Origin of the sequence: Halomonas sp. HNIBRBA4712 (genome assembly GCF_043558675.1) — a bacterium.
Lineage (GTDB): Bacteria > Pseudomonadota > Gammaproteobacteria > Pseudomonadales > Halomonadaceae > Vreelandella.
This window is the reverse complement of record NZ_JBIFXR010000002.1, coordinates 1-113308: the sequence shown is the minus strand read 5'-3', so window position 1 is coordinate 113308 and position 113308 is coordinate 1. Positions and strand designations below refer to the sequence as shown.

Annotated in this window: 101 protein-coding genes (1 of these 101 cut by a window edge); 44 read left to right on the top strand and 57 right to left on the bottom strand. The window is 63.1% G+C overall.

Annotated features, from left to right (window positions below; translation table 11 throughout):
• Positions 1–1548, top strand: the 3' portion of a protein-coding gene (locus ACGK9R_RS04910; protein WP_394578805.1) for a glycerol-3-phosphate dehydrogenase/oxidase. The gene continues 90 nt to the left of window position 1, outside the view; the window shows 1548 of its 1638 coding nt (coding positions 91–1638); the start codon falls outside the window, past its left edge; its stop codon occupies positions 1546–1548.
• 84 nt (positions 1549–1632) lie between these two features.
• On the opposite strand, the gene ACGK9R_RS04905 is transcribed toward ACGK9R_RS04910, so the two are convergent.
• From ACGK9R_RS04905 to ACGK9R_RS04890, 4 genes are all read right to left on the bottom strand, one after another.
• Positions 1633–1857: a hypothetical protein gene (locus ACGK9R_RS04905; protein WP_394578803.1), complete on the bottom strand. Its 225-nt coding sequence runs from the start codon at positions 1855–1857 to the stop codon at positions 1633–1635.
• Between the two features lie 444 nt (positions 1858–2301).
• Positions 2302–3060 carry a DeoR/GlpR family transcriptional regulator gene (locus ACGK9R_RS04900; RefSeq protein WP_394578801.1) on the bottom strand — a complete coding sequence of 253 codons (759 nt, stop codon included), beginning with the start codon at positions 3058–3060 and terminating at the stop codon, positions 2302–2304.
• Between the two features lie 93 nt (positions 3061–3153).
• Positions 3154–5001 (bottom strand): SLC13 family permease, encoded by a 1848-nt coding sequence (locus ACGK9R_RS04895; protein ID WP_394578799.1) that lies wholly within the window; start codon positions 4999–5001, stop codon positions 3154–3156.
• Positions 5002–5283: 282 nt separating this feature from the next.
• Positions 5284–6261 carry an NADPH:quinone reductase gene (locus ACGK9R_RS04890; RefSeq protein ID WP_394578797.1) on the bottom strand — a complete coding sequence of 326 codons (978 nt, stop codon included), beginning with the start codon at positions 6259–6261 and terminating at the stop codon, positions 5284–5286.
• Positions 6262–6409: 148 nt separating this feature from the next.
• On the opposite strand from ACGK9R_RS04890, the gene ACGK9R_RS04885 reads away from it, so the two are divergent.
• Positions 6410–7174 (top strand): glycerophosphodiester phosphodiesterase family protein, encoded by a 765-nt coding sequence (locus tag ACGK9R_RS04885; RefSeq protein WP_394578795.1) that lies wholly within the window; start codon positions 6410–6412, stop codon positions 7172–7174.
• Between the two features lie 33 nt (positions 7175–7207).
• Positions 7208–8068 (top strand): deoxyribonuclease IV, encoded by an 861-nt coding sequence (gene nfo, locus ACGK9R_RS04880; RefSeq protein ID WP_394578793.1) that lies wholly within the window; start codon positions 7208–7210, stop codon positions 8066–8068.
• On the opposite strand, the gene ACGK9R_RS04875 is transcribed toward nfo, so the two are convergent.
• Entirely contained in the window at positions 8038–8625 is a 588-nt protein-coding gene (locus tag ACGK9R_RS04875) for a helix-turn-helix domain-containing protein (RefSeq protein WP_394578791.1), read from the bottom strand. The genes nfo and ACGK9R_RS04875 overlap by 31 nt on opposite strands.
• A 151-nt stretch (positions 8626–8776) precedes the next feature.
• Between ACGK9R_RS04875 and ACGK9R_RS04870 the strand changes: the two genes are divergently transcribed.
• Both ACGK9R_RS04870 and ACGK9R_RS04865 read left to right on the top strand, forming a co-directional pair.
• Positions 8777–10201 carry an amidase gene (locus tag ACGK9R_RS04870; protein WP_394578789.1) on the top strand — a complete coding sequence of 475 codons (1425 nt, stop codon included), beginning with the start codon at positions 8777–8779 and terminating at the stop codon, positions 10199–10201.
• A gap of 106 nt (positions 10202–10307) precedes the next feature.
• On the top strand, positions 10308–11501 hold the full coding sequence (locus tag ACGK9R_RS04865) for a benzoate/H(+) symporter BenE family transporter (RefSeq protein ID WP_394578787.1): 1194 nt from the start codon (positions 10308–10310) through the stop codon (positions 11499–11501).
• Between the two features lie 10 nt (positions 11502–11511).
• Here ACGK9R_RS04865 and ACGK9R_RS04860 read toward each other — a convergent pair whose 3' ends face one another.
• A complete protein-coding gene (locus ACGK9R_RS04860) occupies positions 11512–11946 on the bottom strand; it encodes a hypothetical protein (RefSeq protein WP_394578785.1) in 435 nt (144 codons plus the stop codon).
• Positions 11947–12169: 223 nt separating this feature from the next.
• On the opposite strand from ACGK9R_RS04860, the gene ACGK9R_RS04855 reads away from it, so the two are divergent.
• The 6 genes from ACGK9R_RS04855 (at position 12170) to ACGK9R_RS04830 (ending at position 19171) form a co-directional block, all read left to right on the top strand.
• On the top strand, positions 12170–13888 hold the full coding sequence (locus ACGK9R_RS04855) for a proline--tRNA ligase (RefSeq protein WP_394578783.1): 1719 nt from the start codon (positions 12170–12172) through the stop codon (positions 13886–13888).
• A 13-nt stretch (positions 13889–13901) separates the two neighbouring features.
• Positions 13902–14447, top strand: a complete 546-nt coding sequence (locus tag ACGK9R_RS04850) for a transglycosylase SLT domain-containing protein (RefSeq protein ID WP_394578781.1) — start codon at positions 13902–13904, stop codon at positions 14445–14447.
• Positions 14448–14748: 301 nt separating this feature from the next.
• Entirely contained in the window at positions 14749–15420 is a 672-nt protein-coding gene (locus tag ACGK9R_RS04845) for a Cupredoxin (protein ID WP_394578779.1), read from the top strand.
• 48 nt (positions 15421–15468) lie between these two features.
• Positions 15469–17811, top strand: coding sequence for a putative bifunctional diguanylate cyclase/phosphodiesterase (locus ACGK9R_RS04840; protein WP_394578777.1), 2343 nt, complete (start codon positions 15469–15471; stop codon positions 17809–17811).
• A 20-nt stretch (positions 17812–17831) separates the two neighbouring features.
• Positions 17832–18701 carry a DUF3034 family protein gene (locus ACGK9R_RS04835; RefSeq protein ID WP_394578775.1) on the top strand — a complete coding sequence of 290 codons (870 nt, stop codon included), beginning with the start codon at positions 17832–17834 and terminating at the stop codon, positions 18699–18701.
• A gap of 11 nt (positions 18702–18712) precedes the next feature.
• Complete coding sequence (locus ACGK9R_RS04830) at positions 18713–19171, top strand: group 1 truncated hemoglobin (RefSeq protein ID WP_394578773.1); 459 nt, start codon at positions 18713–18715, stop codon at positions 19169–19171.
• A 20-nt stretch (positions 19172–19191) separates the two neighbouring features.
• Here the strand turns inward: ACGK9R_RS04830 and ACGK9R_RS04825 are convergent, their stop codons facing one another.
• Positions 19192–19710: a peptidylprolyl isomerase gene (locus ACGK9R_RS04825; RefSeq protein ID WP_394578771.1), complete on the bottom strand. Its 519-nt coding sequence runs from the start codon at positions 19708–19710 to the stop codon at positions 19192–19194.
• 106 nt (positions 19711–19816) lie between these two features.
• On the opposite strand from ACGK9R_RS04825, the gene ACGK9R_RS04820 reads away from it, so the two are divergent.
• Positions 19817–21175 (top strand): AmpG family muropeptide MFS transporter, encoded by a 1359-nt coding sequence (locus tag ACGK9R_RS04820; protein WP_394578768.1) that lies wholly within the window; start codon positions 19817–19819, stop codon positions 21173–21175.
• A gap of 16 nt (positions 21176–21191) precedes the next feature.
• Here the strand turns inward: ACGK9R_RS04820 and ACGK9R_RS04815 are convergent, their stop codons facing one another.
• Together ACGK9R_RS04815 and ACGK9R_RS04810 are read right to left on the bottom strand one after the other, a co-directional pair.
• The gene (locus ACGK9R_RS04815) at positions 21192–23012 is read right to left on the bottom strand and encodes an SEC-C metal-binding domain-containing protein (protein ID WP_394578765.1); all 1821 of its coding nucleotides are present in this window, start codon (positions 23010–23012) and stop codon (positions 21192–21194) included.
• A gap of 121 nt (positions 23013–23133) precedes the next feature.
• On the bottom strand, positions 23134–24381 hold the full coding sequence (locus tag ACGK9R_RS04810; protein ID WP_394578763.1) for an ABC1 kinase family protein: 1248 nt from the start codon (positions 24379–24381) through the stop codon (positions 23134–23136).
• A 123-nt stretch (positions 24382–24504) separates the two neighbouring features.
• Between ACGK9R_RS04810 and ACGK9R_RS04805 the strand changes: the two genes are divergently transcribed.
• Complete coding sequence (locus tag ACGK9R_RS04805) at positions 24505–26433, top strand: DNA topoisomerase 3 (protein ID WP_394578761.1); 1929 nt, start codon at positions 24505–24507, stop codon at positions 26431–26433.
• A gap of 84 nt (positions 26434–26517) precedes the next feature.
• Here ACGK9R_RS04805 and ACGK9R_RS04800 read toward each other — a convergent pair whose 3' ends face one another.
• The gene (locus ACGK9R_RS04800; protein ID WP_394578759.1) at positions 26518–27426 is read right to left on the bottom strand and encodes a LysR substrate-binding domain-containing protein; all 909 of its coding nucleotides are present in this window, start codon (positions 27424–27426) and stop codon (positions 26518–26520) included.
• Here ACGK9R_RS04800 and ACGK9R_RS04795 point away from each other — a divergent pair.
• Positions 27425–28222 (top strand): FMN-dependent NADH-azoreductase, encoded by a 798-nt coding sequence (locus ACGK9R_RS04795; RefSeq protein WP_394578757.1) that lies wholly within the window; start codon positions 27425–27427, stop codon positions 28220–28222. The genes ACGK9R_RS04800 and ACGK9R_RS04795 overlap by 2 nt on opposite strands.
• Before the next feature lie 198 nt (positions 28223–28420).
• Positions 28421–29023: a LysE family translocator gene (locus ACGK9R_RS04790; protein ID WP_394578754.1), complete on the top strand. Its 603-nt coding sequence runs from the start codon at positions 28421–28423 to the stop codon at positions 29021–29023.
• A gap of 28 nt (positions 29024–29051) precedes the next feature.
• Here ACGK9R_RS04790 and ACGK9R_RS04785 read toward each other — a convergent pair whose 3' ends face one another.
• Positions 29052–30377, bottom strand: coding sequence for a DUF945 family protein (locus ACGK9R_RS04785; RefSeq protein ID WP_394578751.1), 1326 nt, complete (start codon positions 30375–30377; stop codon positions 29052–29054).
• Between the two features lie 69 nt (positions 30378–30446).
• Positions 30447–30851, bottom strand: coding sequence for a DUF2784 domain-containing protein (locus ACGK9R_RS04780; protein WP_394578749.1), 405 nt, complete (start codon positions 30849–30851; stop codon positions 30447–30449).
• Positions 30852–31166: 315 nt separating this feature from the next.
• Between ACGK9R_RS04780 and ACGK9R_RS04775 the strand changes: the two genes are divergently transcribed.
• Positions 31167–32597 carry a YfcC family protein gene (locus ACGK9R_RS04775; protein WP_394578747.1) on the top strand — a complete coding sequence of 477 codons (1431 nt, stop codon included), beginning with the start codon at positions 31167–31169 and terminating at the stop codon, positions 32595–32597.
• Between the two features lie 2 nt (positions 32598–32599).
• On the opposite strand, the gene ACGK9R_RS04770 is transcribed toward ACGK9R_RS04775, so the two are convergent.
• A complete protein-coding gene (locus ACGK9R_RS04770; RefSeq protein WP_394578745.1) occupies positions 32600–33520 on the bottom strand; it encodes a LysR family transcriptional regulator in 921 nt (306 codons plus the stop codon).
• A gap of 126 nt (positions 33521–33646) precedes the next feature.
• Here ACGK9R_RS04770 and ACGK9R_RS04765 point away from each other — a divergent pair, with 126 nt between their 5' ends.
• From ACGK9R_RS04765 to ACGK9R_RS04750, 4 genes are read left to right on the top strand one after another with little or no spacing between them, the layout of a single operon-like run.
• Entirely contained in the window at positions 33647–35068 is a 1422-nt protein-coding gene (locus tag ACGK9R_RS04765; RefSeq protein ID WP_394578743.1) for a M20 family metallopeptidase, read from the top strand.
• 5 nt (positions 35069–35073) lie between these two features.
• On the top strand, positions 35074–35907 hold the full coding sequence (gene kynA / locus ACGK9R_RS04760) for a tryptophan 2,3-dioxygenase (RefSeq protein ID WP_394578741.1): 834 nt from the start codon (positions 35074–35076) through the stop codon (positions 35905–35907).
• Between the two features lie 52 nt (positions 35908–35959).
• The gene (kynU, locus tag ACGK9R_RS04755) at positions 35960–37204 is read left to right on the top strand and encodes a kynureninase (RefSeq protein ID WP_394578739.1); all 1245 of its coding nucleotides are present in this window, start codon (positions 35960–35962) and stop codon (positions 37202–37204) included.
• 6 nt (positions 37205–37210) lie between these two features.
• Positions 37211–37972: an alpha/beta hydrolase gene (locus ACGK9R_RS04750; RefSeq protein ID WP_394578737.1), complete on the top strand. Its 762-nt coding sequence runs from the start codon at positions 37211–37213 to the stop codon at positions 37970–37972.
• A gap of 17 nt (positions 37973–37989) precedes the next feature.
• Here the strand turns inward: ACGK9R_RS04750 and ACGK9R_RS04745 are convergent, their stop codons facing one another.
• The 4 genes from ACGK9R_RS04745 to ACGK9R_RS04730 form a co-directional block, all read right to left on the bottom strand.
• Positions 37990–38613, bottom strand: a complete 624-nt coding sequence (locus ACGK9R_RS04745) for an NUDIX hydrolase (protein ID WP_394578735.1) — start codon at positions 38611–38613, stop codon at positions 37990–37992.
• A 24-nt stretch (positions 38614–38637) separates the two neighbouring features.
• Positions 38638–38877: a hypothetical protein gene (locus ACGK9R_RS04740; RefSeq protein ID WP_394578733.1), complete on the bottom strand. Its 240-nt coding sequence runs from the start codon at positions 38875–38877 to the stop codon at positions 38638–38640.
• Positions 38878–38929: 52 nt separating this feature from the next.
• Positions 38930–40216: a S8 family serine peptidase gene (locus tag ACGK9R_RS04735; protein WP_394578731.1), complete on the bottom strand. Its 1287-nt coding sequence runs from the start codon at positions 40214–40216 to the stop codon at positions 38930–38932.
• Positions 40217–40365: 149 nt separating this feature from the next.
• Positions 40366–40734 carry a DoxX family protein gene (locus ACGK9R_RS04730; RefSeq protein WP_394578729.1) on the bottom strand — a complete coding sequence of 123 codons (369 nt, stop codon included), beginning with the start codon at positions 40732–40734 and terminating at the stop codon, positions 40366–40368.
• A gap of 132 nt (positions 40735–40866) precedes the next feature.
• Here ACGK9R_RS04730 and ACGK9R_RS04725 point away from each other — a divergent pair, with 132 nt between their 5' ends.
• Both ACGK9R_RS04725 and galE read left to right on the top strand, forming a co-directional pair.
• The gene (locus ACGK9R_RS04725; protein ID WP_394578727.1) at positions 40867–42180 is read left to right on the top strand and encodes a methyl-accepting chemotaxis protein; all 1314 of its coding nucleotides are present in this window, start codon (positions 40867–40869) and stop codon (positions 42178–42180) included.
• A 163-nt stretch (positions 42181–42343) separates the two neighbouring features.
• Positions 42344–43363, top strand: coding sequence for a UDP-glucose 4-epimerase GalE (gene galE, locus ACGK9R_RS04720; protein ID WP_394578725.1), 1020 nt, complete (start codon positions 42344–42346; stop codon positions 43361–43363).
• A 15-nt stretch (positions 43364–43378) separates the two neighbouring features.
• On the opposite strand, the gene ACGK9R_RS04715 is transcribed toward galE, so the two are convergent.
• From ACGK9R_RS04715 to ACGK9R_RS04675, 9 genes are all read right to left on the bottom strand, one after another.
• Positions 43379–44005, bottom strand: a complete 627-nt coding sequence (locus ACGK9R_RS04715) for a glutathione S-transferase family protein (protein WP_394578723.1) — start codon at positions 44003–44005, stop codon at positions 43379–43381.
• A 136-nt stretch (positions 44006–44141) separates the two neighbouring features.
• Positions 44142–45038, bottom strand: a complete 897-nt coding sequence (gene mmsB / locus ACGK9R_RS04710; RefSeq protein WP_394578721.1) for a 3-hydroxyisobutyrate dehydrogenase — start codon at positions 45036–45038, stop codon at positions 44142–44144.
• Between the two features lie 53 nt (positions 45039–45091).
• Positions 45092–46207 carry an enoyl-CoA hydratase/isomerase family protein gene (locus tag ACGK9R_RS04705; protein WP_394578719.1) on the bottom strand — a complete coding sequence of 372 codons (1116 nt, stop codon included), beginning with the start codon at positions 46205–46207 and terminating at the stop codon, positions 45092–45094.
• A gap of 33 nt (positions 46208–46240) precedes the next feature.
• Positions 46241–47395 carry an acyl-CoA dehydrogenase family protein gene (locus ACGK9R_RS04700; protein WP_394578717.1) on the bottom strand — a complete coding sequence of 385 codons (1155 nt, stop codon included), beginning with the start codon at positions 47393–47395 and terminating at the stop codon, positions 46241–46243.
• A 149-nt stretch (positions 47396–47544) separates the two neighbouring features.
• Positions 47545–48537: a branched-chain amino acid ABC transporter permease gene (locus ACGK9R_RS04695; RefSeq protein ID WP_394578715.1), complete on the bottom strand. Its 993-nt coding sequence runs from the start codon at positions 48535–48537 to the stop codon at positions 47545–47547.
• A 2-nt stretch (positions 48538–48539) separates the two neighbouring features.
• On the bottom strand, positions 48540–49427 hold the full coding sequence (locus tag ACGK9R_RS04690) for a branched-chain amino acid ABC transporter permease (protein WP_394578713.1): 888 nt from the start codon (positions 49425–49427) through the stop codon (positions 48540–48542).
• 49 nt (positions 49428–49476) lie between these two features.
• Positions 49477–50697: an ABC transporter substrate-binding protein gene (locus ACGK9R_RS04685; protein ID WP_394579726.1), complete on the bottom strand. Its 1221-nt coding sequence runs from the start codon at positions 50695–50697 to the stop codon at positions 49477–49479.
• 95 nt (positions 50698–50792) lie between these two features.
• On the bottom strand, positions 50793–51554 hold the full coding sequence (locus ACGK9R_RS04680; protein WP_394578711.1) for an ABC transporter ATP-binding protein: 762 nt from the start codon (positions 51552–51554) through the stop codon (positions 50793–50795).
• Entirely contained in the window at positions 51551–52354 is an 804-nt protein-coding gene (locus ACGK9R_RS04675; RefSeq protein ID WP_394579724.1) for an ABC transporter ATP-binding protein, read from the bottom strand. The genes ACGK9R_RS04680 and ACGK9R_RS04675 overlap by 4 nt, the downstream gene beginning before the upstream one ends.
• A 330-nt stretch (positions 52355–52684) precedes the next feature.
• Between ACGK9R_RS04675 and ACGK9R_RS04670 the strand changes: the two genes are divergently transcribed.
• From ACGK9R_RS04670 to ACGK9R_RS04630, 9 genes are read left to right on the top strand one after another with little or no spacing between them, the layout of a single operon-like run.
• Positions 52685–53104 carry a MerR family DNA-binding transcriptional regulator gene (locus tag ACGK9R_RS04670; protein WP_394578709.1) on the top strand — a complete coding sequence of 140 codons (420 nt, stop codon included), beginning with the start codon at positions 52685–52687 and terminating at the stop codon, positions 53102–53104.
• A gap of 60 nt (positions 53105–53164) precedes the next feature.
• The gene (locus ACGK9R_RS04665) at positions 53165–54334 is read left to right on the top strand and encodes an isovaleryl-CoA dehydrogenase (RefSeq protein ID WP_394578707.1); all 1170 of its coding nucleotides are present in this window, start codon (positions 53165–53167) and stop codon (positions 54332–54334) included.
• A 9-nt stretch (positions 54335–54343) separates the two neighbouring features.
• Entirely contained in the window at positions 54344–55951 is a 1608-nt protein-coding gene (locus ACGK9R_RS04660; RefSeq protein WP_394578705.1) for a carboxyl transferase domain-containing protein, read from the top strand.
• A 4-nt stretch (positions 55952–55955) separates the two neighbouring features.
• Positions 55956–56777, top strand: coding sequence for an enoyl-CoA hydratase/isomerase family protein (locus tag ACGK9R_RS04655; protein WP_394578703.1), 822 nt, complete (start codon positions 55956–55958; stop codon positions 56775–56777).
• Positions 56774–58807: an acetyl/propionyl/methylcrotonyl-CoA carboxylase subunit alpha gene (locus tag ACGK9R_RS04650; protein ID WP_394578701.1), complete on the top strand. Its 2034-nt coding sequence runs from the start codon at positions 56774–56776 to the stop codon at positions 58805–58807. The genes ACGK9R_RS04655 and ACGK9R_RS04650 overlap by 4 nt, the downstream gene beginning before the upstream one ends.
• Positions 58804–59706, top strand: a complete 903-nt coding sequence (locus ACGK9R_RS04645; RefSeq protein ID WP_394578699.1) for a hydroxymethylglutaryl-CoA lyase — start codon at positions 58804–58806, stop codon at positions 59704–59706. The genes ACGK9R_RS04650 and ACGK9R_RS04645 overlap by 4 nt, the downstream gene beginning before the upstream one ends.
• A 51-nt stretch (positions 59707–59757) precedes the next feature.
• Positions 59758–61467, top strand: a complete 1710-nt coding sequence (locus ACGK9R_RS04640) for an AMP-binding protein (protein WP_394578697.1) — start codon at positions 59758–59760, stop codon at positions 61465–61467.
• Complete coding sequence (locus tag ACGK9R_RS04635) at positions 61464–62282, top strand: methyltransferase domain-containing protein (RefSeq protein ID WP_394578695.1); 819 nt, start codon at positions 61464–61466, stop codon at positions 62280–62282. The genes ACGK9R_RS04640 and ACGK9R_RS04635 overlap by 4 nt, the downstream gene beginning before the upstream one ends.
• Positions 62283–62323: 41 nt before the next feature.
• Positions 62324–62911 carry a hypothetical protein gene (locus tag ACGK9R_RS04630; RefSeq protein WP_394578693.1) on the top strand — a complete coding sequence of 196 codons (588 nt, stop codon included), beginning with the start codon at positions 62324–62326 and terminating at the stop codon, positions 62909–62911.
• Here the strand turns inward: ACGK9R_RS04630 and ACGK9R_RS04625 are convergent.
• Positions 62874–64796 carry a monovalent cation:proton antiporter-2 (CPA2) family protein gene (locus ACGK9R_RS04625; RefSeq protein WP_394578691.1) on the bottom strand — a complete coding sequence of 641 codons (1923 nt, stop codon included), beginning with the start codon at positions 64794–64796 and terminating at the stop codon, positions 62874–62876. The genes ACGK9R_RS04630 and ACGK9R_RS04625 overlap by 38 nt on opposite strands.
• A gap of 132 nt (positions 64797–64928) precedes the next feature.
• Between ACGK9R_RS04625 and ACGK9R_RS04620 the strand changes: the two genes are divergently transcribed.
• The 3 genes from ACGK9R_RS04620 to ACGK9R_RS04610 are packed head-to-tail and all read left to right on the top strand — an operon-like array spanning position 64929 to position 67272.
• Positions 64929–65213, top strand: a complete 285-nt coding sequence (locus tag ACGK9R_RS04620; RefSeq protein ID WP_394578689.1) for a Trp family transcriptional regulator — start codon at positions 64929–64931, stop codon at positions 65211–65213.
• Positions 65210–66616: an anthranilate synthase component I family protein gene (locus ACGK9R_RS04615; RefSeq protein WP_394578687.1), complete on the top strand. Its 1407-nt coding sequence runs from the start codon at positions 65210–65212 to the stop codon at positions 66614–66616. Before ACGK9R_RS04620 ends, ACGK9R_RS04615 begins: the two co-directional genes overlap by 4 nt.
• Entirely contained in the window at positions 66613–67272 is a 660-nt protein-coding gene (locus ACGK9R_RS04610) for an anthranilate synthase component II (RefSeq protein WP_394578685.1), read from the top strand. Before ACGK9R_RS04615 ends, ACGK9R_RS04610 begins: the two co-directional genes overlap by 4 nt.
• 72 nt (positions 67273–67344) lie before the next feature.
• On the opposite strand, the gene rluF is transcribed toward ACGK9R_RS04610, so the two are convergent.
• The 7 genes from rluF to cysM form a co-directional block, all read right to left on the bottom strand.
• Complete coding sequence (gene rluF, locus ACGK9R_RS04605) at positions 67345–68403, bottom strand: 23S rRNA pseudouridine(2604) synthase RluF (RefSeq protein ID WP_394578683.1); 1059 nt, start codon at positions 68401–68403, stop codon at positions 67345–67347.
• 42 nt (positions 68404–68445) lie between these two features.
• Positions 68446–69003, bottom strand: coding sequence for a DUF924 family protein (locus tag ACGK9R_RS04600; RefSeq protein ID WP_394578681.1), 558 nt, complete (start codon positions 69001–69003; stop codon positions 68446–68448).
• A gap of 10 nt (positions 69004–69013) precedes the next feature.
• Positions 69014–71662, bottom strand: a complete 2649-nt coding sequence (gene ppc, locus ACGK9R_RS04595; RefSeq protein WP_394578679.1) for a phosphoenolpyruvate carboxylase — start codon at positions 71660–71662, stop codon at positions 69014–69016.
• A 53-nt stretch (positions 71663–71715) separates the two neighbouring features.
• Positions 71716–72555, bottom strand: a complete 840-nt coding sequence (mazG, locus tag ACGK9R_RS04590) for a nucleoside triphosphate pyrophosphohydrolase (RefSeq protein ID WP_394578677.1) — start codon at positions 72553–72555, stop codon at positions 71716–71718.
• Entirely contained in the window at positions 72555–74831 is a 2277-nt protein-coding gene (relA, locus tag ACGK9R_RS04585; RefSeq protein ID WP_394578675.1) for a GTP diphosphokinase, read from the bottom strand. The genes mazG and relA overlap by 1 nt, the downstream gene beginning before the upstream one ends.
• Positions 74832–74896: 65 nt before the next feature.
• On the bottom strand, positions 74897–76318 hold the full coding sequence (gene rlmD, locus ACGK9R_RS04580; RefSeq protein ID WP_394578673.1) for a 23S rRNA (uracil(1939)-C(5))-methyltransferase RlmD: 1422 nt from the start codon (positions 76316–76318) through the stop codon (positions 74897–74899).
• Between the two features lie 245 nt (positions 76319–76563).
• The gene (gene cysM / locus ACGK9R_RS04575; protein WP_394578671.1) at positions 76564–77460 is read right to left on the bottom strand and encodes a cysteine synthase CysM; all 897 of its coding nucleotides are present in this window, start codon (positions 77458–77460) and stop codon (positions 76564–76566) included.
• A gap of 90 nt (positions 77461–77550) precedes the next feature.
• Between cysM and ACGK9R_RS04570 the strand changes: the two genes are divergently transcribed.
• Positions 77551–80169 (top strand): ATP-binding protein, encoded by a 2619-nt coding sequence (locus ACGK9R_RS04570; protein WP_394578669.1) that lies wholly within the window; start codon positions 77551–77553, stop codon positions 80167–80169.
• Here the strand turns inward: ACGK9R_RS04570 and acpS are convergent.
• The 11 genes from acpS to rpoE form a co-directional block, all read right to left on the bottom strand.
• A complete protein-coding gene (gene acpS / locus ACGK9R_RS04565; protein ID WP_394578667.1) occupies positions 80166–80543 on the bottom strand; it encodes a holo-ACP synthase in 378 nt (125 codons plus the stop codon). The genes ACGK9R_RS04570 and acpS overlap by 4 nt on opposite strands.
• A gap of 2 nt (positions 80544–80545) precedes the next feature.
• Positions 80546–81361, bottom strand: coding sequence for a pyridoxine 5'-phosphate synthase (gene pdxJ / locus ACGK9R_RS04560; RefSeq protein WP_394578665.1), 816 nt, complete (start codon positions 81359–81361; stop codon positions 80546–80548).
• A gap of 62 nt (positions 81362–81423) precedes the next feature.
• A complete protein-coding gene (gene recO, locus ACGK9R_RS04555; protein ID WP_394578663.1) occupies positions 81424–82131 on the bottom strand; it encodes a DNA repair protein RecO in 708 nt (235 codons plus the stop codon).
• A 53-nt stretch (positions 82132–82184) separates the two neighbouring features.
• On the bottom strand, positions 82185–83084 hold the full coding sequence (era, locus tag ACGK9R_RS04550) for a GTPase Era (protein WP_394578661.1): 900 nt from the start codon (positions 83082–83084) through the stop codon (positions 82185–82187).
• Complete coding sequence (rnc, locus tag ACGK9R_RS04545) at positions 83081–83776, bottom strand: ribonuclease III (protein ID WP_394578659.1); 696 nt, start codon at positions 83774–83776, stop codon at positions 83081–83083. Before rnc ends, era begins: the two co-directional genes overlap by 4 nt.
• Positions 83777–83816: 40 nt before the next feature.
• A complete protein-coding gene (gene lepB, locus ACGK9R_RS04540) occupies positions 83817–84620 on the bottom strand; it encodes a signal peptidase I (RefSeq protein WP_394578657.1) in 804 nt (267 codons plus the stop codon).
• A gap of 15 nt (positions 84621–84635) precedes the next feature.
• Positions 84636–86450, bottom strand: a complete 1815-nt coding sequence (gene lepA, locus ACGK9R_RS04535) for a translation elongation factor 4 (RefSeq protein WP_394578655.1) — start codon at positions 86448–86450, stop codon at positions 84636–84638.
• A 271-nt stretch (positions 86451–86721) separates the two neighbouring features.
• Positions 86722–88134: a DegQ family serine endoprotease gene (locus tag ACGK9R_RS04530; protein WP_394578653.1), complete on the bottom strand. Its 1413-nt coding sequence runs from the start codon at positions 88132–88134 to the stop codon at positions 86722–86724.
• Positions 88135–88292: 158 nt separating this feature from the next.
• Complete coding sequence (locus tag ACGK9R_RS04525) at positions 88293–89285, bottom strand: MucB/RseB C-terminal domain-containing protein (protein WP_394578651.1); 993 nt, start codon at positions 89283–89285, stop codon at positions 88293–88295.
• Between the two features lie 83 nt (positions 89286–89368).
• Positions 89369–90124 carry a sigma-E factor negative regulatory protein gene (locus ACGK9R_RS04520; RefSeq protein WP_394578648.1) on the bottom strand — a complete coding sequence of 252 codons (756 nt, stop codon included), beginning with the start codon at positions 90122–90124 and terminating at the stop codon, positions 89369–89371.
• Positions 90125–90388: 264 nt separating this feature from the next.
• Positions 90389–90988 (bottom strand): RNA polymerase sigma factor RpoE, encoded by a 600-nt coding sequence (gene rpoE / locus ACGK9R_RS04515; protein WP_394578647.1) that lies wholly within the window; start codon positions 90986–90988, stop codon positions 90389–90391.
• A 366-nt stretch (positions 90989–91354) separates the two neighbouring features.
• On the opposite strand from rpoE, the gene ACGK9R_RS04510 reads away from it, so the two are divergent.
• Positions 91355–92425 (top strand): 3-deoxy-7-phosphoheptulonate synthase, encoded by a 1071-nt coding sequence (locus ACGK9R_RS04510; protein ID WP_394578645.1) that lies wholly within the window; start codon positions 91355–91357, stop codon positions 92423–92425.
• Positions 92426–92487: 62 nt separating this feature from the next.
• Here ACGK9R_RS04510 and dinG read toward each other — a convergent pair whose 3' ends face one another.
• Both dinG and rhlB read right to left on the bottom strand, forming a co-directional pair.
• On the bottom strand, positions 92488–94617 hold the full coding sequence (gene dinG, locus ACGK9R_RS04505) for an ATP-dependent DNA helicase DinG (protein WP_394578643.1): 2130 nt from the start codon (positions 94615–94617) through the stop codon (positions 92488–92490).
• 5 nt (positions 94618–94622) lie between these two features.
• Positions 94623–95897, bottom strand: coding sequence for an ATP-dependent RNA helicase RhlB (gene rhlB, locus ACGK9R_RS04500; RefSeq protein ID WP_394578641.1), 1275 nt, complete (start codon positions 95895–95897; stop codon positions 94623–94625).
• A 143-nt stretch (positions 95898–96040) separates the two neighbouring features.
• Here rhlB and ACGK9R_RS04495 point away from each other — a divergent pair, with 143 nt between their 5' ends.
• Both ACGK9R_RS04495 and xthA read left to right on the top strand, forming a co-directional pair.
• Positions 96041–96289 carry a hypothetical protein gene (locus tag ACGK9R_RS04495; protein ID WP_394578639.1) on the top strand — a complete coding sequence of 83 codons (249 nt, stop codon included), beginning with the start codon at positions 96041–96043 and terminating at the stop codon, positions 96287–96289.
• A complete protein-coding gene (xthA, locus tag ACGK9R_RS04490; RefSeq protein ID WP_394578637.1) occupies positions 96289–97110 on the top strand; it encodes an exodeoxyribonuclease III in 822 nt (273 codons plus the stop codon). The genes ACGK9R_RS04495 and xthA overlap by 1 nt, the downstream gene beginning before the upstream one ends.
• Before the next feature lie 23 nt (positions 97111–97133).
• Here the strand turns inward: xthA and ACGK9R_RS04485 are convergent, their stop codons facing one another.
• The 9 genes from ACGK9R_RS04485 to ACGK9R_RS04445 form a co-directional block, all read right to left on the bottom strand.
• Entirely contained in the window at positions 97134–98207 is a 1074-nt protein-coding gene (locus ACGK9R_RS04485) for a tetratricopeptide repeat protein (protein ID WP_394578635.1), read from the bottom strand.
• A 2-nt stretch (positions 98208–98209) separates the two neighbouring features.
• Entirely contained in the window at positions 98210–98974 is a 765-nt protein-coding gene (locus ACGK9R_RS04480; RefSeq protein WP_394578633.1) for a TonB family protein, read from the bottom strand.
• A complete protein-coding gene (locus ACGK9R_RS04475) occupies positions 98971–99378 on the bottom strand; it encodes an ExbD/TolR family protein (RefSeq protein ID WP_394578631.1) in 408 nt (135 codons plus the stop codon). The genes ACGK9R_RS04480 and ACGK9R_RS04475 overlap by 4 nt, the downstream gene beginning before the upstream one ends.
• Positions 99371–99943: a MotA/TolQ/ExbB proton channel family protein gene (locus ACGK9R_RS04470; RefSeq protein ID WP_394578629.1), complete on the bottom strand. Its 573-nt coding sequence runs from the start codon at positions 99941–99943 to the stop codon at positions 99371–99373. Before ACGK9R_RS04470 ends, ACGK9R_RS04475 begins: the two co-directional genes overlap by 8 nt.
• Positions 99944–101296 (bottom strand): MotA/TolQ/ExbB proton channel family protein, encoded by a 1353-nt coding sequence (locus tag ACGK9R_RS04465; protein ID WP_394578627.1) that lies wholly within the window; start codon positions 101294–101296, stop codon positions 99944–99946.
• On the bottom strand, positions 101293–102063 hold the full coding sequence (locus ACGK9R_RS04460) for a DUF3450 domain-containing protein (protein ID WP_394578625.1): 771 nt from the start codon (positions 102061–102063) through the stop codon (positions 101293–101295). The genes ACGK9R_RS04465 and ACGK9R_RS04460 overlap by 4 nt, the downstream gene beginning before the upstream one ends.
• A 386-nt stretch (positions 102064–102449) precedes the next feature.
• Positions 102450–103319 (bottom strand): OmpA family protein, encoded by an 870-nt coding sequence (locus ACGK9R_RS04455; protein ID WP_394578623.1) that lies wholly within the window; start codon positions 103317–103319, stop codon positions 102450–102452.
• Positions 103320–103616: 297 nt separating this feature from the next.
• Entirely contained in the window at positions 103617–104084 is a 468-nt protein-coding gene (locus ACGK9R_RS04450) for a DUF2489 domain-containing protein (protein ID WP_394578621.1), read from the bottom strand.
• Positions 104085–104196: 112 nt separating this feature from the next.
• A complete protein-coding gene (locus ACGK9R_RS04445; protein WP_394578620.1) occupies positions 104197–105237 on the bottom strand; it encodes a heme A synthase in 1041 nt (346 codons plus the stop codon).
• A gap of 429 nt (positions 105238–105666) precedes the next feature.
• Between ACGK9R_RS04445 and ACGK9R_RS04440 the strand changes: the two genes are divergently transcribed.
• Both ACGK9R_RS04440 and ACGK9R_RS04435 read left to right on the top strand, forming a co-directional pair.
• Positions 105667–105876 (top strand): hypothetical protein, encoded by a 210-nt coding sequence (locus ACGK9R_RS04440; RefSeq protein WP_394578618.1) that lies wholly within the window; start codon positions 105667–105669, stop codon positions 105874–105876.
• Between the two features lie 7 nt (positions 105877–105883).
• The gene (locus tag ACGK9R_RS04435) at positions 105884–106213 is read left to right on the top strand and encodes a DUF6482 family protein (RefSeq protein WP_394578616.1); all 330 of its coding nucleotides are present in this window, start codon (positions 105884–105886) and stop codon (positions 106211–106213) included.
• 12 nt (positions 106214–106225) lie between these two features.
• Here the strand turns inward: ACGK9R_RS04435 and ACGK9R_RS04430 are convergent, their stop codons facing one another.
• Positions 106226–106858: a TetR family transcriptional regulator C-terminal domain-containing protein gene (locus tag ACGK9R_RS04430; protein ID WP_394578615.1), complete on the bottom strand. Its 633-nt coding sequence runs from the start codon at positions 106856–106858 to the stop codon at positions 106226–106228.
• Positions 106859–107027: 169 nt separating this feature from the next.
• On the opposite strand from ACGK9R_RS04430, the gene xdhA reads away from it, so the two are divergent.
• From xdhA to guaD, 4 genes are read left to right on the top strand one after another with little or no spacing between them, the layout of a single operon-like run.
• The gene (xdhA, locus tag ACGK9R_RS04425) at positions 107028–108482 is read left to right on the top strand and encodes a xanthine dehydrogenase small subunit (protein WP_394578613.1); all 1455 of its coding nucleotides are present in this window, start codon (positions 107028–107030) and stop codon (positions 108480–108482) included.
• Positions 108466–110889, top strand: coding sequence for a xanthine dehydrogenase molybdopterin binding subunit (xdhB, locus tag ACGK9R_RS04420; RefSeq protein ID WP_394578611.1), 2424 nt, complete (start codon positions 108466–108468; stop codon positions 110887–110889). Before xdhA ends, xdhB begins: the two co-directional genes overlap by 17 nt.
• Before the next feature lie 14 nt (positions 110890–110903).
• Positions 110904–111749 carry a xanthine dehydrogenase accessory protein XdhC gene (gene xdhC, locus ACGK9R_RS04415; protein WP_394578609.1) on the top strand — a complete coding sequence of 282 codons (846 nt, stop codon included), beginning with the start codon at positions 110904–110906 and terminating at the stop codon, positions 111747–111749.
• A gap of 9 nt (positions 111750–111758) precedes the next feature.
• The gene (guaD, locus tag ACGK9R_RS04410) at positions 111759–113078 is read left to right on the top strand and encodes a guanine deaminase (protein WP_394579723.1); all 1320 of its coding nucleotides are present in this window, start codon (positions 111759–111761) and stop codon (positions 113076–113078) included.
• Positions 113079–113308 lie beyond the last annotated feature (230 nt).

The window sequence follows — 113308 nt, the reverse complement described above, 5'->3', positions numbered from 1 at the left end:
GCCGCCGCACTCTCGGGCAAGGGCGCGAAGGTCGCGCTGATCGACCGCGGCGACTTTGCCGGTAGCACCAGCATGCATTCGTCGAACCTGGTGTGGGGCGGCATCAAGTACATGGAGAGCAACGACTTCGCGCTGGTGCGTAAGCTCTGCAAAAGCCGCAATCACCTGATCGAAAGCTACCCCTCCACGGTCAAGGAGATTCGCTTTCTGACCACCATCGCCAAGGGGTTTCGCCACTCGCCATGGTATCTGTGGGCGGGTACCTGGCTCTACTGGCTGATGGGCAATGGCTTTACGAAGCGACCGAAGCTGTTGTCGCCGAAGAACATCAAGCGTGAGGAGCCGATCATCAAGACCGACGGCGCCGTGGGCGGCTTCGAGTACTCGGATGCCTACCTTTACGATAACGACGCCCGCTTCGTGTTCAACTTCGTCCGCCAGGCAATGAACTTCGGCGCCGTGGCGGCCAACTACGTGGAGTCGTTAGGCGCCGAGCGTCAGGGCGATCATTGGGTGACCCAAGCGCGCAACGTCATGGACGATAGTACCTTCGAGATCCGCTCGAAAGTACTGATCAACGCCGCCGGCCCTTGGGTGGACGAGCACAACGCGCTGACCCATCAGAGCACATCGCATCAACACATGTACTCCAAGGGCATCCATCTGATCGTGCCGCAGCTCACTAAAGAGAAGCGCGTGCTGGCCTTCTTTGCCGACGATGGGCGGCTCTTTTTCGTCATTCCGATGGGCAACCGCACCTGTATCGGCACCACCGACACCCACATGGAGCACCCCAATCCGGAAGTCACCGAGAAGGATATCGCCTTTGTGCTCGAGAACATCAACTCGCGCCTGACACTGTCAAAGCCGCTCACCGAAAGCGACATCATCTCGACGCGCTGCGGCGTGCGCCCGCTGGCGGTGAAGAGCGAAAAGGGCCAGAGCCGCGACTTCCTGCAGCTTTCGCGCAAGCACGTGATCGACACCCACGACGAAACCGCCCACATCAGCATTTTCGGCGGCAAGCTGACCGACTGCCTCAACGTGGGCGAAGAGATCGCCGATGAGGCGCGCAGGCTCAATATCTCGCTCGATCATACTAACCGGCGCTGGTACGGCGAGCCCGGCGCCGAGGTGAAAGCCTCCTTCATGGAAAAAGCCAAGGCGATGAAGCTCGACGACCTGACGCCCGCCACCTCGACGGAGAAGCTCTCGTCGCGCCTGTGGCGCCGCTACGGCGAAGACGCCTTCGCGCTGCTCGAGCAGATCAAGGCCGACCCGGCCGAGGCCGAAGTGCTCATCGACGGCACCGAGCACCTGCGCTGTGAAATCGAGTACGCTCGCGATCACGAGATGATCACCGAGCTCGAGGATTTCCTGCGCCGGCGCGCCAAGGTATCGCTGGTCGTGCACCGCGACGAACTCGCCCGCTCGAAAGGGCTCAAAAGGGCCTGCGAGGTGCTGTTCGGCGCCGATGCACAGACCCGGTTCGACACCTACTTCGCCGATCATGCGGACGATATCCCCGCCGAGCCTGCCCACTCCTGATAGCCGCCCTACCCGAGTTCCCAAACGAAAAAAGCCCCTTCCCAGGGGCTTGAACTCATGAAAGTTCGCTGATCGCGTGTTGGCTTACTCTTCGTCTTCGACGATGAGCTGCGAGTCCTGGGCCAGCACCTCCTCCCAGGCCTGCTCCATCGAGTAGCCCGCGCGGGTGTCGATGGTGTCGATGACCTCGACCGCCTGTTGCAGCGACTCCCCCTGGCACTTGAGCGCCAGTACCAGTTTGGCCAGCTCCTGCTTGCTGAACGTGCTGGCGATGCGATCGGCTTGCTGATTCAGTTCGATGCAGTTCATAAACCACCTCTGTTCGTTTTAACGCTATTGGCTAATGAGTTTATGAGCGCCAAGGGTTGGGCGCAGACGCCGCAGGCGGTAAACCAGGCGGTGCCTTGCTGTCACGCATTGACCGGTAAAGTACCAGCGCCGGGCCTTGAAGGGGTTAATGTTTCAGGGCCATGGAGTGACTATGGTCGAGGCGATAAAGACCCACAATGCGCTATTGGGAGGGCGACGGGTTGTAGTTTGACGACAGCGCCTGCATTGAACGCCCGGTTCTGACAGCGGCTTTCAAACGAGCGTATTATTGAACGGTATGCTCGCCTGACCGCCACTCGGCGCCATAATTTCGAACGAAAAAGCCGCGATCGTCGTCGCGGCCTGGCAAGGGATGGCGAAAATTTTTTCAAACCCAAGCAAGCCGCGGCGCGCCTTGACCGGTTTTGATCACACCACTCGACGTCAGGCGATATGCAGCGCCACGTCGTGCTCGTTGAGAAGCTTATTAATCGCCTCCGGCGGCTCGCGGTCGGTGAACAGCGCATCGAGCTGAGAAAGGTTGCCCTGGCGCACCACCGGGTTGCGGTGGAACTTGGAGTGGTCCGCAGCGAGATACACCCGGCGCGAGTTGGCGATGATCGCCTGGGCAACGCGCACTTCCTGGTAGTCGAATTCCAGCAGCGAGCCGTCCTCGTCGATACCGCTGATGCCGATGATACCGACATCTACCTTGAACTGGTTGATGAAGTCGATGGTCGCTTCGCCGATGATCCCGCCGTCGCGGGAGCGCACCTGGCCACCGGCGACGATCACCGAGAAGTCCTCCTTTCGCTGCAAAATGGCGGCAACGTTCAAGTTATTGGTGATCACCTCCAACCCCTTGTGCTCCAAAAGCGCCTGGGCGATCACTTCGTTGCTGGTCCCGATATTGATGAACAGCGACGAGTGGTCGGGAATGTGGCGGGCCACACAGCGCGCGATGCGCTCCTTCTCGGTCAGATTGAGCGTCTTGCGCGTGCTGTAGGCTGTATTGACGGTGCTCGACTCCACCCCGGCGCCGCCGTGCACGCGGCGAATCCGCCCCTCGTCGGAGAGCGTGTTGAGATCGCGGCGAACGGTTTGCGGCGTCACCGCGAAGTGCTCGGTGAGCTGCTCGATGCTCACGTAGCCGTGCTGGCGAACCAGCTCGACGATGGCATCCTGGCGCGTGTGTTGATTCATGGGTCGAGCCTTGTTGTTTAGGGCGCCGTTACGCTGCGCCCGCTCTGTTGATTCGTTGTCCGGGCGCTGGCTGCGCTATCACGCCAGAGGACGCTAACCGGAAAGCGGCCAGACCAGCAGGATCACGGGGATCGCGGTGGCCATCACCACCACCGAAAGCGGCAGCCCCAGCTTCCAGTAGTCACCGAAACGGTAGCCGCCGGGGCCAAGCACCAGGGTGTTCGACTGGTGTCCGATCGGGGTCAGAAACGCGCAGGAGGCGCTGACCGCCACCGCCATCAGAAACGGCTCCATGGCAACGTCGAAACCGTTGGCCAGGCTAACCGCAATCGGTGCCATCAACAGCGCCGCGGCGGCGTTGTTGACGATGTTCGAAAGCAGCATACAGAGCATGAAAAGCCCGCAAAGCGACACCACCACCGGCCAGTCGGCGCCAAAGTATAAAAGCGAATTGGCGATAATATCAGCGCCGCCGCTGGTTTCAAGCGCCTCGCCGACCGGCAGCATCGCCGCCAGCAGCACGATCACCGGCCCGTCGATGGCGTGGTAACCCTCTCGAAGCGGCAGCACGCCAATCAACAGTGATACGAGCGCTGCCGTGCTCATGGCCACCGACGCCGGCAGCAGATCGAACAGCATGGCGACGATCGCCAGTGCGAAAATACCTATTGATAGCGCCAGCTTGCGCGGCTGACCCAGGTGCAGCTCGCGGCTCGCCAGCGGCAGGCAGCCAAGCGTCGAGAGGCTATCGCTGATCTCATTTTCACTGCCCTGCAACAGCAGCACGTCGCCGGTTTGAAAGCGAATGTCACGCAGACGTTGCTTCAGGCGGCCGCCGTCGCGGGCCACCGCCACCAGGTGCAGGCCGAACTGGTGGTTGAGCCGCAGCTGGCGCACGCTGCGGTTGAGCATCATCGAGTCGTTACGCACCACCGCCTCGACCAGCTGAAGGCCTTCGGTATCCACAGCGTCGTCATCCGGAGTGCCTTGTTCGTCGCTGTCCGGCGCCTCGTCTTCAGCGGTGTCCTCCTCGAGCTCGGCCACCGCGCTCAGGCCTACCTTGTCTTCAAGGAGCTGGAGCTCGTCGGGGCCGGCCTCGAGCAGCAGAATATCGCCCTGGCGGAGAACGCCGTGAAAGGAATAGCCCGCCCGGCGGCTGTCGTCGCGCACCACGGCGAGCACCGGAATGGTCTCGTCGAGCTCGTCGCGCAGCTGCTGAAGCGTCAGCCCGTTGGCCTTCGACTCCTCGGACACCTTGAGCTCGACCAGGTAGTTGGCGGTGTCGAACATGTCGGCGCTGCCCGCCTGGCTGTTGCGTTTGGGAGTGAGCCGCCAGCCCAGCAGCACGATGAAGGCAAGCCCGGCCAGCGCCACCGCCACACCCACAGGGGAAAAGCTGAACATGCTGAAGTTCTCACCGGTGATGTTTCCCCGGTAAGTGGCGATGATGATGTTCGGCGGCGTGCCAATTAGCGTGGTCAACCCCCCAAGCAGTGAGCCAAACGCCAGCGGCATCAAAAGAAGCGACGGCGAGGTGTCGTTTTCCCGCGCCAGACGCATCGCCACCGGCAGCAGCAGCGCCAGTGCCCCGACGTTGTTCATGATGCCCGAGAGCACCACCACCGTGCCCACCAGCGCCAGCAGTTGAAGCAGCAGCCGCTCGCCGGCTTTCATCACCTGATTGGCGATGACATCCACCACGCCGGAGCGCTCGAACCCGCGGCTGAGCACGAGCACCGCGGCCACGGTGATCACCGCCGGATGGCCAAAACCGGCAAAGGCGTCATCTGCCGGCACGAGCCCCAGCATCACCGACCCCAGAAGCGCGGCGAGCGCCACCAGATCGTAGCGAAAGCGGCCCCAGATGAATGCCGCGAGGGTTAATCCCAGAACAATGAAAATCAGCGTACTAGGGGCCAGTCCGATAGCCTCGATCGCCATGTAGCGGTCTCTCCTTCAAATGCTCGAGCACTGGGTCGTGCCGGTTGATTACCGCTGCCATTAAACCAGAACACAACACAAGTTAAACAACCCGCGCTCACTTTTTGTTGGCGTCCCAGGTGAATGACGGCTGCTAACTGGCTGCGCTGTGCAAGGCTTGAAGCGTCAGGTGTGAGGCAACCACTATTGATGGCACGAACGCCTATGGGAAAACCTGCAGTGGTTAGTGGAGGGCGCCGCTTGGGGCTGGCCACCCTCGCGGGGTGGCCAGATTCGATGGGATCAGGGAAGAAGAATCGTGGAGCCGGTGGTCTTGCGCGCCTGTAGCGCGTCCTGGGCCTTGCCGGCCTCACTCAGCGGGTAGCGGTTGGCCACGTCGATCTTGATCTTGCCGCTTTCGATCATCTCGAAGAACTCATTGCACATCGCTTCGAACCGCTCGCGGGTGTCGGCATAGCCGTTGAGGCTCGGGCGGGTGACGTAAAGCGCCCCCTTCTGGTTGAGAATACCGAGGTTGACGCCATCCACCGGGCCCGAGGCGTTGCCGAAGCTGACCATCAGCGAGCGCGGCTTCAGGCAGTCCAGCGACATCTCCCAGGTATCCTTGCCGACCGAGTCGTAGACGACGTCGCACATCTGGCCGTTGGTCAGCTCGCGCACCCGCTCGACCACGTTCTCCTCGGTGTAGTTGATCGTCGCCCAGGCGCCGTTTTTCTCGGCAAGCTCGGCTTTCTCTTTCGAGCTCACCGTGCCGATCAATTTCACCCCCAGCGCCTTCGCCCACTGGCAGGCGATCGAGCCCACCCCGCCGGCGGCAGCGTGAAAAAGGATCGTCTCACCACCCTTGAGCTCATACGTCTGACGCAGCAGATACTGTACGGTCAGCCCTTTGAGCATACTGGCCGCCGCGGTTTCGAAGTCGATGGTATCCGGCAGCTTCACGACTTTATCCGCGGGCAGCGTGTGCAGCTCGGCGTAGGCACCCAGCGGCCCCTGGGCGTAGGCGACGCGGTCGCCCTCTTTCAATTGAGTCACGCCCTCGCCTACGGCATCGACTACGCCGGCGCCTTCGGTGCCAAGGCCAGACGGCAGCGAGGGAGCGGGGTAAAGCCCGGTACGAAAGTAGATATCGATAAAATTGAGCCCGACCGCCTTGTTGCTGACGCGCACCTCACCTTTCGCCGGCGCCTTGGGTTCGCTCTCCTTGAGCGTCAGCACTGATGAGTCACCGGTGGTTGCAAACTCGATCCGTTTGGCCATGAACACACTCTCCTTTTATCAGGTTCTCTTTGAAAAACGGCACTTGCGTTCATCCAACCGCGTTGAGCGGGATAAATCAAGCGCCGTCCTTGGGTTGTCATACCGCCATGCTAGACTGGCTTTTTGGCTTTGACTCGATGGAACCTCAATGGCGCATCCCGACATTCATTTACCGGCGCTGATCGCCCACCGCGGCTACTCCGCCGCCGCCCCGGAAAACACCCTCGCCGCCGTACGCGCCGCGTTTGACGCCGGCGCCCGCTGGGTCGAACTCGACGTTCAGCTTTTGGGCGACGCCACGCCGGTCATTTGGCACGATGGCGACGTCAACCGCTGCTCCGACGGCCGCGGGGAGCTTTTGAGCCTGAGCCTGCAGTCCGCCAAGCGTCTGGATGTAGGCGGCTGGTTCTGCGACCGCTTCGCCGGCGAGCGCATGGCCACGCTCGATGAGATGCTCGCGCTGTTGAACGAGCTGGACATGGGCATCAACCTGGAGCTCAAGGTCAACAAGGGCCGCGACCCGATCGCGCTGGTCGACGCGGTGCTACCCGTGGTGCTCGAGCGCCTTCCCGCCGAGCGGCTGATCGTCTCCTCTTTCGCTGCAGACGCCCTGCGCCGCTGCCGCGAGCGGGCAGACCCCGAGCGTTTGGCGCTGGGGGTACTGTGGGGCAGCGTGCCTAAAACCTGGCAGTCGCTGTGTGAAGAGCTCACTGCTTTTAGCGTTCATCCGGACTGGACGCGGCTCAAGCGCTCCCAGGCCGAAGCAATGAGCCAGGCCGGTTATAAGGTGCTCTGCTACACGGCCAACGACCCGAGCGCCTTCGCACCGCGTTGGGCCTGGGGGGTCAGCAGCGCCATCACCGACCAGCCGGCGGCGTTCGGGCGTTTTCTGGACCTTCAGGATCGCGCATAATAGCGGCGAATTCAGCTACATCGGGACGTTGTCATGAAGTATATCGGCGCGCACGTCAGTGCCGCAGGCGGGCCGGACCAGGCCGTGCACCGCGCGGTCGAGATTGGCGCCAACGCCTTTGCCCTGTTCACCAAGAACCAGCGCCAGTGGAAAGGCAAACCGCTGACCGATAACGCTATCGAGGCGTTCAAGGCGGCGTCCCGCGAGCACGGTTTCGGCCCGCACCAGATCCTGCCCCACGACAGTTATCTGATCAATTTGGGCCACCCGGAGGCCGAGGGCCTGGCGAAATCCCGCGCCGCCTTTCTCGACGAGATGCAGCGCTGCGAGCAGCTCGGGCTTACGCTTTTGAACTTTCACCCGGGCAGCTTCCTGAAAAAGATCAGCGAGCGCGACTGCCTGCTGCGTATCGCGGAGTCCGTCAACCTGGCCCTCGAGCAGACCCGGGGCGTCACCGCGGTGATCGAAAACACCGCCGGCCAGGGCACCAATCTTGGCTGGCACTTCGACCATTTGGCGACGATCATCGAGCACGTCGAGGACAAGTCCCGCGTGGGCGTGTGTATCGATACCTGCCACGCCTTCGCCGCCGGGTACGACCTGAGAGACGCCCGCGCCACCGAGCAGACCCTCGACGAGCTTGGCCAAGTGGTAGGCTTTGAGTACCTGCGCGGTATGCACCTGAACGATGCCAAGAGCGAGTTCGCCAGCCGGGTCGACCGCCACCACAGCCTCGGTAAAGGCAATATCGGCCTCGAGGCGTTCACCACGATCATTCAGGACCCGCGCACCGACGGCATTCCCTTGATTCTCGAAACCGTCGAGCCGGACAACTGGCCGGAAGAGATTCGCTGGCTGCGCGCTCAGCGGCCCGAGGCCGCGCCGGGCAGGTAGTGGATCACGTCGTGAAAACGTAGCCGGCCGGCGCCCACATTGCGCATCGCGTGGGGCCGGTCGGCGGAAAACCGCAGCCCCTCGCCCTGCTTCAGCGTTTGCCAATGCTCGTCCAGGCGCAGCGCCATCTCGCCCTCCACCACCACTACGTGCTCGATTACCCCGGCGGCGTGGGGGGCGGACTCGCTCATTGCCCCGGGTTTGATCTCGATCATGAACATCTCGAAGCCCAACAGCGGGTCATAGGGAAACAGCAGCCGCGCCTGCATGCCCGCACTATCCTCGCCCCATACCCGCTCGTGCCCCTCTGTTGCCTGCTCGCCGCTAGCGGGCGCGTTACCTTCGAACAAGCTTGAAAACGATACGCGAAAGCCGCTGGCGATCTTCCAGAGTGTGGAGACCGTCGGGCTCGACTCGCCGCGCTCGATCTGGCCGAGCATCGCCTTGCTCACGCCGGTCTGGGTGGCAGCACGCTCGAGGCTCAAGCCCCGCGTCTGGCGAAGCCGTTTGACGGTACGAGCGACGTGAACGGCAATGGTTGGCGGCGCGCTTGTCATCGGGGGTTTCCGGTGTTGAGGGTGAAACGGGCAAGGATGGCGGCAAGTTTTGCAGCTAACGCGTTCGTTGCCTAGGCTTGTAGCGATTCTCGGCGCCAACGCGCGCCAGACACCATAAGCACCTGAGGCGAACACTCGACAAGGAGCCGTTGTGAGCGAAACCGATCTGGGGCTGATGGATGCCACCGCCCTGCGCCACCTCTACCAGAACCGCGAAGCCTCGCCGCTGGAGGCGACCCGCGCCGCGCTCGAGCGCATCGAGCGCTTCAACGATCAGGTCAACGCCTACGTATACGTTGACCGCGAAGGCGCTGAAAGCGCGGCCAAGACCTCTGCCCGGCGCTGGGGCCAGGGCAAGCCGCTGAGCCCGATCGACGGCGTGCCGATCTCGATGAAGGATCTCGCCCAGGTGGCGGGTATGCCGTGCCGCGAGGGGTCGCTCACCAGCAGCAAGAAAAACTGCGACACCGATTGCCCGCCGGCGCGCATGCTGCGCGAGGCCGGCGCGATCATTCTGGGCAAGACCAACACCCCGGAGTTCGGTTGGAAGGCGGTGACCGATAACCGCGTCTTCGGCGCTACCACCAACCCCTGGGATACGCGGCTGACCGCCGGCGGCTCCTCCGGCGGGGCCGCTGCGGCCGCTGCGCTCAATATGGGCGTGCTCCACCAGGGCGGCGACTCCGGCGGCTCGATCCGTATTCCCGCCGCCTTCACCGGCACCTTCGGTTTCAAGCCGACCTACGGCTGGGTGCCCCAGTGGCCGCCGGCCAAGGAGCCGAGCCTTTCACATCTGGGCACGCTGAGCCGCTCGGTGACGGACGCGGTGGCGATGCTCAACGTCATGGGCCGCTACGACTACCACGACCCCTACGCCACCCGCGGCCAGCCCGAGTGCTGGGGCGAGGATCTTCACAAGAGCCTCGAGGGGCTGCGTATCGGCTTCTCGCCGGACCTGGGCCACGCGAAGGTCGACCCGGAGGTCGCCGAAAAGGTGCGCGAAGCCGCTAACGTGCTCAGCGAGCTGGGCGCCGAGGTGGTCGAGGTCGACCCCGGCCTGACCCCGGCGATCGATACCTTTAGAAAGCTCTGGTTCACCGCCTCGCTGCACCAGTGGGAGCAGCTCGATGACCAGCATCGCGAGCTGCTCGACCCGGGCCTGGTCGCCAACGCGAAAGAGGCCGAGGGCTGGACGGCGCTCGAATTCTTTCGCGCCTTGAACGAGCGCGCCTACATCACCCAGCGTTTGGAGCACTTCAACCGCGAGTACCACCTATTGATGACCCCGGCGGTCACCATTCCGGCGTTCGAGGCCAACCACGAGGTGCCGCCGGCAAGCGGCATGCGCGATTGGGAGGAGTGGGCGACCTTCAGCTACCCCTTCAACCTGAGCCAGCAGCCGGCGGCATCCGTTCCCTGCGGCTTTACCCAGCAGGGGCTGCCTGTGGGCTTCCAGCTCGCCGGCGGCAAGTACGACGACGTGCGCGTGCTCAGAGCCTGCCACGCCTACATGCAGCATCGCCCCCCGCGCTTCCCCGCCATCCCTGACCCCGCCCATACGCCGGGCGAGGCCTGAAAAGACCTCTCGACCTCTGACCCGCCCTGCCATTGTGCGCTTTAGCGCACAATGGTAACGTCGCCTTGTGCGTTATAACGCCCACTTCTGACGACAAGGCCTTCCCATGACGCCCGATCACACCGCCACCGCCCGCCGATCGCTTGTCCGCGATACCTCGCTTTCGACCGTGACCGCTGGGCTTGTTTCGGTCACCATCGCTTACACCAGCTCCGCGGCGATCGTGTTTCAGGCTGCCGCGGCGGCGGGTGCGAGCGCCGAGCAGATCAGCTCCTGGCTCTGGGCGCTGGGGATCGGTATGGGGGTGACCACGTTCGGGCTTTCGCTTTTCTACCGGATGCCGCTACTCACCGCCTGGTCCACGCCGGGAGCAGCCTTTCTCGCCACGAGCCTACCCGGCGTGCCCATGGCCGAGGCGATCGGCGCGTTTCTATTTTCGGCGCTGCTGATTACGCTGTGCGGGGTCACGGGGCTGTTCGAGCGGCTGATGCGCCATATTCCTGGCGCGATCGCCCAGGCGCTGCTGGCGGGGATACTGCTGCGCTTTGGGCTAGAGCTTTTCGGGGTCATGGAGCAGCAGTGGGGTCTGCCGCTGCTCATGCTGACAAGCTGGGTCATCGGGCGCCGACTCTGGCCGCGGCTGGCGGTGCCGGTGGTACTGCTGGTGGGGCTCGCCGGTGCCCTGGCGCTGGGGCAGGTTTCGTTAAAGGCGATTCCGCTGGCACCCACGATGCCGGTATTCACCTGGCCTGTCTTTGCGCCCACCACGCTGATCGGCATCGGCATTCCGCTTTTCATCATTACCATGGCGACCCAGAACCTGCCCGGCGTTGCCGTGCTGCGCGCGGCGGGCTATACCCCGCCAGGCTCGGCGCTGATCGGCTGGACCGGGGCGGCGAGCTTTCTGCTCGCCCCGTTTGGCGGCTTCGCGCTCAACAGCGCGGCGATCAGCGCGGCGGTATGCGTGGGGCCGGACGCCCACGCAGACAGTCAAAAACGCTACACGGCGGGAGTGGCCGCCGGCGCGTTCTATCTACTAATGGGGATTTTTGGCGCCACGGTGACAGGGCTGTTCGACGCCCTGCCCCAGGCGCTGATCGTAGCGCTGGCGGGTATCGCGCTGCTGGCCACGCTCAGCGGCGGCCTGGCCGGCGCTTTTGCCGAGAGCGAGCAGCGCGACGCTGCGATCGTCACGTTTCTGCTGACCGCTTCCGGCGTCACGCTATGGGGAATCGGCAGCGCGTTCTGGGGGCTGGTGGCCGGGCTCTGCGTGCTGGGCGTGGGGCGGATACGGCGTTAAAGAACGCGCGTTAAAGAAGACCCAGCCGCTGGTCGTCGTTGACACCGGCCATACGCACCAGCGCCAGCGCTTCGTCCAGGTTATCGATCTCTTCCATGATCATCAGCTCGTCGTGGAGATCGACCGGCTGGCCCGCCCGGGAGGAGAGAAGTCGCTCGATTTCGGCCAGGTCATCGGCGTTTTCGAAACGCAAGGTATCGATCGACGCGCGGGTATTGCTCGGCAGGTAGATCGTGCCGTTGGAGAAGTCGATCGCGTAGGCGATCACGCCGGGCAAAATGAAAAACAGCAGGCCTACGCCGTTGGCGATGGCGACCACCGGGTCGACCTGGCCAGAAAGCTGGCCCTTGCGCTCCGGATGAAACAGCGTACCGCAACCGCTTAGACTCACCACCAGCGTGCCGATCAGCGCGATGCTGGTACCACGACGTTTGAACTGCTTCATCGATTCTCTTCCTGAAAGTAACGAATGCCTGCAAGGGAGGCTGCGTCCTGGAGTTATACCATCTGAGGCGACGGTGTCCAGCGTGATGGCCGGGCGCTCGATTTTGCCGCCTTTACCGCTGGCCCGTACAATGCAATCATTCAACGCGCAGCGCCCCGCCGCCGGTCGCGCTGCGTCTCGCACCGTTTTACGCTTTACCGACCCATAAGGAAGTTTCACGCTCATGCGCGCCAGCCAACTACTGATTGCCACACTCAAAGAGACTCCGGCCGATGCGGAGGTCGTGAGTCACCAACTGATGCTGCGCGCCGGCATGATTCGCCGTTTGACCTCGGGCCTTTATACCTGGCTTCCGCTCGGGCTTCGCACGCTGCGCAAGGTCGAGCGCATCGTGCGTGAGGAGATGGACCGCGCCGGCGCCCAGGAGGTGCTGATGCCCGCAGTGCAGCCGGCGGATCTGTGGCAGGAGTCCGGCCGCTGGGAGCAGTACGGCCCGGAGCTTCTGCGCATGAAAGATCGCCACGAGCGTGACTACTGTGTCGGCCCTACCCACGAAGAGGTCATCACCGATCTCGTTCGCCGCGAGGTGTCGAGCTACAAGCAGCTGCCGATCAACTTCTACCAGATTCAGACCAAGTTTCGCGACGAAATTCGCCCGCGCTTTGGCGTGATGCGCTCGCGGGAGTTCATCATGAAGGACGCCTACTCCTTCCACGCCGACGAAGACTCTCTCAAGGACACCTACCAGGCAATGTACGAGGCCTACTCGCGCATCTTCACCCGCCTGGGGCTCGATTTTCGCCCGGTGATCGCCGATAACGGCTCGATCGGCGGCACCGGTTCCCACGAGTTTCACGTGCTCGCCGACTCCGGCGAAGACGACATCGTCTTCTCCAACGAATCCGACTACGCGGCCAACATGGAAAAGGCCGAGGCGCTGGCGGCGCCGCTGGGAAGCGACGTCCAGCGAGCCGCACCCGCTGAAGAGATGCAACTGGTCGACACGCCCAACGCCAAAACCATCGCCGCGCTGGTCGAGCAGCACGGCCTGCCCATCGAGCGTACTGTCAAGACGCTGATCGTACGCAGCGCCGAGGGCGGTCTGATCGCGCTTTTAGTGCGCGGCGATCACGAACTCAACGAGGTAAAAGCGGAGAACCTGCCCCAGGTTGCCGCGCCGCTCACCATGGCCAGCGACGAGGAAGTGCGCGCCGCCGTGGGCGCAGGCTTTGGCTCACTCGGCCCGGTCAATCTAAAGCTTCCGATCATCGTCGATCACAGCGTGGCGCTGATGGCGGACTTCGGCGCCGGCGCCAACATCGACGGCAAGCACTACTTCGGCATCAACTGGGAGCGCGATTTGCCGCTGCCCGAAGCGGCGGATCTACGTAACGTGGTCGAAGGCGACCCGTCGCCGGACGGCAAAGGCACGCTTTCGATCAAGCGCGGCATCGAAGTCGGGCACGTCTTCCAGCTGGGGCGCAAGTACTCCGAGGCGATGAATGCCAACGTGCTCGGCGACAGCGGCAAGACGCTACACCCCTGGATGGGCTGCTACGGTATCGGCATCACCCGGGTGGTCGCCGCGGCGATCGAACAGAACCACGACGAGGCCGGCATCGTCTGGCCCGACGCCATCGCGCCGTTCAATGTCGCGCTGGTGCCGATGAACGCGCATAAATCCCAGCGCGTGCGCGAGGCCTCCGAGGCGCTCTACCGGGAGCTGGTCGAGGCCGGTTTCGACGTGCTGCTCGATGACCGCGATACCCGCCCCGGGGTGAAATTCGCCGACCTCGAGTTGATGGGCGTGCCGCATCGTATCGTGATTGGAGACCGCAGCCTGGATAACGGTGAGCTCGAGTACAAGGGCCGCCGAGACACTGATGCTACCATGGTCGCCCAGAACGATATCGCCGCGTTTTTGCAAGAACGCAGCGCTTAAAGCGCTTCTCGGCGTGGCGCCGCGATTCAACTGCCTAACCGTTGGCGCGGCGCTCTGGCTCGGCGTGGCGCCGGTGTACGCCGAGCCGGCGCCACGGGCTACCTTCGAGGCGGCCAGCGGCGCCTACGCCTCACACGTTTCATTGGGCCGCTTTCAGGCGCGTATGGACGCTCCGCTTTCGCGCTTTATCGGCGATAGCGCCCGGCGCGGCGCGCTGCTCGAGCGCCTCTACCGCGAAGCCAGACTCGCCGGGCTACCGCCGAGCCTGGTACTGGCACTGATCGAGGTCGAAAGCGCCTTCATTGATGACGCGGTATCGTCCGCCGGTGCGGTGGGCCTGATGCAGATCATGCCCTTCTGGGTCGCCGAGCTCGGCCTGCCCATTGACGACTTGACCGACCCGCACCGCAACCTGCGCTACGGCTGCACCATCCTCGCCCACTACCTCGCCGTCGAAGGCGGCGACTTCACCCGAGCCCTCGCCCGCTATAACGGAAGCCTGGGCAAGACCTGGTACCCGGAGCGCGTTCTGCGTACCTGGCAGGCGCACTGGCGTTAGGCACTACGACTTTCTTATGCGCTGTTAAACGTACCTTCAACACTGCCTGGCTACTGAAGGTGCTCCCACAACTCCTTGCTTTACTAAGTTATTTTTCATTCATGCTATGAAAAGGGCGCTATTTGTGCGTCGAAAGTGCGTTCACTTTCCCAAAGCGCGTTAATTATCGTTTAAAAAAGACGTGAAACATGCCCATATTTTTTGATTAGATAAGTTTCGGGCTTAACTATAAAGGGTGACTTTTTATATCGACGTTCACCGTATGGGTTTCATCCCATCAATCGATCACTCGGGAGGGCTTGTGGCGCTTTCACCACTTCGTTTGTTTTGGGGGTCGTTCAGGGTTTTTTTACTGGCACTTTTCTACCTGACCGGTGTGGCAGAGGCTGCGTCGGTCGTCGTTAGCGACCGCGATGGGCAGCCGCTTGCCAACGCCGTCGTCGAAATCTACTACGCCGAGGGCGCGGCGGTGCCCGTGCAGCAGGCCAGGATGATTCAGCGCAACGCGGCGTTTCATCCCACGGTCATGGCCGTGCCCGTGGGCAGCCAGGTCACCTTCCCCAACGAGGATACGACCCGCCACCACGTCTACTCCTTCTCACCGGCAAAGACGTTCGAACTCAATCTGTATTTACAGGAGACCCCGGCCCCGGTGACCTTCGATCAAACCGGCGTGGTGGTGCTGGGCTGCAATATTCACGACGCCATGCAGGCGTTCATCGTGGTCAGCGACGCCCCCTTCGCCGAGACGACCGGTTCCGATGGCCGACTCGACGCGCCGAACCTTCCCCCGGGCAATCACCGCGTGCGGGTCTGGCATCCGCGGTTGGACGATAACCAGCAGATCTGGTGGGAAGGCGAGATCACTCCGGACACGCCGCTGGAGGTGCGCCTGGAACTCAATGCGCTGCCGCAGCCGCCCCCCCGCGTTTCGCCACTTCAACAGCGTTTTCGCCAAGCGGCCGGGAGTTGATATGGAGGCCGTTGACGCTTCGCCTCTGCTCCTTGACCAGGAGATGCCATGCGCTTTAGAACGCGGCTAACGCTGGTACTGCTAAGCGTAGTGATCGTCTCGCAGCTGGCCACGGGGGGAGCCTTTCTTCACGCCACTCAAAGCGACATCATCGCCAAGGGGCACCAACGACTCGAAGTGGGTGCCAACGTGTTTCGCCAGCTATTGGACGCGCGCGGCGAACAGTTGGGCAACACCATCGCCATTCTTGCCGACGACTTCGGTTTCAAAAGCGCAGTTTCCACCCAGGATACCGATACGCTCTACTCGGTGCTTGCCAACCACGGCAGCCGCGCCAACGCCGATATCGTGCTGCTGACCGATCTTGAGGGTAATGTGCTTGCCAGCAGCCACCACGCGCCCGATACGCCGATGCCCTTTCCGCAGCTATTCGAGCGTGCCAATCTCAACGGGTCGGCGGCGAGCGTGGTGGTGGTCGAAGGCCAGCCGTTCGAGTTCGCGCTATTGCCGGTACGTGCGCCGGCGCTGATCGGCTGGGTCGGCATGGGCTTTCTGGTGGGCGAGTCGATCACCAACGAGGTCAAGGCGCTGACCGGGCTCGATGCCAGCGTCATTACCCTTCAGGACGAGGCGATCAGCTATCTGGCGAGCTCTCACCCGGCACAGGCCGCCAAACCGCTGGTCGAGCGCAGCCTGGAGGCGCTCAAAAGCGGCGCCTACTCGATCGAAAGCCAAATGACGCCGGATGAGGCGACCCTCGCCTACACCACGACCCTTTACGCCGGCGACATTTACCAGACCCATGCGCTGCTGCAGCTGTCTCGCGCCGAGCTGCTGGGGGCCTACGATTCGCTGTGGTGGCAGCTTCTGGGCATCATCGCGCTGATCGTGCTGTTTACCTTAATGGTGGCCGCCTGGAGCGCGCGCAGCATCAGTCAGCCGCTGGTGGCGCTGGCCACGGCCGCGCGGCGCATTGGTCAGGGTGAGCGCGTCGAGAGCCTGCCCGGCGGCTCCCGCCATAGTGAAACCGGCCAGCTCGCCGCGACCCTTCTCACCATGCAGGATGAAATCACCCGCCGCGAAGCCACGCTCCATCATCGCTCACGCTTTGACCTGCTCACCGAGCTTCCCAACCGCGTCAGCGCCGAGGAGGATCTTCAACGCATGATCGACGCCGGCGCGCCGTTCACCCTGCTGCTTCTGGCGATCGACAATTTTCGCGACATCAAGGATACCTTCGGCTACGCCTTCGGCGATCACGTACTCGCTACCCTGGCCAAGCGGCTGGCTGATCTGGAGGGCGACGCTACCCTGGCCTACCGTCTGGACGGCAATGAGCTTCTATTGGCGCGCCGTCAAGTCCAAAGCGATCCCGTCTGGCGCAGTCAGCTATTGGCCACACTCGGCCAGCCGATCGAGCTCGAAAGCTCACCGATCACGCCGTCACTGCTCATCGGCGAGGTGAACTGCCCGGAGCACGGCGACACCGTTCAACTACTGATGCGCAGGGCCGATGTGGCGCTGGATTTGGCGCGGCGCCAGCGCGCCACCCACCGGCGCTACGAAAACGGCCAGGACGAGCAGCATCAGCGCCAGCTCACCCTGATACGCGATTTGCAAACCGCCGCCGCCAACGGTGAGCTCTGGATGGCCTATCAGCCCAAGGTCGACACGCGTACCGGTCGCGTCAACCAGTGCGAGGCGCTGATGCGCTGGCAGCATCCGACGCTTGGCTTCATTCCCCCGGACGAGTTCATTGGCCTGGCCGAGCGCTCCGGCAGCATCGGCATGCTGACCCAATGGATGCTGTCGCACATCTGCGCCCAGCTTCACGCCTGGCAGCAGCGCGGCCATTCGCTTGCGGTGGCGGTCAATCTTTCTACCAGCGACGTCATGGAACCTCTGCTCGCCGAGCAGATCGCGGCACTTTTGAAACGCTTCGACCTCACACCCCGCCAGCTCAGCGTAGAGGTCACCGAAAGTGCCGTCATGCAGGATGTCGAGATCGCGTCGAAAACCCTGCTCGAGCTCAGCCGCCTGGGGCTTTCGATCGCCATCGATGACTACGGCACTGGCTACTCCTCACTTGCGCAGATCAAGCGATTGCCGGTCAACGAATTAAAGATTGACAAATCCTTCGTGATGGCGCTGGACACCCAGCCCGACGATTTCACCATCGTGCGTTCGACGATCGAAATGGGCCATAGTTTGGGGCTCAAACTGGTTGCCGAAGGCGTCGAGAACCGCGCCAGCGCCGAGCTCTTGAGCGAGATTGGCTGCGATTATCTGCAGGGTTACTGGATCGCCAGACCCATGGCCAGCGACGCGCTACAAAGCTGGCTCGAGCGTTTCGAAACGCTGTCGCTGCCCTCCCCGGGCGTATCGGTTTAATCCTTTCAAGAGAGATCGTAATGCGTTCACTCACTCCCGCGACGTCGCGCCGGATCAAACGGCGATTGAAGGCCGCAGCGGCCGTTGGCCTGGCACTCGTGAGTAGCCAGACGCTTGCCGGCAGCCGCTTGATGAGCACCGGCGCCGTCAGCGCCATCGAAGGCGCCGCCGGCGGCGGGCTTTCGCCCTGGGCGGTGCTTTCGAGCACCGCCAGTGAAGGCGAAATAGGCGCCACCGCCGCGATCTCCCACGCCAGAGTGGACGACTACCGGTTGAGCGTCGGCGGCGCCAGCGTCAATGTGCATGATCGCGTCGAGCTCTCCTACGCCCGCCAGCGGTTGGACCTGACGACTCTGGGCGGCGAACTCGAGCAGGATATCGTTGGCGCCAAGGTGCGCCTGTTTGGCGATGTGCTCTACCACCCGCTGGGCATCTGGAGCGTTGGCGTGCAGCATAAGCGGCTACTCGACGGCACCGTTCCCACTGCGCTCGGCGCCCAAAGCACCAGCGGTACGGATAGCTACCTGAGTGCCAGCAAGTTACTGTTCGCCGCGGTGGCCGGGCGTAACCTTTTGCTCAACGCCACGCTGCGCAATACCGAGGCCAACCAGGGCGGGCTTTTGGGCTTTGGCGGCGACCAGGGCGGACGCCAGTGGGTCGCGGAAGGAAGCGTGGGCGTATTCATCACGCCGCAGTGGATCCTGGGCACCGAGTATCGGCAAAAGCCCGACAATCTGAGCGTGGCCCGCGAAGATGACTGGCAAAGCGTCTACAGCGCCTACTTCTTCAACAAGCACGTCTCCTTGACCGGGGCTTGGCTCGACCTGGGCGACATCGCGGGATTGCCGTCCCAGCGCGGCGGCTATCTTTCTCTTCAGGCGGCTTTTTGAGCGGGGGTTCGATGACACACTCACTGTTGACACGTTGTGCGCGCCAGGGGATGGCCGTAGCGCTTTTAATGGCGTGCGCACTGCTCGTTGGCTGCGCCTCCTTGAAGCCTCAGGCCACGCTTTATGAGCGTCTGGGCGGTCAGGCCGGTATCGAGGCCACGGTCGAGAACTTTCTCTACCGCGTGGCCGACGACCCGACGCTGGTGGGCTTTTTCGCCCACACCAACATTGATCGCCTCGCCGCTTCGCTTGCCAGCCAATTTTGCGCCGTCAGCGACGGGCCGTGCCGCTACGAAGGCCCGCCGATGGACCGCGCCCACCAGCACATGGGCATCGACGATGCCGACTTCAACCGGCTGGTCGAGCACCTGGAAGCCGCGCTTCGCGCCGAGCAAATACCGCTTGGCGCGCGCAATGAGCTGCTGGGCCGGCTAGCGCCCATGCACGCTGACATCATGCGCTACCAGTAACTTGCTCCCAGTAACGGCCTCTAAAGGACCTTGCGGTCTTCCACCCCAGCGTGCTCGGTGCCGGGCGGCAGCGGATGCCCCTTGGCGAGTTCGGCGCGGGTCGCTTCGCGCACGTCGAGCACCTCGACGCGGTACTCGAGCGTGCGCCCGGCGAGCGGATGGTTCATATCGACCCGCACCCGGTCGCCTTCGACGGCGAGCACCGTTACGATCTGCGGACCCGCCTCGCCTTCGGTTTGAAAGCGGCTGCCGGGGTTAAGCTCCGCACCGCTGAAAGCGGTTTTGGCAAGCGTCTGGACCAGCGCTTCGTCGCGCCGGCCGTAGGCGTCCTGGGGTGCCAGGGTCGCGCTGAAGGTATCCCCGATGACTTTGCCTTCCAGCGCGCGTTCGAGCCCGGGCAGAATGTTGTCGTGGGCATGAAGATACTCCAGCGGCTTTTGACGCGCGCGGGAGTCGTCGAGCACCTCGCGCGAGCCCTCGAGGGTGACGTCGCTCAATACGTAGTGCAGCGACACGACCTGGTGTGACGTAATCGACACGGAAAACTCCTCTCCGGTAAGCTATCGGCTTTTCAGACGATCAGTCTAACATTCGCCGCGTTATCTGACGGGGCTCGCCCGCGCTCTTTTCTGGAGTTTTATCACCATGGCACCACTCTCCCCCAGGCGCAGTTGGAAAAGCGCGCTGGCCGTCTATCTGCGCGCGCCGGTCATTACCATGCTGTTTCTCGGCTTTTCCGCGGGGCTTCCCTTTTTGCTGGTGTTCTCTACGCTGTCGGCCTGGCTTCGCAGTGACGGCGTCGAGGTGGCGGCGATCGGCTTTTTCGCCTGGATCGGCATGCTCTACTCGATCAAGTTCTTCTGGGCACCGGTAGTCGACCGCCTGGCGCTGCCGCTGTTGACACGGCTTCTGGGCCAGCGCCGCGGCTGGATGCTGCTGGCCCAGCTGACCATCGCCCTGGGGCTTGTCGGCATGGCGGGGCTCGACCCGGTCGGGCACCTGGCGCTGGTGGCGGCGTTCGCGCTGCTGGTCGCCTTCGGCTCGGCCACCCAGGATATCGCGGTGGATGCCTACCGTATCGAGTCGGCCAGCGACGACCTTCAGGCAGCGATGTCGTCGACCTATATCATCGGCTACCGCTGTGGGCTGATCGCCGCCGGGGCCGGGGCGCTCTACGTCGCTGCCCACGTCTCCTGGCAGGCGGCGTATCTGAGCATGGCCGCGCTGATGGCGGTGGGCATGTTGACCGTGCTGGTTCGCCCGGAGCCCGCCCGCGCCGCGCTTTCGATTCAGCTGGTGCACGAGCCGAGCGTGCGCGCCTACCTGCGCAAAAGCCGCGGCCAGCCGAAGTGGCTGCGCCGGCTCACCGCCTGGGCGATCGGCGCGGTGGTGTGCCCGTTTCTCGACTTCTTTCGCCGCTTTGGCGTCAAGGCACTGGGGCTTCTGCTGTTCATCGCGGTGTTTCGCATCAGCGATCTGGCCATGGGCTCGATGGCGAACCCGCTCTATATCGATCTCGGCTTTTCGCTCGAGACCATCGCCACGGTGACCAATATCTTCGGTATCGCCATGAGCATCGCAGGCGGAGTTCTGGGTGGGCTTCTCGTAGCGCGCTACGGCATCGGCCCGCTTCTGATCGGCGGTGCGGCGCTGGTCATGGTGACCAACCTGCTGTTTGCCGCGCTTTCGCTGATCGGCAACGCCGTACCGATGCTGGTGGTGACGATCATCGGCGACAACCTGGCCAACGGGCTGGCCAGCGCCGTGTTCATCGCGTTTCTGTCGAGTTTGACCTCGAAGGCCTATACCGCGACCCAGTACGCCCTGTTCTCGTCACTGATGACGCTACCGGGCAAGTTCCTGAGCGGCTTCGGGGGCCTGGTGGTGGGGGCCCAGGGGTACGCGACCTTCTTCGTGGTCGCGACCCTGTTGGGCCTGCCGGCGGTGCTGCTGGCGGTATGGGTGACCCGTGACCGCGATATTCTTGGCGCGGCCAAACACTGACACCGGCGTTCTTTGGTCAGCGGTGCTGGTAAAGCCACTCGAGCGCTCCGGGCGTGGTGCGCCACTGATCGCGCATCAGCGTACGGTACTGCCACGCCTCGGCCTTCGAGCCCGGATCGACCTGGCCGTCCGCGTAGGGCGGCACGGGTCTCGGGCTTTCCGCGCACAAAAGCTCTAGCGCGTGACGGTTGTGGGCCACTGCTTGCTTCAGTGCGGCCTCGGCAGCCTGATGATCATTCAGCCGATAAAGCGCCAGCGTGCGCCCCATAAGAAGTCCCAATATCTGGGAGCCGTCATCCTTGTCGCTCGCCTCGGTCAGCGTAAGCGCCTCGCGGTTACGATCGTCGCGAAGAAGCTGGTCGAGCACCAGCTCCTTGAGCCCGAGGCTATCTTCCCGGTCGATCGCCAGCAGCTCTTCGGCGAGCTCGCGGGAGTGCTGGCGCGCGCCGCGCTCCATACCGACCACCAGCGCAAGGCCGGTGCGCAGCAGCATGACGTTACTGGCGTCATCCCAACAGAGACTTCCATCCCCCGCGGCGCGGGCCTGCTGCAGCCAGCGCGAAAGCCGCACCGCCAAAGGCTCGAGTAGGCTCGGCGCCATCCACGGGAGGCTACCAAAGCGGCTGGTCAGCGCCAGGGTCAGATCCTGCACCACCTGGGGGGCGTCGAGCCACTCAGGATGGGCGCAGAGTGCCGACATCCACTCCACCGCGTTGCCCCAGGGGTCGTCGCGAAAGCCGAGCGCCACATCGTCGTCGACCCACACCTGAAACTGCTCGTGCCAGGCAGCGAAAAGCGTCTCTTCCCGGGCGGTAGTGGTGTAGTGCAGGCGCTCGCCGTCATTCGATGGCGTGATATCGAGCTTCGGCGCGGTAGGGAGTGCGGCCAAAAGCGACTGCAGCGAAATCAGCGGCGTAGCCAGATCCTCCTCGGCGCTCAGAAGCTGATCGGCCAGGGTCGCACCGGGGTTGTCAGCCAGGGCGGCAAGAAAATCGAGCTGATCCTCGTCGAGCCCGCCCTGGCGCGCCAGCCGGCGGTACCAGAAATCGGCGCGCTCGCGGGCCTCCTCTTCGTGGCCTTCGTGGAGCAGCAGCATCGCTTCGATGTAAGCGAGCGTGGGTGAGTCCGGCAGCGCCTGCATCGCCTTGATGAAGGCGCCGCGGGCGCTGTCCAGGTCGTCGTTGTCCAGATGCATCAAACACAAACGCTCGAGCGCTACGCCGCGCAGGAACATCGGCCCGCGCTCGAGCACCTCATCGAGCAGATCGGCGCGCTTGCGGGTGAAGCCGCGCTCCTGGTAGATGTCGAGCAGCAGCTCGAAGGCGGGCTCGGCCTGGTCGGGCAGGCGTGAGAAGTCGCTGCCATCAAACAGCGACTCGAGAATCTGCATGGCGCGGCCGGTCTGGCCGCTCTCGGCGGCAATCAGTCCGGCCTCGAGCAGCGCCTGGGCCGGCGCTTTGCGGCTATCGAGCGCGGCCTTGAGCGTCGCGCCCTTCCACTCCTTGAGCGAAAGCATCCACATCATCTGCGCTGGAATTTCGGTGGGAAACGCCACGCGCAGGCAGCACTGCTTGTACTTGCGCCCGGAGTCGCACCAGCAGGGCTCGTTGCGCCCAGGCGTAGCCAAGGGTTCACTGGCGAAATCCAGCCGCTCGAGCGGGGTTTGCGACCAGAAAATCGGCGCCAGCGCCTGGGCGGTGGCCATGTCACCGTTGAAGTACTCGCTGCCCTGGGCGCGAACCCAGGTCATGAAATCGGGATAGTGCTCCTGCTGCCTGATTGCCGAGAGTGCCCCGGAGGCAAATCCCAGCAGCTGATCGACCCATACCGCCAGCATTGCCATCTCCTGTCTTGAAGCGCCACTGTCTTGAAGCACCATAATTGAAAGCGCCATAGTCTAGCATGGCGGGCGGGCTTCACGCAGGAGGATTGGCGCTGCCAACAGGGCGTTCAAGGCGCTACTCGAAACCGGACCACGCAAGCAAAGGCTCGACCCGGGCGTGCATATCAAGGCGCGCCTTCAATCGCACAAGATTCCAGTAGTGGCCGTTGAGCGCGCGCGACAGCAGCAGCGTATCCGCTGGCGGCTGGAGGCGGTCCATCGCGCCCCACACTTTCGGCGAGAGCTCGCGCAAACGCCGATGCACGCGCACATCGCCAAAATCCTGCTCGCCGGGCTCGAACAGCGGCGCCACGCACTCGGCGGCCTCACGATAGAGCGACAGCGGCGCGCCCTGGCCCTGACGCCCACCCATCGCCATCATCGCCTCGTCCATGGCCATCGGATCACGTGCGAGTGTGGCCTTCAAAAGCGCCACCATCGCCTCGAGCCGCGCCTCGGGCACGGGGATGACCGCGCCGAAGTCATAGATCACCAGCCGCCCCCGATCATCGACGGCGAAGTTGCCCGCGTGGGGGTCGGCGTGCAGCTCGCCGAAGCTGAAAAGCTCGCGGGTGATCCAGTCGGCAAGGGTGGCGGCGACCTGCTGGCGCGTGGCATCCTCCAGGCTTTCCACCTCGCGCAGCGGCGTGCCGTCGACGAAGCGCATGGCGAGTACGTGAGTACCGGAAAGTGCGAACAGCGGCTCGGGAATCACCAGCCGCGGATCATCGGCGTAGCGCTCACGATAGCGCTCAAGCGCCAAAGCCTCGGCCTGGTAGTCGAGCTCGTCGCGAAGCCCCGCGGCGAGCTCTTCGAACAACGCGTCGAGCCTTGCCTGGGGCACCTTGAACCAGCGCCCCAGGCGCATGAGGCGTTTGAGCTGTACCAAATCGCTTTCGAGCACCGCGGAAAGCCCCGGATACTGCACCTTGAGCACCACGGTCTCGCCCTCTAGAGTGATCGCCTTGTGCACCTGCCCCATCGAGGCGCTGGCAAACGGCCGCTCTTCGATCTCGCTGAAATAGTCGTCCAGGTCGCCGTACTGAAGCACCAGCGCCTCGCGAATACGCGGCCAGGGCATCGGCTCGGCCTGGCGCTGAAGCCGCGCAAGCTCCTCGGAAAGATCCGCCGGCAGCAGGTCGTCCCACTGGGACATCACCTGGGCCATCTTCATTGCCGGGCCCTTGAGCTCGGAAAGCCCTTCGAACAGCGCCTCGCCAAGTGAGCGCCAATCCGCCTGACCGCCGAGGCGGGTTTTCAGCATCGCCCCGCCGGTGCGGGCACCCAGGCCCATCAAACGCCGTGTTCTTCCGCGATCGCGCATCGGTTTTCCTCGTTGGTCGACATGGTCGAGCGAAAGTGAGCACGCGTTTTTCGCGTTCTGCGCTCGGTTCGCCCTCTCTGATACCATAGGCGCAATTTTCCGACTCGTTAAGGTAGTGCCGGCATGCGCCTGATTATCGCCGAAAAACCCAGCCTCGCCCGCGCGATTGCCGATGCACTGCCGGGCAGTGGCCGGCGCCAGGACGGCGCCATCGTATGTGGTGACACCACCGTGACCTGGTGTCTGGGCCATTTGCTCGAGCAGGCCGCCCCGGAGGTTTACGACCCCGCCGATAAACAGTGGCGCCTGGACCGGCTGCCGATCGTACCCGGCACGTGGAAACTGGCGCCGCGCGCCAAGGCGCGGGGGCAGCTCGCGGTGATTCGCAAGCTGATCAAGCAGGCCGCCGAGGTGGTACACGCCGGCGACCCGGACCGCGAAGGCCAGCTTCTGGTCCAGGAGGTCATCGAGTACCTGAACTATCGTGGCCCTGTGTGGCGCCTTCTGGTCAGCGACCTGAACCGCCCGGCAGTGGCCCGCGCGCTTTCCAGGCTCAAGAGCAACGCCGAGTTTCAGCCGCTGTTTCAAGCTGCCCAGACGCGCTCGCGCGCCGACTGGCTCTACGGCATCAACCTGACCCGCGCCTGGACGCTGACCGGGCGCCAGGCGGGCTTCGATGGCGTGCTTTCCGTTGGCCGGGTGCAAACGCCGGTTTTGGGGCTGATCGTGCGCCGCGACAACGCCATTCGCGACTTCAGGCCCTACCCGTTCTACCCGCTCTGGGTGGATCTTCAGGTGGCGAAGGGCCAGCTTCGCGCCTGGTGGACGCCCACTGAGCGCCAGCCGCTGGACGACCAGGGCCGGCTTATCGAGCGCGCCCCGGCGGATGCGCTGGCCGCGAGCCTCCCCGGCGCCGAGGGGACGCTTGCAAAGCTCGAGCAAAACGAGAAACGCCAGAACGCACCGCTGCCCTACTCGCTCTCGGCGCTTCAGGTCGACGCCGCGCGCCGCTTCGGGCTTTCCGCCCAAACGGTGCTCGACGTGTGCCAGCGCCTTTACGAGCAGCACAAGCTGATCACCTATCCGCGCTCGGACTGTCGTTACCTTCCGCAAGAGCATCTGCCGCTGGCAAAAAAGAGCCTGACCGGCGCCTGTCAGAACGACGCAACGCTCTCGAGCTGGCTGAAAAGTGCCGATTTTTCACTTCGATCAAAGGCCTGGAACGACAAGCAGGTCGGCGCCCACCACGCCCTCGCGCCGACCGGCAAGCCCGCCGACTTCACGGCGCTTTCCAACATCGACGGCCAGGTGTTTCGCCTGATCGTGCGCAACGTGATGGCGCAGTTCTACCCGCCGCTCAAGACGTTCGAGGTTAAAGCCGAATTTCATCTCTTGAACGAGGCTTTTCGCGCCCGCGGCCAGAGCGTGCTCGACCCGGGCTGGAAGCCGCTGTTCACCACGAAAGAGGACGCCCCGCCGCTGCCGCCGCTAACGCAAAACGAGCTCTGCCGGGCGCTGAATGCCGGTGTAGAAGAGAAAGAGACCCGCCCGCCGGAGCCGTTTACCGACGCCAGTCTCATCAAGGCGATGATGAACATCGGTCGCTACGTCGAGGATGCCGAGGTGCGCCGCACCCTGCGCGACACCGATGGCCTGGGCACCGAGGCGACTCGCGCCGGCATCATCGAAACGCTGGTGCAGCGCGGCTATCTCGTGCGCAAGCAAAAAGCGCTGCGTGCCACGAAACTTGGCAGCGCTTTGGTCGCCGCACTTCCCGCCGCCGTCAGTACCCCGGAGCGCACCGCCCTTTGGGAGCAGCGACTCGGCGCGATTGCCGAGCGTGCCGACGATGCCGGTGCTTTTCAGCAGGCGCTGATCGAGGACTTGCGCGGACTTCTCGGACAAAGCGATGCGGACAAACTCAGAAAGAGCCTGCAAAGCGCAGAGGGCGAAACCGGCACCCCGGTCAAACGCACCTCCCGAAAGCGCAGCGGCGGTACTCGTTCAAAAAGCACCGGCCGCGCAAGGTTTAAGCGCAAAACCACTAGCTAGACCGCGCGCGGCAAACTACTCAAAACTCCAAAAATCGGCCAGATCGAATTCTCATACTCGACTAAAAAATATAACGGTATAAAACTATCGAACGTCTCGCGCCAACTCTTGTTCGGCGATGACCATTACCCACTCGCGCACGGCCTGTAACGATGCATCCTTTGGTCGATTTTCGGGATATGCGAGATAAAACGCACGGTCGTCGAGCTCGATTCCGAATGGCTGAATCAAACGCCCGCTCGCAAGTTCGTCCTCGATCAACTGCCGATTCATCAGAATCACGCCCTGCCCATCCAGCGCCGCCGAGATCGCGTGGCTTTCGTCGGAGAACGCGAGACCTGCATCGGTATTCATCGCAGGTAACCCTGCCGCTTCGATATAACTGGCCCAATCCATGGGCGAAACTAGCGCTTTTTGCGGGCGCAGGTGTAACAACGGGTAGCCCGCGACATCGTCCTGGAAGCGCTCGATCAGGCCCGGCGTGCAGGCCGGTAATAGCGTGGTATCGAAAAGCTTTTCGGCGGCAAGACCCGGCCAATGGCCGTCTCCATGGCGGATAGCCATGTCGGCGATCGAACCATCCAGCGCGACGGGTTCGTGGCTTGCATGAATACGCAGGTCGATATCCGGCTGCGCGTCAGCGAGCCGATACACCCAGGGAAGAAGCCAGCGTACTGCCACGACCGGCGTGGTGGTCAGCGTGATGCCCTGACGCCGGGGTCTCGCAGTCAGCCGCGCGATGGTGTGCTCGATGTTATCGAACGAACTTTCCAATACGCGCTGTAGCTCTCGCCCTTTCGGCGTCAGCTCGAGCTGCCTGGGGCGGCGTCGAAACAGGGCAATGCCCAGCGCTTCTTCGAGCCCCCGAATTTGGTGACTCACGGCCGTCGGCGTGACCGAAAGCTCCTCGGCAGCCCGCTTGGCGCTTTCATGACGCGCCGCCGCCTCGAAGGCCTTGAGTGACGCAAGCGAAGGGAGTTGTCGCCTGCTCATGAGTGAATTCACCTCATCCATGGTCGAAGAAATGATCGTTTGTGAGCGCATTATAGTGCGCCCTATGCTGACGCTACAGTTTTATTCGGATCAAACGATTCATTCAGGAGGATTCATGACTCATCTTCTTCACCTGGACGCTAGCGCCCGCCCCGGCATCGCCGGTACCGACCTTCACGGGTCGCTCAGCCGCCGTTTGTCGCAAACGTTCGTAGCGCAGTGGCAGGCCACCCGGCCCGGGGATACGCTGACGTATCGCGATATTGGCCAGCGCCCACCCAGCTTCATCGACCATGACTGGATCGCCGCCGCTTTCACGCCTGACGCCCAGCGCAGTGCATCCATGAAAGCCGCGCTTAAAGAGAGCGACCGACTGGTAGAGGAGCTGATCGAGGCGGATATTCTGGTGATCGGCTCGCCGCTTTATAACTTTTCCATGCCGGCGGCGCTGAAAGCGTGGGTCGATCAGGTCATCAGGTTAGGACGTACCGTGGCCTATGACGAGCACCGCGAACCGGTTCCACTGCTTGCCGAACGACAAAGACACGCCGTCATTCTCGCTGCCCGAGGCGGCACGGATATGGGTCCCAACGAGGCCATGGCGCATATGAATCATCTGGAGGCGAGTATGAGATCGGCGCTGAACTTCATCGGGATCACCCGGATCCACGCCGTTGCCATCGAAGGCCAGGAAGAAGGTGGCGAGGTGCTGGAGAACTCCATTAATCACGCGCAGCGGGACGTAAAAGCGCTGGTCGCCAAACTGCAAGCCACGCTCCGAGCGTCTGGTGAGTAACAGGGCTCGCCGACCTTGTACGAAAGCATTGAAGCAGCAAGAATCGATGTTCGAAATAACGATATGTAACGCTCCAAAACTTCATTTGATTCCATACAATAGGACTTGCCAGCACATTTTCTTTTATCGACTCAATCAGGAGAAATCGATGTCGATCGCATTCTTGCACGTCGGGAGTAATACTCCCCGTAAGCTCCCATGACCTCGCTTGGCTGGTGGCTGTCGGTAGCCCTTTTCTCGATCTCGATGAGCGGAACGCCAGGCCCGAACAACGTCATGCTTACCGCCTCTGGCGCGCTTTACGGCTACCGGCGCACGCTGCCGCACATTGCCGGCATCATGCTCGGTTGCATGACGCTTTTCATGGGTATCGCCCTCGGGCTTGGCGCGCTGTTCGAGCGCTACCCGGTGATTCAGCAGGGGCTCAAGGTCGTGGGGGCGGCTTACCTGCTCTACCTGGCGTGGAAGATCGCCAGCGCCCCGCCGCCGAACCTGGTCGCGCGCGAAGGTGCGCGCCCGCTGACCGCCTGGCAGGCGGCGGCATTCCAGTTCGTTAACCCCAAGGCGTGGGTAATGGGTATTGCGCTGGTCGCGGGTTTCATGCCCCAGGACGGCCCTCTGTTCGTAAACGCCTTGGTACTGGCGCTGCTGATGGAGGGCGTGGCGTTTTTCTGCATTTCGCTCTGGGCCGGGTTCGGTATGGCGATCGGTCGACTTTTGACCACACCTCGCGCATGGCGCATTTTCAACGTGGCGATGGGGCTTGCCACGGCGGCCTGCGTCGGGTTCATCATTAGCTGAGCGTATCGCTTTTCAGAAAATGCAGCGGCTAGAATAGCGCTTCACCGTTGAGGGTCAGCTGGCCCTGCTCCCACTTGAGGGTTTGTTGATCGCGTTCAGCATCGATCAAAAAACGCGCCATCAGCGGAAGCTCGCTGAGCACCGCTTGCGGCGGGGTGGCCATGTTGACTTCGAAACGGGTGCGGCTACCAAAATAGGCGTTGGCTTGCGCCTCACTCATGGGAGCGTTTTGAGGCTCGATGAGCTCACTTGCCGGTGTATCGGTATGGCGCGCGAGGCTGTAAAACGCCTCTTTAGAGAGGCTCTCGCCGTCGAAGCCCATGTCGATCTGAAGGCGCGGTTTGAAATCCAGATTCAGCGCCGGCACGACGATATGGGCGTCGAGCGGGTCGATATTGACCGCGGGGCTACTGGCCAGAAAGGTGTAGCCGCTGTCGATTGCTTCGTTCAGCGACTCGCGGTAGCGCGCCTCATCGAAACTGGCCGGATCCTGCTCGCGGCGATAGTCCAGGGCAGTCAGCATGGCGAAGGCTTCGTTGTAGTCCTGAAACGCCTGCATGTCCAAACGCTTTGCGGCGAGATCCATTGAAAGGCTGCCCATCGATGTCTCGTCCACGCCGACATCTGCCACCTGGAGGGTGGCACTTTGATCGACCCGCCGGGGGTTGCCTTCAAGCTCAGGGGAAGGCTGCGTGAGGGCGTCGAACGTCACGTCGCTCAGGTAGACGTTGAGCCCCCGGGTTGCGATCTCTGCGCGGGGGAGTTCGAGTCGCTGTACTACTTCGCTGCCCTGGTCGCCGCGGGTATCCATTTCGAAACGTGGCGCATTCAGACGCACGACCGATCCATCGACGTAGGTAAACCCAAGCGATTGGATACGCGTATCGACGTGCCAGCGCGTCTCGTCCTCGATATCGAGATCCATCACTAGCCCGGTCGCTTCACCATGCAACTCTTGAAGGCGAAGTGTATCGGCGGTGAGCTGGCCTTCGGCGCCGCTCAAGGATGCGACCATGTCGATATCGATATCGCCCTCGAACAGCGCCTCGCTTGGCCGCAGGGTGCCGGTCACCGGGCTTTTGAACACGCCGTGGTCCACGCGTAGATCGAGCGCGGCGGTGGCCTCGTCAAACCCGACGGCGCCGAGCGTGGCGCGGGCGGTGGTCGAAAAAAGCGAGCGGTCGATGTCGATTTCGCTGACTTGCCAACCAGGCGAGGCGTCGATGCGCGACAACACCTGGTTCAGCGATTTTTCTACCTCGTGCCCTACCACCGCCTGGGCGCCCAGGTAGCCGCCTGCACCGACCACGACAACGGCGCCTGCAATCATCCACGCTTTCGAGCCAACGGCCATACCCACTCCCTCTTGCACGTTCAAAAGTGGTCGAGCTTAATTTAATGATGATTATTGTTTCAATGACATTCACCTCGAATGCTTCGCGCGGGGCGGTACCACCCACCAGCTGGCTCCGACCAGCGCGCCAAAAATCGAGTAGACCACCACGAACACCCACTCGGGCGCGGTGTAGTAAAGAAGCCGCTGCAGCCAGTGCTGAATGAACGCGCCGGAGTAGCTCGCCTGCCCCGCCTGGGCGCGAAGCGCCATTTCGAGCGTAGTCAGCGGACATACCAGGCCCAGCCAGGCCTGTACCACCACGTAACCGATGGCGGCCAGGTGAATGATTCGAAAGCCGCGGTGGCGCACCCAGCGCCAGCCCCAAAGTCTTCCGGCGTAGATCGCCAGCAGCCCGCCCACCACGAAGGCGACGAACAGCACATGAAAGAGCAATACGATATCGGCCATCAAAAGGTAGGCGCTGGCAGGCATGGCGTTTCACCGAGCAGGAATCGAGAAGCAAAAGGCATTTTATCTTCAAACGCCCCAGGTTGAGACGCCATCAAACGAGCGGCGTTTCACGCGGCGGGCGAACATTTCAGACAACGTTCATCAGGCAACACTCAAGGTTTTGGCTTTATCATTGCCTTGATCAGAAAGCAGGTTTGATTAATACACAATTGCCCGCCTTCGGTTTCCCTGGTAGCGTGAATTCGCCGGGCCACACGGCTTTACGCCTCCACCCCAATAACATCCCCGGTGCACGCCAGAACACTAAAACCATAATGCCCGGAGGCGAGAAAATAGATGTCCCAAAAATCCGAGTCGACCGACGTACCCGTAACGCCGGCCAAAAAGAAGCGCGCCATGCCGGATGTGTTCATCATCCTGTTTGGCTTCATGGTGTTGGTACTGATCGCGTCCTACATCGTGCCCGCCGGCACTTACGAACGAACGGTTGAAAACGGGCTGACTCAGGTCGATACCGAGAGTTTTCGCTACATCACCGGGGATACGCTCAGCGTAATGGACCTGTTCACCGCCATGCACAACGGCCTGGTGGCAGCTTCGACGCTGATATTTTTGATTTTGATTGTGGGCGGGGTGCTCAAGGTCATCGAAACCACCGGGGCGATCAGTTCCGGCATTCACCGTTTGATCGCCTTGGCAAAAGGCCGCCAGAACGTGCTGATCTGGATCTTTTGCACCACTTTCGCAACGCTTGCCTCGATCGGCGTGGGCGCCAACCTGGCGATCGCCTTCATTCCCATCGGTTTGTATCTGGCCCGCTCGATGAAGCTCGACCCGGTGGTTGGCGTGGCGATCATTTTTCTAGGCTCCTACGCCGGCTTCGGCGCCGGGGTATTCGATCCTACCGTGACGGTTACCGGTCAGACCATCGCGGAGCTTCCGCTGTTTTCCGGCTTCGTCTACCGCGGCGCCATTTTCATCGTCTTTCTGGCCGTGACCGCGCTTTACATCTGCCGCTACGCCGGGCGTATCAAGCGGGACCCGCGCGCCAGTGTGATGGGCAGTGAGGCGCTGACGGCAGCGTACGACAGCGAGCACAACGACGAGCATCACGCCTTTACCTTGACCCATAAGCTGGTGCTGGCGCTGTTCGTGCTCGGGTTCGGCTTTTTCATCTTCGGCGCCTTTCGCTACGGCTGGAGCATCCCGCAGCTTTCGGCCACCTTTCTGATGATGGGCGTCGCGACCGCCGTGATCGCGCGCATCTCGCCCAACGAGTTCATTCGCCGCTTGATGAGCGGCGCCGGCGAAGTGCTTTACGGGGCGCTGGTCATCGGGGTCGCCGCGGCAGTCATCGTGCTGCTGCGCCAAGCGCAATTGATCGACACCATCGTACACAGCGTGGCGAGCTCCCTGGACGGCCACGGTAAGGTCATGGCCATGGAGCTGCTTTACGGCTTCAATCTGCTGTTCAACGGATTGATCACCTCGGGCACCGGGCAGGCGGCGATCGTCATGCCGATCATGGTGCCCATCGGCGACATGCTGGAAGTGACCCGTCAGGCCACCTTCATCACCTTCAAGCTCGGCGATGCGGTGACCAACATCGTCACGCCGCTTTCCGGCACGCTGATGGCGTGCCTGGCGATCGCCCGCGTCTCTTATATTGAGTGGTTCCGGTTCGTGCTGCCGCTGGTACTGCTTTGGATCGTGATTGGCGGTGCCTTCGTTGGCGTGGCCGTGGCGATCAACTACGGCCCTTTCTGAGCTTACGTTCTCGAGGCGGCGTTTGGGCTCGCCTCGAGCAGACGCTGCTCGAGAAATTCAAGAAAGCTCGCAATGTGGTCGGGCAAATGGCGATCCGCCATGACCTGCACTTGCAGGCTGCGCTGGCCAAGCTGGGGCTCCTTGAACGGTAGATGTAAAAGGCCGTCGCTCGCCACTCGCCCACTGACCGCGATTGCGCTGCACAGGCCCACCATGAACGGGTGCGCCCTCACCGTCGCGTGAGTCACCCCCATTGTGTTACAGGCAATGCTCGGAACTAGCTTCACTCCGGAAAGGCTGCAGGCGACGTCGATCAGATGGCGCACCGTCGAGCCCGGCGACGACAGAACCAGCGGGTATTCGATCAGATCGCGCATTTCGAGAGCGGGCTTCGCCGCCAGCGGATGCCCCCTGGCCATCAGCGCGCCGATGGCGGCGCGATGGCTCGACAGCACCTTGACCCCGATATCCACCGAGAGGCTGAACGTCAGCGCGATGTCTGCTTCGCCCTGTTTGACCAACTCCGAAGCGCGAGCAGACTCGACCACCCGGAGATCGAAGCCGACCTCCGGGTGATCCTGAATGAAGTGCGCGATCGCGCTGGGTAGAAAATGCCACGCCATGCCGTCCGGGCAAGCGATGGTCACGGTACTGATTTCGCGCGTGGTTGCCTCACGCATCTGCTCGATGACGCTTTCGAGCTCGAGCCGGTTACGTAGCGCATACGCCTGAAGCAGCTCCCCCGCCTCGGTGAGCGCCATGCCGCGGGGTTTGCGCACAAACAGCGTGAGTCCCAGGCGCTGTTCCAGGTTGGCGATCTGTCGGCTGACCGCCGACACGGCCACGTGAAGCTCTTGCGCTGCCGCCGACAGCGAGCCGGTCCTGGCCACGCTTTGAAAATAGCGCAGATTGAGTTCCTGCATCGTCGCTTTCGCCTCGCCCAAAGTCTTGCCAAAATTGGAAAGATAACTTGATATATTATTGATGGCGGCAAACCTTCACAAGCGATAGGCTCGAATCATCCTTTCCTCTTCACCGCGAGACTCGCCATGACGAATGCTCAAGCCTGCCGACAGCACGCCATCGACCTGGCGCTTAACGAACTCTCCAACGGCAATTTCTACCGCGTGCTTGGTCGCCGCGTTGCGATGCGTACGGTCAGCCAGAGCACCGAGTGCGGTCCGATGCTGGAGAAGTATCTTGACGATGAGATCACCCCGCAGCTCGAGAAGCTGGGCTTTCGCTGCCAGCGCATCGACAACCCGCAGCCGGGCATGCCGCCGCTTCTACTCGGCGAGCGCCTGGAAGACGAGGCGCTTCCTACGCTGCTGTTGTACGGTCACGGCGATGTCACCGATGGCCAGGAGGGCAAGTGGGACGAAGACATCGAGCCCTGGAAGCTGACCTTTGTCGACGACCGCGTCTACGGCCGGGGCACCGCCGACAACAAGGGCCAGCACTGCGTCAACCTGACGGCGCTGGAAGCGGTGATCACGGCGCGCCAGGGCACGCTTGGCTATAACGTCAAGATCCTGTTCGAAATGGGCGAAGAGATCGGCTCGCCGGGGCTCGAAGAGACCTGCCGGCGCTATCGCGAGGCGCTCAAGTCGGATCTGTTTCTCGCCTCGGACGGCCCACGTATCCGCGATACCATGCCGACGCTTTTTCTTGGTTCGCGCGGCGTACTTCAGTTCAAGCTTTCGCTCGATACGGGCAACGGCGATCGCCACTCGGGCAACTGGGGCGGCGTCATCACCAACGCCGCGGCGGTGCTGAGTAACGCCCTGGCCACGCTGGTATCGCAAAGCGGTGAAGTGCTGGTCGACTTTCTCAAGGCCCCCGCGATCAGCGACGAGGTCAGCCGCCTGATTCGCGATTTGCCCGTGGGCGGCGGCGCCTCGGACCCTATCATCGACCCGAGCTGGGGTGAGAAAGCCTTGAGCGACGGCGAGCGCCTCTACGGCTCGAATACCCTCGAGATTCTCGCTCTCGGCGCAGGCAGCCTCGAAAAACCGATCGGCGCGGTCCCGGAGCGCGCCGAAGCGGTACTTCAACTGCGCTTCGTCAAGGGTACCGATTGGCAAGGGGCCGAGGCGAAGCTTCGCCGTCATCTCGCCGAGAAAGGCTTCGAGGCCATCGAACTCGAGATTCTGGGCGGCTACGCGGCGACCCGGCTCGACCCCGGCCACCCCTGGGTCGAGTTCGTTGCCAGCTCCGCCGAGCAGAGCCTGGGCGAGCCCGTGCATATTTTGCCCAATCTGGGCGGCACGATCCCCAACCACTGTTTTGCCGATGTGCTCACACTGCCCACGGTCTGGCTGCCCCACTCCTATCCAGCTTGCAACCAGCATGCGCCCAACGAACACTTGCTCAACACCATCGTCGAGCAGGGTCTTGAAATGGCGACCGGGGTCTTCTGGGACCTGGGCGAGCCGCACAAGCGACACTTTCTTTCCAACGTCGGGGCGTGAACACCATGACGACAACGAACAACACCGTCGACAACGAAGACATCCACTGGGACCAGGACCTGAGCTACGGCCAGTATCTGGAGCTCGAACGTCTGCTCTCCTGCCAGCAAACCGCATCCACCGAGCACGACGAGCTACTGTTCATCGTGATCCACCAGGTCTCCGAGCTCTGGATCAAGCTCTGCCTGCACGAGGCCCACGGCGCCGCCCAACACATCGAGGCCGACAACCTGTCACCGGCGTTCAAGATGCTCAGCCGCGTGGCGCGCATTCAGGAGCAGCTGATCAAGGCCTGGGAAGTGCTCGTGACCATGACCCCGGCGGACTATGCGAGCTTTCGCGATAGCCTTGGCCAGAGCTCCGGCTTCCAGTCCTACCAGTATCGTGAAATCGAGTTTCTGCTCGGCAACAAGAACGCCAGAATGATCGAGGCGCACCGCGAAAGGCCCAGAGACTACCAGAAGCTTCAGGACGCTCTGGCCGCCCCCAGCATCTACGACGTAACGTTGAGGCTTCTGGCGCGGCGCGGCTTCGATATTCCGGCGGAAAAAACCGCGCGCGACTGGCGCGAGCCCTATACCCCCTGCCCCGAGGTAGAAGCCGCCTGGACCGACGTCTATCGCCACAGTAAGCAGCACTGGGATCTTTACGAACTGGCCGAGAAGCTGGTCGACGTGGAGTTCAACTTCCAGCGCTGGCGGTTCAACCACATGAAAACCGTGGAGCGTATTATCGGCTACCGCCGCGGCACCGGCGGCACCGCCGGGGTCAACTACCTGGTCAAGGCGCTGGACCTGCAGTTCTTCCCCGAACTCTGGAGCGTCAGGACCACGATCTAGCGCCCCTTTTCAAACGCGTACCCACGGCGGCATTCGATTTGCGGAGAACACCATGAGCGACACTCTGAACGGCGTTACCCTGAAAAGCGCCTGCGAGCGCGACCAGCGCGACCCGCTGGCTCCTTTCAAGCACCACTTCGCCCTACCCGAGGGTATGCTTTACCTGGACGGTAACTCGCTCGGCGCCCAGCCGCTGGCAGCGCGAAAGGCGGTCGGTGCCACGCTCGATCAGTGGCGCGATGAGCTGATCAAGGGCTGGAATCAGGGCTGGTTCGACGCCCCCGAGCGGCTGGGCAACCTGCTGGCACCGGTGATCGGCGCTCAATCTGGTGAGGTATGCGTCACCGACAACATCACGCTCAATATCTTCAAGCTATTGGGCTATATCACCGGCCAGGCGCCGCTTGAGCGCCGCATCGTGCTCTCCGAGGGCGGCAACTTCCCCACCGACGGCTATATCGCTCAAGGGTTTTGTCAGCAAAGCGGCTTCGAGCACCGCTTTTTGCCCGAGAACGCTTTACTTGCCGAGCATCTAGACGGCGTGGCGGTCGTCGTGCTCAGCCAGGTAAACTATCGCACCGGCCAGCTTCGCGACATGGAAGCCACCACCCGACTGATCCACGAGTACGGCGCAGAAGTGATCTGGGATCTGGCCCACTCCGCTGGCGCGCTGCCCGTTCATCTCAACGCCAGTGGCGCGCGCTTTGCGGTGGGCTGTACCTACAAGTATTTGAACGGCGGCCCCGGCGCGCCGGCGTTTCTGTACGTGCATGAAAGCGTTCAAAACGGCGGCTGGCAGCCGCTCTCCGGCTGGCACGGCCACGCCGCGCCGTTTGCCTTCGATGCCGACTACGCCCCCGCGGGCGATATCTCGCGCTTTCGTACCGGCACCCACTCGGCGCTCGCCTACACCGCGCTCGAGGCCTCGCTCGAGCTTTGGGCCGAGGTCGACATGAACGCGCTGCGCGAGAAAAGCCTGGCGATGACGAACCTGTTTCGCGAGTGCCTGGCGGATCTGTTCGACGCCCGGGGCATCGAGGATATCACCCCGGCGGCAAGGCAGCGTGGAAGCCAGGTCTCGCTGATCGATAACGACAACGGCTACGCCATCGTGCAGGCGCTGATCGCGCGTGGGGTGATCGGCGACTACCGTGAACCCGGCCTGATGCGCTTTGGCTTCACGCCGCTCTACCTGAGTTTCGAGGACGTGTGGCAGGCGGCGCGCCACTTCCGCGAGGTGGTCGAAAGCGGCGAGTTCAAGGACCCGGCGTTTTCCGTACGCAGCGCGGTGACTTGAGTCAATATGAGCGATTCGACCAGGGATCTTGCCTACTCGCCGAGCCACTTCGCTCACGCTTATGAGGCGACGCTCGCCCGCCAGGCCGCCGCCGGCCGAGGGCTTGTTGAGCGCCACCCTCCGCTTGCGGTGAATTCAGGCGCGGCGCAAAGCCCATGCTTCAATCTTTTCATTCCGCAAGGCGCCGGGCCCTGGCCGCTGATGGTGTTCATCCATGGCGGCTACTGGCAGGAGCTCGATCACACCGCGACCGACTTTCTCGCCGGGCGCTATCTCGCCCAAACCACGGCGTTCGCCTCGATCGACTACGATTTGGCCCCTGATGTAACGATCGACACGATGATCGACCAGTGCCGCCAGGGGCTAAAGGCCGCCTACCGGGCGCTCGAGGCGCATGGCGGCGTTTCGTCGATCAGCCTGGGCGGCCACAGCGCCGGCGCCCAGCTGGCGTACTGGGTCGCCGCCAGCAGCGAGATACCCATCGACCGGCTGCTGCTGGTCAGCGGCGTGTATGATCTAACGCCTTTAGTGGATACCTATGTCAACGAGGCGTTAAAGCTCGACATCCCCCGTGCGCGGGCCTTGAGTCCGCTTTATGCGCCGCTCGAAGGTTTACCGCCCTGCCAGCTCGTCATCGCCGAAAACGACCCGCCCGCTTTTCACACCCAGACCGACCGATTCAAGGCGGCGCTGGAGGCGGCGGGTGTGGCGGTTACGCGGCGCTACGTGAAACGCTGCGATCACTTCGACGTGCTGGAGCACCTGTAGCGGGTAACGCCTGGCGCTCAGTCGCTATAAACCCCCTCGGCGCCGGACTCGGCAAACGCCCAGCACTGGTGAATATCGATGGGCAACGTGCGGCCCTCGGAAAGCGGCGGCAGGTCGTCGAGGGCGAAGAACTCGGCGGCGTCGGTTTCGTTGTTGGCCTTGAACGCGCCGCCCTCCAGGGTGCAGACGTAGAACAATTTGTAGATGTGATCCGGCGAGTAGTAGGCGTAGGGGTGAAGGCTTCGGTCCTTGAGCATCGCCAAGCGCGGGTGGCTGGCACGGTGGCCGGACTCCTCGAAAATCTCCTTCAGCACGCTTTCGCTCGGGCTTTCGTTGACGTCGGCCCAGCCGCCGGGCAGCGTCCAGAGGCCATCCTTGATCTCGCGCACCAGTAGCACCCGGTTCTGATCATCGAAGACCGCGCCACGCACGTCTACCTTGGGGGTGGCATAGCCCTTGTCGGGGATGATCAGGTTCTCGATCTTCTCGATGGGTACATCGCCCAGTACGGCGAACATCTGATTGGTCAGGGTCTCGAGCTGGCGGTAGCGCTCCAGCTCGTACTTATTGGTGGTGTAGGTCTGCCCGGTTTGGGCGATGGAGCGAAGCGATTTGGCAAAGGCGAGCCAATCGTGAGTCATGCATGCTTTCCTTATCAGTGCGGCCTACCAGGTGGTGCCGGCATCCGGCGGGCCGAGGTCAATGGGGGTGTCAGGGGCGATATCCACCACCCCGTCGATGTGTTTGATGCGCTCGGCGGTGGCGCCGTCGGCCTCGCCGGTGATACAGCCGATCTCCTCCATCAGCTCGCGCACGGTCAAACCCTCGCGGCGCAGTCGCTCGGCAAGCTCTGCCACCGAGCAGCCGCTGGCAATGGTGACGATCCAAAGCTCGATTCTTGCCACGAGGGCTCTCCTTCGATGACCGACGCTGGCGCGCGTCGGCACTGATTCGACGTCAGGGCGCCTGGACCAGCCCGGCACCCACCTGTTCCTGGCTCAAGGGTAACGCTTGAGCCGAGTCGACCAGGCGCTGCCAGAGCGCTGGCCCTCTCAGGGAGGCATCCGATTGCGCCCAGAGCGCGGCGCACCCGGCCACATGCGGTGTAGCCATGCTGGTACCGCTGATCGTCTTGTGATTGATCGGCCGCGGCCAGGCAGAAAACACATCGCGCCCCGGGGCTGCGATGTCAACCTTGCCGACGTTGGAAAAATTCGAGCGCGTAAGGCTCGGGTCGAGCGAGCCGACCGAGAAGATGGTCGGCGAATTCGCGGGCGCCCCGGTCGGCGCATTTTCGTTACCCGAGGCGGCAATCATCAAACAGCCCTTTTCGAGCGCTGCCGCCCCGGCTTTGGTGTAGGCCATTTGCACCGGGCTTTGGCTGCCAAGCGACATCGAGATCACCTCACAGCGATTCGCGAGTGCCCAGTTCATGCCCGCCAGAACGCTGGCGCCGGTGCTGCTACCGGCATCGGTGAGCACCTTGCCGACGTGAATCTCCGCCTCGAAGGCGACGCCGTAGCCCGGCCATTTTCCCGCTGCCTTGCGCGGGCCGGTGGCGGTGCCGATACAGTGGGTACCGTGACCGTTCATGTCCTGCACCGGCTCACCGACGAAGGAGCGACTTTCGATCACACGCCCGGCAAAATCCGGATGCTTCACATCCATGCCGGAATCCAGCACCGCGATCTTGATGCCCGCGCCGCTGAAACGACTTCGAGCCGCCTTGCAGCGCGAAAGCCCCCAAGTGATGTCACGCACGGCCGGGGGCTCGTCGTCCCGGTACTCCGATCCGACGTCGGCCAAATCCCGCGCGATGGCGTTGGCCGCGCTTAGAAAGCCACGCAGATACTCGCTGCTCTCCGCAAAGGCGAAGTACTCGGGTTCGATGAGTTCGATGGCGGGCCGTTTGAAGGCGTCGTCGTGGATGCTCATGCCTCGGCGCTCCAGCGCGTCACCGCCAATCAATACGACGCCCAGCTGTGGGAAAATCATCGCCTCGGCGTCACCGGCGTCCTCCAGGTTCACCGCCTGAGCGTCGAAGTCGCGAGCGTCGGCGATCTTGAGCTGGCACGCTTTCAGCGCCGCGATTCCCTCGTCCAGCATGCCGTCGCGCAAGCTGATCAGATACCGTCCCGTCTCCAGGCAGCAGTCGTCGCGCTCGAGTGCGTCCATCAAGAGCCGATGCGAGCCGCAGGCGATCGAGCGAAGCGGCGCACCGCCGCCATGAGAATTTTCCGCCATCCAGGCCTCCTTTGAAAGCTCGGGCGCCGGTAACGAACATCGGCGCCGGATCTGTCACTTCAGCGTAACTTAACCCATGATCTTCGCCAGCACGTCAGGTCAGTGACGCGAAAGTCCCGGCGTGTCAGGCGCCGCCTGGTGCCCTTGTTTCAGCCATGATGTTCGCGATGGATGGCCCAAACGACGAACCCGATGAGTACCGCCTGCAGCGGCAAGCGCAGATACAAAAGCCAAACCGGAATCGCCGGAAACTGCGCCGAATGGATCGCCATATGCACATTGGCGGGAAAGACCGCCACCATCAGCGCGACCAGCCCCCAGCCGGCGAACCGCCGTGACCGGCGAAACAGAATGCCAACGGCGCCGAGCAGCTCGAAGCCGCCGCTGATCAGCACCAGCTCCCGGTGATAGCCCAGATAACCGGGCATGGCGCGCATGAAAAACTCGGTCAGGGTGAAATGCGCGACCCCGCCGATGAGAAAGAACGCGGCGATGATGAGTATGGGAACGCCTGGCATGACAACTCGCTCAAGAAAGCTGGATGAAATTCGGCGGCCACTGACGAAGACGATCATGCATTTGAAAGCGTCGCGCTCAAGGGCAGACCGCCCCGGCCGATAACTCATGAAATCGTCGATCAGAGACCGCCAATGTTCAACCTTCGCCTCAAGAAAAAGAAGAACAATCGGACTGAAAGTTCAGCAACGCTTCGTCAGATTCAGCATCAGATGGAGCGCGGCATGCTCTCTATCACCCTGGATGCCGAACTTCATATTACGGCGGTCAATCAGGGCTTTGCCGAGGCGCTCGGCTACCGGCCGGGTCAGCTTCTGGGGCAACCGATGTCGCAGATCGTGCCTTCCTACGTCAAGGAGCTCGCCTGCTTTCGGAATTTCAATAACGCCATCGCTACGTTCACGCCGATCAACGATAACTACCGCTACCTGCGATCCGACGGCTCGATGATCTGGCTGAACATCGACTGGATGCCGATTCGTGACAGACACGGCCGCCTTGCCCGGGTTCAAGGGTATGGCCGCGATGTGACCGACCTGGTCGAAAGCGCCAAGGAGAGCGAGTCGTTCATCGCTGCCCTTCTTCGCTCTACCGCGGTGATCCAGTTCAACCTGGATGGCACCATCATCACCGCCAACGAGCAGTTTCTTCAGGCAATGGGCTACCGTCTCGGTGAGATCGTGGGCCAACACCACCGCATGTTCTGCACCGCCGAAGAAGTCGCCTCGCCAAGCTACGCCCACTTCTGGCAAAAGCTCAATAACGGTGAATTCGTGGCCGACCGCTTCAAGCGCCTCGATAGCCGGGGCTCGGAAGTCTGGCTAAGGGCAACCTATAACCCGGTTTACAACGCCGACGGCTATCTGTGGAAAGTCGTAAAGTTCGCCACCGTTGTCACCGATCAGGTCGCCAAGGAAGCCCAGGTACGCGAAGGGGCGCACCTGGCGTTCGATATTTCTCGACAGACCGACATAAGTGCGGACAAGGGCGCCACGGTCGTTAGCCAAACGGTCGAGACCATGCAGCAGATCGCCTCGCAAATGCAGTCGGCGACCGAAAGCGTCGAGGCGCTGGGCAAGCAGTCGCTACAGATCAATACCATCGTGGGCACGATCGGCAGCATCGCGGAGCAGACGAACCTGCTGGCCATCAACGCTGCCATCGAAGCCGCCAGAGCCGGGGAGCAGGGGCGCGGCTTTGCGGTGGTTGCCGAGGCGGTGCGCAAGCTCGCGGCCAGCACTCATGATGCGACGATGCAGATAGAACGTGTCGTCAAGCAAAACCGCGCGCTGTCGGATGAGGTCATCGAGCGAATGCTCGATACACAAAAGGAGACCGAGCAGGGCCTGGCGCTGGCGGGGGAAGCGGGCACGGTCATCGTCGAGATCCAGGCCGGCGCCAAGCAGGTCGTCGATGCAGTGCGCCGCTTCTCCGACGAGGTTCGTTGAACCCACCGCCTTCTGCTCTCTCTCGTTCACGTCCCCAAAGCCCCAAAAAATTCGGTGACAGGCTGATGGCTTTGCATCCATCCTTATCCCAACGGCGGGACCATCACCCGCTCGACCAATGCAAGATACTTGAATACCGCCAGTCACAGGGATGAGAACCGCAATGGCGCGAATAGTGATCACGGGAGGGCTTGGTTATATCGCCTCCCACTGCGTCGTGGAGCTTTCCAGGAGAGGCATCGACATTGTCCTCGTCGACAACCTCAGCAACAGCTCGCTCGAAACCCTGAACCGGTTGGAAGCGATCACCGGGCAGCGTATCGAGTTCCACGATCTCGACATCAGAAACACCGCCGCGCTGGAAGCGCTCCTGGCTGCTCAGCAGGTCACCGCCGTGATGCATTTCGCCGGGCTCAAATCGGTCACCGAGTCCTGGGAGAAGCCGCTGGACTACTACGACAATAACGTGGCGGGTACGATCAGTCTGATCAAGGCAATGGGCAAGGCCAACATCCAACATCTCGTTTTTTCGTCGTCGGCCACGGTTTACGGCATTCCCGAGACGCTGCCGGTAAGCGAGTCGGCCCCCCGTTCGGCCACCAACCCTTACGGGCAGTCCAAGCTGATGCTCGAACGCCTGCTCGAGGACCTGGCCCACGCCGACAGTGGTTGGCACATTGCCTGTTTGCGCTACTTCAACCCGGTAGGCGCCCACGACTCCGGGCTGATCGGCGAGGATCCGAGAGAGACGCCCAACAACCTCATGCCCTATATCGGCCAGGTCGCCATCGGCACGAGAGCCGCGCTTCGCGTGTTCGGAAACGACTACCCCACGGAGGATGGCACCGGCGTGCGCGATTTCATTCACGTCACGGATCTGGCGTTGGGCCACGTGGCGGCGCTGGACTACCTGCTTGGCGGCGAGCATGGCGGCTTTCGCGCCTTCAACCTTGGGCGAGGCCAGGGGATTTCAGTGCTGGAACTCATCGCCGCTTTCGAAAAAGCGAGCGGCTGCGCCATTCCCTATACCATCGATGCCCGCCGCCCGGGCGACGTGGCGGCCTGCTACGCCGACCCCGAACGAGCCAACACCGAGCTCGACTGGTGCGCCGAGCGCGATATCGACACCATGTGCCAGGACGAATGGCGTTGGCGCAAGAATAATCCCAACGGCTACCGCTAGCCGTTGGAGACGGGGTCAGCTAACCGGAATCATCACCACCTTTTGAAACGCGGGGCGCTCGGTCAGGGCCTGATACCAGCGCTCGAGATGGGTGCGTGGGTTCCAGGTCAGCCCGCAGTTCCACAGATTGTAGATCAGCGGCGCGACGGCAATGTCCGCAAGCCCGAAGGCCTCGCCGGAGAGCCAGGGCTGCCCTTCTAGCGCGTCGTCGAGCATGGCGAAGAGCGTTTCGCACTCGGCGGTGCCGGCCTCCAACGTGGCCTGGTCGCGCGCCTTTGGCGGGGTGCGCACGTAGCCCATGAGCATCACGCGGTGCGCCGGGCTCAGCCGCGTGGCGGACCAGTCCATCCATTTCTCCATTTGGGCGCGTTTGGCGGCAGGCTCGATCCAGAACGCGCTCTGGCCGTACTCGGCGGCCAGGTAGCGAAGAATGGTATTGGACTCCCAAAGCGTGCTTTCAGTGGCATCGTCTTTCAGCACCGGCACCAGCGCATTGGGGTTCATTTTTCTAAAGTCGGCGGTGTCGTTGACCCCGTGTTCCAGCCCGGCCTGAATCTGATCGAAAGCGATCTCCATCTCCTCGAGCATCCAGCGCACTTTCTTGAGATTGGTGGAGTTGTCGCGCCCCCAAAGCGTAATCATGGCAATCCTTGTCGTTGGTTGATTTAAAAACCCAGTCTGACGCCCGCCAGACTCAGAGGCAAGATGCCCAGACCCTCACCCACCGCTGTAACATTCACCACTCACCACTCACAATTTACCATTCACAACTCACGACTCACGACTCACCCCCCTCATAAAACGTCATCAGACTCGAAAAATCGAGCCGACCATGACCGCCGGCCTTGTGCAGCGTATAAAGCGCCCGGGCCGCAGAGCCCATTGGCACCGGGGCAGCGCTTTGCTGGCTGATATCCATGGCCAGGCCCAAATCCTTGATCATCAGATCGGTCAGGAAACCGCCCTGGTAGGCTTTCGAGGCCGGGGCGTTCTCCATTACCCCCGGGTAGGGGTTATAGACGTTCAGCGCCCAGTTGCCGCCGGAGCTCTGTTTCATGATTTCGGAGAGTACCGCGGGATCGAGGCCGTTTTTCACCCCCATGTTGATCGCCTCGCAGGTGCCGGCCATCAGGATCGCCAGCAGCATGTTATTACACGCCTTGGCCACCTGCCCCGCACCACTCTCACCGGCGTGGAAGATGTTCTTGCCCATCACTTCGAGCACCGGTTTGGCCTTTTCGAACTGGGCCGCCTTGCCGCCGACGATGAAGGTCAGCGTGCCTGCCTGGGCGCCGCCCACGCCGCCGGAGACCGGCGCATCGATGAAGTCGATGCCCTTCTCTTCGGCGGCGGCGGCCACCTTACGCGCGGTGTCGGCATCAATGGTGGAGGAGTCGATGACCAGCGCGCCGGGGGCGATGACATCGAAAAGCGGCGCCTCGCCATCAACGAACAGCGCGCGCACGTGCTGTCCGGCGGGCAGCATGGAAATCACGATCCGAGCGTCTCGCGCGGCGTCCCGAGCCGAGGCGGCGACTTCGCAGCCGTGCTCCCTGGCCGTGGCCAGCGCCTGTTCGCTTAGATCGAAAGCGCGCACGTCGAAGCCCGCTTTCGAAAGATTCGCCGCCATGGGGCCACCCATGTTGCCAAGACCGATGAATGCGATGGTGGTCATGATCGTTATCCTTGTTTTTTAGTGGCGGTGCTTGAAGCAGACGCTTGACTGCGTCAGCCGAGTGAGGCCAACGGGCTCTGCTCCCAGGGGGAGGCCAGCAGCTCGTCGATGAAGTACTGCTCGACGGAGGCGACGTCCGGGTAGGTCCAGGCCGGGTTGCCATCCTTGTCGACCAGCAGCGCACGCACGCCTTCGGGAAACTCCCGGTGGCGACAGCACTGCACCGAAAGCGAAAGCTCCGAGCGAAACACTTGGGCCAGCGACATGTAGCGCGCGCGCTTGAGCTGCTCGTCGATCAGCGCGATCGACACCGGGCTTCCGTGGGCCAGGGTTTTCTGGGCGCGGCTGAACCAGGGGTCGTCGCTTTCGACTGCCAGTATGGCGGCGACGGTCTGCTCGGTGGTGTCGTGATCCATCAGCTCACGAATCAGCGGTGTGGCTTCGAGTACCGGGGTTTCCTGCTCGGCGAAGTGCGCGCGGGCCTGATGCTCGAGCTCTCTGAGCGCCCGGCTGACCACGCCGTGGGCGTCGATACTGCCCTGCTGGTTCCAGCGCGCGGCGGTAAGCTGGTTCAACAGCGCCTCGAACTGGTCGCTTTTCAGGCAGCGATCGGCCAGGCCCAGATGCACGGCGTCCACCGCGTTGACCGGGCTTCCGGTCATGGCCAGAAAGCGCCCGGTGCCGACCGGCAGGCGGTTGAGAAACCAGCTGGCGCCCACGTCCGGGTAGAGACCGATGGTGACCTCGGGCATGGCAAGTCTTGAAGTTTCGGTCACCACGCGGTGGCTCGAAGCGCTGAGTAGCCCCATGCCACCGCCCATGACGATACCGCTGCCCCAACAGATTACCGGCTTAGGGTAGGTATGAAGCGTGAAATCGAGCCGATACTCGTGGGTGAAAAAGCGCTCGGGAAAGTCCGAGTCGTTGCCCTCGGTAATCGAGCGGTAGAGGCTGACCACGTCGCCGCCGGCGCAGAACGCCTTCTCGCCGGCACCTCGCAACACTACTGCAACGACCTTCGGCTCTTCCTGCCAGCGCTCGAGCTGCGGCTGCATCGCCTCGATCATCTCGAGGGTCAGGGCGTTGAGCGAACGCTCGGCGTCGAGCCTGATCTCGCCGACGATGTGGCCATCGCGTGTGGCGTGCTCGGTAAACAGTACGCTACTCATTGGAGCATCCTTGTGCCATTGAACGTTCCCTCACTATAGCTCGCCGGCGCCTTCGGCCAACACTCGGCGGGCGATGATCAGACGCATCACCTCGTTGGTACCTTCAAGGATGCGGTGCACCCGGGTGTCGCGCACGAAGCGCTCCATCGGGTACTCCTTGATGTAGCCGTTGCCGCCGAAAAGCTGCAGCGCCTCGTCGCACACCTTGAAGCCGATATCGGTAGCGAAGCGTTTGGCCATGGCGCAGTAGGTCGGCGCATCCGGGTGGCCGGCGTCGAGCCGGCTCGCGGCCATACGCACCAGCTGGCGCGCCGCCACGAGCTCCGTAACCATATCGGCCAGGCGAAACTGCAGCGCCTGAAACTCCGCCAGCGCCCGGCCGAACTGCTTGCGCTCGCGCAGGTAGTCGCGGGCCTCGTCGAGTGCGCGCTGGGCGGTGCCGATCGAGCAGGTGGCGATATTGATGCGCCCGCCGTCGAGGCCCTTCATGGCGATCCTGAAGCCCTCTCCTTCGCGCCCCAGCAGGTGATTGGCCGGCACGCGTACGTCATCAAACGTCACCATGCGCGTAGGCTGGCTGTTCCAGCCCATCTTCTCCTCCTTGCGCCCGTAGCTAATGCCATCGGTTTTGGCGTCCACGGCGAAAGCGGAAATGCCGCCAGCGCCTTCCCCGCCGGTACGCGCCATTACCACCAGAAAGTCGGTACTGCCGGCCCCTGAAATGAACATCTTGCTGCCGTTAAGCACATAATCATCGCCGTCGCGCCTGGCCGTGGTCTTGAGCGAAGCGGCGTCCGACCCCGCCCCCGGTTCGGTCAAACAGTAGGAGCCCAGCCGCTCGCCGGTGGCAAGTAGTGGCCCCCACTGCTCGACCACTTCGGCCTGACCAAACTCCGCAAGCATCCAGGTGACCATGTTGTGAATGGTCAGATAAGCCGTGGTCGAAGTGCAGCCCATCGAAAGCTGCTCGAAAATGATGCTCGCATCCAGGCGCGAAAGCCCGAGCCCGCCAACGCTTTCCGGCGCGTAGAGCGAGCAAAAGCCAAGCTCCCCGGCTTTCCTGATCACATCGACCGGAAAATGGGCTTCGCGGTCCCATTCGGCGGCGTGGGGGGCGAGTTCCTTGTCGGCGAAGCCTTTGGCAAGCTCAGCAAAGGCCCGCTGGTCGTCGCTTGGCTCGAAATCCATGGCGATATCTCCTCGCGTACCCGGTCCTGGCGACACCGGGTCGGCTGTGGTTGTTATATGAGCGTTTTTAGAATTGACGTTAACGTAAACTTATAGCCCTGATTACCGGCATGCAATGCTCGGCGCCCTCGACCTTTGGCGTAGACGCGCTACTTGAAGTTCTTGCGATAGAGCGTGGCCAGTTCACCAACGATGCCGCTTCGAAAGCTCAATACGCAGACGACGAAGATGAGGCCCAGAATCACGCTGACCCAGTTGCCCATCGGCGATTGCGCCAACATATGCTGAAGGCTCACCACCAGCGAGGCGCCCATCAACGGGCCCAAAAGCGTGCCAACCCCACCCAGCAGCGTCATCAGGATCACCTCGCCGGACATGTGCCAGTGAGCATCGGTGAGCGAGGCGAGCTGAAACACGATGGTCTTGGTGGAACCGGCAAGCCCGGCCAGCGCCGCCGAGAGCACGAACGCCACGAGCTTGTAGGCATCGACGTTGTAGCCAAGCGAAATGGCCCGCGGCTCGTTCTCGCGGATCGCCTTGAGCACCTGGCCGAAGGGCGAGTGCACGGTGCGCTGGATGAGCGCAAAACCGAGCACGAAGATCGCGAAGACGACGTAGTACATCGACAGGTGATTTCTCAAACTGATGATGCCGAACAGCTCGCCGCGCGGCACGCCGTGCAGGCCGTCCTCGCCGCCGGTGAACGGCGCCTGGATGAAGAAAAAGAACATCAGCTGGGCCAGCGCCAGGGTCACCATGGCGAAATAGATCCCCTGGCGGCGAATCGACAGCACCCCGAACAGAGCACCCAAGAGCGTCGCGCAGAGCGTGCCCGCCAGAATGCCGAGCTCCGGCGTGAGCCCCGGGTAGCTTGCCAGCAAATAACCGGTCACATAGCCGCCGGTGGCTAGAAACGCCGCATGGCCAAAGGAGAGAAGCCCGGCGTAGCCCAGCAGCAGGTTGAAAGCGCAGGCAAACAGCGCAAAACAGAGAATCTTCATCAGAAAGACCGGGTAGGCCAGAAACGGCGCCACCAGCCCAAGTGCCAAAAGCGCTGCGTACAAAAGCGCTCGACGCTGGCCGGCCCGGCGTTTTCTCCTTGCGACCGCCCCCGGCGCGCTTAGCGTTGTAGAGTCCGACATGGCTATGCCTCCTTTCCAAAAAGCCCGGCCGGGCGCAGCATGAGCACCAGGATCATGACCAGAAAGATCACGGTATTGGCGGCCTCCGGGTAGTACACCTTGGTCAGCCCTTCGATTACGCCCATGCCGAGCCCGGTGAGAATGGCGCCCAGAATCGAACCCATGCCGCCGATCACCACCACCGCGAAGACCACGATCAGAAGGCTCGACCCCATGGTCGGCGACACCGGATACAGCGGTGCTGCGAGCACCCCGGCAAAGGCGGCAAGCCCTACGCCGAAGCCGTAGGTGAGCGTGATCAGAAGCGGCACGTTGACGCCGAAGGCCTGCATCAGCTGAGAGTTCTCGGTGCCCGCGCGCAGGTAAGCGCCAAGGCGCGTACGCTCGATCATGAACCAGGTGAACAGGCACATGGCGAGCGCTGCCACCAGCACCCAGGCGCGGTAGGTGGGCAGGAACATGAAGCCCAGGTTCAAGCCGCCCTGAAGAATTTCCGGTGTGGCGTAGCGCGCCCCGGAAACGCCGAAGAAATTGATCAGCGTGCCCTCGAAGATCAGCGCCAGGCCAAAGGTCAGCAAAAGCCCGTACAGGTGATCCAGATGGGCGATGCGGCGCAGCAGAAAGCGCTCGATCAGCATACTCAGCCCGCCCACCGTGAGCGGCACCAGCACGAGCGCCAGCCAGTAGTTGATGCCGAGATGGTTAAACGCCAGAAGTGCCGCAAAGGCGCCGAGCATGTACTGGGCGCCGTGGGCGAAGTTGACGATTTTCAACAGTCCGAAAATTACCGCCAGCCCCAGACTCAAGAGCGCGTAGAAAGCGCCGTTGACCAGCCCCAGCGTCAGCTGGCCCATGAACACCGCCATGGGCACGCCGAATATCATCGTCATTGCGGTCTCTCCTGAAGCGAGGGCGGCGCGGCGGCCGCCCCGGGGCTGATCAGTTCTGCACCAGCTTGCACTGGCTTTCGGAGAGCGGGCGATAGGCCTCTTCTGCGGGAATGGTGCTGAGAATCTCGTAGAGATCCCACTCGCCGGTGGACTCCTCCGGCGTCTTCACCTGGGCCAGGTACATGTCGTGCACCATGCGGCCATCTTCACGAATGCGGCCGTTGCGGGCGAAGAAGTCGTTGATCGGCTGCGACGCCATCTGCGCGCGCACTGCCTCGGCGTCGTCGGTGCCTGCGGCCTCAACAGCTTCGAGGTAGTGCATGGTGCTCGAATAGATACCCGCCTGCACCATGGTCGGCATGCTGCCCACTTCATCGAAGTAGCGCTGGGCCCACTCGCGGGCCTGATCGTCCATGTCCCAGTACCAGCCGGTGGTGAGCAGCAGGTTTTGGGTCGCCTCGAGCCCCAGGGCGTGCACGTCGTTCAAGAAGATCAAAAGCCCCGCCAGCTGCTGGCCGGACTGGGTCAGGCCGAATTGGCTGGCGGTGGTGATGGCGTTGACCGTATCCGCACCGGCGTTGGCCAGCCCCACGATCTTCGCCCCGGAACCCTGGGCCTGAAGAATGTAGGAGGAGAAGTCGCTGGTCGGGAACGGGTGGCGCACGCCGCCGACGATCTCGCCGCCGCTCTCCTCGACCACGCGGGTCACGTCGGCTTCCAGCGCGTGGCCGAAGGCGTAGTCTGCGGTCAGCAGAAACCAGCTGTCGCCGCCCTGCTCGACCACCGCCCTGGCGGTGCCGTTGGCCAGCGGGTAGGTATCGTAGACCCAGTGGATGTGATTGGGCGTGCAGTGCTCGTTGGTCACGCTCGAGGCTGCTGAGCCGGAGACGATACCCAGCCGGTCGTTCTCTTCGAGCACCTTGGTCACGGCGATGGTGACCGACGAGGCGACCAGCCCCGCGACCAGATCGACATTCTGCTGATCGATCCAGCCCCGCACGGTGTTGGCGCCGATGTCGGCGCTGTTGCGGTCGTCGGCGCTGAACACCACTATTGGCGCGCCGTCGACGCTGCCGCCGAAGTCCGCCACCGCCATTTCAAGTGCGGTCAGCCCGCCCGGCCCCGCCAGATCGCGGTAGGTGCCGGACATGTCGGCCAGATAGCCGATACGCACCTCGCCATCGCTGATCTCGGCTTGGGCCGAGGCCGCCACGGCGGCGGATGCCGCGAAGGCGATACTCGTTACCAGCGCTTTTCTGGGCATTGTCATATTCTTCGCCATCTTCCACTCCCGGCCATGGGCCTTTGTTGTTGTCGTATTAGGGTATTGCGGCCTTACCTGTCGTTGTTCTCGATCGCCAAGCGTTACACGCCGAGCAGCGAATGAAGGTGTTCGCGCCTGCCGGCAAGCTCCAACGCGCTGATCTCCTCGACGATCTCGCCGTGCTCCATGACGAAGTGGCGATCCGCCAGAGGCGCGGCGAAGCGAAAGTTCTGCTCGACCAGCACGATGGTCATGCCGCTCGCCTTGAGCGTGACCAGCACCTCGCCGAGTTTTTGCACGATGACCGGCGCCAGCCCCTCGGTGATCTCGTCGAGCAGCAGGAGGCGCGCGCCGGTGCGCAGAATGCGCGCCATGGCGAGCATCTGCTGCTCGCCGCCGGAAAGCCGCGTGCCCGGGCTTTTGCGCCGCTCATGAAGGTTGGGGAACATCGCGTAAATGGCGTCAAGGCTCATGCCGCCGGAGCTGACCGTAGGCGGCAGCAGCAGGTTTTCGTGAACGTCGAGGCTTGCAAAGATGCCCCGCTCCTCCGGGCAGTAGCCCACGCCCAGCCTTGGTATGTGGTGCGGCTTCATGCCGAGCGTCTCTTGTCCACCGATGACGATCGACCCGCTGCGCCGGCCTACCATATTCATGATCGCCTTGAGCGTGGTGCTGCGCCCGGCGCCGTTGCGGCCCAGCAGCGTGACCAGTTCACCCTCCTTCACGTTCATGTTCACGCCGTGAAGAATGTGCGATTCACCGTAGAAGGCGTGGAGATCGGTGATCTTGAGAATGTCCCGCGCGCGCGTCGCCTTTGACTCCTCGCGGGGCTGGCGCGTCGCCTCGCTTTTTTCGCTGATCATGCGCTCGCCCTCTCGCTGGGTGCTGCGTCATCGCCGGTTTCGCTGCCCATGTACGCCTCGCGCACCTGCGGGTCCTGGGAAACGCTTTGGTAATCGCCTTCTGCCAACACCGCGCCGCGGGCCAGCACCGTAATGCGATCGCACAGCCGGCTGACCACGCTGAGATTGTGCTCCACCATTAGCACCGTGCGGCCTTTGGATACGCGCTTGATCAACTCGACGATGCGGTCGACGTCCTCGGCGCCCATGCCCTGGGTGGGTTCGTCGAGCAGCATCACGTCCGGGTCCAGCGCCAGGGTCGTCGCAACCTCGAGCGCTCGCTTGCGCCCGTAGGGCATTTCGACGGTGAGCGTATCGGCATACTCGGCAAGACCCACCTCGTCGAGCAGCTCGAGCGCCCGCGCATTGAGCGGTAAAAGGGATCTTTCCGACTTCCAGAAGTGAAACGAGGTGCCCAGCCGCCGCTGTAGCGCTACGCGCACGTTCTCGAGCGCAGTCATGTGGGCGAACACCGCCGATATTTGAAATGAGCGCACAAGACCAAGCCGTGCGATCTGATTCGCCTTGAGTGCAGTGATGGACTTGCCGCGATAGAGGATCTCACCTTGGGTAGGCGGCAGGAATTTGGTCAGCAGATTGAACACGGTGGTCTTGCCGGCGCCGTTGGGGCCGATCAGCGCGTGAATATGGCCCTCCTGCACCCGCAGGTCGACGTTATCCACCGCCGTGAAACCGCGAAAGCTTTTGCTAAGCCCTCGGGTTTCGAGCACCGCCTCCCGGGCGGGCGTCTCGCTGGGCATCGGCATAAGACCTCTTGATAAGCATTATTGTTATAGGGGTTAGGGTCAGGTAGCCGTTGATAGCCGTTGTCATTGTTAGCAGGCCATCTACCTTTACCTATACGTAAGGGTCAAGTGAAAGCTAGCAACCTGGAGAGCCTCATGACAATTGCAACTTTGGTCTAGCGTGGAATACCCACCTCCATCTTTCCCAACAATAAACTTTTTAATCATATACTTGCTATAAAATCGCGATTGCAAGCACCTGCAAAACCTTCTTTACGTTAACGTAAACTTGTTTTAGCCTCGAAGTCAGTGTTCCATGAGCGTATCAAGCCAAGAGACACCTTCATGAGCAAAACCTATTCCATCAGCGAGCTGGCCGCCGAATTTGACGTCACCACGCGCAGCATCCGTTTCTACGAGGACCAGGAGCTTCTGCGGCCCGCGCGTCGTGGTCAGACCCGCATCTACAGCAGCAAGGATCGCGTGCGCCTGAAGCTCACCCTGCGCGGCAAGCGCCTGGGACTTTCGCTTGCCGAGATTCGCGAGCTGTTCGAGCTGTGGGACGAAACGCGAAGCGGCAGCGAAAAGCAGCTCAAGCTGATGCTGGCCAAGATCAGCGAGCGCCGGGCGGCGCTGGAGCAGCAGATGAAGGACATCACCATGGTGCAGCTCGAGCTCGAAAGCGCCGAGATTCGCTGTCGCCAGGCGCTCGAGGAGCTGAGCGAAAAGCAGGCCGACGACGAGCGCGTCAAGGCCTCGGGCTGACCGCCCTATTAAAGTGGCACCTTGCGAACCAACAACTTCACAATATTCAGGTGATCGACGATGCACTCTCTCTACACGGAACTCGATTTCGGCCTCGATGAAGACATGAACATGCTGCGCCGGGAGGTGAACGCCTTCGCCGCCCGCGAGATCGCCCCGCGCGCCGCCGAGATCGACCAGAATAATGAATTTCCCAATGATCTCTGGCAGAAGTTCGGCGAACTAGGGCTTCTGGGCATCACCGTGTCCGAAGAAGACGGCGGCAGCGGCATGGGCTATCTCGCCCACTGTATCGCCATGGAGGAAATCTCGCGGGCCAGCGCCTCGGTCGCGCTCTCGTTTGGTGCCCACTCCAATCTCTGCGTGAATCAGATCAAGCGCAACGCCACCTCAGAGCAGAAAGCGAAATACCTGCCGAAGCTGATCAGCGGCGAGCACGTGGGGGCGCTTGCCATGTCCGAGCCCGGCGCGGGGTCGGACGTGGTCTCGATGAAGCTTCGCGCCGAAAAGCGCGGCGACAAGTACGTTTTGAACGGCAACAAGATGTGGATCACCAACGGCCCGGACGCCGACGTACTGGTGGTTTACGCCAAGACCGACCCGGCGGCGGGTTCCAAAGGCATCACCACTTTCTTGATCGAGAAAGGCATGCCGGGCTTCTCGACTGCCCAGAAGCTCGACAAGCTGGGTATGCGCGGCTCGAACACCTGCGAGCTGGTGTTTCAGGAGTGCGAAGTGCCCGAGGAGAACGTCCTCGGCGAGGTCGGCAAGGGCGTGCGCGTGCTGATGAGCGGGCTCGATTACGAGCGCACGGTGCTCGCCGCCGGGCCGATCGGCATCATGCAGGCGGCGATGGATGTAGTGGTGCCCTACATCCACGAGCGCCAGCAGTTTGGCCAACCTATCGGCGAGTTCCAGCTCGTGCAGGGCAAGGTGGCGGACATGTACACCACGCTCAACGCCTGCCGGGCGTACCTCTACACCGTGGCCCGCGCCTGCGACCGCGACCAGACCTCACGCAAGGACGCCGCCGGGGTGATTCTCTACTGCGCCGAAAAGGCGACTCAAATGGCGCTCGATGCCATTCAACTGCTCGGCGGTAACGGCTACATCAACGAGTACCCCACCGGGCGGCTTCTGCGCGATGCCAAGCTCTACGAGATCGGCGCCGGCACCAGCGAAATTCGACGCATGCTGATCGGCCGCGAACTGTTCAGCGAAAGCCGCTAAGGGGGCGCGATGAGCACACTCACCAGTCAGATCAACCCGCGCAGCGAGCAGTTCCAGGCCAACGACGCCGCGCTCAATGCCGAGGTCACCGCCCTTCATGAGCTGACCGAGGCCGTCTCGCAGGGCGGTGGGGCGAGCGCCCGGGAGCGGCACGAAAGCCGCGGCAAGCTGTTCGTGCGCGACCGTATCGATCATCTGGTCGACGAAGGCGCGCCCTTTCTCGAATTCTCGGCGCTGGCCGCGTTTGAGGTCTACGAAAGCGAGGTGCCCGCCGCCGGCGTGGTGACCGGCATCGGCCGGGTCAAGGGCGTGGAGTGCGTGATCGTCGCCAACGATGCCACGGTCAAGGGCGGCACCTACTTCCCGCTGACGGTGAAAAAACACCTTCGCGCCCAGGAGATCGCCCGCAAGCATCGCCTGCCGTGCATCTACCTGGTCGACTCCGGCGGCGCCTTTCTGCCCCGCCAGGACGAGGTCTTCCCGGACCGCGACCACTTCGGGCGCATCTTCTACAACCAGGCCACGATGTCAGCAGAAGGCATCCCGCAGATCGCCGTGGTGATGGGCTCCTGCACCGCCGGCGGCGCCTACGTGCCGGCGATGGCGGACGAGTCGATCATCGTGCGCGAACAGGGCACGATCTTTCTGGGCGGGCCGCCGCTGGTCAAGGCGGCCACCGGCGAGAGTATCAGCGCCGAGGCGCTGGGCGGCGCCGACGTGCACGCGAAGGTCAGCGGTGTAGCGGATCACTACGCCGAAAACGACATGCACGCGCTGCAAATCGCCCGCCAATGCGTTTCGCGGCTCAACTGGCAAAAGCGTGGGAAGCTCGCCATGAAGCCCCCCGCCCCGCCCAAACTCGACCCTCTAGAGCTTTACGGCATCGTCGGTACGGATCTGAAAAAGCCGTTCGACGTACGCGAGGCGATCGGGCGCATCGTCGACGCCTCCGAGTTCGACGAGTTCAAGCGCTACTACGGCGATACGCTGGTCACCGGTTTTGCCCATATTCACGGCCACCCGGTGGGCATCGTCGCCAACAACGGCGTGCTGTTTTCGGAGAGCGCGGTGAAGGGCGCACACTTCATCGAGCTCTGCACGAAGCGCCAGGTACCGCTGGTGTTTCTTCAGAACATCACCGGCTTCATGGTCGGCTCCAAATACGAACACGAAGGCATCGCCAAGCACGGCGCCAAGCTCGTCACCGCCGTGGCCTGCGCGAAAGTACCCAAGTTCACCGTACTGATCGGCGGAAGTTTCGGCGCCGGCAACTACGGCATGTGCGGGCGCGCCTATGACCCGAATCTTCTGTTCATGTGGCCCAACGCGCGCATCTCGGTGATGGGCGGCGAGCAGGCCGCCGGCGTGCTCGCCCAGGTCAAGCGCGAACAGTACGAGCGCGAAGGGCGGCCCTGGTCGGCGGAGGACGAAGAGGCGTTCAAGAAGCCTACCCGCGAGCAGTACGAGCGCCAGGGCCACCCTTTCTATGCCAGCGCCAGGCTCTGGGACGACGGCGTGATCGACCCGCTGCAAACCCGCGACGTGCTGGGGCTTTCATTGGCTGCCGCGCTGAACGCCGAAATCGAAGAGACGCGCTTTGGCGTGTTCAGGATGTGATGTTATGAGCCATTCGACGCTGACGATTGAACATGATGTGGCGCGTTTGAACCTGAACCGCCCGGCGGTGCACAACGCTTTTGATGATCACCTGATTGCCGAGCTGACCGATCACCTGAAGGGGCTGATCGACCCCATCGAGCGCCAGCAGGTGCGGGTGCTGGTCCTCGGCTCCGAAGGCAAGAGCTTTTCGGCGGGGGCGGATCTCAACTGGATGAAGCGCATGGTCGACTACGGCCATGAAGATAACCTCACGGATTCGCGCAAGCTTTCTGATCTGATGCACCGCCTCGATACCCTGCCCTGCCCCACGCTTTGCCGCGTGCAGGGCGCGGCCTTTGGCGGCGCGGTGGGTCTCGCCGCCTGCTGCGACGTGGTCGTGGCCTCAACGAAGGCTCGATTCTGTCTCTCCGAGGTCAGAATCGGGCTGTCGCCGGCGGTGATCAGCCCCTACGTTCAGCGCGCCATCGGCGCCCGACAGATGCGCCGCTTTGCGCTGAGTGCCGAGGTGATCGACGCCGCCACCGCCCAGGCGCTGGGGCTCGTGCATCAGGTGGTCGAACCGGAAGCGCTGGACGAGGCAGTAGAGGCGATGATTCAAACGCTGTTGAAAGGCTCACCCCAGGCCCAGTGGGCGACCAAGGCGCTGCTTGCCGCCGTAAGCCAATCGCCGGATTCCGATGCCACCCGCGAGCGCACCTGCCAGACCATCGCCAGGCTGCGTGTAAGCGACGAAGGCCAGGAGGGACTTGCGAGCTTTTTCGACAAGCGTCTGCCGGCCTGGGCACCAAAGGATGATACCGATCACGCCGGGGAGCGCTCATGAACGACACCACCCGCAAGTTCGACACGCTTTTGATCGCCAACCGCGGCGAGATCGCCTGCCGGGTGATGCGCACCGCCCGCCGGCTGGGCATCAAGACCGTCGCGGTCTACTCCGATGCCGACGAGAATGCACGTCACGTGCGCGAGGCCGACGAAGCCATTCGCCTCGGCCCAGCGCCAGCTCGGGAGAGCTACCTGAATATCGAGGCGGTGATCGAGGCGGCCAAACAGAGCCAAAGCACCGCAGTGCACCCGGGCTACGGCTTTCTCTCCGAGAACGGCCGCTTCGTCGAGGCGCTGGAGGCAGCAAACATTGCGTTTGTGGGCCCGCCGGCGTCAGCGATCGCCGCCATGGGCGATAAAGCCGCGGCCAAGGCGCGCATGGCGGAGGCCGGCGTGCCGCTGGTGCCGGGCTACCACGGCGACGATCAAAGCGACGGCGTTCTTCGCGACGAAGCCAACCGCATTGGCTACCCGGTGATGCTGAAAGCGAGCGCCGGCGGCGGCGGCAAGGGCATGCGCATCGTCGAGCGCGAGACGGATTTTCAGGCGGCGCTCGACAGCTGCCGGCGTGAATCGAAGGCGTCTTTCAGCGATGACCGCATGCTGATCGAGAAGTACCTGGTCAAGCCCCGCCACGTCGAAGTGCAGGTGTTCTGCGACCGCTTCGGCGCCGGCGTCTATCTCTTCGAGCGCGACTGCAGCGTTCAGCGCCGTCATCAAAAGGTACTCGAAGAAGCCCCGGCGCCGCACATGACCGAAGAGCTTCGCGCCGCCATGGGTGAGGCCGCCGTGCGCGCCGCGAAAGAGATCGGCTATGTGGGTGCAGGCACCGTCGAGTTTCTGCTCGACAGTGAGGGCGCCTTCTATTTCATGGAGATGAACACGCGCCTGCAGGTGGAGCACCCGGTCACCGAGATGATCACCGGGCTCGATCTGGTGGAATGGCAGTTGAAAGTTGCCATGAATGAGCCGCTGCCCTGCACGCAAGGCGAGCTGACCCTCACCGGCCATAGCTTCGAGGCGCGCCTCTACGCCGAAGACCCGACAAACGACTTTCTACCCGCCACCGGCACCCTCACCCGCTTCACGCTGGACCTGAACGGCGCGGGACTGGATTCGGCTCAGGTACGCCTGGACAGCGGCGTGGAACAAGGCGATGCGGTGTCGATGCACTACGACCCGATGCTCGCCAAGCTGATCACCCACGGCGCGGATCGTGACGCGGCACTTGCCACGCTGAACCGAGCGCTGGCGGCGCTTGACGTACAGGGCGTAGTGACCAACCGCGCCTTTCTGCAGCGCCTGAGCGGGCACCCGGCATTCAAAACCGCAAGGCTCGATACCGGCTTCATCTCACGCCACCACGATGACCTCTTTGCCGAGCCGGCGCCACCCCTTGAGGCCTACGCCCGCGCGGCGCTGGTGGCGCTCGATGCGCTTTCGAAAAGCACTGGCCAAGCGGCCTCGCCCTGGGCGCGCGTTGACGGCTTTCGCCTCAACGCCGCACACAAGGTGCGCATCGCGCTGACCCATGATGATGAGAGCGAGGCCGTGGTGGTCGAAGCCACCCGCCGCCGCACTCAAACCGGCTGGACGCTGCGCGTTCAAGACACGCGCTTCGAAGGCGCGCTCGCATCGCTCACCGGCGACGCGGTGGCGATTACCCTCGATGGCCACCGCCAACGTTTTCAGACCCAGCTCGACGGCGACACCCTGGTACTGGCACAGCCAGAGGGCGAAACGCGCCTTCGCTGGCAGCGCCTGGACGCGCTGAACCACGCCGGGCGCGAGGCCGAGGCGAGCTTTACCGCGCCCATGCACGGTACCGTAGTGGCGCTTCTGGTCGAGCCCGGCGCGCCGGTGGAAAAAGGCATGCCGCTGATGGTGATGGAGGCAATGAAGATGGAGCACACGCTCAGTGCACCAGCGGACGGCGCCGTCGAGCAGTTTCGCTTTGCCGCCGGCGACAGCGTCGGCCAGGGCGATGTACTGCTGGAGTTCGCCGCAACCAAAGAGGCCGCGTCATGACACTGCCCCAACGCGTTCGCTTGGTCGAAATGGCCCCGCGGGACGGGCTGCAGAACGAGCCCGGCGAGATGGTCTCAACCGGCGTCAAGATCGAGCTGATCGAGCGCCTGGCCCGGGCGGGGCTTACCCATATCGAGGCGGCAAGCTTCGTCTCGCCCAAGTGGGTGCCGCAGATGGGCGACGCGCGCGAGGTGATGGCAGGCATTCATCGCGCGCCGAACGTGACCTACTCCGCACTCACCCCGAATTTGAAAGGGTTGGAGAACGCGCTCCAGGCGCAGGTGAGTGAGGTCGCGGTGTTCGCCGCTGCTTCTGAAGCGTTCTCGCAAAAAAACATCAACTGCTCGATCGACGAGTCGCTTTCGCGTTTCGAGCCGGTAATGGCACGCGCCAGGCAAGCGGACGTGCGGGTACGCGGCTACGTCTCCTGCGTACTGGGCTGCCCTTACGAAGGCGACATTGCACCAGTCCAGGTGGCGCGGGTGGCCAAGGCGCTTCACGAAATGGGCTGCTTCGAGGTGTCGCTGGGCGACACCATCGGCGTGGGCACGCCGTCGAAAGCCCGGCAGATGATCGACGAGGTAGCGAAGTTTGTGCCCGTCGAGCGCCTGGCGGCGCACTTTCACGACACCTACGGCATGGCGATCGCCAACCTGTTTGCCGTGCTCGAACAGGGGGTGGCAGTGATCGACGCCTCGACCGGGGGCCTGGGCGGCTGCCCCTACGCTCAGGGCGCCTCCGGCAACGTGGCAACCGAGGACGTACTCTATCTGCTCCAGGGGCTGGGCATCGAGACCGGCGTCAACCTCGAATCGATCATCGAAACCGGCGAGTGGATCACCGGGCAGCTTGGCCGCGAGCCTACATCGAAAGTCGCACGCGCCCTGGGGGCGCACTGAGCCCATCCATTTTCTCGATATTGGCCACAACAACAATTCAGGAGAGACCTCATGGCGCCGAACCTTCCCACTCTTCCCAGCTACACCAGCAGCGTCGCCGATAAGCCGCTTTTGGGCATGACCATTGGCGACAAGTTCGACCAGATCGCCGCCCGGTACCCCGACAACGACGCGCTGATCGTGCTGCACCAGAACGTGCACTGGAGCTACCGCCAGTTTCACGAGGAGGTCAATCGCTGCGCCCGGGCGCTGCTGGCACTCGGCGTTCAGCGCGGCGACCGTGTCGGCATCTGGGCACCCAACTGCAGCGAATGGGCGCTGACCCAGTTCGCCACCGCCAAGATCGGCGCGATTCTGGTCAACATCAACCCGGCCTACCGCACCAGCGAGCTGGACTACGCGCTGAACCAGTCCGGCGCGCGCTTTCTGATCTGCGCCGACCGTTTCAAGAGCGCGGACTACCGCGCTATGCTCAATGAGCTCGCCCCGGAGCTTCAGACCTGCGAACCGGGCGCGCTCCGCTCCCAGCGCCTTTCAAAGCTCGAGTGCGTGGTGAACCTGAGCGATGAGCGCCACCCGGGCATGTGGCGCTGGCAGGACATGCTCGATGAGGCGGACCGGGTCGAGCAGAGCACCCTCGATACGCTGCAGGCTACCCTTCAGTTCGATGACCCGATCAACATCCAGTACACCTCCGGCACTACCGGCTTTCCCAAGGGCGCAACGCTTTCGCACCACAACATTCTCAACAACGGTTTTTTCGTCGCCGAGAGCATGGGGTTCACCTCAGAAGACCGGCTGGTGATTCCGGTGCCGCTCTACCACTGTTTTGGCATGGTGATGGGTAACCTGGGCTGCATGACCCACGGAGCGGCGATGATCTACCCAAGCGAAGGCTTCGATGCCGGCCAGGTGCTCAAGGCGGTGCACGAGCAGCGCGCCACGGCGCTGTATGGCGTACCGACCATGTTTCTCGCCGAGCTCGAACACGAGGATTTCTCCGCGACCGACTTCTCAATGCTTCGCACCGGCATCATGGCGGGCTCGATCTGCCCGGCGGCGGTGATGAAGCAGGTGATCGAGAAGATGAACATGAAAGGCGTGCAGATCGCCTACGGCATGACCGAAACGAGCCCGGTCTCCGCCCAGACCGGCGCCGATGACAGTATCGACAAGCGCGTCTCCACCGTGGGCCGCACCCAGCCGCACCTGGAGAGCAAGATCATCGACCCGGGGAGCGGCGCCGTGCTGCCCAGGGGCGAGATCGGCGAGCTCTGCACCCGCGGCTACAGCGTGATGCTCAAGTACTGGAACAACGAGCAGGCAACGAGTGATGCCATCGACAGCGCCGGCTGGATGCACACCGGCGACCTTGCGACCATGGACGATGAGGGGTATCTGCAAATCGTCGGGCGCATCAAGGACATGGTGATTCGCGGCGGCGAGAACGTCTACCCCAAGGAAGTCGAGGAGTTTCTCTATACCCACCCGGCCGTGGCCGATGTGCAGGTGACCGGCGTGCCCGACGAGAAGTACGGCGAGGAACTGATTGCCTGGGTGCGGCTCAACGCCGATGCGGGGGAAATCACCGGCGAAGATCTGCGCGCGTTCTGCAAGGACAAGATCACCCACTTCAAGATCCCGCGCTATTTCAAGTTCGTCGACGAATTCCCGATGACGGTGACCGGCAAGATCCAGAAGTTCAAGATGCGCGAAATCTCCACCGAAGAGCTGGGGCTTGACCGCGAGACGCTGTCGTGAGCACCTCCCGCACACTCGCCGAGCACTACCAACAAAGCCTGCGCGACCGCCAGGTGCTCGAACGTATAAGCACCTGCTACCCCGGCGGCGCGACCGCTTATCAACTGGCGCCGCTGGATCAGCTCCACATCGGTGGGTTGGCGGCCTCGACGCGGCTTCTCGAAAAGCTCGACGCCGCCACTCACCCGCGCGTGCTCGATATCGGCGCGGGGCTTGGCGGGCTCGCGCGGCTCGGCGCCGCTCGCGGATTCGCCATGACCGCGTTCGATATCACCCACCGCTTCAGCGTTCTGAACGCGGCGCTGGGAGCGCTCGCCGAGCACACGCCTTCCTACCGGGTGGTGACCGGCGATGCGCGAAGACTCCCCTTTCAAGGTCACACCTTCGATGCGGTGATCTTTCAGCACAGCCTGATGAACATGCCAGAGCTTGCGCCGGTGCTGGAACAAACGCAGCGAGTGCTGCGCCCGGGGGGACGGCTGGTGCTTCACGAGCTGACCCGAGACAATGAGGCGGTGGCGCTCGAATATCCGGTGCCCTGGGCGAGCGGCCCGGCGCACTCTCATTTACTTTCGCGCGAGGCGCTGCTCGAGCGCTTGACGGCCTGCGGATTCAAGGACGTTCGCGTCGAAAGCCAAGGCGACGAAGCCCGCGCCTGGCGTGCGCGCCAACGCGAAAAAGAGCAGACGCGTCCGGCGCCGCCGCTCTCACCACGATGGGTGTTCGGCGAGCGCTTCGAGGTGATGGGAGAAAATTTGCTCAAAAATTTGGCGAATCGCGCGATTGACGTGGTTGAAATCAGCGCTTGTTGCTAGGCTTGGGTGGGACTTGGCTTTTTATAAAAAAGGATAACAAGATGCCGGCAAACCGCTTGGCAAGCACCCTGTTATGTGGCGTTCTCGGAAGCTCTTTTCCCTTGCTGGCGTGTGCAAGCGAAAGCAGCTTCCTGAGCACGGAGCTTTTGCCCAGGGCTTACACATCGCCTAATAGCGAAATGATGGCACTCGACCACGGCGTCGTGCTCGAAGGCAGCAACCTCAACAGTATTGATAGCTACACCTCCGGTTTTCGCCTCACCGCCGGTTTCAGCCCCAGCCACTTCCCGCGCGTCGACATTGGCGCCGAAATCGCCTACCGCGAAAGCGAAGAGGTGTACACCACCTCGAGCGTGACACCGATGATTCAGGACACCCTGGCACTCGGCGGCGCTTTGGTGGCGGGGCTTCGAATGGGCGCATTCAGCGTCTACGCCAAGTCCGGGCTGACCGAGTGGCGCGGCGAAAACGAGCTGGAGGGCAGCGAAGGCGGCACCGCCCGGCTCGACGGCTTCGGCGCTACGGTGACCCTCAAGCGGCTGGTCAGCCGACTGGAGTACGAGCGCATCGACAACCCCATGCTCAGCCATCTCAATCAGCTGAGCGCTTCGATTCATATGCCGTTCTAGCCTCCGGCTCCAACGCCTCCATCGGTGCGCTCCACACCGGCACGTCCTCCTTCTGCGGCTCGCCTTCCTGCTCGTCCATTGCCTTACTCAGCGCCTCTTCCAGACGCATGAACAGCTCGCCGTAGCGCCGGCTGATACGCTGGTTACCCTCGATCTCCTTCCAAGCCTCGAACAGCTCGGCGTCGTGGGCGTCCTCGTTCTGTACGAAGGACCAGGCCAGCTTCTTGGCCCGCAGCGGATGGGTGCCGAGCGCGGTGAGCGCGTGGCTGCCGAGCTCCAGCGCCGAGTGGTAGGTTTCGCTGACCACGTCATCAGCGCCGGCCTCACGCAGCCGATACCCGTGGCCACGATCGAACGCCCGGGCCAGCACCCAGACGTTCGGGTGAAAGCGTTTGACGTGCTGCACCATCTGTACCGCGCGGTCGAGATCGTCGATCGCCACCACCAGCAGTCGCGCCTGGTCGATACCGGCGCGGTCGAGCAGATCCCCGCGGCTGGCGTCGCCGAAGAAGCTCTTGATGTGGATGCGCCGGGCGTTTTCGATCTGGCTAAGCTCGAGATCCAGCGCCACCAGCGGCACATCGTTGGCGCGCAACAGCCGGCAGACGATCTGACCAAAGCGCCCGGCGCCGGCGACGATCACCGGCGACTCTTCGTTGAACTCGTCCGCCTCGCGGGTCTGCTTGTCCACCCGGTAGCGCGGCAGCACCACCCTGTCGAAGACGATAAATAGAAGCGGCGTCACGAACATGGAGAAGGCAACCACCAGGTTCAAAAGCTCGGCAAGCTCGGCGCCGATTACGCTGTTCTGGCGGCTATAGGTCAAGAGCACGAAACCGAACTCGCCGGCCTGAGCCAGGCTCAGAGTCAACAGCCAGCCGTTACTGCCGCGAATGCCAAAGGCGAAGGCGAGCGCGACCAGCACCAATCCCTTGACGGCAATCACCCCAAGCCCCAGCAGCACCACCGCCATCCACTCGCTGACCAGCACGTCGAAATCGATGCCGGCGCCCACGGTCATGAAGAAAAGCCCCAGCAGCAGGCCCTTGAAAGGTTCGATATTGGCCTCGAGCTCGTGCTTGAACTCACTGTTGGCCAGCACGACGCCTGCCAGAAAGGCGCCGAGCGCCGGCGAGAGATTGACCAAGCTCATCAGCGCCGCGATGCCGATCACCAGCATCAGGGCGGAGGCGGTAAACACCTCGCGCAGCCCCGAGCGCACCACGAAGCGAAACAGCCACGGCCCGAGAAAGTAGCCCGCGCCGATCACCAGCCCGATGGCGCCGACCACCACCAGCGCGTGGGCCCAGCCGGGCAGACTCGACACCAGGTCGACGTCGTGGCCCGACTGGCTTGCGCCCCCATCGATGCCGGAGAGCGCCAGCAGCGGAATCAGCGCCAGGATGGGAATCACCGCCATGTCCTGGAACAGTAGAATCGAGAACGCGCTGCGCCCGCCTTCGGTGCCGGCCAGGCCCTTCTCGTTCAGCGTCTGCAGCACGATGGCGGTCGACGAAAGCGAGAGAATCAGCCCCACCGCGAGCGAGGTCTGCCAGGCTGAGCCCAGCGCCCAGCCAATCAGCCCGCCGGCGGAGGCGCTGAGCACCACCTGCAGCCCGCCCAGGCCCAGAAGGCGCACCCGCATCGCCCAGAGGCTCTTGGGGTCGAGCTCCATGCCGACCAGAAACAGCATCATCACCACGCCGAACTCGGCGAAGTGCTGGATGGTATCGGTTTCCTGGCCCACCAGCCCAAGCGTGGGACCGATCACCACACCGGCGACCAGATAGCCCAGCACCGAGCCGAGCCCGAAGCGCTTGGCGAGCGGCACGGCGATGACCGCCGCCAGCAGATAGATGAAGGCCTGAATGAAGTAGTGAGTCATTGATCTCTCTTGAGTCGCGTTTCGTCCGTTAGCGCAGGCTTACTGATAGGACGCTTGACAGCGGGCGGCAAAAATAATGTACTAGTACGCTAGTACAGTCCTAAAAAATAGTCCTGAAGAGGCGCATTCAGCATGGCAACACGAGCCCCCGAATCTACACGGGATGAGGAGTACAGAGAGGCGCTGGTACGCTATCTGCTCGCGGTGGACTCGCCCGCCGACATGGACAGCGCTTTGGATAGCCTGCTAACGCCTTCAGAGTATCAGGAAATCGGCAAACGGCTACAGATTTTCAAGCTTTTGAGCGAAGGCGTGGCGCACCGCAGGATCGCCGAGACCCTGGGCGTGGGTATCGCCACGGTCTCTCGCGGCGCGCGAGCGTTCAACCCCCATTCGACCCACAAGGATCTCTCATGAGCGCCGGCCCCCAGCCCTTTACCCTGCCGCGCAAGCCGCACTACGTCACGCTTGCCGCCGACTGCGATTTCTTCGCGCTGTTCCAGAAGATCGAGCGCGCCTTCGACAACTGCTACATGCTCGAGTCGCTCGGTGAGGATAGCCACATCGCCCGCCACTCGATCATCGGCTTCGACCCGGAGTACCTGCTCTACGCCAACGGCCAGACACTCTCCATCGAGCACCGCGACGGTGGCGTCGAGCACCATGAAAGCCCTAACCCTTACGAGCTTCTGCGATCCTTGATGCCCCAGAACATCATCTCGCGCAAGTACGCAGGCGGGCTCTCCGGTTACCTGGGTTACGACGCCATGCAGTACTTCGAGCCGTCGCTGTCGCTCAAGGCGAGCGACGACTTCGACACCTTCCGCTTCGGGCTCTACAAGGATGGGCTGATTCTCGACAAGATGACCGGCGAGGTCACCTATTTCTACTATGACGACAGCCGCTTCGAGTACCTGCAGGGGCTGATCGAATCAGACAACGTCGCCCCGGGCGCGCTCAAGATCACCGCTCTCGGTGACACCATGAGCCGCGAACAGCACGCCGAGGCCGTCGCCAAGGTGAAGCAGGATATCGTCGACGGCAAGGTCTTCCAGTGCGAGGTGGGCTTCAAGAAGCGCTTTCGCATTGAAGGCGATACCCTGGCGCTCTATGGCGAGCTCAGAACCATCAACCCCTCGCCGCAGATGTACTACGTGAAGTTCGGCGATCAGCGTTTGATCGGCGCAAGCCCGGAGCTTCTGTTTCGCCTGCGCCAGGGCGAGATGGAGACCTTTCCGCTCGCCGGCACCACGACGCGCGGCAAGACCGAGCAGGAGGATACACAGCTTGCCCGGGCGCTATTGAACGACCCGAAAGAGATCGCCGAGCACAACATGATCGTCGATCTACACAGAAACGACATCGGCCGGGTGGCGCGCTTCGGTACCGTCAAGGTGAGAAGCCTGATGGACATCAAGCGCTTCAGCCACGTTCAGCACATTTCCAGCGAGATCGTCGGCATCATCGACCAGAACGAGGACATGTTCACGGCCCTTGCCAGCAACTTCCCCGCCGGTACCCTGACCGGTGCGCCCAAGATCGAGGCGATGAAGATCATCGATGCACTGGAAACCGACGGGCGCGGGCCTTACGGCGGCGCGGTGGGCCAGTTCTCCTTCAACGGCGACTGCACCTTCGCGATTCCGATTCGCACCGTGTTCGTCAACGGCGAAAACGCCTACGTGCAGACCTGCGGCGGCAACGTTTACGACTCCAACGCCGAGGACGAGTACGAGGAGATTCGCCGCAAGTTCGCCGGCACGCGCAAGGCGCTGGCCCCCTTCATGGATACGGCGACGGACAAGGAGAGCCTTGCATGAAAGTGCTGATCATCGATAACTACGACTCCTTCACCTACAACCTCTACCAGTTCATCGGCGAGATACTGAGCGCCGAGCAGCACCGCGGTGCGCTTTCCCACTTCGAGATTCTGGTCAAGCGCAACGACGAACTCGACTTTAGCGAGATCGAGGCGCTCGCGGCGGATCGCATCATCATCTCGCCGGGGCCGGGCTCGCCAGACGACCCGCGCTACTTCGGCGTCTGCGCGGAGGTGATCGAGAAGCTCGGCCCTACCACGGCGCTTCTCGGCGTATGCCTGGGGATGCAGGGGATCGTTCACGTGTTCGGCGGCCAGGTGATCAAGGCGCCGCTGCCGATGCACGGCAAGATCAGCCCGATCAACCACGGCGGCGCATCGGTGTTCAAGAATGTCCCGGACCAGCTCGAGGTGATGCGCTACCACTCCCTGATCGCCGATGCGGCCTCGCTGCCCGGTTGTTTGGAGGTTACCGCCACGGTGGGCGGGCTTGCCGCCGCGAGCTTCGCCGAGCGCGAACGCTGGCAGGCCGCCGGCGAGTTCGAGCTGATGGGCGTGAAGCACCGCGACTACCCGATTCACGGTATTCAATTTCACCCGGAGTCGTTTGCCACCGAAGGCGGCCGCGAGCTGATCGCTAACTTCCTGCTTGACTGAACCAACATCGATCCACGAAAAAAGGCCAGATGCCTGAAGCATCCGGCCTTTCTGGTTCAATCGAACGCGGCGTTAGCGCTTACCCCGAGCCCGAGGCGGCTTACCGGAGACGCCGCGCCCTTTGCCCGCAGGCTTACCAGCCGGTTTACCCGTGGGCTTGCCAGCGGATTTCATCGCCCCCTTGCTGCCGGGTTTGGCGCCGCGCTTTCCGGGCGAGGCGGGGTTGCCCGCTACTTTGGACTTGCCACCGGGGGCGGAAGCCCCTTTGGCGCGTCCGGCCGGTTTGGCCTTGCCCGCTGCGCCGCCTCGCCCTTTGGGCGCTGCTCCCGGGCGACCGGGTGCACCGCCCTTGGCGCCGCGGGGCTTGTTCTTCGGTTTTGATTTGGGCTTTTGCGCCGGAGGCGGCGCGCCGTCGGAGGTTTCGGTGAGCCGGACGATGGTGTCGATCTCTTTCGGCGTCAAGTCGCGCCAGTCCCCAAGCGCCAGCCCCTTGAGCGAGACGTTCATGATCCGCGTGCGGACAAGCTCCACCACCTCGAAACCGAAGTGCTCGCACATGCGCCGAATCTGGCGGTTGAGGCCCTGCACCAGGGTGATGTTGAAGGCAAAGCGCGACACCCTTTCCACCTTGCACTTCTTCGTCACCTGACCAAGGATCGGCACCCCACTTTGCATGCCGTGGATGAAGTCGTCGGTCACCGGTTTGTCGACGGTGACGACGTACTCCTTCTCGTGCTGGTTATTGGCGCGCAGGATCTTGTTGACCAGATCGCCATTGTTGGTCAGCAAAATCAGCCCCTGGGAGTCCTTATCGAGGCGCCCGATAGGAAAGATACGCACGCCGTGGCCAACGAAATCGACGATATTGGCCTTTTCGCTCGGCTCGGTGGTGCTGACGATCCCCACCGGCTTGTTGAGTGCGATCAGCACCAGATCCTCGGCCTCCTGAGGCTCGATCTCCTGACCGTTGACCTTGACCCGATCGCCGGGTACGACCTGATCCCCGGTGGTGGCGCGGCGCCCGTTGATCCAGACGTTGCCCTGCTCGACATAGCGGTCCGCCTCGCGGCGCGAGCAGAGCCCGCTTTCGCTGATGTACTTGTTGATCCGGATCGATGTTCCAAAAGACATAACGCGCTACTGGCCTGAGTGAAGAAGTTGACGTAAAACCGGTTAAAACGAGGAGCCGGGCGTCTCGAGAAAGCGCCGCTCCTCGTCGCTCGAGGCGCGCCCGAGTATGGCGTTACGGTGCGGGTAGCGCCCGAACCGCTCGATGATCGCCCTGTGCCGGCGCTCGAACTCGAGGTTTCGCGAAAGCCCCGGCTGGTCGAAAAGACGCTCGGCCTGCTCGTGAATGCGCGCGGATTCACTGTGCATGTAGGGCATGCAGAGAAAGGCGCGCCGCTCGGGCGAAAGCGCCTGATCCGCGCCCAGACGCACCGCTTCCTGGGCGAGGCCGAGTGCGAGCGGGTCCGCGGCGAAGGCCGCGGGCGTGTCGCGGTGGATGTTACGCGAGAACTGGTCGAGCACGATGATCTCGGCAAGCCGCCCTTCCACCGTTTCGCGGAACTCGAAACACTCGCAGGCAAGCGCCCTGGCGTGCAGCTCGCCAAAGCGCTCAGCGATCGTTCGATCGAGCGCCGGGCCCTTCTCGAACCACTGAGCGGGTGCGAGCTCCTCGAACCAGAACGCCAGCACCGCTTGCGCTTGGGTTTGCGCCTTCGTACCCATGATCGATCCCTTAACCGGTGTTTCGGAGCCCGGCGGCGATGCCGGCCATGGTGACCATCAGCGCGCGGGAGAGATCGGCGCTGATCGCACCGTCGGCGTCGCGGTTACGCTGCAAGAGCTCCGCCTGCAGCCCGTGAAGCGGGTCGATGTAGGGGTTTCGCACATCGATCGCCTGGCGAATCAGCGGAGTATTTTCCAGAAGCTCGCGCTGACCGGCGATATCCAGCACCGCGACCTCGAGCCGCTCGAAGCGCTCGCGCAGCTCGCGGCCCAGCGCCTTGAGCGCCGGCTCGTCGACCAGCCGGTGCTCGTAGTAGGCGGCGATCGCTACGTCCGCCTTGGCCAGCAGCATCTCGAGCATGTCGAGATAGGTGCCGAAAAACGGCCACTGGGTGCGCATTTCCTGAAGCACTTCGCGCCCGCCGGGCTGCTCGAGACGGTTGGCGAAGGCCTCGCCGCTGCCGAGCCAGGCCGGCAGCATCAGGCGAATCTGGGTCCAGGCGAAGATCCACGGGATCGCGCGCAGGGTTTCCACCCCGCCGTCCTGGCGGCGCTTGGTCGGCCGCGAGCCGAGCGGCAGCCGCCCCAGCGCCCCTTCCGGTGTGACCGCGCGGAAATAGGGCACGAAATCCGGGTTCTCGCGCACCACGCCGACATAGCCGCGGTGGGCAACGCCGGCCAGCGCGTCCATCTCCTCGCGCCACTGGGGCTCTGGCGCCGGGGGTGGCAAGAGCGTGGCCTCGAGCACCGCGCAGGCGTAGATCTCCATGGAGCGCAGCGCGATATCCGGCTGGCCGAACTTGAAGCGGATCATTTCGCCCTGCTCGGTCACTCTGAGGCTTCCGTTCACCGAGCCCGGTGGCTGGGAGAGAATCGCCGCGTGGGCCGGGCCGCCGCCGCGGCCCACGGTGCCGCCGCGACCGTGAAACAGCGTCAAGTCGACGCCGTGGCGCTTGCACACGTTGACCAGCGACTCCTGAGCGCGGTACTGCGCCCAGGCCGCGGCGAGCTGGCCGGCGTCCTTGGCGGAGTCGGAGTAGCCGATCATCACCTCCTGGCGATCCTTGACCAGCGCCCGGTAGCCCGGAAGCGCCAACAGCTTGTCGATCGCGGCGGCGGCGTTGTCGAGATCGTTGAGGGTTTCGAACAGCGGCGCGATGGGCAGCGTTACGCGGCCGCCGGTCTCTTTCATCAGGAGTGCCACGGTGAGCACGTCCGACGGCTCCGCGGCCATCGAGATGATGTAGGTGCCGAGCGCCTCGGCGTGTTCGCGGCCAATCACCTTGAAGGTGTCGATCACCTCCCGCGACTCCGCCGAGCACTCCCAGCGCCTCGGGATCAAGGGGCGGCTCGAGGCTAGCTCGTCGAGCAGAAACGCCTGGCGGGTCGCCTCGTCCCACTGCTGGTAGTGGCCGAGACCCAGCTCGCTGGTGAGCTCCTCCATCAGCTGGGCGTGGCGGCTCGCTTCCTGGCGCAGGTCGAGCTTGGTCAGCGTGACGCCGAACACCGCTACCCGGCGAAGGGTATCGAGCAGCGCGCCGTTGGCGATAGTATCGAGCCCGACATCGCACAGCGAGCGATAGCAGGCCAGAAGCGGCGCGTAGAGCTGGTCGCGGGTTTCGATGACCGGCCCGCCGTCGAAGTTTTTGCCGTCAAGGCTCGCCTTGGCCCAGTCGCGGGTCGCTTCGACCTTGTGCAGCAGGCGGCGCAGGATTTCGCGGTAGGGCTCGGCGACATCGCCCACTTCCGCCTTGAGGGCGCTGTTGGCTTTCCACATGGAAAGCTCGGTCTTGAGCTGTTCGAGATCGCGCAGGTAAAGATCCGCCGCCATCCAGCGCCCCAGCAGCAGTACCTCGGTGGTGACCCGGGCGGTGACGTTGGGGTTACCATCACGGTCGCCGCCCATCCAGGAAGCATAGCGGATCGGCGCGGCGTCGAGCGGCAGCCGCTCGCCGGCGGTCTCGAGCAGCAGGTTGTCGAGATCGCGGTGAAAATCCGGCACCGCCTGCCACAGCGAGTTCTCGATCACCGCAAAGCCCCACTTGGCCTCGTCCACCGGTGTCGGACGCTCGTGGCGAATTTCATCGGTGTGCCAGGCCTGGCTGATCAGCTCGTTCAAGCGCCCGCGGGCGCGCTCGCCGCGCTCCGGGTACTCCTCGGCGCCTTCGATCGCGGTCAGGCACTCGTCGATGGCGTCGTACTTCTGGATCAGCGTGCGGCGAATGACCTCCGTTGGGTGGGCAGTCAGCACCAGCTCCACGCGCATGGTGGAGAGCGTTTCGACCAGCGAACGCGGTGAGTGCCCGGCTTGCTGGGCGCGGCCGAGAAGCTCGCCGAGCGACGGCTGCATACCGGGCTTGTAATCCTCGACGCGACGAAAGCGGGCCCGATAGTGCTGCTCGGCGATATTGGCCAGGTTGAGAAACTGATTGAACGCGCGGGTGACCGGCAGCAGATCGCGCTCCGGGAGCTTGCGCAGATACTCGATCAGCGCACGCTGCTGAAGCGTATCGCCCTGACGGCCCTGCTTGGCGTGGGCCCGGATCGTTTCGATCTTGTCGACGAAGGGCTGCCCCAGGTCGTCGGCGATGGTACGCCCGAGGCTGTCGCCCAGAATACGCACGTTTTCGCGCAGGGACTCGTGTAAATCGTGACTCATTAACCTGGTCTCCTTATAGTTTGCCGTCGGCCATCGCGCTGGGCCGTTCCTGTTTATTCTTTATATTCCAGTGATTCTTCACGCTCCAGGCGCTTTGCCGCCTGCCAGTGACGCTCCATCTCCTCCAGGCTCGCCTGATCCAGCTGCTCGCCCAGCGCGCGCTCGACAAAACGAAAGCGGCGTTCGAACTTGGCGTTGGCCCCGCGTAGGCAGGTCTCGGCGTCGGCCCCCACCGCCCGGGCCAGGTTCGACGTGGCGAAGAGCAGATCACCGATCTCCTCGCGCACGTGCTCGGCGTCGTTCTGCTGTAGCGCCTGTTCGACCTCCTCGAGCTCTTCGCGAATCCTGGCGATCACCCCGCGGGTGTCCGGCCAGTCGAAGCCGACCCGGGCGGCGCGTTTGGAGAGCTTCTGGGCGCGGCTGAGCGCGGGCAGCGTGCGCGGTACGTCGTCCAGCGCCGAGGCGGGCTCGCTCGCGCGAGCTTCGCGCTCGTCGGCCTTGAGCGCCTCCCAGCGGTGCTTCACCTGGCGCTGCTCGACAGCCTCGGCGGTTTCACCCGGGGTGCGGCGCGAGGCCAGCGTGCCCTCGGGGAATACATGAGGGTGGCGGCGAATCATCTTGCGGGTGAGCGTATCGATGATATCGGCAAAGTCGAAGCGGCCCTGCTCGGCGCCGAACTGGGCATAGTAAACGACCTGAAAGAGCAGATCGCCAAGCTCGCCGGGTAGCTCATCGAAGGCCTCGCGCTCGATGGCGTCGGCCACCTCATAAGCCTCTTCGATAGTATGGGGCACGATGCTATGCCAGTGCTGCTCGATATCCCAGGGGCAGCCCTGGTCCGGGTCGCGCAGCACGCGCATCAGCGCAAGCAGATCCTCCAGCTGGTACCGCATCAGTGGCTCCCCCGGCGGCTCTTCTTGTGGGGGTCGGCGTCGCGCAGCCTACGCACCTCGGTGACGTTGGGCAGCTGCTGAATGCGCGAGAAGAGTCGGCCCAGGGTTTCGAGTCCGTCGACCTCGAGCGTAATACGAAGCCTGGCGATGCTTTCGTCGGTGTCGGTGAGCGTATTCACCGCCAGCACGTTGACCTTCTCGTTGCCCAGTAGCCCGGTTACATCGCGCAGAAGCCCGGAGCGGTCCCAGGCCTGGATTTCGATTGCCACCGGGTAGCGAGTATGGGCGCGTTCGCCCCACTCCACTTCGATGATGCGCTGTGGCTCATCGAGGCGGTGCTGAAGTACGTTGGCGCACTCCTGACGGTGGACGGTGACGCCACGCCCCTGAGTGATGAAGCCAATGATCGGCTCGCCGGGTACCGGGTTGCAGCAGTTGGCCATGTTGGTCTTGAGATTGCCCACCCCCAGTACGGTGATATCGTCCTGAGGTGCCTTGTCCTGCTGGCGGCGGGGCTTGGCCAAAAGCCGCTCGAGCTGCTCCTGGTCGTCGCTTTCGCCAAAAAGCTGTTGGGCCTGATGGAGCACCTGGCCGATACGCAAATCGCCGGCGCCGAGAGCGGCGTACATGTCGTCCGGGCCCTGGTAGTTGACCGTGCGCGCGAGCTTTTGGATATCCAGCCCGTCGACGTCCAGGCGCTTCATTTCGCGCTCGAACAGCGCCCGCCCCTCCTCCAGATTCTGGTCTCGCGCCTGGTGTTTGAACCAGGCCTGGATCTTGGCGCGGGCGCGGGAGGTGCGCACGTAACCAAGGCTCGGGTTGAGCCAGTCGCGGCTCGGCCCCCCCTTGGTCGCGGTCAGGATCTCGACCTGCTGCCCGGTCTTGAGCTTGTAGTTGAGCGGCACGATGCGCCCGTTGATCTTGGCGCCGCGGCAGAGATGGCCGATCTCGGTGTGTACCCGGTAGGCAAAATCGATCGGCGTAGCCACTCTGGGCAAGTCGATCACGTGGCCGTCCGGGGTGAACACGTAGATACGATCCGGGGCGACGTCGCTTGCCAGGCCCTCGCGCAGGTCGCCAAAGCCGCCCACTTCGTCCTGCCACTCGAGCACTTGCCGAAGCCAGGCGATCTTGTCTTCGTAGCTGCGGCTCTTGGCGTTGGTGTCGTGGCCCTTGTAGCGCCAGTGGGCGCATACGCCGAGTTCGGCCTCGTCGTGCATGGCGAAGGTGCGAATCTGGATCTCGAGCACCTTGTTCTCGGGCCCGACCACCGCGGTGTGAAGCGACTGATAGCCGTTCTTCTTGGGATTGGCGATGTAGTCGTCGAACTCGTTGGGCACGTGGTGCCAGCGCGAATGCACGATGCCGAGCACGGTGTAGCAGTCGGTCACCGCGGGCACCAGAATGCGCACCGCGCGCACGTCGTGGACCTGGGAGAAGTCGATGCGCTTGCGCTTCATCTTGCGCCAGATCGAATAGATATGCTTGGCGCGACCCTTGACGTCGAACTGGAGAATGTTCTGCGCCCGCATTAGTGTTTCAAGCGTTGCCACCACGTCCTGAATATAGCGGTCGCGGTCCAGGCGCTTCTCTGCCAGCAGTTTGGCGATGGTCTTGTAGTCGGCTTCGTGGAGATAGCGAAACGAGAGATCCTCCAACTCCCACTTGATCTGGCCGATACCCAAACGGTGCGCCAGCGGAGCGTAGATATCGGCGACCTCACGGGCGACCTGCAGGCACTTTTCGCGCGGGGCATCCTTGACCTGGCGCAGCGCGCAGGTGCGCTCGGCGATCTTGATCAGCGCGACGCGCACGTCACTCACCATGTTGACCAGCATCTTGCGCAGGTTCTCCTGCTGATTGTGCTGGCTCATGGCGTGGTTCGAGGTCAGGGGGTAGCTGATGGCCGCCATCTGCAGCACGCCGTCGATCAAGCGCGACACTTCCTCGCCAAAGCGCTTGGTGATGGCGTCCAGGCTCACCAGCTCCTCGCGCACCGAGCGGTAGAGCACCGCCGCTTCGAGCGTGGCCTGGTCGAGCTTCAGATCGGCCAGGATGTCCGCCATTTCGAGCCCCATGCGAAAGCTGGTGTTGGGCGAAAGCCAGCCGCGGCCGTCGCGCGGGGTGTCTCGCACCAGCGTTTCGGCGAACTCGCAGGCTTCGATCAAGCGCTCCGGCTCGGGCAGGCGCACGCTCTCTTTCAAACGTGCCATCCACTGCTCAATGTCCACCCTGCCGCCTTGAGTCAGCGGCTGGTCTTCACGCACTTTCACCATGGCAATGACTCATCCTTTCAACGAATGGCGCCCACTCTGCCGGTAAGTGTAGCGCCAAATGGTGACTAGCTTGCGTCTTCGAGCAGTACCAGCGTTTCGATATGCGCGGTGTGGGGAAACATGTCCGCCACCGCCACCGCGCGGATACGATACCCCTGAGCCGTCAGCAGCGCGGCGTCGCGGGCAAGCGTGGCCGGGTCGCAGGAGATATACGCCACGCGGGCAACGCGTTTTTGCTTCAGCGCCCGACAAACCGCTTCGGCGCCGTCGCGCGGCGGGTCGAGTACGACGGCATCGAAAGCGTCACGGGTACTCAACAGCCCCTCGATGCTCTCCGGCTGACTCAAGTCCGCCTGCTCGGCGCTCACATTCAGGCCTTGGCGCGCTGCGTTGTCGGTCAGGCGCGAGACCATCGCCTGGCTTCCCTCCACCGCGTGCACGAGCGCCCCATCCAGCGCCAGGGGCAAACTAAAGTTACCGATCCCGGCAAAGAGATCAAGTATCCGCGGCGTTTTTTCCGAATTAAACATCGGTGAAAGCCACGCCCGGACCTGGGCGACCATGCGCTGGTTGACCTCGGCGTTGACCTGAAGAAAATCGCCGGGGGCGAAGCCGAGCGCGACGCTGCTGGCCTCGGCGCTGGCTTGGCCCTTGACCTCCAGCGTCAGCTGATCCTCGAGCGCCGGGACCTCGCCCAACCACTCGAGACTCGGTGCCTCGCGCCCGACCCGCAGCGCCACGTTCACACCGTGCCTGTAGCCAAACGCGCGCCAGGCATCAATATCCCCGGCATTGGGCTTGAGCTGGCGTACCACGACCACCGGCGCCCCGGCGGGCTTGATCAGCTCGATATGCCCCACCTGGCGCGGCGAGGCTAGAGTCGTCAGTAGCGCCTTGAGCGGCCCGATCAAATCGGACAGCTCGGCGACCAGCACGTGGCAGTGATCGATGCTGACCAGGCGGTGGCTGCCCGCGGCGCGAAAGCCGAGCAGCACGTTGTCGTCGCGGTCGACGCGCACGCCGAGCCTTGCACGACGGCGGTAGTGGTCGCCGCGCCCTTCGAGCGCGGCGATCTCGCCGGTTTCCAGCCCCTGGCGGGCGAACAGCTCGCGTACCACCTGGCGCTTGTGCGCGCGCTGGGCGTCCACGTTCAGGTGCTGTAGATCGCACCCGCCGCAGCGCTCGAAATAGGGGCACGGCGGCGTGACCCGCTGTGGGGCCTGGTTGATCAGCCGCTTGATGTGCGCCTCGTTAAAGCGTTTGCGCTCGGTGTGCACCGCCACCTCGACCGTCTCACCGGGCAGCGCCCGGTCGACGAACACCGTCTTGCCCGCGCCGTCCTGGGCGATGCCGCGCCCGTCGTGGGCCAGCCGGTCGATGGTCAGCGCCGCATCCTCGCGAGCGGGTGACGCCGGGGCACTGGCAGACGTTCGAGCGAGCCCCGAGTGGCCGGATTTGGGCCGGGGTGGGCGCTTCTTACCCAACATGTCGATGTTCCAAAACGTGATTTTCTCTCATGAAATAAAGGGCGCGGGGCCACGTAATGCTCATTAGTTAAGGTATCTACTTACCCATTGCGTTTGACCAGCCTACCGTGGGAGGCCGCTTCAGCGGGCGAATGGCGCCGGCAGGCGCCTTGACCTAACCACCCGTCGCGAGCTGAAGCTCCCTCCCACAAAACCTGACCAACCTGACTAAACGGCATTACGGGAGCCACGCCTGTGCGCCGCGCTCAAAGCGTCGGCGCGAACAGGTTGGTCGACAGATAACGATCGCCGCGGTCGCAGACGATGAACACGATCACCGCGTTCTCGACCCGCTCGGCGATGCGCAGCGCACCGGCCAGGCTGCCACCGGAGGAAACGCCGGCGAGAATGCCCTCTTCCCGCGCGAGCCGGCGCATGTGCTCTTCCGCCTCGTCCTGTGCGATATCGAGCACGGTATCGACCCGGGGCGCTTCGAAGATGGCCGGCAGGTAGGCTTCTGGCCAGCGGCGGATGCCGGGAATGCTCGCGCCGTCCGCCGGCTGCAGACCGACGATCTCGATGTCACCGTTTTGCTCTTTCAGGTAGCGCGACACACCCATGATGGTGCCGGTGGTGCCCATGGAGCTGACGAAGTGAGTGATCTCGCCGCCGGTCTGGCGCCACAGTTCCGGGCCGGTGGTGCGGTAGTGGGCAAGCGGGTTGTCCGGATTGGCGAACTGGTCGAGCGGCTTTCCTTCGCCGTTGCGGATCATCGCATCGGCGATGTCGCGGGCCTCCTCCATGCCGCCCTCCTTGCTGGCGGGAATCAACCTGGCGCCGTAAGCGGCCATCGCCTGTTTGCGCTCGCTGGAGGCGTTTTCCGGCATCACCAGCACCATTTTATAGCCCTTGATCGCCGCGGCCATGGCCAGCGCAATACCGGTATTACCCGACGTCGCCTCGATCAGCGTATCGCCGGGAGAGATCTCCCCGCGCGCTTCGGCTTCGACCAGCATCGAAAGCGCCGGGCGGTCCTTGACCGACCCGGCTGGATTATTGCCTTCGAGCTTGGCCAGAAGCGTGTTGTTGCGCCCGGCGCTGATACGCTTAAGCCGCACCAGCGGGGTGTTGCCGATCACATCTTCCAGAGTGGAGTAGACCATTGTGGATTCCTTATCGTCGCCATTGTGTTGCATTATATCGAGGCTGCCTGTACCTGGACAGGCAACCCACGCAATCCATGAGTTTCCGGCATGTCCTTGAATGCGCGCACGCTATTGGCCCTGGTCGGCCTGCCCCTGTTGATCTACGCCGTCATGGCGACGGCGCTGGTAGTGCAAGGCGACCAAACCCAGCGCCAGCTCTACATCGAGCGTCTGACCAGTACCAGCAAAGTGCTGGCACCGGCGTTGAGCGACGCCCTGATCGATGGCGACGAGCCCCTTCTGACCCTGCTCTCGCGCCAATTCGTTGAGCACGAATACCTTCGCGCGCTGTCGCTTTTCGACGCCCAGGGCAACCGGGTAGTGGCTCTTGGCCGACCGTTTACGCCCGCTCGGCGGCGGGTGGCGCCCAGCACGACCCGGCTCCTCGAAGAGCAGGACGTTTGGCGCCTGCTGATGCCGTTACCCGCCTATCCGGCCAGCAGCGCGGCGGATAATGGCTGGCTCGAAGCCGAGATCAGCGCTCGCCCCCTGACCGTCGAGCGCTATCGGCTAATGGCCGGGCTCGCCCTGGGAGCGCTGGCGCTGGGTGCGCTTCTGCTGGCGCTGGCGCGCTACTGCGCGCGCTCGATCACCCGCCCGCTCGAACGCTCGCGTAACGCGCTGACGTGCCTGGCTCAGGGGGAGTACGAGCGGCGCTTGAATGCGCACGCCATGCCCGAACTCGACCGCCTGGGTCAACAGATCAACCGCCTCGGCGAGCACCTGGTGCATCAACGCCGCGATATGCAGCGTCAAATGGAGCGGGTAACCCGGGAGCTTTACGAGTCGATGGAGACGATCGAGGCGCAGAGTATCAAGCTCGACATGGCCCACCAGAGCGCACTGAGCGCCAACGAGGTCAAATCAAGGTTTCTGGCCAACATGAGCCACGAAATCCGCACTCCGCTCAACGCCATCACCGGCTTTTGCCGGCTGCTGGGGCGCACCGAACTCGATGCCCGTCAGCGCGAATGGCTCGAGCAGGTCCACCGCGGCTGCGACCACCTTCTGGCGCTGGTCAACGATGTACTCGATTTTTCGAAGCTCGAGGCCGACCAGCTCACCCTCGAGGAAGTGCCCTTCGAGATCGCTACGCTAATCGATGACGCGATCAGCCTGAACGCGCCACAAGCGCAGCGCAAGGGGCTGCACCTGGTGGGGCTTGCTTACGACGATATTCCCACGCCGCTCATGGGCGATCCGCTGCGCATCCAGCAGATTCTCAACAACCTGATCGGCAACGCCTTGAAATTCACTGCCGAAGGCGAAGTCGTGGTGCGCGCAAGCCTCGAGAAGCACCAGGGCCAGCACGTCATCCTCGAGATCAGCGTGGCCGACACCGGTATCGGGCTTGATGAAGCGCAGCAGCGCGATCTTTTCGACGCCTTCACTCAGGCCGAGCCCAGCCATTCGCGCGAATACGGCGGCACGGGGCTTGGCTTGAGTATATGCCGCCAGCTGGTCGAGCGTATGGGCGGCGAGATTCGGGTCGAGTCAAGCCCTGGTGAAGGCGCGCGTTTCTCCTTTACGCTTGCCCTGATGGCGTTTGGGGCGCGCGAGCGCCCGCCGGCGTTCGATCTGGCCCAGGCCGTCGTCCGGCTGCACGAGCCGCACCGCACTACCCGTTTAGCACTGGAAAGCTGGCTCGATCATCTGGGCGCGCAAGCGGTGTCCTTTGCCGATACCGGGAACGAAGCGCTGCTGGTGCTGGCCCTCGGCCCGCAGGATTTCATCGGCAAGCGCCGCGCCTACTGGGATTCGGTGATCGAGCAGGCGCCCTGCCCGACACTGATCCTTGTGCTTGGCTCCCGGCTCGATCTGCCCGAGTGGCCGCTGCCCCGGGGCGGCGAGATCCTGGAGAAACCCGTGACCAGACGCCAGCTCGAGCTCGCACTCGAGCGCCTGCTGCGCCCGCAGGCGACTGAACCGGCGCGCGAGCACGCCGAGCGCCTGCCCTCTTCCTCCACCGTCAACGTGCTGGCGGTGGACGACAACGCCTCGAACCGCGCACTACTCAAGGCGCTGCTTGAAAGTGAACGCCTCAAGGTAACGCTTGCCGACAGCGGCCCAAGCGCGCTTGAATGCGCGCGGGCCCAGGCCTTCGATGTGGTGCTGATGGACATTCGCATGCCCGGTATGGACGGTGTGGAAACCAGCCGGGCACTGCGCCGACTCGGCAACGGCTGGGCGCGCTGCCCGATCATCGCGGTGACCGCTCACGTGGCAAGCGATCAGCGCGCGCGCTGGCTTATCCAGGGCTTCGACGACGTGCTGCTCAAGCCCATCGACGAAAGCGCGCTGCACCGGCTGTTAGAGCGGTTTCTGGATCTGCCAGCCCCGCTGCTTGCCGACGATTCCCCATCCACACGCTCTGGATACGAGCAGTTTCAGCGCGAACAGCGCACCGCGCTGATCGCCGAGCTGCCGCAAGTAAGCGCACGTATTGAAACGGCTTTCAAGAAGGACCAGGGCAAAGCGCTACTCGACGAGGTACACGCACTCAGCGGGGCGTGCTGCTACTGCGACTTGCCGGCACTGGGAAGCGCCGCCAACGCAGTGGAAGCCACACTTGTCGCGCTCGAGGTCGAACACCGAGAAGAGGTTTCGCTCGAGCCGGCGCAAGCGCCGTTGGCGTCGCTTTTCGAGGAAATAAGAGCGCTGACCTAGCGTTCGAGTACGACGAAGGCGAGTGCGTAATCGGCCTCGTCACTCAAGGTGACGTGCGCCGTCTGCGCGCCGCTTTGCTCGAATAGCGCCTGCGCCTGGCCGTCAAGCGCCATCATGGGTTTGCCCAGCGCGTCGTTGAGCACTTGAATATCGCGCCACTGCATGCCGGCGCGAAGCCCGAGCCCAAGCGCCTTGACGAACGCCTCCTTGGCCGCAAAACGCTTGGCCAGATACGCCGCCGGACGCTCTTTCGCCACCCAGCGCTCGAACTCGTCGGGCCCCAGTATGCGCGCGGCGAAGCGCTCGCCGTGGCGCGCCATCGCGGTATCAAAGCGCGCGATACGGGCGATATCCGAGCCGATGCCGATAATCACCCTCAGTGCCCGCAGCAGCTGCCGCCGGCGTCATGGGCGTGGTCGTGGTCGTGCTGATCGAGCGCCGCCATCAGCCCGGCTTCCTGACCGGCGACGATCAGCCGCTTCATCTCGGCCACCGCCTCCTTGAGCCCGACGAACAGCGCGCGGGCAATGATCGCGTGACCGATATTGAGCTCGTTGAGCCCGGGCAGCGCGGCGATCGCCTCGGCGTTGTGGTAGTGAAGCCCGTGGCCGGCGTTGACCACGAGCCCTAGATCGAGAGCGTGAAGCGCCGCGGCGTTGAGCCGGGCGTACTCGTCATTGGCCGCGGCGGATCCCATGACCGCCTCGGCGAAGGCGCCGGTGTGCAGCTCGATGGTCGGGGCGCCGGCGCGGTGGGCGGCGTCGATCTGCTCGATCTCCGGGTCGATGAACAGCGACACGTCGCAGCCGGCACGGGCGAGGCGCTCGCAGGCGGTCTTGATCTGATCGAACCCGCCGATCACGTCGAGCCCGCCTTCGGTGGTGAGCTCTTCGCGCTTCTCCGGCACCAGGCAGACGTGGGCGGGCACTAACTCTTCGGCAAGCGCAAGCATCTCCTCGGTCACCGCCATTTCAAGATTCATGCGCGTATTGAGCACCTCGCTTAGAAGGCGCACATCGCGGGGCTGGATGTGGCGGCGGTCTTCGCGCAGGTGCACGGTAATGCCGTCGGCACCGGCTTCTTCGGCCAAGAGCGCCGCCTGAACCGGGTCCGGGTAGCGCGTACCGCGGGCCTGACGGAGCGTGGCGATGTGGTCGATATTGACACCGAGTAGAATCCGCGGGGGGTGCATGGCGCTCTCCAATATCAGATAGTCTGTATGAAACGGGTTCGAAAAATGCGGCTGCCGTGATCTTACTGCTCGCTGCCGGGTAGTCGGGCGCGCCGCCGGGCGAGATCGACCATCAGCTCGCGCGAGCGTAGCGGCCTGGTGCCGAGCTGCGGGGCGAGCGCTGCGCGCATGACCGCCTTGAGCGCTCCGGCAAGGCCGGGCGGGGTCCAGTCGCCCTGGTCGAGCAGGCGCAGCGCCCGCCCTTCGATGCCGCGATCAAACGCTACAAAGGCGCGGCTTTGGGCATCGAAGCGGTAGCGCCCCTCAGGGTCCAGCGCGTCGCCTTCCGGGGTGGTGAAGCGCGGCGTTGCCTCGAGCGCCTCCAGAAGCGCCCATTCGAAGCGGCGCAGCGCCAGCGCCCGCCCCTCCGGTCTGGGCAGCGCCTCGAGCAGCGCGCTATAGAAAGCGAACGCTTCGTCGGCGGCAAGCTCCAGTGGCAGCAGGCGCGTGGCGATTTCGTTGGCATAGAGCCCGCAGAGAAGCCCCTCGCCGACCAAAAGCGCCGTTTGCCCGCGCGACTCCATCAGGGTCAGGCGCTTCAATTCGTGATCGCCGCGCCAGGCAACGAACAGCGGCGTGAACGGCTGCAGCCGCTGGCGGGATTTCGACCCCGGGCGCTGACCGCCGTGGGCCACCGCGCGAATGCGCCCGTGATGGAGCGTCAACAGATCCACCAGCGCGCTGGTTTCACGGTAGGGGCGCCGATGCAGCAGAAAGGCGGGTTCGGCCATGGCGGCTCTGTTCAAGAAAGTGGGCTCAATCGAGTGGGCTCAAGAGAATGGACTCAATCGAGATCGTAGCCCAGGCTCTTCAGCGCACGGTCGTCGTCGGACCAGCCGCGCTTGACCTTGACCCACAGGTTCAGCATCACCTTGGTGCCGAGGGTGCGCTCCATGTCCAGGCGCGCTTCGCGGCCGATACTCTTGATGCGTTCGCCGTTCTCGCCGATCAGAATCACCTTCTGCCCCTGGCGCTCGACCAGAATCAGCGCGCTGATATGGGTCACGCGTTCAGTTTCGCGAAACTCCTCGATCTCGACGGTCATCTGATAGGGCAACTCGTCGCCGAGCTGGCGCATCACCTTTTCGCGTACGAGCTCCGCGGCCATGAAGCGCAGGCTCTTGTCGGTGATCTGATCTTCCGGGAAGTAGTGGATACCTTCGGGCAGGTGTTTGGCGACTTCTTCCTCGAGCGCATCGACCTGGGTGCCGTGCTTGGCGGAGATCGGGATCACCGCGGCGAACTCGCGCCGAGCGCCGACTTCGGCAAGCCAGGGCAGCAGCGACGCCTTCTCCTGCAAACGGTCGACCTTGTTGACCGCGAGCACCACCGGCGCCTGCACATGCTCCAGACGCTTCAACACCGCCTGATCCTCGTCGGTCCAGCGGGTACGGTCGATGATGAACACCACGCAGTCGACGTCGCGCAGCGCCTGGGTGGCGGCCTGGTTCATGAAGCGGTTGATCGCCTTATTGCGATCCTTCGACATGATGTGCATGCCCGGGGTGTCGACATAGATGAACTGGGTGTCGTCGACGGTCTTGATACCCATCACCTGGTGGCGCGTGGTTTGCGGGCGGCGCGACGTGATCGACACCTTCTGACCGAGGATACGGTTCATCAGGGTCGATTTGCCCACGTTGGGCCGGCCTACGATGGCCACGAAGCCGCAGGTTTGACTCATGAGGAGGAATCTCCTGGATTTTTTTCGAGATGAATGAGCGCCTGCTCGGCGGCTTGCTGTTCGGCGTGACGGCGGCTGGGGCCCTTACCGGTCGTATGCTCGCTGAGTAGATCGATATAGCACTCGACGGTAAAGGTCTGAGCGTGAGCCTCACCCTTGACGGAGACCACGTCGTAGCGCGGCAGCGCCGCCTGGCGTGACTGCAAGAACTCCTGCAACCGGGTCTTGGGGTCCTTCTGGGTGTCCTGCAGCGAGGTGCTCTCCAGGCGCTCGGCGTACCAGGCCATCACGCGCTCGCGCACCGCGTCCATGCCGGCGTCGAGATAGATTGCGCCGATCACCGCCTCGACGGCGTCGGCGAGAATCGACTCGCGCCGGTGGCCGCCGCTTTTCATCTCGCCGGAGCCCAGCCGCAAACACTCGCCGAAAGCCATCTCGCGGGCCAGCTCCGCCAGCGTCTGACCCTTGACCAGGCGAGCGCGCAGGCGCGAAAGCTGACCCTCGCGGGCCTGGGGGAAGCGCTGGAAAAGCGCCTCGGCGATCACGAAATTGACAATCGAGTCACCCAGAAACTCCAGGCGCTCGTTATTGCGCCCACCGAAGCTTCGATGGGTCATGGCAAGCTCCAGCAGCGTCTCATCGCTAAAGCGGTAGCCGATTCGTCGGCAAAAGGCGTTCAGGGAATTACTCACGGTGCTCCTACGTCTGCGACGTTGACCTTGGGGAGACGGCTCATTCGATCCGCCTTACGCTCGAAAAGCTCGGCAGTCCACCATCCCAGTGCATCCAGACCGCAAAGGCGCGCCCGACAATGTTTTCTTCAGGTACGAAGCCCCAGTAGCGGCTGTCGTTGGACTGATCGCGGTTGTCGCCCATCATGAAGTACTCGCCTTCGGGCACGATCACTTCACCCATTTGCGGCCCCGGATCACGAGGGTTGTTGTAGATGGCGTGACTCACGCTCCCCAACCGCTCATTCAATAATAGCTGCTGGGGTGAGCCCGCGGGGCCCTCTTCGACCAGCGTCTTGGCCACCGGCTCGCCGTTGATGTAGAGCTGCTTGCCTTCGTAGCGGATACGATCACCGGGCAGCCCCACCACGCGCTTGATGAAGTTCACCGACGGCTCGTCGGGGAAACGAAAGACCATTACCTCGCCGCGTTCGGGCTCGCCGATCTCGACGAAGCGCTCGTGCACTACCGGCAGGCGCAGCCCGTAGGCAAACTTGTTGACCAGGATGAAATCGCCGACCTCGAGCGTCGGTCGCATCGAGCCCGAGGGGATTTGAAACGGCTCGACGATGAAGCTTCTCACCACCAGCACGACCAGCAGCACCGGAAAAAGCGAACGCGAGTAGTCGATTGGCCAGGGCTCCTTTTCGAGCTTCTCCCGCGTGGCCGGGTCCAGCGTGCCCTGGGAGGCCTCGTGAGCCGCGATGACGCGCTTTTTACGCCGCGGGCGAAACCAGAGCGCGTCGAGCAGATAAATAACGCCGGTGATCGCGACCGCCAGTACCAGTAGTAATGAGAAATCCATGAGGGTGTCGTCGTCCTAGTCGTTGACCTTGAGTACCGCAAGGAAGGCATCCTGGGGAATTTCGACACGCCCCACCTGCTTCATCCGTTTCTTGCCCGCTTTCTGTTTTTCCAGCAGTTTCTTCTTACGGCTGACGTCGCCGCCGTAACACTTGGCGGTCACGTTCTTGCGCAGCGCCTTGACCGTCGAGCGCGCCACCACCTGGCCGCCGATCGCCGCCTGAATGGCGACATCGAACATCTGCCGCGGAATCAGCTCGCGCATCTTCTCGACCAGCAGCCGCCCGCGCGAATGCGCGTGGTCGCGGTGGATGATCACCGCCAGCGCATCGACCTTGTCGCCGTTGATCAGCACGTCCAGACGCACGAGCTTGGCTGCCTCGAAGCGCTCGAAGTTGTACTCGAGCGAGGCGTAACCCTTGGAGATCGACTTCAACCGATCGAAGAAGTCCATCACCACTTCCGACATCGGAAGCTCGTAGGTGAGCTGGATCTGGTTACCCAAAAACTGCATGTCGAGCTGGGTGCCGCGGCGCAGCTCACATTCGGTGATGACGTTGCCCACGAACTCCTGGGGCACGAGGATACTCGCCCGCACCACCGGCTCGCGCATCTCGTCGACATCTGCCATGTCGGGTAGCTTTGACGGGTTGGAGACGTAAACGGTCTCGCCGCGTTTGAGCGCCAGCTCATAGACCACCGTGGGCGCGGTGGTCAGAAGATCGAGATCGTACTCGCGCTCGAGCCGCTCCTGGACGATCTCCATGTGCAGCGTGCCGAGAAAGCCGACGCGAAAGCCGAAGCCCAGCGCGTCGGAGTTTTCCGGCTCATAGTCGAGGGAGGCGTCGTTGAGGGCGAGTTTTTCCAGCGCGTCACGGAAATCCTCGTAGTCGTCGGCGCTGACCGGGAACATGCCGGCGTAGACCTGGGGTTTGACCTTCTGAAAGCCCGGCAGCCTCGCGACGTCCGGCGATTTGGTATGGGTGATGGTGTCACCGACCGGCGCGCCGTGAATCTCCTTGATACCGGCGACGATGAAGCCCACTTCACCGGCGCGCAGAATACCGGTCTCCGTGCGGTGCGGAGTGAAAATCCCCACTTCCGAGGTACTCCAGTCGCGCCCGGTCGACTTGATGCGAATCTTGTCGCCCTTCTTGAGCGTGCCGTCGAAAAGGCGCACCAGCGATACGACGCCCAGGTAGTTATCGAACCAGGAGTCGATGATCAGCGCCTGAAGCGGCGCTTCCGGGTCGCCCTTGGGCGGTGGAATGTCACGTACCAGCCGCTCGAGCAGCGCGTCGATACCGATGCCGCTCTTGGCCGAGACCTGGCAGGCGTCGGTGGCATCGAGCCCGATGATCTCTTCGATCTCCTGACTGACGCGGTCCGGATCGGCCTGGGGCAGGTCGATCTTGTTCAGCACGGGCAGCACTTCAAGGCCCTGCTCGATGGCGGTATAGCAGTTGGCCACCGACTGCGCTTCGACGCCCTGGGCGGCGTCGACCACCAGTAGCGCGCCTTCACAGGCGTAAAGCGAGCGCGACACCTCGTAGGAGAAGTCGACGTGGCCGGGGGTATCGATGAAGTTGAGCTGGTAGACGTTGCCATCGGCGGCGGTGTAATCCAGCGTCACCGACTGCGCCTTGATGGTGATACCACGCTCGCGCTCGATGTCCATCGAGTCGAGCACCTGCTCCTTGAGCTCGCGATCGGTCAAACCACCGCAGGTTTGAATCAGGCGATCCGACAGCGTGGACTTGCCGTGGTCGATGTGCGCGATAATGGAAAAGTTGCGAATGTGTTTAATTTTGCTGGTGTTTTCTGATGACATTACGCTATGTAATCCGGGAGTTGTACGCCTTTGTGTACCGCCATCGAAATCGGCGGGCCGACGTGCAATGAAAAAATTCGTTGCATTGTACCGTTAGCAAGACGCGGGTGCCATGCTCATTGCGCTTGCCACGGCGGCTCGCCCAATAGCGTCAAGCAGATAGCGCCCTGAATACAAAACGCCCCGGTAAAAACCGGGGCGCTTCTAGCTCCTACGCTATCCCTATGCGTGCCCTCTTCCGCGGGCGTGCAATGGTCGCGTCAAACGCGGATTACTCAAGGCGCAGCGCGATAAACAACGAGCGGCCTTCGCGATACAGACGTACCGGAATGGCGCGGTCGCTCGGCAGCTCCTCGACGATCCCGGCGAGCTCGTCGGCGGTGGAGACACTGCGATGATCGACGCTGACCAGAATGTCGCCAGGCATGATGCCTGCCTCGGCGGCAACGCTACCCGACTCGACCTGGCGTACTTCCACGCCGCCATCGATGCTCAGGCGCTCCTTGAGCTCGTCGCTTACTTCACCGACGCTGACGCCCAGCCGCGCCTGGTCGTTGGCGCCACGCTCGGCGCCGGCCTGCTCTGACTCCGGCCAGCTACCCAGCTCCACGGTTTCTTCGACTTCTTCGCCATCGCGAATCACCGAGAGCGACACGTCGCTTCCCGGCGCGACCCGGCCAATAAGGCGCGGCAGCGTGCTCGAGCGGTCGACCTCTTCACCGTTGACGGCGATGATCACATCCCCCGCTTGAAGGCCACCTTCCGCCGCCGGGCCCTCCGGGTCCAGATCGGCGATCAGCGCGCCGATCGCGTTTTCCATGCCGAAGGATTCGGCCAGGTCACGAGATACTGGCTGGATCATCACGCCAAGCCAGCCGCGGTTGACGTGACCGTCTTCACGCAGCTGATCGGCCACGTTCATGGCAACGTTGATCGGAATGGCGAAGGAGAGCCCCATGAAGCCGCCGCTACGGGTGAATATCTGCGAGTTGATGCCAATTACTTCGCCATCCAGGTTGAACAGCGGCCCGCCGGAGTTACCCGGGTTGATCGCTACGTCGGTCTGGATGAAGGGAACGTAGGCGTCGCTGGGCAGCGTGCGGTTGATGGCGCTAACGATGCCTGCGGTCACCGAGTGGTCGAACCCAAAGGGCGAGCCGATCGCTGCGACCCATTCGCCTACCTTGAGATCATCGGAGTTGCCGAGGTTCAATACCGGCAGATTGTTGGCATCGATCTTCAAAAGCGCCACATCGGTCTGCTGGTCGCTACCGATCAGCTCGGCGGGCAGCTCGCGGCGGTCGTTCAGGCGCACCAGAATTTCATCGGCGTCCTGTACCACGTGGGCGTTGGTCATCACGTAGCCATCGGCGCTGATGACGAAACCCGAGCCCAGAGACTGGCGCTCTTCGCTACGCTCGCGCCCGCCCTGCCCGGGCGGCGTGGGGAAATTATCGCCAAAGAAGTGGCGAAAGATTTCCGGAATGTCCTGCCCGCCGAAGCCACGAATGTCCGGGCCGCTGCGCTGAACGGTGCGGCTGGTCGATATATTGACCACCCCGGGGGCGGCCTGCTCGACCAGCTGGGTAAAGTCGGGAAGATTCTGGGCCTGGGCGGTTTGGCCCAGCATCAGTAGCGCTGTAAGACACAGCCATAGTGAGTAGGAAACAACCGAACGCCTCATGAGGTAAAGCTCCTAATCAAACAACGATCAAGCCATGGAAGGAAACCGGCTCGAAGAGCCAGTAAGCAGATTAACGACCCACATTCCGGCCAAACGTTCCGTTCGTCTGCTAACAGTATCGTTTTTTTATTTTCCATGGGCCGCACCGCTCGCCGCGCTCAGCCCCGGGAGGATGCCTGGGCGTCGTCGAGATCGATGGATTGGACGATACGCCGCACCTGATCCGCCGGCAGCTCGCCAATGGCAATGAGCTGCCAGCGCTCATCGCCGCGTTCGATCAGCTCGACGGCGATACCTGAAACGCCAAGCGTGTAGGCGCCGGACTCGAGGGCGTCGTCTTCGGCCGGTGCGGCAAAAACGCTCACCGAAGCCAAGCCGTCGCTGTAAAAGCGCTGAGCCAGAAAGTTTTCACCGGTGATTTCCGCCGGCTGGGCAACGAACCCATCGGGCAGCCAGCCGACCTGCCACTCCGGCGACGGCGCCACGGGCAGACTTTCTTCATCAAGCAGCGGACCATCATAAAGCGCTGGAGACTGAAGCTGGGTCATCTGGAAGGTTTCGACCACGCGGGACTGGGCATCGCTGAGCTCGTGCTTGAGCAAAAGCCCGGTCTCCTCATCCACCCACCAGGTGTGGGCGTAGCGATGCTCGTCATGGGGATCGAAGCGCAGTCGCACGGCAACGCGCCCCGCTACGCGCTCTTCGTTTTCCAGCGTCACGTCGTAATAGGCTTCGACATGATCCGCCCAGGCGCGCGGCGTCGCCTCGATATCGAAGCCCTCCTGATCCGGCAGTACCCAGGCTAGTTTACCCGCCGGGGAACGTCGCTCGACGCTGATCGAGGGGCCATCCAGGTGTTGAACCACCTGCTGGCGAACACCGTCTTGTACGCGATGGGAAAGCGCCAGCGTGCGAACCCCGATACCGTTGATCGACACCGCCCGCGCCTGGTACTCGAAACAGTGGCTGGCCAGCATACTGCGGACCAGCCACTCGTCGATCGTTTCGGGAACTTCGGTCAGCTGCGGCGTATCGCAGGTCGATATCTCATCCTGGGTCGAGGCCTGCGCCGTTGAACTGTCCGAAACTTCACTGGCGCCTTGCGCCATTAGGGGAAGTAGCGCCAGCGATACGATGGCCGATCCAACCACGCCTCGCTGGCGCCCTGCAGTTTTATGTCCGCTCACACTCATTGCCACCCGTCACTGCACGCTTTGATGATCTGATTCACTTCTCAGCGCTGGCCCAGAGGCTCGACGATGGAAGAGGAGCGCATCAGCGGCATCCAGCTGTCACCGCTGCCCGCTGCGGCGCCCTGAGCGTGCTGCTCAAGGTAGGTCTGCAGCAAATTGATCTGATCGGGGTCGATCGCTGCACTCGGTGCCGAGAACGACTGCGCTGCATTGGAAACCGCCGGCGCAGCGTTGAAGCCGCTCGTCTCGCTGACGTTCATGAAGCCACTGCGGCCAGACTGGCTGTTCATTCGAAACGCGGTTGGCTCGAACATCGGCATTTCAGCCGACGCCATGGCGTCACCAGAGAGGCTCACCGGCTGTACCTGAGCGCCGGTGCCCGTTGAAGGCGCCGCCGCCAGGCCAGAAGTACCCTGAACACCGGTGGAAGACGTATCGCTATTGAAGAACTGCACGCCGGTCACGACCATCAACGAAACGGCCGCCGCCACGCCTGCGCCGCGAGCAAAGGAGACCCGCCCGGGTTTGGTCAGCGAGCCCACGCTTTTCGAGCTTGCGCTCTCTTCGAGTACGGGAGCAGGCTCATCGGCCAGTCGCGCCATGATACCGGCAGAAAGGTCGGCACTGACGTCGATCGAACGTTCGCGCTGCATCATGCTGCGCGCCAAGTGATAGCGGCGCCATGCGCTGGCGGCATCTGCCTCTTGCGGCAGCGACTTGAGCACTCGGCGAAGTTCAAGCTCGTCGCTTTCGCCATCCATGAGTGCCGAAAGCGATTCCCGTGTATTCAAACTCATACTTACACCCTCACGCTGTGTTGATAGAACGCCACGAGCCAACATTGACATGTTTGGCCGCGAGCGTATTCACAGGCCAACACTTGAGTTTTACGCGCATCGCGTTCAGCAAATTCATTGAGTAGCGTTTTCCACGATGCGCCGTACTGATCTTTTCATATTGGTCTTTTCAATCGGGTCAATCCGGTCAAGCTCTATGACGTCTATCGCCTCTGACAGTTCACTAAAAAATCAAATTGTCGCTTACACCTGTATTCCCGACGCTCAATCGTCGCGGCTGTTACGTGCGGTGCTTACCAGGGGGCGGATGTGCTCGTCCACCGCTTCACGGGCGCGAAAAATGCGCGAGCGGACCGTTCCCACCGGGCATTGCATGACCTGGGCAATATCTTCATAGGCCAGCCCGTCGAGTTCGCGGAGAGTAATCGCGGTACGCAGATCGTCGGGCAGTTTTTCGATCGCCTCGAACACCGCCGCCTCGAGCTGATCACGCGCGATCGACGCCTCGGGTGATTCGCTATCCGCCAGTCGCCCGCTCTGGTCGAGCACTTCCGCGTCGACGATGTCCAGATCGCTTCCCGGCGGGCGCCGACCGCGCGACACCAGATGGTTTTTCGCCGTATTGATGGCGATCCGATACATCCAGGTGTAAAAAGCACTCTCCGCGCGAAACTTGCCCAGCGCCCGGTACGCTTTTATGAACGCTTCCTGGGCCACATCCTGAACTTCGGCATGGTCGTGCACGTAGCGCCCAATCAAACCGATAATCTTGTGCTGGTACTTCTTTACCAGCAGATCAAAAGCACGTAAATCGCCTTTCTGGGCACGCTCGACAAGCTGCTGATCCGTTTCACGAGTGCCCATTCACATACTCCCCCTGCTCGAACACGCCGTGCCGAACCCCGACTCTTGACGCCCTTTCAGGCGGGCATTAACAGCATGCAACATAGCGTCCCTTGGGCAAAATTGATAAACCGTTAACCAAATCATCATTTTTCGGCCCGCTCGAACCCGGGCCGCAGTGCATGTTTTTACCGTGTAGTGTCACTTTAACCTGAAAACCTGCCTAATGTTACGCGTTATCCCCCACGCATCAAGCAAGCCCGGTCGAATAAACCCATGAGCAGACAGCACTTGTTCCAGGCCGGTTCCGTAACAATTGATTTTTGCTGTGTTTACGCGCCATAGTAGTGCCCACTTTCGCCCAAGCCGCACTGCACAGGAAGCATCATGTCAGATCAAGAGGTTAACAATCTCAACGTTCTAGCTCAGGACGTCTTGACCACGCCGGACGCGTTGAAAGCCGCCGTTCCCCTTACCGAGCAAGCGGAAAAAACCGTCATCGAAGGCCGCCGCGTCATTCAGAACATTCTGGACGGCAGCGACCCGCGCCTTTTGATGGTCGTAGGGCCGTGTTCGATCCACGATGTCGACGCCGCGCTCGACTACGCGCGCAAACTCAAAAAACTTGCCGACGAGGTCAGCGATTCTCTCTACATCGTGATGCGGGTCTACTTCGAGAAGCCGCGCACCACTGTGGGTTGGAAAGGATTGATCAACGACCCGCACTTGAACGACTCCTTCGAGATCGACGAGGGGCTTCACATTGCGCGCAAACTGCTGGTAGAACTTGCTGAGCTCGGCCTACCCCTGGCCACCGAAGCGCTCGACCCGATTTCACCGCAGTACCTGCAGGACTGCATCAGCTGGTCGGCGATCGGTGCGCGCACCACCGAATCCCAGACCCACCGCGAGATGGCCTCGGGCCTCTCCTGCCCGGTCGGCTTCAAGAACGGCACCGACGGCAGCCTCGATGTCGCCATCAACGCGCTGGAGTCCGTGGCCAACCCGCATAACTTCCTCGGCATCAATCAGGCAGGCCAGGTGGCGATCATCCGCACCCGCGGCAACGCCTACGGCCACGTGGTGCTGCGCGGCGGCAACGGCAAGCCCAACTACGATAGCGTTAGCGTCGCACTGGCCGAGAAAGAGCTGAGTAAAGCAAAGCTTTCGGCCAACATCATGATCGACTGCTCCCACGCCAACTCCAATAAGGACGCGGCGCTCCAGCCGCTGGTGCTCGAAAACGTCACCAACCAGATTCTCGAGGGCAACACCTCGATCATCGGGCTAATGGTCGAGTCGAATCTGGGCTGGGGCAATCAGAAATTGACCAGTGACCTGAGCAAGCTCGCCTACGGCGTCTCGATCACCGACGCCTGCATCGACTGGGATACCACCGAAGATGCACTCAAGAGAATGAACGCCAAACTTGCCCCGGTGCTTGCCAAGCGCGGCTGAGCCGGACGGCCAGTAGATACAAGAACGCCCCGCCATCGCGGGGCGTTCTTGTGTGCAGCGGGCTAGGCGCTGATCTCGCGGCGAAACGGCGGCAGCGCATCGAGCAGCGCCTGACCGTAGCGCCGGGTGATCACGCGCCGGTCGAGCAGCGTAATGGTGCCCTCGTCGCTCTCCTTGCGAATCAGCCGGCCGCAGGCCTGAACCAGCTTGATCGACGCGTCCGGTACGCTGATGCGCATGAACGGATTACCGCCCTGGCTTTCGATCCACTCGGCAAGCGTGGCGCCCACCGGGTCGTCCGGTACCGCGAAAGGCAGCCGCGTGATCACCACGTGGGTCAGGTAGTGGCCGGGCAAGTCGATGCCTTCGGCAAAGCTTGCCAGACCAAAGATGATGCTGCCTTCGCGGCGGTCCACCGCTGCGCGGTGGCGCTCGATCAGCTCGCGTTTGGGCAGCGCGTCCTGGGCGAGCACGCGCTCGCGAACGTCAGCCGGCAGCGCCTTGTCAACGGCCCGCAGCTGAGCGCGAGAAGAGAACAGCACCAGCGCCGCCTCGCGCGCGCCAAGCTTGCTTACGAACTCGACGATCGCGCGCTCGTGGCCTTCACGGTCGCTCGGATCGACGGCCTCTCGTGGCACCTTGAGCACCGCGTTGGCGTAGTCAAAGGGGCTCGGCAGCGCCTGGTAGCGGTAGCGATTGGCAAGCCCGGCGCGCTCCTGAAGCCGCTCGAAACGGCCAAGCGCGGTGAGCGTGGCCGAGGTCACCACCGCCCCGTGGCAGCGCCCCCACAAATGTTTGGCCAAGGTATGCGCCGCCGATACCGGGCTTGCCGAAAACTCGATCTCTGCCTCGCCCCCGACCCGGTAAAGGCTGATCCAGCGGGCGCTGGGCGGGACGTTCGGCGCGTCCTGCTCGCTCATGCTGTGCCACAGTGCGTGGGCGTCCAGGCTTCTCCCGTGCAGTAGCGCGACCAGGGGCAGCCAGCTTTCGGCCTGCTCGCGCGCAAGCCCGGTCTGCTTGTCCGGGTCCAGGGTCTCGCGCAGGATGTCGCTTATGCTTTCGAGCGTGCGCGACAGCGTGGCGAACTGGGTCACCAGCTGGCTCGCCTGCTCCCTGAGCGCCTCGGGCAGCTGCCCCTTCTCGAAACGAAACTGATGCTGGCTCTCATCATCACCGATGCCGCGTTCGCGCCCGGCCAGCTGATGGCCGAGGCTATACACGTCGCCCAACGCCGGCTCGAGCCCGCGCAAAAGCTCCGGCAGCCCCGCCAGCAGCCGCGCGATGGTCGGCTGAACGCCAAGGCCCGTGTTGAGCTCGCTCAAACTCGACTTCAGCGTACCGAGCCAGCGCAGGCAGCCGTTGACGGCGAAGCGGTGGGCAAAGTGGGAAAGCGCCTTGTCCGGCAGGTGGTGGCCCTCGTCGAAGACGAAGATGCACTCCGCCGGGTCCGGCAGGATTGCGCCGCCGCCAAGGGCCAGGTCCGCCAGCACCAGATCGTGGTTGGCCACAATGATATCGGCGTTTTCGAGCTCGCGACGCGAGCGAAAGAACGCGCAGGCGCCGAAATGGCCGCAGCGCCGGCCGGTGCACTGGCGATGGTCCACGGTTAGCCGGCGCCAGTGACCATCCTCGATGGTCGTGGGCCAGTTATCGCGATCCCCTTCCCAGCGGCCGCTGCCGTAGGCTTCCGCCATATCGGTGGCGAGCACCGTGAAGTCGCTGCCCTGCTCGGCCAGCGACTGCTCGAACAGTGAAAGCGTCGGATTGGGCTCGACGCCTTCGAGCGCCTGGTCCAGGCGCGCCACACAGACGTAGCGCCCGCGCCCCTTGGCCAGGGCGTACTTGAACGAAAGCCCGCTGTGCTCAGCCAGCGCCGGCAGGTCCTGATTGAGCACCTGCTCCTGAAGCGCCACGGTGGCGGTGGAGACGATCAGGCGCTTGCCGCGGGCCTTGGCTACCGGTAGCGCCGAGATCAAATAGGCCAGCGTCTTGCCGGTACCGGTGCCCGCTTCCAGCACGCAGACGTGCTCGTCGCTGGTTCGCTTACCTTCGCTGTCGACCTTGATGTCGCCCAGGGTGCGGGCGATTTCGGCGATCATCAGCCGCTGGCCGTAGCGCGGGGTCAGCGACAGATTCTCCACCACCTGGCGATACGCCGTCTGAATGCTCGCCTTGAGATCGTCGTCCAGCATCGGGATTACAAGAGGCCTTCCGGCGGATGCTCGCAGGGCAGCTTGTCGCCGATGTAGCGTTCGATTTCCGGCAGCGAAAAGGCGTCCTCTTCACCAACGAAGCTGATCGACACGCCCTTGGCGCCAGCGCGACCGGTACGCCCAATACGGTGAACGTAGTCCTCCGGGTCTTCCGGCAGCGTGTAGTTGATTACGTGGCTCACGTCTTCGATGTGAATACCGCGACCGGCGACGTCGGTGGCGACCAGTACCTGGATCGCGCCTTCGCGGAACTCTTCAAGCGTCTTGATACGCTGGTTCTGCGGCACGTCGCCGGAGAGCATCGCCACGCTGACACCGGCTTTTCTCAGGGCCGAGTGGAGCTTGCGTACCAGGTCGCGGCGATTGCCGAACACCATCACGCGCTCGAAGCTTTCCTGTTCGAGCAGCTTCACCAGCAGGCGCTGCTTCTCCTCATCGGAGACGAGATAGACGCGCTGGTCAATGTCCGCCTGGTTCTCGACGGTGACCTCGATCTCGACGTGGGCCGGGGTTTGCGTCCACTGGCTGGCAAGATTGAGAATGTCGTCGGTGAAGGTGGCCGAAAACAGAAACGTCTGGCGCTCCTCTTTTTTTGGCGTGTAACGAATGATGCGCTTGACGTCGGGAATGAACCCCATCGAGAGCATACGATCGGCTTCGTCGAGTACCAGCACCTCGACCTCGGAAAGGTCGATGTCGCGCTTTTGATGAAAATCGAGCAGCCGCCCGGGCGTGGCCACGAGGATATCGACCTTCTCGCTGACGCTTTCGCGCTGGGCCTGGTACTCCATGCCGCCAACGACGCTGGCAACGTTAAGGTCGGTGAAGCGCGCAAGCGCCCTGGCATCCTTCTCGATCTGCAGCGCAAGCTCGCGGGTGGGCGCGATGATCAGCGCCCGCGGCGCGCCGGGCTTCTGGGCGTTGGGCGTGGGCTCTTCGAGAAAATAGGCGAGCACCGACATCAAAAACGCCGCGGTCTTGCCGGTGCCGGTCTGGGCCTTGCCCACGATATCGCCGCCCAGCAGGGTCTGGCGCAGCGCCTCGGCCTGAATGGGCGTGCAGTACTCGAAGCCCTGAGCGTGGATGGCGCGCATCAACGGCAGCGGCAAATCGAAATCATGAAAGCGCCACTTGCCGGCCACGGCGGGCACCTGAAACTGGCGAAGGTCCCAGCCGGACTGACGACGACGCGGCTTGCGGCGGCGACGCTTGGGCTTGCGGTTCTGGGCCGATGCTGTGGTCTGTTCCGACTCGCTCATAGGCTTTCTATCTGTCCATTACGGTGGATGTTAGGCATCACGACGCGCGTAGTGTATCACAGGCACAAGCATTGGAGCGTTGCACGCTGTTCAGCCCCCGCGGGCCTGTTAGAATGGCGGCCAAACCGATGAAGGAGCGCGACATGACGCGTAAGAAAAAGACCCGCTCGCTGGCGGACAAGGTCACCATTCGCACTGGCCGGCGCAAGGATTACAAGAAGTGGCGCAAGGAGAATCCTGACCAGGTCGCTCCGTCGCGGCGCTTCGTGGCGAAAAAACAACAGCAGCGCAAGCTCCAGGCAGTGCGCAAGCTCGCCCGCGAACAAAGCGGCCAGACGATCGAGATTCACCCGGATAAAAAGCCCGAGCCAGCGCCCGGAGACGACACCTGATGCGCCTGGTTTCGTTCAACATCAACGGCATTCGCGCGCGGCTGCACCAGCTCCAGGCGCTGATCGACACCCAGGCGCCGGACGTGATCGGCCTGCAGGAAACCAAAGTGCAGGACAGCGAGTTTCCGCTCGAGGACGTCGAGGCGATGGGCTACCACGTCTTTTATCATGGCCAGAAAGGCCATTACGGCGTGGCAATGCTCACCCGCCAGGCGCCAAAATCGGTCTCCTACGGCTTTCCCGACGACGACGAAAACGCCCAGCGGCGCATGATCGGCGTCACGCTCGAGGATGAGCACGGAGCGCCGGTCACGGTCTACAACGGCTACTTCCCCCAGGGCGAAAACGTCGACCATCCGGTCAAGTTTCCCCATAAGGAGCGTTTTTACCAGCAGCTTGGCGCGCTATTGAAAAGCCACGCGCCCGAGGAGCGCCTGGCGATCATGGGCGACTTCAATATCTCGCCGGAGGATCAGGATATCGGCATCGGCGAGCCCGCAAGAAAGCGCTGGCTGCGTGAAGGTAAGGCCAGCTTTCAGCCCGTCGAGCGCGAATGGCTCGAGGGCATCAAGAGCTGGGGGCTCACGGACAGCTACCGGATCTGCCACCCGGACGATGCCGAACGTTTCAGCTGGTTCGATTACCGCTCCAAAGGGTTCGACCGCGAGCCCAAGCGCGGGCTGCGCATCGACTACATCCTCGTAACCCGGGCGCTGGCCGAGATGACGACCGGTGCCGGCATTGACTACGACCTTCGCGCCATGGAGCGCCCTTCGGACCACGCGCCGACCTGGAGCGACTTCTCGCTGACGCTTGCCTGATTCGCCTGTTTCATTACCCTGCTTCAGCGCAGGTTGGCAAGCCAGGCGTCGACTTCGTTATCGCCGAGCGCCTGGGCCGTTTCCCAGGCGCTTTCGGCGCGAGCCTCCTCCCCCCAGGCGTAGGCGAGCTGGCCGTAGCGGCGCCAGTCTTCACTCTGCTGGCTCGCTTCGGCCAGCGCCTGCCAGGAGTCCAGCGCTTTCTCGATTGCCCTTGCTTGATACCAAACCTGAGCCAGCCGCCTCAGGGTAGCTTCATCGTCGGTAAGCCGCCCCTCTTCAAGCGCCCTTTCCAGGTGCTCAGCGGCGCGGGCCGGCGTGCCGCCGGCCAGGTGCAGCTCGACCAGCGTGTCGAAATCCTCATTGCTGTCGAAAATACCGAGCTGCCAGGCGGTCTCCCAGAGACCGGCGGCCAATCCTGCCTGCCCCGCCTGCTGAGCGAGCCCGGCGGCCTGGCGCCAGGCGTTGCTTCCGCTTTGCTCGCTCAAGTCCTCGACCAGCCAGCCAAGCGCCTGCTCGCCGCGCCCAGCGCGGCGCATCACGCCGAGCGCCAGTGCCTGGCGGGCGTCACTTTCCGGCTCACCCTCGGTCAGAAGCGGTGTCAACCGCTCGGCAGCGGCTTCCCACTGAGCGTCGTCTGCCAAAAGTCTTACCAGCTGCCAGCTCATGTCGCGGTCGCTTTGATCATCAAGCCACTGCTGGTAAAGCCCGATGGCCTGAGCGCGCTGGCCGGCGGCGCGACGAAGCTGGGCCTCCTGGCGCAGCCATCGGCTCGCCTGCTCGGCGCCCACACTCGAGCGCGACCGGGCGCGCTCCAAGCGGTCGGCGGCGGCGCTGTTCTCGCCCTGGCGGGAAAGCGCCCCCGCCGCCAGCTGGTCGTAAAGGGCGCTGGCCCACTGATCCGAGCGGTTCCCGCTTTCGAGCCGTTCGGCCTGACGTTGAGCGCGTTCGATCACGCTTTCGAGCGCCTGTTCGCCTTCGGCGCTGGCAAGCGAGCCCTGCAGCGCATTAAGATCCTGAATGATATCGCCGGGCAGCGGTGCATCGGCCTGGGCCAGCGCAGCCCAACTGCTGAATACGATAAGCGCGAGACGTTTCATGACTACCTCAGCTGAAAGTCGATGCGCTGCGTGGCACGACGCAGCTGTGAATCCGGCTGAAAGCGCCAGCTGGCGATGGCGCTTCGCGCCGAATCCTCGAACACGCGCCGCGGCTGCGCGTTGAGAATCTCGATGCTGCTGGCGTCCACACTGCCATCGCGACGAATAATGAAGCGGACCTCGACGAAGCCTTCCATGCCCCGGCGCTGAGCGCGGCTCGGGTAGACCGGGTCGGTCTTGCTCGTTGCGGCGACCTGGCCCACGTTGACCGGTTCGTTGGAGACCGGTGCTTCGACCTGCGGAGCCGCTTGGGTCGGGGCCGGTGAGGGAGCGGGCGTCGGGGACGGCGCAGGTGCAGGCTCTGGCGAAGGCGCCGGCTGCGGTGCGGGTTCGGGCGTCGGCTCCGGAACGAGCTCCGGTTCCGGTGCGACTTCGGTCAGCTCCGGCAGATCGCTGTCGAGTTCGACGGGCTCCAGCGGCTCGTCGGGTAGCTCCACTTCCGGCAGCGCGATGGCGCTTTCACTGCTTACCGCAGGCTCGGGTGTCGGCATCGGCGGCGGCTGGACGGCGGTGGGCGGCGGCGCATCCGCGGGGGCGGCGACTTCCGGCTCCGGCGCGACCTCCGGCGCTTCGACCATGCTCATGGCCATGGTCAGCTCCGGCTCTTCCAGCGGCTGCTCGGGCGGCGTGACCAGTAGCGCCAGGCACCAGAAAAGCCCGATCGCCAGCGCGGCGCCGGCGAGCAGCGAAAGCAGTCGACGAATCATCGCGCGCTCCGGCTCGCGGCGACGGCCACCTGATCGACACCGGCCTGCTGGAGGCGGTCCATGACCTCGATCAGAAGCCCGGTCGTCGAGTCGCGATCGGCCTGGATGACCACCGAGCCGTCGGCGCTCAAGAGCCCCGACACTTCCTGGCCAACGCTGTGCAAATCGACCGGGCGACCGTCGACCCACACCGCCCCTTCCGGCGTGACCGCCACCAGTACCTGGGCGTCCGGACGCGGGCTCGCCGCGCTCGACTCGGGGCGCTCGATTTCGATGCCGCTTTCGTTAATGAAACTGGTAGTGACGATGAAGAAAATCAGCATGATGAACACCACATCGAGCATCGGCGTCAGGTTGACGTCGGTGTTGTCCGCGGCACTTTCCCGGGAGTGACGTCTACGCATCATCGTTCTCCAAAGTACGGTTCTCCAAAGCGTGGTTCTCGAGCGCACGCGCCAAACGGTCGTGAAGGCGCTGATCTTCACGGCGGATGACGTGCTCCAACCGGCTGATGAACAAGAGTCCGACCACAGCGATAGCCATGCCCGTCAGGGTTGGCAGCGTTGCCCGCGCCACGCCGTCGGCCATCGCACGCGCCTGCTGGGTATCGCTGTAGGTGAGGCTATCGAATACGGTGATCATGCCGGTCACGGTGCCCATCAGCCCCAGTAGCGGGCAGAGGGCGACCAGCAGTTTGAGCCAGGGCAAAGGCCGGCGCAGCCGAGCGACCAGCGCATCGGTCCACACCAGACGCAGGGTGCGCGCGCTCCAGCTGCGGTGATCCTCACGGGCGGTCCAGCGTTTGATCAGCTGACGCCGGGCGCGTCGCCAGGTGACACGGTAGTACCAGAAGCGCTCGATCGCCATGGCGAACACCACGACCGCCACCAGGGCCAGTACCACCAGCACGATTCCGCCCGCCTCGATCAGCCGCTCGACGGGCTCGAGCCAAAGAGGAAGCGTCGGCATTCAGCTCACCACTGCGCCGCGATGAGCGGTCTGCGCTTCGAGATGATCGGCAAGAGTCGCGCTCGCTTCGCCTTCGATCACCTGGGTCAGGTAGCGGCTGCGACTCGAAAGCGCGGTCTGCGCGAACAAAAGCGGCACCGCGGTGACCAGCCCCAGCACCGTGGTGACCAGCGCCTGGCTGATACCGCCGGCCATCAGCTGCGGGTCGCCGGTGCCGAACACGGTGATCGCCTGGAAGGTGACGATCATACCGGACACGGTACCCAGAAGGCCGAGCAGCGGCGCGATGGCGGCAAGCAGCTTGACCATCGGCTGGCCGCGCTCGATGCGCGGGAGCTCGGCGAGCACCGCCTCGTCAAGGCGCGCCTCCAGCGCCTCCGGTGTCTGATGCTTGTCCATCTCCTTGAAGCGGTTAAGCACGCGACCCAATGGGTTATCGTCTTTCGGTGCATCGAGGGTACGGCGCTGACGGCGGACCCGGGCGCTGACCACCCACAGGTAGAGATACTGAGCGAGGGCAACCAACAGGCCGATTATGCCAAGCATCGCGACCACGTAGCCCACGTAGCCCCCCTGCTGAAAACGCTCCCAGAGACTTGGCTGCTGGGTCAGCGCGGCGAGCACGCTGCCCTGGGACGGGTCGATGGCAAACTGGCGACTCTCGCCGTGGAAGTAGTCGCCGAGTACGCGCTCGATTTCATCGGGCGTGCGCGGCCGCTCGGAAACGGCGCCGCTCTCCTCTTCCACGCGTAAAAGCGCGGTGTCGGTAAAGGCGGCAAAATCGCCAAGGCGCACGATGTCCCGCGTCTCGATCTCACCGCCGGCATCGGCCACCGGCAGGGTCAGCCGCTCGGCGCGACCGGACGCCATGCTCAGTCCAGCCAGGCTATCCACGACTTCCTCGAGCTGGGTGCGCTCGAGAATATCGACGCCATCCAGGCGCGGCGGAAGATTCGTCTCGCCCAACGTCAGCAGGCTCTGCTGGCCCAGCTGATTGCGAACCTCGTCGCTCTGGCGAGTGAGCGCCGAGAGCAGCGACGAAAGCTCGTCACCCTGCTCGCTCTGGCGGCTGGCAAGCGTTTGCGCCTGTTCGGCCTGCGCCTGCTGCTGTTCTGCCAGCGTCTGCTGGAGGGTCTGCGCCTCGGCGTTGTCGGTGCGGGCCTGCTCGAGAGCCTGGTCCAGGGCCTGCTGGTCGTTCAACAGCGTTTCAAGGCGCGCCTGGTCGCGAGCTTCCGCCGCCTGGCGCGCCTCGGCAAGCGAGCCGGTTTGGGCCAGGGCGGCACTTGTCAGCAGGCTGCCCACCAGGGTGAGCGCGCCAAGGGCAAGCCGGCGTTTGGATAAGGATGCAATCATGACTGGCTTTCCTGCTCGGCGGTAATCGATAGCGGTAGGTAGAGAAGTTCGGGGGTGCGCTGTTCGTCGGCGATGCGCAGGGCGTTGCGCACTTCACGGCGCTCACGCTCGTCCAGCGCCTGCCACTGACCGCTTTCGAGATCCCATACCGCGCCTTCGCGTCCGTCCGGTGTCAGGTAATAAAAGCCGATACGCCCCACGCGTAGATACTCCACTTCCCGAGGGTTCTGCCCTTCCTGAGCAAGCCGCCCGCGCCAGTGGTCGATCGAGCGGCCGTAGTCGAGCTCGACTCGCCAGGCTTCAAGAAGCTGCTCGATGCGCTCGGCGCTACCGGCTGCCTGAGAATCCTGTACGCGGGCCAAGCGCTCATCGCGCAGAAAAGGAAGATCGTTTTCGATAAAGGTAACGAGCTGCTCGGTCATGTCCTGCTCGATCACCGGCAGTGCTGCACGGGTATCGCTGAGCGTATCCAGCGCGCTTTCCAGACGCTGCTGCCGCTCGGCCTCTTCGGCCAGGCGCGCGCTGGTTGAGGCATTGGCCGCCTGTAGCGCCCGGGTTTCGCGCTCGAGCTCTCTGAGCTCCTCAAGCGCCTCGCGGGTCTGCTCATCGGCCTCGTCGATCTGCGCTTGAATCGCCGACTGGCGCTGTTGAGCCTCTACCCCCTGCACCGCTTGATCGAGGGTTTCATCACTGGCGGCCAAGGGGAAACTAACTAACGCGCAAACACCGGCGCATCCCAGCGCGCTCAATAAAGGCCTTTTCAGCACGATACAACTCCGTTGGAGGTGAATGACAGCCGAACTGTCGTCGCGGCTCGGCATATAAGAACGATTAGCGTTTACTCGGTGCTGCATAGCCTACCACTAATAAAATAAATGACAATATTTATCATTAACATTCAGATAGTTTGACCGCGTTAAAAGTGCGCCATCCCCGGTCAGCGCGCAGCGCCTTTACGCCAGCCGCCGACGAGCAAATGAAAATATACGCAATAGAAACGAGAAATGACCCAGGGTCAGAAGAGCGAACTCAAGAAAGCAAGAACCCTGAAACAGCAAAGCGCCGGCGAATGCCGGCGCTTTATTTAAACCGGATAAGCTCAAGGCCTTCCGGTGGCTGACGAGTGCAATGCACTCGCCAGGCTACGAGTAGCTTAGTTCCACTCGTCCAGTTCTACACGACGGTTCTGAGCACGACCTTCATCAGTATCGTTGGTCGCGATCGGACGCTCTTCACCGTAGCCGACAGCGCGCATGTCGCTGGCAGGAACGCCGCGCTGGTTCAGGTAACGAGCCACGGACTCGGCGCGCTCCTGAGACAGCTGGAGGTTGTACTGGTTGGAGCCGACGGAGTCAGTATGGCCTTCGATGCTGACGCGAACGCCTTCGTTATTGACCAGACGCTCGGCAACGCCGTTAAGAACCTGCTGCGCTCCAGGCGTCAGCTGAGCGGAGTCGAACTCGAAGTTGACGTTCTGCAGCACGACGCTTTCCGGGCAGCCCAGCGCGTTGACTTCGACACCCGCCGGGGTGTTCGGGCACTGGTCACGGTAGTCCGGCACGCCGTCGTTGTCGGAATCGATCGGGCAGCCTACGGCGTCAACCTGAACGCCAGCCGGGGTACCCGGGCACTGGTCACGGTAGTCCGGTACGCCGTCGTTGTCGGAATCCAGCGGGCAGCCTTGTGCGTCAGTGGCCACGCCAGCAGGTACTTCGCCGTAAGTCGGGCACTGGGGAGCAACCGGCTCCGGAGTACGATCGGCGCACAGCAGGCCACCAATAGCCGCACCCACTGCAGCGCCGGTGGCGGCACCGCTCTCTTCGTCGGAGCTACCGCTAACGCCGTAACCGATGCCGCCGCCGATCAAGCCGCCCGCCAGACCGCAAACGGCAGGATGCTGGTACCAGCTGCGATCGCTGCTAGCGCTTGCCTGACCAGAGGATTGGGAAGCAGAGCTGGCACACCCGGAAAGGCCTACTACCAAAGCCGAGCCGATGAGCAAGCCTGTCGTTGATTTTTTCATGCAAGACTCCTTCTTGATCCAATGCTAACGAGGTCGATTAACCACGTTCGTCCAATGCTTCTTATATAACGAGAGCATCCGTTTTTCGTTTGACCAGTGTCTTGCGGGTAACCCCCGCACGCCCGATCGTTTTTGCCAATCAAGCCTGTCCCCTTCAAGACAAGCCGTAATGGCATCAATGCCGTGATATCAACTTCTTGCCAATACCGGCATATCCAGCATAGCAAAACTCTTGTAACCGACGCCAAGAAAAGTACGCTAACTTGCTCGACGCGTCCAGCGGTGAGTTTTGCGTGATCAGTGTAGAGCCGAAGCGCCCTTTGCACGCCATTCAAGTACCGCCTTCGCGGCCTCCAGTACTGCCGGACGCATTTCGCTTTCGACCTCCAGGCGCTCCTTGTCCTCGCGCATGCGATCGCGCGGGGTGAGCTGCTTTCTCGCGGAGTGGGTCTTCAAATGGCGCGTCCGGTTGTAAACCTCAGCGAAAGCCTGGAACTCGCTTCGCTCAGTCAGGCTGGGGTCGACGATCTCCAACAGCACCTTGCAACGCCAGCTGCCCTCGGTGATATCGACCTGCTCCTGAACCAGCGCACTTGCCACGTAGTCAAGATTTTCGAGACTGTTCTGCTGCGCGCGACGATCCTCTTCGAGGCGAAACGCTTCCCGGCGTTTGACCTCTTTTCTAAGAGTCAAGGCGTAAACCCCAAGCGCCACGACGATGGCCACCGCAGTCAGTAACAGTATCAAAGCCAGAATCGAATTCATGCACCTTCCTTGAAACCTGTGCTTGCAAAAACCTGATTTGTACCCGTCTTCGCCAGCAGCACTCAATAGCTATGCGAGAATTGTACACTCTATATAGTTGAATCAACCAACTTTATCGAGGAAAAGCCTTCAACGCGGCGACAGTGCCATTGACCGCCCGGTACTCGTATTCGCTTAGCTGACGCCAGCGCCACCAGGCAAAGCAAAAGCTTATCGAGAGCACCACGGCCCCGGCGGTGTGTAAAAGTGCAAGCCACAACGGTAGCCACATCAGCACGTTGGCCGCGCCCAGCGCCGCCTGGAGAAGGAAAGCGCCAAGGGTCAGCAAAAGTCCGCTCTTGACCGAGGCGGCGTGGCGATAGCGCCAGAGAAGTGCCAATAGCGAAAGCCCCAGCAACAGTGCCCCGAGCCGGTGAATGACCTGAATCGCCGTGCGCGCCTTGGCATGGAGCTGACCGTGCAGGTAATTGGGCCCCACGGTTTGGGTCAGGTGGAGCGCTTCGCTGAAGTCCATGGGCGGCCACCACTGGGCGTTGCAGGTGGGTATGCCCTGACAGGCAAGTCCGGCGTAATTGCTGGTCACCCAGCCACCAAACGCCAGCTGCATGACCAACAGCGCTCCAGCCAACCCCCAGAGAGCGGTAAGCGGGCGCCGCCGGAGCGGCTGTTGGCGCACGCTGCGGCGAACGCGCAGGTGAAGCCAGAAGAACAGCACCAGTACGGCGATGCCGCCCAGTAGGTGCATCGTCACGACCTGCGGCCAGAGCTTGAGCGTGACGGTCAAGGCGCCAAACGCCCCCTGCACCGCAATAGCTACCAGTAATACAACGTTCAAGCCCCACGGGTAGCCTTCAATACGGCGATACCGGCGACCCAGTGCGACCAGGCTCACCACCAGCGCGCCCAGCAGCGTGGCCATATACCGGTGAATCATTTCCATCCACGCTTTGGCGGGATCCAATGGCGCATCGGGGTGGACTAGCGCGGCGTGGTCGCTATCCGGCACCAGCAGGCGTCCGTAGCAGCCGGGCCAGTCCGGGCAGCCGAGCCCGGCATCCACGAGCCGCGTCCAGGCGCCGAGTAAAATGACGCAGGCGGTCAAGAGCGTACCCGCCAGCGTCAAGTATTCAAGCCATCGCAACCGTTTATCCATGGCGTCCTGCATCCTGTTTCATGTTTCCCTACTTGACTTGCGCTGCCGGTCGCTGACGCGATCGCGGTAATAATAGAGCGGTCCGTTTGACGCTGCTCCATGCTAGCAGGTCAAGGCCTGCTCCGGGACTGGTTCTGAAAAATGATACGGCCGGCGTACCCAGCTGCGCCTGCGCTATAGCGACTGACCCAAGCGCCCTCTTCTGCCCCCGCATCACTTTGAGCAGACAGTGAAAAAACGCTGCTATCGCCATAGGGGTGAGGCGCGAATTGGGCTATGCTGAACGTACCTGAAACCATCGCCCGAGCAGGTTGGGCAATCATGGGTGCTCGGTGCAACGGCGCAAGCCCATCGAGAACAACAGGGTGTTTCAGAGCCATACCTTTAAAAAAGTGGTTTTAAAAAACCACATCCTCAAGGGAGAGTTTAATGTTTCAACGCCGCTTCATTCTTTGCGCGTCGCTGGGCGCGGTACTTCTCGCCGGGCTTACCGGCTGCACGACCTATACCTGGCCCGATGGCTCTCAGGAAACCGTGATCGGCGTGGTGCCGGAAGATGAAAACCAGCGCTTCGAGGAGCAGCGCGCCGAGGGGGCTCGTTACCGTGTGCCCGGCGTGGCTTCCGAGCCGCCGCAGTAACGCGCCCGTGTCGACGGATTCGATCACGCTCGAGGCGCTAGCCCAGCAGGCGGCGCCCGCCTCCACCTACCTCGTCGAAATTCACGCGTTGGATAACGGCTGGTATGTAGTGAGACTTCATCTCAAAGATCATGCACTCGATCTGGTCGATCCTGCTGGCACCGCCCTTCGCTTTACCGGCACCCAGTGGGTCAGTCGGGCGCTCAAACCGCTGGGCTTCGATAACGCCGTGCTGACCCACTCGGATGTTCACGATGAAATGATCGGCGCACCGACTCAAACCATATCACCCGAAGAGCGCCTGGCCTTCGGCACGAGGGTGTCACTGCAAACCTGAAAACGCCCGCGCTCAGACGACGCCACACCCCTTGAGAATGACCCTTTCCAGAAATGCGATGACTTGTTCGATGTCGTCGTTTTCCAGCCGCTCGAGCCCCAGGATGGCGTTCACCTGAGCGCCGTACTCGGCGTAGTGCTGGGTAGACGACCAGATCAGAAAGATCAGATAGCGCGGGTCGACCGCATCCATCTTGCCCAGAACCGCCCACTGGCGGATCACGCTGGCACGGCTCTCGACCCAAACGCGCAGTTCGTCCTTCAGATAGCTCTCCAGAAACGGCGCCCCGGCGAGAATTTCTGCCGCGAACAGTCGCGAGCCTTCCGGGTAGCGCTGCCCCAGCATCATTTTGGTGCGAATGAAGCGCCCCAGCACCTCTCGGGGCTCGCTGTCGGGGGTAATATCCTCGAGAACTGCGTTCCAGCGGCGCATCATGCGGCCCAGCAGTTTCTGGTAAAGCGCCTTCTTGCTCTCCATGTAATAGAGCACGTTGGCCTTGGGCAAACCGGCGCGGTCGGCGATCATTTGAAGACTCGTTCCGCGATAGCCGTGCAGGGCGAAGGCGTGTTCGGCGGCTTCGAGTATCGTTTGCTCGAGCGCCTGACGCCCGGTTGTCTCTCTCGGGCGTTGCCGGGTGTTGTCCATGAAGCTCCTTGACGTTACTAAATGCCGGCCAGCGAGGCTCAAGCGCACTAAAAATGGGCATTTGAGCACCATCGTGAGGCGCTCAACAAAGCCTTGCATCGCGAAATATTTTAACCCAAGCTCTAGCATATTGACCGATCGGTCAACACATAAAAATAGAGGGGTGGCCATGACTAGCGTCGATTTCATTCTCAACGGCGTAGTGACGCAGTGCGAGGTGTCGCCGGATACGAGCGTGCTGACGCTACTGCGCGAGCAGCTGGGCCACACCGGCACCAAGGAGAGCTGCGCCTCTGGTGATTGCGGTGCCTGTACCGTCGCGATGCGTGATGCCGCCCGCCCTGATGCCCAATTTTCGAGCCTCAATGCCTGTATTACGCCGGCGCACCAGCTTCAGGGCCAACTGCTGGTCACGGTGGAAGGACTCGAACAAAATGATACGCTGCACCCCGCCCAGCAGAGCATGATCGAGTGCCACGCCAGCCAGTGTGGCTTCTGTACGCCGGGCATCGTGATGTCGCTTTTCACCCTGCACGAGGAAGCACCAACGCGCGCCCCGTATTCGAGTGACACCCTGGAGGCGGCGCTTGGCGGCAACCTGTGTCGCTGTACCGGTTACCGCCCGATTCTCGATGCGGCGTTGGCTATGCAGTCACACGCCTGGCAGCCGCCGGCCTGGTTAGGCGCGTCGACACAGGCTACATCTTCGGCGGATTGTGCTACTCATGTAACGACCCAGGCGCCCTTCTTCGCTCGCCCTGAAGCGCTCAGCGAGCTGGTCGAGCTTCGCCGTCGCTTTCCTGATGCCCGCCTTGTAGCCGGTGCCACCGACCTTTGGCTCGAAACCACCCAGCAACTTGCCGAGCTCGATCAGCTGATCGACGTGACCCGGGTAGCCGAACTCCGCGCTCTCGACGAGGGGTCGTACCAGCAGCAAACGGGCTGGTGGGTGGGAGCCGCCGTCACTTACACCGAGCTCGAGCCACTGCTGGCGCGCCACTTTCCCGCCTTCGCCCATCTGCTGGAGCGCCTGGGATCGCGCCAGATCCGCAATCGCGGTACCCTGGGCGGCAACATCGCCAACGCCTCTCCCATCGGCGATACGCCGCCGGTGCTGATGGCCCTGGGCGCACGAATCGAACTGGCCGGGCCTGCGGGCGTTCGCACGCTGGCGCTGGACGAGTTTTTCATCGACTACAAGAAGACTGCGCTCGAGCGTGACGAGGTGCTAAGCCGCGTGTTCATTCCCGCTCCCGTTGAAGGCGCGACGCTGCGCGTCTGGAAGCTCTCCAAGCGCCGTGAGGATGATATATCCGCCGTGCTCGGCGCATTTCACTACGTCATCAGGGAAGACGTGCTGACCCAGGTACGGCTCGGCTTTGGTGGTATGGCCGCCGTTTCCAAACGCGCCACCCGCGCCGAGGCTGCTCTGGAGGGCCAGCCGATCTCGAAAGCGAGTTTTCAGGCCGCGCAGCGAGCGCTGGCTGAGGACTTCACGCCCATGAGCGACGTGCGCGGAAGCCGGCACTACCGCGAGCAGGCGGCGGCGAATCTACTCGAGCGGCTCTATCTTACGCTCAGCGCTCCCCACCAGGAGGTGATGCTTCATGCGTACGCTCACTAAACTCGATCGCGACAGCCGTCACGCTCGGCGCGAACTCGACGACCACATCAAGGGCTCGGGCCCCTTGGCGCGCCATACCGTGGATAGCCATGGCCGCCGCCAAGCCGGCTCATCGAGCTTTCACGAAAGCGCGCGCAAGCACGTGACCGGCAAGGCGACCTATATCGACGATCTCAAGACACCGGCGGATGCGCTTCACGTTGCCCTCGGCCTTTCGCCGGTCGCCTTCGGCACGCTGACCCGGCTCGACCTCGAGGCGGTTCGCACCGCACCCGGCGTGGTGGACGTCATCACGGTTGCCGATGTGCCGGGACATACCGATATCGGCCCGGTGTTTCCCGGCGACCCGATCTTCGTTGAGCGCGAGGTGAGTTACGCCGGTCAGTGTCTGTTCGCCGTAGCGGCCACCTCTTATATGGCGGCGCGTAAAGCCGCCAAGCGAGCAAAAATCGAAATCGACGAGCAGCCCGCGCATCTGGACCCGATCGCAGCGGTCGAACGCGGTGAGCTCGTACGCCCAACCCACGTGCAGGAGCGCGGCGATTGGCGCGCGGCGCTAGAAGGTGCAACGCACGTCATCGAGGGCGCGTTGTTCGTGGGCGGTCAGGAGCATCTTTATCTCGAAGGCCAGGCCTGCGTGGTACTTCCCAGCGAAGATGAAGGCGTGGTGGTACACACCTCCAACCAGCACCCGAGCGAAACGCAGAAGCTCGTGGCCGAGGTGCTGGGTATCCCCTTCCACGCGGTAACCGTCGAGGTGCGCCGCATGGGCGGTGGCTTTGGCGGCAAGGAGACCCAGGCTTCCCCCTGGGCGTGTATCGCGGCGATCATCGCACGGCGTACCGGCCGCGCCACTCGCCTTCGCCTGCCGCGCAGTATCGACATGCAGGTAACCGGCAAACGCCATCCGTTTCACAACCGCTACATGCTTGCCATCGACGAGCGAGGCGTGATCCAGGGCGGTGATATCACCGTCATCGGTGACTGCGGCTACTCGCCGGATCTGTCCGATGCGATCGTCGACCGGGCGATGTTTCACGCCGACAACGCGTACTTCCTGAACGCGGCGCGCGTAACCGGCCACCGGGCGAAGACCCATACTGCCTCGAACACCGCGTTTCGCGGCTTCGGCGGCCCCCAGGGGATGATGGCGATCGAGGCAGCGATGGACGACATCGCCCGGCGCGTGGGCGAGGATCCGCTGACCGTGCGCAAGCGCAATTTCTACCGCGAAGGGGCTGACACGACCCATTACGGTCAGCGGGTCGATCAGACCGCGCTGCTACAAACTCTCGTGGCCACCCTGGAGCGCGACAGTAACTACTGGGCTCGCCGAGAGCATATCAAGGCTTTCAACCGCGCAAGCCCCGTGATCAAGAAGGGCCTTGCGCTGACGCCGGTAAAGTTCGGTATTTCTTTTACTGCGCAGCACCTGAACCAGGCCGGCGCGCTCTTGCACGTCTATACCGACGGCAGCGTGACGATCAACCACGGCGGTACCGAAATGGGCCAGGGCCTGCACACCAAGATCTGCCAGGTCGTCGCCCGAGAGCTGGGCCTCGATCTCGACGATGTGCGTATCACCGCCACACGTACCGACAAGGTCCCCAACACCTCGCCGACGGCCGCCTCGAGCGGCGCCGATCTCAACGGTATGGCGGCGCGAGATGCTGCCAGCAAACTGCGCGAACGGCTTTTTGACTTCGCCGCGGCCCACTTCGATGGCGGGCTGGACCGAGAAGGCATGCGCTTGGAAGATGGCCAGCTGATCGCAGGAAGTGGTGAGAGCGAGTACCGCCTGGCCTGGGGCGAGCTGGTGCAAACCGCCTACCTGAACCGGGTATCGCTTTCGGAAAAGGGCTTTTACGCCACTCCGCTGATTCACTACGACCGCGCTACCGGCCAGGGTCGGCCCTTCTACTACTACGCCTTCGGCGCCGCCGTTTCCGAGGTCAACGTGGATACGCTCAGCGGCGAGTACCGGGTCGAGCGTGTCGACGTACTCCACGACGTGGGCGACGCCCTCAACCCGGCAATTGATCTTGGCCAGGTCGAAGGCGGCTTCATTCAGGCCATGGGATGGCTGACCAGCGAAGAGCTGAAATGGAACGACAAGGGAGTACTCACAAGCAGCAGCGCCGCGACCTACAAGATTCCCACCTTTGGCGATCTGCCGCCGGTCTTCAACGTCAAGCTGATGGAGGGTCACCCCAACTCCATGGCGAGTCTCTACCGCTCCAAGGCGGTGGGCGAGCCGCCTTTCATGCTCGGCATTAGCGTCTGGTCGGCGCTTCGCGATGCGCTTTCGAGCCTCACCGATTACCAGAGTTCTCCCGTGCTCGACACTCCCGCCACACCGGAGCGGGTCATGCTCGCCGCTCAAGCCATTCGGTCGAAAGCGCTGTGACAGCTATTGAGATCATGACCTGGCACGCCGCGCTCGACTACCACCAGCGCCATGGCCTGGCGCACGTGCTTGCCACCCAGGTCACCGCCCAGGGCTCGACGCCGCGCGAGCCCGGTGCACGCATGGTGGTTACGCTCAACCGCGTGTTCGACACCCTGGGTGGGGGTACCTTCGAGTGGCAAACCATCGATGCGGCCAGGCGCTATCTGACCGAGAACCGCACGGGGTTTCACCTCGAAGCGTTCTCGCTCGGCGGGCGCAGCGGCCAGTGCTGCGGCGGCTTCGTCAATGTCCTGCTGGAAGTCTTTGCCGAGGCGCCCACTACCCTTGCCGTATTCGGCGCGGGGCATGTGGGGCGCCACGTTATCGCGCTTAGCGCACCGTTTGGCTGGCAGCGCTACTGGTTCGATAGCCGCCCCGACGCCTTTCGAACGGCCCCGGATGACGCCCGGCTGACGTGCTCGCCGCTCGAGGATATTCGTCTGCGTGTGGCGTCGCTTTCACCGGGTAGCCACGTTCTGGTGGTGACCCATAGCCACGACGAGGATTATGCGCTGATCGAGGCGCTGATCGAGCGCAACGATCTCGGCTCGATCGGGCTGATCGGCTCCGACAGCAAGTGGGCGAGTTTCCAGGCTCGGCTGCGGCGCGCCGGTTGTTCGTCGGCGCAAATCGCGCGGATTCGCTGCCCGATCGGCGTTATCAACGGCGCCAAGTCATCCAACAAGGCGCCCTACGCCATCGCACTGAGCGTGGTCGCAGAGCTAGCCGCACTGAGCGATACGCCCCAGCAAACCTCCACCCGCGGGCTCGACGGTGCGCCGCTTCGCGCGCTTTTCGACACCGCCCGCACCAGCTGAAGTGACTCGATAGTGACCAACGATATTTTCATCCGTGCCGAGCTTTTGAGCTTCTCCGCCAACCCGGGCCACGATGTTACCCCTGCCAAGGGCAGCGTCGTGCATTTCGAGAACGGTCTTCTGTGGCTCAAAGGGGGGAATATCCACGCCCTGGGGCCCTTCGATACGCTGGTCCACGAGCTGCCCGCCGATGCCCACGTGCTCGATTACAGCGACAAGCTGATCATGCCCGGCTTTATCGATAGCCACGTTCACTACGTGCAGCTCGATATCATGGCCTCCTACGGTCGTCAGCTGCTCGACTGGCTCAACGAATATACCTTCCCCGAGGAGTGCCGCTTTCAGGACCCCGAGCACACAAGGGCGCTCTCCGAGGCGTTTTTAGACGAGATGCTGCGGGCGGGCACCACCACCGCCCAGGTATTTGGCTCGAGCCATCCGACTTCCATGGAGGCGTTCTTTTGCGCCTCTCAAGCGCGCGGGCTGCGCATGCTGGGCGGCAAGGTGATGATGGATCGCAACGCGCCGGATGCGCTGCTCGATGGCGCGAGTGGCGTGGCCGACACCGAGCGGCTGATCGCTGACTGGCACGGGCGCGACCGATTGGGCTATAGCGTCACACCGCGCTTTGCGCCGACCTCCACCCAGGCGCAACTGGAGGCGGCGGGCGCGATACTCAGAAACGACCCGACCCTCTGGTTGCAGACACACCTGGCCGAGAACAAGGGCGAGCTTGCCTGGGTATCGGAGCTGTTCCCCTCTTCACGAGACTACCTGGCCGTTTACGAACAGACAGGTCTCGTCGGCCCTAAAAGCACCTTTGCCCACGGCGTTCATCTCGATGACAGCATGCGCGAGCGGCTGGCGAGCCAGGGCGCTAATATCGCTTTCTGTCCGAGCTCAAACCTGTTTCTGGGCAGCGGCCTTTTCGATCGCGAAGCGGCCGAGCGGCTCGGCATGGCGTTTACCTACGCAAGCGATATCGGCGCCGGCACGGATTTGACCGGGTTTGCCACACTCAAGAGTGCCTACCAGGTCGGCCAGCTGAGCGGACAACCCCTGACCGCCTGGCAAGGGCTGTACGGGCTGACCCTCGGTAACGCTAAAACGCTTTCGCTGGATCACGCGATCGGCCAGCTGTCCCCCGGGCTCGAGGCGGATTTCGTCGTCATCGATCTCGAAGCAACCGCGCTTCTGAGCCGCCGTATCAAGCGTTGTACCACGCTAGCCGAGCGCCTCTTCGCGCTGATGATGCTTGCTGACGATCGCGCCATCTTCGAGACCTGGGCGAACGGCCGCTGTCAGCATCGGCGAGATGGTGAATGGTAAAGCGTGAATCGTGAATCGTGAATCGTCAGAAGGCTGCCGGGGCGGGCCGAAACGTCAGGGCCCGGGACGGAACGAGGGTCGAAAGGGCGTGTGGGAGGGCGCTTCAGCGCGCGAATGGCACCGTCAGGTGCCCTGGCGGGGCCGCCCGTCGCGAGCGAAGCGCCCTCCCACACCCTTCACACAATCCCTTTCCCGTACCTGCCTTCCACGGCCCCTTTTCACACACGCAT

What these genes read in the sequence shown, in the direction of transcription:
- ACGK9R_RS04470 (WP_394578629.1), bottom strand. Translation starts at nt 99,943, where the DNA reads ATGCCGACGCTTCCTCTTTGGCTCGAGCCCGTCGAGCGGCTGATCGAG.
- ACGK9R_RS04905 (WP_394578803.1), bottom strand. Translation starts at nt 1,857, where the DNA reads ATGAACTGCATCGAACTGAATCAGCAAGCCGATCGCATCGCCAGCACG.
- ACGK9R_RS04700 (WP_394578717.1), bottom strand. Translation starts at nt 47,395, where the DNA reads ATGGATTTCGAGCCAAGCGACGACCAGCGGGCCTTTGCTGAGCTTGCC.
- ACGK9R_RS04475 (WP_394578631.1), bottom strand. Translation starts at nt 99,378, where the DNA reads ATGCGTAGACGTCACTCCCGGGAAAGTGCCGCGGACAACACCGACGTC.
- recO (WP_394578663.1), bottom strand. Translation starts at nt 82,131, where the DNA reads ATGGCCGAACCCGCCTTTCTGCTGCATCGGCGCCCCTACCGTGAAACC.
- ACGK9R_RS04645 (WP_394578699.1), top strand. Translation starts at nt 58,804, where the DNA reads ATGACACTGCCCCAACGCGTTCGCTTGGTCGAAATGGCCCCGCGGGAC.
- ACGK9R_RS04725 (WP_394578727.1), top strand. Translation starts at nt 40,867, where the DNA reads ATGTTCAACCTTCGCCTCAAGAAAAAGAAGAACAATCGGACTGAAAGT.
- ACGK9R_RS04900 (WP_394578801.1), bottom strand. Translation starts at nt 3,060, where the DNA reads ATGAATCAACACACGCGCCAGGATGCCATCGTCGAGCTGGTTCGCCAG.
- ACGK9R_RS04715 (WP_394578723.1), bottom strand. Translation starts at nt 44,005, where the DNA reads ATGATTACGCTTTGGGGGCGCGACAACTCCACCAATCTCAAGAAAGTG.
- lepB (WP_394578657.1), bottom strand. Translation starts at nt 84,620, where the DNA reads ATGGATTTCTCATTACTACTGGTACTGGCGGTCGCGATCACCGGCGTT.
- rpoE (WP_394578647.1), bottom strand. Translation starts at nt 90,988, where the DNA reads ATGGGCACTCGTGAAACGGATCAGCAGCTTGTCGAGCGTGCCCAGAAA.
- ACGK9R_RS04865 (WP_394578787.1), top strand. Translation starts at nt 10,308, where the DNA reads ATGACGCCCGATCACACCGCCACCGCCCGCCGATCGCTTGTCCGCGAT.
- ACGK9R_RS04600 (WP_394578681.1), bottom strand. Translation starts at nt 69,003, where the DNA reads ATGGGTACGAAGGCGCAAACCCAAGCGCAAGCGGTGCTGGCGTTCTGG.
- ACGK9R_RS04775 (WP_394578747.1), top strand. Translation starts at nt 31,167, where the DNA reads ATGTCCCAAAAATCCGAGTCGACCGACGTACCCGTAACGCCGGCCAAA.
- rlmD (WP_394578673.1), bottom strand. Translation starts at nt 76,318, where the DNA reads ATGTTGGGTAAGAAGCGCCCACCCCGGCCCAAATCCGGCCACTCGGGG.
- ACGK9R_RS04455 (WP_394578623.1), bottom strand. Translation starts at nt 103,319, where the DNA reads ATGAAAAAATCAACGACAGGCTTGCTCATCGGCTCGGCTTTGGTAGTA.
- ACGK9R_RS04485 (WP_394578635.1), bottom strand. Translation starts at nt 98,207, where the DNA reads ATGAAACGTCTCGCGCTTATCGTATTCAGCAGTTGGGCTGCGCTGGCC.
- ACGK9R_RS04620 (WP_394578689.1), top strand. Translation starts at nt 64,929, where the DNA reads ATGGCAACACGAGCCCCCGAATCTACACGGGATGAGGAGTACAGAGAG.
- ACGK9R_RS04615 (WP_394578687.1), top strand. Translation starts at nt 65,210, where the DNA reads ATGAGCGCCGGCCCCCAGCCCTTTACCCTGCCGCGCAAGCCGCACTAC.
- era (WP_394578661.1), bottom strand. Translation starts at nt 83,084, where the DNA reads ATGAGTCAAACCTGCGGCTTCGTGGCCATCGTAGGCCGGCCCAACGTG.
- ACGK9R_RS04820 (WP_394578768.1), top strand. Translation starts at nt 19,817, where the DNA reads ATGGCACCACTCTCCCCCAGGCGCAGTTGGAAAAGCGCGCTGGCCGTC.
- kynU (WP_394578739.1), top strand. Translation starts at nt 35,960, where the DNA reads ATGAGCGACACTCTGAACGGCGTTACCCTGAAAAGCGCCTGCGAGCGC.
- ACGK9R_RS04840 (WP_394578777.1), top strand. Translation starts at nt 15,469, where the DNA reads ATGCGCTTTAGAACGCGGCTAACGCTGGTACTGCTAAGCGTAGTGATC.
- ACGK9R_RS04445 (WP_394578620.1), bottom strand. Translation starts at nt 105,237, where the DNA reads ATGGATAAACGGTTGCGATGGCTTGAATACTTGACGCTGGCGGGTACG.
- ACGK9R_RS04830 (WP_394578773.1), top strand. Translation starts at nt 18,713, where the DNA reads ATGACACACTCACTGTTGACACGTTGTGCGCGCCAGGGGATGGCCGTA.
- ACGK9R_RS04745 (WP_394578735.1), bottom strand. Translation starts at nt 38,613, where the DNA reads ATGACTCACGATTGGCTCGCCTTTGCCAAATCGCTTCGCTCCATCGCC.
- ACGK9R_RS04730 (WP_394578729.1), bottom strand. Translation starts at nt 40,734, where the DNA reads ATGCCAGGCGTTCCCATACTCATCATCGCCGCGTTCTTTCTCATCGGC.
- lepA (WP_394578655.1), bottom strand. Translation starts at nt 86,450, where the DNA reads ATGTCATCAGAAAACACCAGCAAAATTAAACACATTCGCAACTTTTCC.
- xdhC (WP_394578609.1), top strand. Translation starts at nt 110,904, where the DNA reads ATGACCTGGCACGCCGCGCTCGACTACCACCAGCGCCATGGCCTGGCG.
- xthA (WP_394578637.1), top strand. Translation starts at nt 96,289, where the DNA reads ATGCGCCTGGTTTCGTTCAACATCAACGGCATTCGCGCGCGGCTGCAC.
- mmsB (WP_394578721.1), bottom strand. Translation starts at nt 45,038, where the DNA reads ATGACCACCATCGCATTCATCGGTCTTGGCAACATGGGTGGCCCCATG.
- ACGK9R_RS04890 (WP_394578797.1), bottom strand. Translation starts at nt 6,261, where the DNA reads ATGGCCAAACGGATCGAGTTTGCAACCACCGGTGACTCATCAGTGCTG.
- ACGK9R_RS04450 (WP_394578621.1), bottom strand. Translation starts at nt 104,084, where the DNA reads ATGAATTCGATTCTGGCTTTGATACTGTTACTGACTGCGGTGGCCATC.
- xdhB (WP_394578611.1), top strand. Translation starts at nt 108,466, where the DNA reads ATGCGTACGCTCACTAAACTCGATCGCGACAGCCGTCACGCTCGGCGC.
- ACGK9R_RS04750 (WP_394578737.1), top strand. Translation starts at nt 37,211, where the DNA reads ATGAGCGATTCGACCAGGGATCTTGCCTACTCGCCGAGCCACTTCGCT.
- ACGK9R_RS04785 (WP_394578751.1), bottom strand. Translation starts at nt 30,377, where the DNA reads ATGGCCGTTGGCTCGAAAGCGTGGATGATTGCAGGCGCCGTTGTCGTG.
- ACGK9R_RS04885 (WP_394578795.1), top strand. Translation starts at nt 6,410, where the DNA reads ATGGCGCATCCCGACATTCATTTACCGGCGCTGATCGCCCACCGCGGC.
- ACGK9R_RS04810 (WP_394578763.1), bottom strand. Translation starts at nt 24,381, where the DNA reads ATGCGCGATCGCGGAAGAACACGGCGTTTGATGGGCCTGGGTGCCCGC.
- ACGK9R_RS04570 (WP_394578669.1), top strand. Translation starts at nt 77,551, where the DNA reads ATGTCCTTGAATGCGCGCACGCTATTGGCCCTGGTCGGCCTGCCCCTG.
- ACGK9R_RS04675 (WP_394579724.1), bottom strand. Translation starts at nt 52,354, where the DNA reads ATGCCCAGCGAGACGCCCGCCCGGGAGGCGGTGCTCGAAACCCGAGGG.
- ACGK9R_RS04625 (WP_394578691.1), bottom strand. Translation starts at nt 64,796, where the DNA reads ATGACTCACTACTTCATTCAGGCCTTCATCTATCTGCTGGCGGCGGTC.
- kynA (WP_394578741.1), top strand. Translation starts at nt 35,074, where the DNA reads ATGACGACAACGAACAACACCGTCGACAACGAAGACATCCACTGGGAC.
- ACGK9R_RS04895 (WP_394578799.1), bottom strand. Translation starts at nt 5,001, where the DNA reads ATGGCGATCGAGGCTATCGGACTGGCCCCTAGTACGCTGATTTTCATT.
- ACGK9R_RS04805 (WP_394578761.1), top strand. Translation starts at nt 24,505, where the DNA reads ATGCGCCTGATTATCGCCGAAAAACCCAGCCTCGCCCGCGCGATTGCC.
- ACGK9R_RS04790 (WP_394578754.1), top strand. Translation starts at nt 28,421, where the DNA reads ATGACCTCGCTTGGCTGGTGGCTGTCGGTAGCCCTTTTCTCGATCTCG.
- xdhA (WP_394578613.1), top strand. Translation starts at nt 107,028, where the DNA reads ATGACTAGCGTCGATTTCATTCTCAACGGCGTAGTGACGCAGTGCGAG.
- nfo (WP_394578793.1), top strand. Translation starts at nt 7,208, where the DNA reads ATGAAGTATATCGGCGCGCACGTCAGTGCCGCAGGCGGGCCGGACCAG.
- ACGK9R_RS04795 (WP_394578757.1), top strand. Translation starts at nt 27,425, where the DNA reads ATGAGTGAATTCACCTCATCCATGGTCGAAGAAATGATCGTTTGTGAG.
- ACGK9R_RS04875 (WP_394578791.1), bottom strand. Translation starts at nt 8,625, where the DNA reads ATGACAAGCGCGCCGCCAACCATTGCCGTTCACGTCGCTCGTACCGTC.
- ACGK9R_RS04815 (WP_394578765.1), bottom strand. Translation starts at nt 23,012, where the DNA reads ATGCTGGCGGTATGGGTCGATCAGCTGCTGGGATTTGCCTCCGGGGCA.
- rluF (WP_394578683.1), bottom strand. Translation starts at nt 68,403, where the DNA reads ATGTCTTTTGGAACATCGATCCGGATCAACAAGTACATCAGCGAAAGC.
- relA (WP_394578675.1), bottom strand. Translation starts at nt 74,831, where the DNA reads ATGGTGAAAGTGCGTGAAGACCAGCCGCTGACTCAAGGCGGCAGGGTG.
- ACGK9R_RS04770 (WP_394578745.1), bottom strand. Translation starts at nt 33,520, where the DNA reads ATGCAGGAACTCAATCTGCGCTATTTTCAAAGCGTGGCCAGGACCGGC.
- ACGK9R_RS04660 (WP_394578705.1), top strand. Translation starts at nt 54,344, where the DNA reads ATGAGCACACTCACCAGTCAGATCAACCCGCGCAGCGAGCAGTTCCAG.
- ppc (WP_394578679.1), bottom strand. Translation starts at nt 71,662, where the DNA reads ATGAGTCACGATTTACACGAGTCCCTGCGCGAAAACGTGCGTATTCTG.
- ACGK9R_RS04430 (WP_394578615.1), bottom strand. Translation starts at nt 106,858, where the DNA reads ATGGACAACACCCGGCAACGCCCGAGAGAGACAACCGGGCGTCAGGCG.
- ACGK9R_RS04735 (WP_394578731.1), bottom strand. Translation starts at nt 40,216, where the DNA reads ATGGCGGAAAATTCTCATGGCGGCGGTGCGCCGCTTCGCTCGATCGCC.
- ACGK9R_RS04665 (WP_394578707.1), top strand. Translation starts at nt 53,165, where the DNA reads ATGCACTCTCTCTACACGGAACTCGATTTCGGCCTCGATGAAGACATG.
- galE (WP_394578725.1), top strand. Translation starts at nt 42,344, where the DNA reads ATGGCGCGAATAGTGATCACGGGAGGGCTTGGTTATATCGCCTCCCAC.
- ACGK9R_RS04800 (WP_394578759.1), bottom strand. Translation starts at nt 27,426, where the DNA reads ATGAGCAGGCGACAACTCCCTTCGCTTGCGTCACTCAAGGCCTTCGAG.
- ACGK9R_RS04640 (WP_394578697.1), top strand. Translation starts at nt 59,758, where the DNA reads ATGGCGCCGAACCTTCCCACTCTTCCCAGCTACACCAGCAGCGTCGCC.
- ACGK9R_RS04705 (WP_394578719.1), bottom strand. Translation starts at nt 46,207, where the DNA reads ATGAGTAGCGTACTGTTTACCGAGCACGCCACACGCGATGGCCACATC.
- ACGK9R_RS04520 (WP_394578648.1), bottom strand. Translation starts at nt 90,124, where the DNA reads ATGAGTTTGAATACACGGGAATCGCTTTCGGCACTCATGGATGGCGAA.
- ACGK9R_RS04610 (WP_394578685.1), top strand. Translation starts at nt 66,613, where the DNA reads ATGAAAGTGCTGATCATCGATAACTACGACTCCTTCACCTACAACCTC.
- ACGK9R_RS04510 (WP_394578645.1), top strand. Translation starts at nt 91,355, where the DNA reads ATGTCAGATCAAGAGGTTAACAATCTCAACGTTCTAGCTCAGGACGTC.
- cysM (WP_394578671.1), bottom strand. Translation starts at nt 77,460, where the DNA reads ATGGTCTACTCCACTCTGGAAGATGTGATCGGCAACACCCCGCTGGTG.
- ACGK9R_RS04530 (WP_394578653.1), bottom strand. Translation starts at nt 88,134, where the DNA reads ATGAGGCGTTCGGTTGTTTCCTACTCACTATGGCTGTGTCTTACAGCG.
- ACGK9R_RS04440 (WP_394578618.1), top strand. Translation starts at nt 105,667, where the DNA reads ATGTTTCAACGCCGCTTCATTCTTTGCGCGTCGCTGGGCGCGGTACTT.
- ACGK9R_RS04495 (WP_394578639.1), top strand. Translation starts at nt 96,041, where the DNA reads ATGACGCGTAAGAAAAAGACCCGCTCGCTGGCGGACAAGGTCACCATT.
- rhlB (WP_394578641.1), bottom strand. Translation starts at nt 95,897, where the DNA reads ATGAGCGAGTCGGAACAGACCACAGCATCGGCCCAGAACCGCAAGCCC.
- mazG (WP_394578677.1), bottom strand. Translation starts at nt 72,555, where the DNA reads ATGCGGTACCAGCTGGAGGATCTGCTTGCGCTGATGCGCGTGCTGCGC.
- ACGK9R_RS04695 (WP_394578715.1), bottom strand. Translation starts at nt 48,537, where the DNA reads ATGTCGGACTCTACAACGCTAAGCGCGCCGGGGGCGGTCGCAAGGAGA.
- dinG (WP_394578643.1), bottom strand. Translation starts at nt 94,617, where the DNA reads ATGCTGGACGACGATCTCAAGGCGAGCATTCAGACGGCGTATCGCCAG.
- ACGK9R_RS04835 (WP_394578775.1), top strand. Translation starts at nt 17,832, where the DNA reads ATGCGTTCACTCACTCCCGCGACGTCGCGCCGGATCAAACGGCGATTG.
- ACGK9R_RS04690 (WP_394578713.1), bottom strand. Translation starts at nt 49,427, where the DNA reads ATGACGATGATATTCGGCGTGCCCATGGCGGTGTTCATGGGCCAGCTG.
- ACGK9R_RS04650 (WP_394578701.1), top strand. Translation starts at nt 56,774, where the DNA reads ATGAACGACACCACCCGCAAGTTCGACACGCTTTTGATCGCCAACCGC.
- ACGK9R_RS04480 (WP_394578633.1), bottom strand. Translation starts at nt 98,974, where the DNA reads ATGATTCGTCGACTGCTTTCGCTGCTCGCCGGCGCCGCGCTGGCGATC.
- ACGK9R_RS04855 (WP_394578783.1), top strand. Translation starts at nt 12,170, where the DNA reads ATGCGCGCCAGCCAACTACTGATTGCCACACTCAAAGAGACTCCGGCC.
- ACGK9R_RS04680 (WP_394578711.1), bottom strand. Translation starts at nt 51,554, where the DNA reads ATGATCAGCGAAAAAAGCGAGGCGACGCGCCAGCCCCGCGAGGAGTCA.
- ACGK9R_RS04465 (WP_394578627.1), bottom strand. Translation starts at nt 101,296, where the DNA reads ATGATTGCATCCTTATCCAAACGCCGGCTTGCCCTTGGCGCGCTCACC.
- ACGK9R_RS04765 (WP_394578743.1), top strand. Translation starts at nt 33,647, where the DNA reads ATGACGAATGCTCAAGCCTGCCGACAGCACGCCATCGACCTGGCGCTT.
- ACGK9R_RS04780 (WP_394578749.1), bottom strand. Translation starts at nt 30,851, where the DNA reads ATGCCTGCCAGCGCCTACCTTTTGATGGCCGATATCGTATTGCTCTTT.
- ACGK9R_RS04630 (WP_394578693.1), top strand. Translation starts at nt 62,324, where the DNA reads ATGCCGGCAAACCGCTTGGCAAGCACCCTGTTATGTGGCGTTCTCGGA.
- ACGK9R_RS04685 (WP_394579726.1), bottom strand. Translation starts at nt 50,697, where the DNA reads ATGACAATGCCCAGAAAAGCGCTGGTAACGAGTATCGCCTTCGCGGCA.
- ACGK9R_RS04655 (WP_394578703.1), top strand. Translation starts at nt 55,956, where the DNA reads ATGAGCCATTCGACGCTGACGATTGAACATGATGTGGCGCGTTTGAAC.
- pdxJ (WP_394578665.1), bottom strand. Translation starts at nt 81,361, where the DNA reads ATGCACCCCCCGCGGATTCTACTCGGTGTCAATATCGACCACATCGCC.
- ACGK9R_RS04860 (WP_394578785.1), bottom strand. Translation starts at nt 11,946, where the DNA reads ATGAAGCAGTTCAAACGTCGTGGTACCAGCATCGCGCTGATCGGCACG.
- ACGK9R_RS04670 (WP_394578709.1), top strand. Translation starts at nt 52,685, where the DNA reads ATGAGCAAAACCTATTCCATCAGCGAGCTGGCCGCCGAATTTGACGTC.